Source organism: Maribacter sp. TH_r10, from assembly GCF_033101095.1.
Classification (GTDB): Bacteria; Bacteroidota; Bacteroidia; order Flavobacteriales; family Flavobacteriaceae; genus Maribacter_A; species Maribacter_A luteus.
In genome coordinates this window covers 1-115,343 of the sequence record NZ_JAWMPY010000004.1, presented here as the reverse complement: position 1 = coordinate 115,343, position 115,343 = coordinate 1, and the positions used below count along the sequence as shown (strand labels likewise).

Sequence of the window (115,343 nt, the reverse complement as noted above, 5' to 3'; positions counted from 1 at the left end):
CCCGGTCTCATTCGATAAACTTCTTACATCTTCTTTATGTTGTTGCACTTCCAGGGCCAGCATTAAGTGTACTATCCCTTTTACCAGAAGCCTCCTGACTATACCTCGTTGCTTTATGGCTTGTAACTCTTCCATTTTTTCGGTTATTTTTAAATTATAAGAACCGACGTAGGCAAAAATTTCTTTTCCATCTTTGGGCATAAAGGTTTCCAAAAGTTGTTTCTGCAAAAGGTTTATATTATGGTCCAGTCTTCCATTTTCATGGGTGTCAACGGAAATATATGAAAACCGGATGCGTTGCTCTTTCTTGAAGAACAATGCCGTATCCCTACTAGGGTCACAAGCAAAAATGCCGGTTTGAAATTGGTTAAGATTCCTTTTAGTCCCTTTTAGGTCAAAGCTATGTTGCATTTGCCCTTGGGCACAATACAGAAAATAAATAGGATTGGTATTTGGGGTATGGTTAAGAATAGTGGTATCCTGATTAAAAGTAATATCGTATTCCAAGAAAGAAATGGTCTCGTTGACTTCGATCCCGGTAATCTCGCCCTGTACCAAGTCATTGTCAAGGCTCAAATTATATTCTTTAGGAAGACTTTTCAATTCTCCCCCAAAATCCGATTGTAACTGCTTAAAGGTTTCTTCAATGCTGTTTGTTTTGAGTTCTGTGATTTTCATGGCGTTGTTTTTTAAGGGTTCCTGATTCTTTAATCAATTTGTTGATACAAAGTTCGTCATCGACCCCGCTTTTGCCGTTATACAATTATTGCATTCTGTTATATAATTATCGGAAATACCTAAACAAAAAGTTAAATTCTTTTCTTTTAGGCCTGTTTAAGGGGCAATATAAGGAGGCTTATAAAAGTCAATAGAGGTAGGTGGAGTGTTGTTTTATATGAATTGCACCGGTTTCATGCAGGCAGATACACGCGAAAAGTAGTTCCTTTGCCCAATTCACTAGTAGCACCGATATAACCATCGTGGTTTTCTGCGATTTTTTTGCAAATGGCCAGCCCTATTCCCGTACCCGAGTATTCATCACGTTGATGTAAGCGCTCAAAAAGCCCGAATATTTTTTCGGCATGTGCATTGTCAAAACCAATCCCGTTGTCGGTCACTGAAAGTTTGTAGTAGTTTTTGCTTTTCTTATCAAAGTCTTCCCGAATTTTATTTCGTGGTATTTTTTTACAGTCGATCAATATCTTCGCAGGTTCTGATGTGCTTCGGTATTTTATGGCATTTGATATAAGGTTGTTCAATAGTTGATCCATTTGAAAAGGTATGGCATTTATCCTTGGAAGCTGGTTCACATTTATTTGCACCCCGGTTTCGTTAATGCGTTCTTCAAGATCGGCGAGTACTTCATTGGCTATATCATTTAAGGATACTTTTTTAAATTCGTCCTTGGTTTTGTTAAGACGGGAATAGGCCAATAAGTACTTAATCAGTGTTTGCATGCGGTTTGCGGCCTTGCTCACTTTTTCAAAATAGATCTTTCCTTTTTCCGAGAGGCGGTCTTGTTCAGCTTCTGAAATGCGTGAAACGAACAATTGTATTTTACGCATGGGTTCTTGAAGGTCATGGCTGGCCACTCGGTTGAACGATTGTAATTCTGCATTGGACCGTTCCAATGCCTCGTTTTTGTTCCTTAATTCCTGTTCGGCCAAAATATTCTGGGTAACATCCTGGACTACACCGAGCGATACCGGTCTTCCCATTCGCTGGGTACTTCTTCCGTTCAATGACAAATGCTTAACCTTGCCATCTTTGGCGATGATCCTGTACGAATGCACATTGGAAGATCCTTTTTCGGTGGTTTCCGAACCTAACCGATCATAAGCTTCCAGGTCATCGGGATGAACAAAATCTCGATACCCTTTAAAAGTAACTTTGAACGAATCGGGTTCGTGGCCAAGAATACGATAAAAATTATCGGAAATTAACGCTTCTCCCGTGTCTAGATACCAGACATAACTACCGATGTCCGCAACACCTTCCGCATCTTTGAATATGGAGTTCTGAACGGATAGTTGATCGTTCAAAAACTGTAGTCGTTCCGATTTGGATTTTTCTTCTGTAATGTCCCGGGTAGTTACGGTAACCCCATCATTCAACTTCCTTGCTGTTGCCTGGAACCACTTGGTCGTTCCGTCTTTTTCAAAATGGGTCTCATAATCTACCTGTTCCCCTTTCTCGATACAGGTGACCAGATTTTCAAAGACCTTGTTCTTGAAGATAGTGGGGAATATTTCCGAAGCCTTCTTATGTTTTATTTCAACAGGAATGTCCCCTGTAACATTGTTAATGGCATCATTTACGAACAAAAGCTCAAAATCTATGATGGCCCCTTTGTCATCACGTACAGATTTTAAGTGCATCACCACATTGGATATACTTTTTAAGATGTTACCCAAAAAGGCACGATTCTCCATTAACTCAAGGTTTCGTTTTTCTAGAAGTTTTTTTGAAATGGATAGGTTGTCCAGAGCGATCTTTTCCGCTGTGGTATCGCGTGAGGTGATCAATATACCCTTGTTCAGTTTTGTTGTAGTGGTATCGTACCAAAACCTTTTATCCCCAAAATCGTACTGTTTTTCAAAATTTTGGTTCTCGTCTTTTTCTATACATGTAACAAAATGCTCAAAAACACCATTTTCAAAATGTTGGGGGAAAGCTTTTGATAACAATTCGGTATCTCTTGGGCGTGTTGATTTCTCTAACACATCTTTTATGTTCTTATGGTGATAGGCCATATTAAAATCAATGATCTTGCCCGATTGATCACGAACAGGCTCAAAATAACTGATGACATTTTTTGAAGTCTCCAAAATACTCTCCAAAAAATTCTGTGTTCTTTGGGTTTCTTTACGTTCATTGTTTAGTCGCCAAAACGCGATTAAAAAGATGCATAGGGCGAAAATCCCTAATAAAAGAGACATTAAAGGGGTAAGGAAGGCATTTGATTCGTATGTTTCCTTATGTTTTTTCAATAAGAGTTCTTCTTCATTCAACATCATCATTTTAACCTTTCTCAGTTCATTCATCCTTTTACTAAAATCGTTCACGAGTGAACTTTTTATGCTGAGGTTGTCCGGGGAGTATGTTATTTTAGGAAGAAGGTCGTACAGTTCTGTTTGGATCACTTTTACCTTTTGAAGGTTTTGTTGGTTGATCGGGCTTGCGGAAGTTAATTCGGTCAATCGCTCAAAAGTGTTCGCAATACTGTCTTTTTGATTGTCAAGATAACCTTCGGCAAGAGGGGTTTTACGAAGGTTGGTCTCGTATGCCATGGACTGCATTGCCGTGTATTGGGAGAACAAGGTGTTTATCTCATTCTCAAGATCAAGGGTGCGGGCTACCATTTCGGAAGATTCCCCCAATTGAATTATTTGGCGATACGTAGTGCTCCCGATGAACGTAAGAATGGCCACGGAAAAAATTAAGAGTGCAATGAAAACTTTGGATGACTTGCCCAAACCTTGATGTATTTTTAATGATTCGATACCTTAACTGCTAAGTTACGTAATGTTAGGGGCTTCTGGTAAACATTGTCTTTCATCAAAAGCAATCGGGGTAAGGATTTAATCTTTAGCGTTAAAAATTAATGTGATTCTATAATTAAGGATAAGGTTTATAGGCGAAGTAGAAAATTATCCCTGTTCAAGGCAGAAGTATGGTATTGCCAATTTAATCGTAGTACTTTGTCCACGGCTTTTTTCAATGCCCCGAAACTATTCGGCTTATTGATATAAATATTGGCACCATTTATAAAAGTTTCCTCAATATCCTGTTCTGAGGATGAGGTTGAGTAAATAGCAACGCAAAGGTGTGAAAGTGCTTTGTGCTGGCGAATTTCCTGTAAACACTGCATACCGTTTTTAACCGGCATGTTCAAATCTAAAAAAATGATCTCAGGAAGTTTGGTACTTGGATGGCCAAGATAATCCATCAATTGTTTTCCATCGGGAAAAAGGGAAAGTTCGGTCTTTATTTCTATTTCGTTAATAGCCTCTTCAAAAAGCATTCTGTCATCGGCATCGTCATCGGCCAACACTATGTTCATTTTATTCAACGCCATTTTAGCAATGCATGATTATGGTGTAATTCCCTTTTCTTTCCGTTTTTTTATTATTCTCTGAAAAGATGAAGGGGTTAGACCAGTTGTTTTTTTGAATTGTGCGGACAGATGGGCTACACTGCTGTAATTTAACCTATGCGCAATTTCGGTCAAGGTAAGGTTTTTATCCATAATCAAATGCTTTACCACATCGATTTTTTTAAGGATGATGAAATTCTCAATCGAGGAATGGGTTACCTCCGAAAAAACGGAGGATAAGTGTGCGTAAGAATAGTTCAAGGTCTCTGATAAATAGGTAGATATGTTATATTTTCCAGCCTTGTCACTATCGTTTACCAACGTGGTGATGGCGTCTTTGATTCGTTGTACTAGGACATTTTGGGGGTTGTCCAATATTTCAATACCGTATTTTTCCAAAGCCTTCCGAAGTTCGTTTTTATGGTCGGCGCTAAGGTTGTCGCTGAACTTTATCTCACCTAAGGAATGTATGGTATATGCTACGCCCAATTTATCCAATTGCTCTTTTAGAATGGTCTTACAGATCGTATGGTAGTCGAATTTTATATTCAGTGTCATAGCTCAACGATATTTCATTTCAATTTCCATAATGCTCCGAGCTTTATTTGTTGCAATTTCCGGTTTCTGATCAATAGGGGGCTTTTGACCTCGAATACCCGTAAAGAAATAAAAAATATAATATTTTCCGCAATTATAAGGTAATAAACGTAATATCAAAACACCAGATACAGTTCAAAAAGGTGAAAAGGATGGCTTGGGTGGATGTTTTGCATAAAAAAAGGATGCCAACAGGCATCCTTTTTCTTTATTCGCGGGGGAATCTTAACTTAAATCCTCCAAGGTTTTAATATTGTTCAGGTCAAAGATGATCTGACTCAATTGTTTTCTAAGCAATATGGCCGTGGTAGGCGGTAAGCTGGTGTCTTCCAAAACTTCCTTGTAATCGGATACAGCCGCTTTTTCGCCACGTATCGATTCTTCTAGCATGGCTTCGGCATCGTCTGTAGAAAAGAAGGCCTTAGTGTCCATCCACGCCCGGTGTATGGCTCCGGTGATACTTCCGCTATTTTCGGCATCTTCCCCGAATTGCTCTATTTCTGATTTTAAGGTAAGGCCAAAATCATGGCGCTCTTTACTCCTTTTTTGAAAATAAGGTTTAAGCAATGGATGGTTCGTGTTTTCTGCCGCTTTTTTATATCCTTTTTCGGCATCGTTTAATTTTTCTAAAAGATCGTTCAGTTTTTCTGAAATAGTTTCTGTGTAAGTACTCATATTTTGTTTTTTTAGATTATCAAGGTATTTTTTGAGATGGGTCCTATGTAACATCTTTGGTTTGCCATTGTTATAGTCTTGTTCTGGTAATGTGACTATAGTATTAAGATTCTTTTTCAATTAACTTCTTCTTGTTCCGTTATCCAGGAAGAAAGAAGAAATGAAGGATTTTAACCCTTTATTCGGCCGTGATTTCAATAGGTTTAGGGAAATCCAAAGTGCGAATGGGGAAAGGTATGTTTATATCGTTGGCATCAAAAGCCTTCTTAATTGCGATAATGGCATTAGTCTTCGCCTTAAGGACTTCAAGTCCGGAGGTGGAATTGATCCAAAACCGTGTTTGAAAGTTGATGGAACTGTCACCAAATCCGGTATACAGGAAAATAACCTCATTCGTGGTCTCAACCGCCTCAAAATTTTCAACTATTGTTTTGATAACAAGTTCCCGAACAAATTCAAGGTCTGAGGAATAGCCCACACCACACTCTAGTATAACCCTGGATTGTGCGGTGGAGGAAAAGTTCTTAATGGGGTTTTCCAATACCAATTTATTGGGAATATAGACCAGATTGTTATCGATTTCCTTAATGGTCACCGAGCGAAGGTCAATATCCACGATTTCACCAGAGTAGTTGTTGGTTTGTATCCAATCCCCGAATTTCAAGTGTTTTATATAGGATAAGACGATTCCGGAATAGGTGTTTGCCAAAGCACCTTGTAAAGCTAGTCCCACTGCTAACCCGGCCACTCCGGCACCGGTAAGGATGGTGTTCAAGGTTTTGCTCAGATCCAGGATTCCCAAAATCAAAAACAGCCCCAATAAAATTACGAATACCGAAACCAACCTCGATATAACCTGCCTCATAGAAGGTTGTAATTTGCTTTTGCCCAATAATTTGAGCGTTAGTTTGCTAATATATTTAGATAGGATTATGGCCATAATGAACACCATGATCGCGATGATGATATTCGGTAGATTAATTATCAATTGGTCTACCCATCCTTCAATACGGTCGATCATTTTTTTCCAGGCTTCACCTATTTTTAAATTCATGGGTTGTATTTGTTTGTTTTATTATGATGTATTTTTTTTAATAATCGGATGACAATATCCCATATTCATGGGCATTCCGGCAATTGGTAATCTATATTCAGCGCAACATCTTTTTCAGGAGTATTAGGGCTCCGTATTTTTTCACCCCCTTGAAGAGGGTCGCGATCCAATTGATCGGTTGCAGGTCTTCTTTGATCTGATGTTTGGTCAGTTTCAACTCTTCCATTTGTATTTTTCGCTCTAGATTCAAAGTATGGAGTTTCAATTTAATTTCCTTTAAGGAGTTGTAGGGTCTTTTGTCCATTAGTCAAAAAAGTTTTCTGAGAGTTTAACGATTATCAATTTTTCAATTCGTTTCCTTACCAAGTAAATTATACCGATTAGGGCAAAGAACAATACGGAGACTACGAGGTATCCTAAGGCTGCGTTATCAAAATAATCACCGATCGCCGATGCGCCTGCAACCGCCAAGAAGATGAGGCCCAAGATGCAAAGGCCAAAATAGACGGCCAATTTGCACCCTGTAACCGAAAGAAGCGCCAGTTGCTGAAATACTTTAAGTTCGTAGTATTTCTTAGTGGTCTTTATATAGGCCTCTCCTTTATCCACGGCGGCAGTACTGGTGTTGTCCAATGCTTCGATAATACCCATTACGATGTTTTCTGTAATTTTTTGTTCTTTGTTTTAAGGTCTGCCAATTTTTTTTCCAAGGTGGTAATGACATCCTCGGTCTTATGGCTTACGTCTGAGACGATGTTTTCCAATTGGTGATCTAGGGTCTCGCGTTTAGAGGCCACCGTGATGGCTGCCTTATCCCTAAGATCCATGGTAGATTCCGCGATAGAATCTCTTGTGGCTTCCGCTTGTTCCGCTATTCTTTTTCGTGTTACCGAGCCTTTGTCGGGAGCAAAAAGAATTCCTAATGCGGCTCCTATTGCTGTTCCGGCCAAGACGCCCAATAATGTATTTCCATTGTCTTTCATATGATAATTTTTAAAGGTTAATACTCGATTTTCTTACTACAAATATCCCCTGATATACTGGTTTCGATTGACGCAATACAACAAATTGTTGCCGTGGAAAATTGGGGCCTGCTAAGAAAAGAAAGGAAGCGGGTTGTTTTTTATGGGTTTTCGGAGTCGAAAATTTTAAGAACGGATTCCTTCTAAAAGGGAATTGTAGTAACTTGTTGTTATGTTTAATAATTTGACTGCATATTGTAAAACCATATAAAATATGTCACTTTCTAGAATAAAATATCACAAGCTAAGGGAATACTGGAAAAATGAAGCGACGGATTTTTCAGAATGGTTGGCTAAAAAACAAAACTTAGAGCTTTTGTCCAAAACTATTGGGATTCCGCTTGAATTTCTAAAAAGAGAAGCCAGTAATAATTCAAGATTAAGAGTTGATATTTTGGCAAGAAATAAAGAAACAGGGGAGGTCGTAATAATAGAAAATCAATTAGAGAAAACAGACCATTCTCATCTTGGGAAACTTGTAACTTATGCCTCAATTTTTGAATCACGAACAATAATTTGGATAGTAAGAAGTATCAGACCTGAACATGAACTAGCTATAAGCTGGCTTAACAACAATTCAAAAGAACCAGTAAATATTTTTTTAATACGGATTGATTTGATTTCAATTATGGACTCTAAATGGGCTCCGTTATTCACAGTTATTTCAAAACCAGTGAACCATAATTTACCCCAATTAAAAATGGAATTTTTGGATAGTACTATTAAGGCTATCGAGAAAAAAGAAAAAATTGAGAAAGAAGTAATGGATTATAGAATACTTGATTTCTTTGATAAATATATTAAACTAGATACTTCATATACTAAGCATAAAACCTCAAGTAAATGTAAAGGAATACTGGAAATGCTTCTTGATTTTAATAGTGAGGTATATCAGAAATATAATATACGAATGGGGCGAGAACTTAAGCGGGACTTATTGCTTTGGTCTGAATTACGCGATTTGGAATTGAATCAAAAACATTTTGAAAGAACTGGGAACAGAGACCTGAAAACCGGCGGCAAAGAATATTTCATAATATCACGCAAAAAAAGATAGTACAACAAACCTTCCTATAAAAACCTTAGTCCAGTTCATTATGGTAAATCCATATTTTTTTGTTTACTTGAATCAATTTTTAGGTTAACCGGTTTCAAAATATATCCTCATGAAAAGAAGACCCTTTATCAAAAGCATGGCAATAGGCACAACGGCCATTTTTGCCACTTCCAATCTTAAAGCCAATACAACAAATACAGATAGAAAAGAGAAAAGGATCAAACCTGAAAGACTTACTAAAGGCGATACCGTAACCTTAATCGCCCCAGGAGGTCCGGTGAATGACGAAAAGATAGAATTATCAGTAAAGAATCTTGAGGCTTTAGGGCTTCAAGTAAAACTTGCGAAAAATGTAAGGGCCAAAAGAGGCTATATGGCCGGGACCGATGCACAAAGGCTTGCAGACCTGCACAATGCCTTTCGGGATACAGACACAAAGGCCATTTGGTGTGTTCGGGGAGGTGATGGTTGCAATAGGTTGTTACCTCTTATCGATTATGGCTTGGTTAAGGAAAACCCGAAAATCTTGATCGGTTTCAGTGATATTACGGCCTTATTGAACGCCATATACCGTAAAACTGGACTGGTTGGTCTTCATGGCCCTATCGGCGCCTGGGATTTTACCGATTTTAATAAAGAACATGTCAATGCGATCGTATTCGATGGAGGGGCGGGCCATAGTATTGATGGTACCGAAAAAACGGTAACCCTTGCCGAAGGGAAGTCAACCGGAAAATTGATCGGCGGTAACCTTAGTTTGTTGGCTGCCTTGGCCGGAACGGGTTATGATAACGACTTTAAGGATAAAATAGTTTTTATTGAGGATGTTGGTGAAAAACCACGCAAGGTCGATAGAATGTTGACCCAACTTCGGCAAGCGAATAACCTTAAAAAGGCGAGTGGTATCATTTTGGGTGAATTTGCCGATTGTAATCCAGGGGAGGGCGATGTTTCTCTGAGCTTGATAGAGACATTGAAAGATCGGTTGTTAGACTTGAACATTCCTATTTTATATGATTTTCCATTTGGTCACGACAATAATTTATGCACATTGCCCGTGGGTATCGAAATAGAACTCGATGCTTCCAATAAAAGGGTAACGCTGAAAGAAAACGCTACCCTATAATTTTCCCATACGATTTCGGGCCTAGTTACCCATCCTTTGAAAGCCTTTCGCTCTTTTGTTAAACTGTATGGTTTGTGAAGGGGTATAGGGAATAATTGGTTATATTTAAGTACATGTTCTTTTTTGTGGCATTCAAAAGTAAAGCACATTCTTCCCCCATATGTTTGATAGGTTGGCATTGTACGTAATACGTCATACCCTAAATTTAAATTGCACATTATGAAAAATCTGATTTTTGTCATTATGTTGGTTTTAAGTAGTCATACATATGCACAAAGTGCTTCGGAAACCACAAATATTTATCTGCGGGTATTTGATATGCAAGGCAAAAAGATAGGAAAAGGGAAAATGCTTTCTATGTTGAAAACATCCCTAATATTGAGCCGGAACGGGGAACCTGTGGAAATTCCGGTCAGTAATATCGGGTCTATTAAGACGAAACGTTCAGGAGGGAACAATATGCTTATTGGGGCATCGGTCGGTGCAGGGGCAATGGCAATCGTAGGTGCGGCTACCGCAGATCCAGATGCCGCATTATTTGCATATAACGCCGGAGAAGGTGCAGCGATTGGGACTCTTTTTGGAGGAACTGTAGGGGCAATGGTCGGTGGGGTCACTACCCTATTTAAAAAATCCAAATCTTATGAAATAAACGGGAATCAGGAAAAATGGAAAGCCTTTTCAGAAATAATTATAAATGATTGATTTTTGTAAATCATCCCTTATATACCACCTCCTGTATCGTTCGCCACTCATGATTTTCCTCGGGAAAAACCCTTGTTCCGGAACACTATTTTCAACTTTATGTGTTAACTTGGTCTTTGCGTAAAAACCAACCATGAATACGTTCAGATTCCTATTGAACCTAAGGTTATTAGTGAAAATAACGCAATCAAAAATCGATAAATTGAAAAAGCCTTTATTAATTTTTACTGCTATTCTTTTGTTGTTTTCCTGCAAGGAGCAAAACGGCACAGAACAGGAGATCGGGTTGGCAAGTAATAAGGATAAGTCCTTAATGGTCATATTTGCCCATCCGGATGACGAGATCGTTATTTCTCCCATTCTGTCAAAATATGCCAACGAAGATGTAACTATCCACTCGGTCATTGTAACAGACGGTTCTAAAGGAGTAACCCCACATGCCAATATCCCTGCCGGGGATGCACTGGCTAAGGTGCGATCAAAAGAGGCATTGTGCGTCACAAAAACCTTGGGCATTGATCCCCCGATTTTTTTGAATTATATGGATGGCGATTTAGCACTAAAGGAAAACATCTATACGTTGGATGACAAAATCGATAGCTTGTTCACGAAATACCAGCCCGATGTTGTAATTACCTTTGGACCCGGAGGGCAATATGGACATCCAGACCATCGTATTGTCAGTAATATCGTTACCGAAGTTTTTCAGCGGGAAGCATCCGAGTCCTTGCAACAACTCCTTTATTATGGCTTTCCCAATGAGGCTGTGAACAAGGGGCTATATTTGAAAACGGATTTGGTCAAGTGGATGAATGATAATCTGAAAACTACACAAAAGAGATTTCTTACTTATAGAATACCTTTTGATGCACAAAATTTGAAATTGGGAAAGGAAGCATCAAGTTGTCATAAATCCCAATACACCCCAGATGATATCGACGATCTATTCGCTATCATGGGGCAAACAGGCGGATTGATCTATTTTAGGCCTTGGAATGGATCCAGTGCTATCAAAGACAATATTTTTGATTGATAAAAAGGGCATCTGGAGAATCGTTCTAAATTAGGTTTTGGTTGGTTATGTGCTAATTGTTTCATTGTTCGGTATATTGTATTTTCGGTGGAAGAAAATAGAGGTTATGTCCAAGTCCCATCTTTTTAAATTTCTATAATTTGTTAATTTAATTACCAAAAGGGGAGTCGTAACCTTATACCTTTGTGGGTGTTAATCGAACAAAAAATGAGAACCGACCCTATTAAAAACATTGCTGGCCTTATAATCTTGGCCTTTACTTTAATGGCTTGTAATTCCCCATCGTATATATCAGGGAAATTGGAAGGCGTTCCAGAAGGGGACGCGAATATTTATCTTATTCGACCAGATAACCTACGGGAGGTCGCTGCTTCCTATTTTGGTAAGGTCATAGATTCGGCAGTGGTAAATCCTGATGGTACATTTGAATTTGAGAACTTGCCAGAAGATGAAGAGCCCGTATTGTTGGAAATGGCCATACAACAACCCGGGAAGTTTCCTAATTATTTAAATACCGATGACCCTACCAGGTCAAACTTCATGCCTGTATTATGGCAATCGGGAGAACCTCTTAAAATCACGGCCAGCTTTGATGAATTCCAGAAGAGTTTTGCAATTGAAAACCCTTCAGAAATCAATAGGGCTCTGATAAGACTTAGGGATGTAAACCTAAAGGCTTATAAGACCTATCTGGAAGGAAAGCAATGGCATGTAGAGGATGGGAAACAATTGATGGATAAAGAACATGCTGTTTTACAATATAGGAAAGAACTGATGAAGTACGCCGATAGTGCAAGGGATCTTATTCCCGCATTGGTAGCGTTACGTTTGGTGAGCCCCGAAGATGATTATGAACGTGTACCTGAATTCTTGGTGGGCCAATGCGAAAAATGGAAAAAAGAACAACCCGGACACCCGTGGGTAGAACAACTTTGTAAACAAAGTGAACCCTCCAATTTACCCGTACTGGTTGGGGATGAATTTCCAGATTTACAGTTACCCATGATAACAAAGGATACACTTTTACTCAAAGACCAATTGGGCCACAAACTTACGATTGTAGACTTATGGGCATCTTGGTGTGCTCCCTGTAGATTGGAAAATCGCGAGGTTTTGGTCCCTATTTGGAACCAATACCATGACAAGGGATTGCAGATTATCGCCTACGGATTGGAGAGTAACGAGTCAGGATGGAAACGTGCCGTAGAACGTGACGGTGCAGAACTTTGGTTACAGGCATCGGATTTAAAAGGTGATGAAACCCCTTTCTTAAAAAGAATACGTATTAATACCATACCGGCCAATTTTATCCTGGATGAAAAGGGGGTTGTCCTTGCTAAGAACGTTCATGGAAAGGCTCTACAGGATTGGGTGAAAATTTATATGGATAAACCATAATCCCCTTTATTCAAATAAATCCTAAAATTGAACATTGGGGTTTGGTCAAAATCCTCGAAAGTGCTGTTGGGTCAAATTTTTCGGTTTTTCGAATTTATTGCCCCCAAAATGAGACTTTTACGTTTATTTCGTGCAAAAACACCTTTAGTACGATTTTTCTTGATTACTTTACAAAATGGACAATTTCGAAGATTATAAAATCAAAAAACAATTAAAAAAGGCCTTGGCCGATTTAGGGTTTGAGGAGCCAACACCCATTCAGGAGGCGTCCTATAGCACTATTTTGGGTGGCTCCGATTTTGTGGGAATCGCACAGACCGGAACCGGGAAAACAATGGCCTACTTACTACCGATTTTAAAGGATTTGAATTTTTCCGATCAAACTCACCCTAGGGTATTGATTTTAGCGCCTACAAGGGAGCTGGTCATTCAAATAGTTGAACAAATAGAGGAATTGTCGGTTTACATGAGTGTTAGGGTAGTAGGGGTTTATGGTGGCAGTAATAATATTAACCGCCAAAAAAGAGCTGTTGCCGAAGGACAGGATATCGTTGTCGGTACTCCCAGAAGGTTGTACGATCTTGCCCTTTCCAATGTCTTAAGATTAAAATCAATAAAAAAACTTGTTATTGATGAGGTAGATATTATGTTGGATTTTGGTTATAAAACCCAGTTAAAGAACATTTTTGAATACTTACCGAAAAAACGTCAGAACATATTATTCTCTGCTACGATGACGACCTATGTTGATGAATTGATGAACGATTTTTTGGTTAACCCAAATAAGAAAACCATAGCTGTCAGTGGTACCCCTTTGAAGACTATTAGTCAGGAGGCCTATGCCGTGCCTAATTTTTATACCAAGGCGAATTTACTAAACCATCTATTACAAGATAAAGATGAATACAGTAAAGTATTGATTTTCGTTGCGACCAAGATAATTGCCGATAGACTATTTGAAGTACTGGATTTTGAATCGGAAGTTTCGGTTATCCATGCAAGCAAGGAACAAAACCATCGTTCCAAATCAATAGAAAAATTCGAAAAAGGAACGAGCAGGATCCTGATAGCGACCGATGTAATCGCCCGTGGAATCGATATAGAAAAGATAAGTACCGTAATCAGTTTTGATACGCCATTTTATCCTGAAAATTATATCCACAGAATAGGGAGAACAGGAAGGGCCGGGGAACAAGGGAGGTCCATTCTTCTCTATAATGAAAAGGAAGAACCCCTAAAGGATGCGATTGAGAGTTTGATGAAATACAAAATACCGTTCATTGAATTACCAAAGGAAGTGGAGGTAAGTACCCAACTTACCCCTGAGGAAGAAATAAAACCGATAAGTCCAGAAGACGGGACCGATAAGGATCCCGGTATTGAAAGTGGGGCTGCCTTTCATAAGAAATCGGCCAAGAACAGTAAAGAAAAAGGAGGGGTAAAAAGCTATGAACGAAAATTAAAAAAGAAGTACAAAAAACCACAAAAACGGGGTGATAAGATCCAAAATAAAAAAAGGAGGAATAAGCGGTAATGTGATAAGCAATAAAGCCATCCCGGCCGGGAAACAAGGAATCTTCAGGTTAAATAGACAATCGTGTTAAATTCACGAATACCTTAAAACCCAATTTGAGTTAATTTAAACAGTATTTTATCCGATCCCATAGGAATGAAACCTATGGATCTCTGAGCCTTTTTAGATACCCAAACTAGAAAAGAACTGCGCTTTATGGCTATCACCGATAGGTATGCGTATATCGTCGATTACGATGCGATTACGTTGAACTGTACGTATGAAATTCACATTGACCACAAATGATTTATGAACGCGGATAAATTGGTTCGGGGGTAGTTTATCCATCAGTTCTTTAAAACTTAACAGGGTCAAAATAGTCTTGTTGGAGTCTACGATATGTATTTTGAGATAATCCTTTAGACCTTGGATGTATTGAATGTCATCAAGGTTGATCTTTACACTTTCATGTTCTGATTTCACGAAAATGAATTTTTGGTTTTCGGTAGTTTCCCCGTTAGAAGGAAAAACATTGGCCATGATCGGTTGTTCTTTTAGGGACATAAGCTCCTTTACCCTGGATACGGCTTTTATGAACCGGTGGTACGGAATGGGTTTTACCAGATAATCCGTGGCATTCAACTCAAAACCTTCAACAGCATATTGAGAATAGGCTGTCGTAAAAATGAAATAAGGGCGATTTTCCAAAGCGCTAATGAATTCGAGTCCGCTTATCTGTGGCATTTCTATATCACAGAAAATAAGATCCACCTGTTTTTCTTTAATAACCGAAATGGCATCCAAAGGATTGGTATAACTACCAACCTCCTCAAGGAAGCCTAATTTTTTGCAATAGCCGGACAATACTTCAATTGCCAAAGGCTCGTCATCGATAATTATACAGTTCATGGTTTCAGAGATTTATTATTAGATCAACTTCATAGATTTCCCCATCATCGGCTATTCGTAATTCATGTGAATTGGGGTAGAGGTATTTAAGTCTGTTCTTTACATTTTCGAGACCCAGACCACTACTTTTCGTTTTTGGCTTTTGGTTGCCTATACTGTTCACAATATTAAAGTGTATAGACTTATCTTGAATCAAAAAGTTTATTTTGATCATTGTTTTTCCATTATAATCCGTGCCATATTTAAAGGCGTTTTCGATAAAGGAAATAAAGAGGAGGGGCGGTATTTTTATGTTGCTGTCGTCACCTGAAACTTTCAGGTGTACATTTTCACTATTGGCAAGTCGTAGGCGCTGTAAGGCTACATAGCTTCTGATGTATTCAATTTCCTTGCTGATCGGTACGTTGCCCTTATCGGCCTCATACAGCATATAACGCATTAATTCCGATAGGTTGATTATAGCCTCAGAAGTGTCGTTCGATTTTTTTACCGACAAGGAATAGATCGTATTGAGGGAATTGAACAGAAAATGTGGATTCAATTGCGCCTTGAAAAATTGCAGTTCTGACTCTACCTTTTCTTTTTCTATTGATTTTCTTAGGCTTTCATTTTTTTGCCAGCCAACATAAACCCTTAACATTGTTGAGAATAAAAAAGGAACACCGAAATTTACAACGGGTATCAAGGGAAAACGAAAAGCCAGAAGGTCATTTTGATGAGGTTCCATACGATGAAGGGGATTGGCGAATTGGTTCATTTCCGGAGGACGGAAGAACTTATGCATTACATAGGAAATTATGCCAATAAGCGCTATGGAAACTACAAGATATATTATTTTTCTTCCGTTTAACAGAAGTTGGGGCACTAGAATGAAATAATTTAAATAGAACAGTAATGTTGCTGTAATCATTTTTAACCACATACCTCCGGGTACGGGTTGTGAGAGTGAAAAGAAGGGATATAAAAGCAGACCATAAAGGGCGCACCATAAAAATAGGTGAACCAATATTTGTGGTATGTTCTTTTTATAAAGGATCATTCATTTTTTATTTTGTCAGAAGGGATATCAATATGTAATCCCTTAATATCTGAAACCGATAATCTAGGATCTTCGCCGTTCAATAATTTATCGATAACCAAATCGGCCGTTTTTTTGGCGTCTTCTGCCGAGGTGAAGACTTGACTTCCTTGTATTGCCGGAATACTTCCTTGTTGGATCAAGATCCTTTTGTGGTCTAATATACGATAACCAAATCCGTTTCCAACTTTGAAAACCTCTGAATGCAAGGGTTTATTCTGGTTACCATTGTAGAAGTAGTAAAGGCCGCCTAGAATTAAGACACCAAGACCAACTAGAATCAATATTTTTTTCAGTGATATTTTCATCTATGTACATTTATTAAATGGGGCGGTACTTATGAAAAATACCGCCCCATTACTCAACTAATTCAACAATCAATTATTAACTTAATCTTCATCGTCATATTCATCAAACGGAAATAACTCATATATGTCGTCTAAATAAAGGCTACTGGTACGACCAAGGCCTACAACTGCCCGTGATCCATTGGAAAAGGCTATTGGGTCTTGTCTAGAGGTGCCCTCCAAACTTGTCCTATCATCCCAAGTATCATCACTTGGGTCGTATTGCCAAACAGAGGTCAAAGTACCTCCTGAAGTACCACAGGCGATATAGCCATATCCATTGATCGTGAACCCTACGGCATTACTTCTTGCAATACTATAATCATCTTCTTCATCCAATGGCAATTTCTCGGTCCATGTTTCAGTACTAGGGTCAAATACCCAAAAATCATCAGGGTATGAACCATTGGAAACCCCTGTTCCAAGATAAACAAGGTCATTTAAGATAAAAGTTGTGGCAGACCTTCTCTTGTCCCCGCCAAAACCTACCATTTCGGACCATGTGTCGGTGCTAGGGTCATATTTCCAAAAATCCTTACGGTCGTTGTCGCCATCGTAACCGGTTCCGAAATATCCATAACCGTTAATTCCAAAGGCTATCGCACTTCGTCTTGGGCTTGCAGGGGTAGAGGCGATCTGTGTCCATGTGTTCGAACTTGGGTCGTAAGCATAAAAATCATCAAGTTCATCCAATCCGTCATAGCCCGAACCAATATATCCAGTTCCGTTTATTTGAAAACCTACACCGGCATTTCTGGCGCTTCCGGGGAAATCGGCTTTTTGAGACCAATAATCACCATCCATATCATAGGCCCAAAAAGAGGTAAGGTAATCATCACCGTCATATCCGGTTCCCATATAGCCTATATTACCGATAGTAAAACCGGATACACCACTTCGGGCGCTGCCATCAAAAACCGATCTTTCTATCCAGTTACCTTCATATTCATCGTCATCACTAGAACAACTCGATAATGTAAAAAGTACAACGCCCATTATGGCTATATGTTTAAAGTGGTATTGTAGTAATTCTTTCATAATGTCTTTTTGTTTTGCCTTTGGCTTCATTTTAAATTTTATTCAAAACTAACCTACGACTGTTAGGCTTGAAACTGAAATAGATGAAGTTGGCTATTTAACATATGAAACCTGTAATTTCATCTACCAATTTGGTCCCATGGTTAATAGGTAAAATCGCCTAGTTCGTCTTGTAACTATCGGGTTTCGTCTATTGTGGTTTCCGACTATATACATAGCATATACTTTTATGGTCAAATCAAATTTTTATGAAGAATATACTTGGTATAGTTTGTTGTCTCGTGTTATGCGTTTCGTGTAGCGATGATATGTTGAACGATTCCGATTTTGTTGTAAGTGAAACCTTTACCGAAAGCAATATACGTGTACTACAATTAGATACCCTAACCACCAGATTGTCTACCATGAAGTTCGACAGTATAATTACCTCTCAAGGTTCTCGAATGTTGGTAGGTAAATACAATGACCCGATTTTCGGAAACATGAAAAGTTCAAGTTTCATTGAAATGGTGCCGTCTTCCTATAGTATTGATGAGGATGCGGTATACGATAGTATCGTTTTTATACTTAGGTACGACAATTACTATTACAACGATACCTTGGTACAGAATACCGTACATATAAAACCCTTGATAGAGGAACTTCAACCTGCTGACGATTCGGATTTCTATAATTCGAGCATCATTGGTTTCGATGAGGAAGATCTTGGTTCATTGACCTTTGTTCCCAGGCCTTTGGAAAAAGATTCCTTAGCGGTAAGGTTAAGTGATGCTTTTGGTTCGGAATTATTCGATAAGCTCCAGGATCAAACCTTGACCGATTACGATGAGTTCGTTAACTATTTTCATGGGTTGACCATACGACCCGATGATAGTATTAACGGTACGATTCTCGGTTTTTCACTATCCTCCGATATGCGTCTTTACTACAGTATTTCGGGTGAAACCGATGTAGAAGAGTATTATACCGATTTTACGATTAACACCAGTAGTTCCCCCATTCCTTTTTTTAATCAGATATCTGCCGATGGACCCAATGAATATCTATCGGTATTAACAGATAATGAGGTGAATCTCTATAGTGAGGATTCGGAGGACCAAAGTTTTGTGCAGTCAGGTATGGGTGTTACCACACGTATAGAGTTTCCCTATTTAAAATCTGTAGGTGATATCGAGGGCCAGGGGACTTTACTTGGTGCTACTTTAAGAATAAAGCCTAAAGAAAGTTCTTATAATGATAATTTGATTTTGAGGGATACCCTTTCGGTTTACGTTGTTGACCAAAACAATGACCTGTTGGGAGACCTTGGGTTATATGCTATTTTAAATAGGAACAATGAAGAATTCAACGATATCTATTACGAAGTGTCATTAAGTAGTTATTTGGAAGATTTATTGGAAACCGATGAGGAATCGTCCGATGCTTTGATCTTACTGCCTTCGAATTACAATTCTACCTTAGACCGGTTTGTACTGGATGCGGATTATGAGAATGAAGGTACACAACTAGAACTAATATATGCCATTTATGATGAAAATGAATAAAACCAAACTTATTACAATCGTTGTCATCCTTTTGGCATTAAATTCCATCTCGGCCCAATCCGAAGGGTTAACCAGCTCTCCTTATTCTTTATATGGGTTAGGGGTCATTAATCAAACAAGTATTGGTTTTACCAATGGTTTAGGGTTTACCGGGATAGGTATAAAGACAGATTCACAGATCAATAACCTGAATGCCGCCAATTACGCATTGATACCACAAAACTCCTTTTACTATGATATAGGTTTAAAAGGGGAGTATAATAGTTACAGTAATTCAACTGAAGACGAATCGAAAACCACCTTCAACTTTTCCAATTTGGCAGTTGCATTCCGTGTAGCCAAAGGATTGGGGGTAGGTATTTCCATGGTGCCCTATAGCGATGTTGGTTACTATTTGGTTGGACTCGAAACGAACATCGAAGGTTCTAACGAAACTTTTGAAAGTAATGTTTCCGGAGTTGGTGGACTAAGTGACCTTAGGGTAAATATTGGTTACGCGGTATTGGATAACTTAAGGTTTGGATTAAGTACTTCCTTTTTATTCGGGAGTATAGAGGAAGAAGAATCATTTGTAATTAGTCAAAGTGCTTTAAGTACAGTAGAGGAAACAAATTATTCCGGTATTCGAATGGGATTAGGAATGCAGTTCGACATAACCGATAATATCACCATTGGTAGTACAATACAATTACCAACAAGCCTTGAAGGTAATGTTAAGCGTTCAGTGGTCAAGTATTTGGATGGTTCTGAAATTACCGTTGAGGATGACGATAGTAGTTCAACCGATGATTTTGATATGCCTTTGGAAGTCGGTATAGGTTTCAGTGCAAAATTCATGGAATCATTGACCGTAAGCGGGGATTACAAAAAGAACTATTGGAGTGAAACCGGACAAGAAGAAAACCTGGGCACCTATGAAGACCAGGATATCTATTCCATTGGTCTAGAATACATTAAAGATCCAAAGAGCTATAAATATGGCCAACGAATTAGATATAGGGCCGGTTTTAATTATGATAATGGATACCTTGCAATTAATGGAACGAAAGTAGACGGGTATAACATTACAGCGGGAATCGGTTTGCCTATTGGTGCAGGACTAAGGTCTATGTTGAACCTTTCTTACAGCTATGGCTCAAAAGGACAGATCCAAAATGTATTGGTAAAGGAAAACTACCATATGCTTACCTTGAATTTAAGCCTGGCAGATTTATGGTTTCAAAAAAGAAAGATCAATTAGAGCTGTTTCTTAGGTGATCCATATCCTTTAAAATTGTGTTAATTCGGAGTAGGGTACTAAACCATTTGTTTTAAAAAACATCAAAAGACAAAATATAGATAACAATTAAAAAATCCATTATTATGAAAAAAGTAGTTATAATGATGTTAGGTTTGTTACTGACAATGACTTTTACGAATGAAGTGAATGCGCAGAAAAGAACCGCAACAAAAAGAACCACAGTAAAAAGAACGACTACCACCAAAGTAGTAAGAGTACCAAGATCTAAGGTAACTTATAAGAAACCAAGGGCAAAAGTAGTCGCAACAAGGTCTATTCCCAATAAGAGGGTGGTCGTTTCCCCAAGGGGCGTTAATTATTATTATGCCAACAACAGGTTTTATAGATCCTACAATGGGCGATATATAGCTGTTGCCCCCAAGGTAGGTCTACGAATAGGGTTTTTACCCAATGGTTATAGAACAATCGTGTTTGCGGGAAGAAACTATTTCTATTTCGACGGTATTTATTACGACCAGATCGGTGATGAATATGAAGTGGTGTATCCTGAGCTAGGAACCATTATTTATGAGTTGCCCGATGAGTATGAGAAAGTTGAGTACGATGGGCAATTGCTATATGAAGCCAATGGCGTTTTGTACGAAAGGGTACAAGTAGATGGTACCAGGGCCTATGAGGTTGTGGGTATCGTTGAGGATTAAAAGTGTAAAAGACTTTTTACCAGTAATATTAAAAAGTAGGGATAGGTGTAGAACGACCACATTCCTACTTTTTGATTTTGTATTTTTAATCATTGGATGAATTTTTTCATCCGGTTGTCCGTAAATTATTTCGGACTAATGTAGCAGGACATTTTATGTGGTACGGTGATTTTAAAAAGGTTGGGTGTAAGAGGTGGTTGGTCTATATATTTTTCTTTATAGGTTTAGCTTTATCTGCACAAGAGCAAAAGTTTCAAAAGATCACTTCCGGGAATTTTGAAAACCTTTATCGTTTGAACGATTCATTGTATAGATCGGAACAGCCAAGTAAAAAGGGGTTTAAAAATCTTGAGGCCTTGGATGTTAAAACCGTAATTAATCTTAGAAGGTGGGATAAAAACTGGAGAAAGGCCGATGGCACCGAACTACAGCTGGTGAATTTACCTTTGAAAGCGGGTAAACTTACCGAGGATCAAATTATCATGGCTTTAAAGGCCATTCAGGTAGCAGAAAGTCCCGTATTGATTCATTGTTGGCATGGTTCGGATAGAACAGGGGCGGTAATTGCCGCATATAGAATAATATTTGAAGATTGGACCAAGGAAAAGGCCATTGAGGAACTTAGATATGGTTATTTCGGATATCATGAAAAAATGTACCCTAACATTGTAACATTACTGCAAAATCTGAATGTTGGGCATATTAAAGAAGATTTGGGATTATAGGGGTCTACTCTATTGAAAAGTCTTGAGGGTTGAAAATTAATCCAAGCTGTTTTTAGAGATATAGGCCAAGAAATCCGGTTTGTAATTTTCCGAAACGGTTATTCGTTGTTCCCGGATAATAATCTGACTTCGTTCAATAACATCCACAGCTTCTAACGCAACGATAAATGAGCGGTGAATACGCATGAATTTATCGGGCGGAAGTACTTCTTGTAGACTTTTTAGGCTCATTAAGGTCAATACGGGCCTAGTTTGGTTTTTAAGCCATATTTTAATATAGTCCTTAAGGCCCTCAAAATACAGGACATCATCTAGATTTATCTTCAATTGTTTATAATCGGACTTTACGAAAAGGAACTTTTTTTCGCTGATGGTGGGCATTTGCTTTTTTGCTTTTATCAAGGAAAACCATTCTTTGGCTTTTGTAGCTGCCGATAAAAATTCGGCATAATCAAAAGGTTTCAATAAATAATCCAAAGCTTCTACCTTATAACCTTCCAAGGCATATTCTGAAAAAGCGGTTGTGAAAATGACCCGGGTACTTTTAGGAATCAATTTAGAAAGTCCAATACCAGTAAGATCAGGCATCTGTATGTCAAGAAAAACGAGGTCAACTGGTTCATTTTCCATAAAGCTTAAAGCTTCTATGGCACTGTCACATTTTTTTTTAAGGACCAAAAAGGGGGTTTTCAGAACATACCCTTCTATCAGTTGTAAAGCCATGGGTTCATCATCTACAACAATACAGCTAATTTGTATAGGTTTCATCTATTTCAGATTTCTAAGGTTAGGATGGCCGTAAAGATACCATCTATAACCTTATAATCGAAATGATGTTTATTGGGATATAGTAGTTGTAATCGTTTTTCCAAATTTTCCAGACCAATTCCGGAACCACTTTTGTCACTTGTGCTCTTAGGGGTATTGGGGTTCGATGCCGTAAAGGTCAATTTGGTTCCGTCAACTTTCAGCCCAAATGATAAATCTGACGATTTGCTTGCGGATACGCCATGTTTAAATGCATTCTCTACCAAAGTGATGAAAAGCAATGGTACAACCTCAATATTTGGCAAATCATTCGGAAAGTCGTGCGATATTTTGATCTTATCGCTATATCTGAGCTTCATAAGCTCAATGTATTGGGTCATGAAATCTATTTCTTTCCGTAGGGGGACCTTTTCGGTCTCGGTATCATACAAGAGGTAACGCATTAATTTACCCAAACTATGAATGGTCTTTTTTGCCGTTTCGGGCTGGTAATCTACCAAGGAATAAATATTATTGAGTGCATTGAAAAAGAAATGCGGTTGTAATTGGTACTTTAAATGTTGGATCTCGGACTGTAGTTTAACATTCTTTGCTTCTTTTTGTTCAGCCTCGGTCTTCAACCATCTTTCGGTTGTTTTTAAAGCGATTGAAAATGCCAAGGGTACAAGGGAAGCGAAAAAATCAAGATACCAGAAAATCTTTCTTGGAGGTTTGTTTTCAGGATTGTCGGTTATTACGAATGATTGGGTAAGATATCCTTTGAGTTCATGGTTTGCCCAAACAAAAGTGCCGATCAGGATCAAATTGATAAGAAAGAAAAGTATGGTCTTTTTCTCAAATAAGAACTTATTAATTAGAAGGAGGTAATTAACGTAGAAAATGAACGCATAGAAAAATAAAGGTACCCAAGTATGTATGAGTGTCCTGGTCACGACCTGTGAAATCTGATTTTGACCTTGGGACAGCAAGTAGGGCATGCTGAACAAAATCAACCATGCCAGAACATGAAGTACGGGGAATAAGTATTTTTTACGGTTCAATTCCATCTTTTCTTATTTACTCATATCGTAATGCCGTGATCGGATCCAAAGCAGCTGCTTTTCTTGCAGGGTACCAGCCAAAGAATATTCCTGTGATGGCACAAACTGCAAATGATATGATAATCGAGTACAAGGCAACACTTGTTGGCCAATGTAAGAATTTCTCAATAAATATTGTAGAACCAAGGCCTAAGGTTACACCGATAATTCCACCAGTGATACTAATTAATATTGCTTCTATCAAAAATTGCATCAATATATCGGAACCTTTGCCACCTACAGCCATTCTTAAACCGATCTCCTTGGTACGTTCTTTTACCGAAACATACATGATATTCATGATGCCTATACCACCGATCAATAAAGAAATTCCTGCAACGGCAACCAAAAGTACGGTCAACATTTCACTGGTAGAACTGAATGTTGAAATCAATTCTTCCATAGAACGTACCGTAAAATCATCATCTTCGTTATCCAGAAGTTTGTGTTGTGCGCGTAAAATTTCGGTAACTTGCGTCACGGCTTGAGGAGCGTCGTTTTCACTTGTTGCCGATGCCATGATCTGGTTTAAATAATCGATGGCCAAAATACGTTTTTGGACCGTGGAAAAAGGTGCTATGACCACATCATCCTGGTCTTGGCCAAAGGTATTTTCCCCTTTTTCTTCCAACACCCCGATAACTTTGAACGGTATACTATTGAAACGGACCAGTTTACCAATAGGGTCTTCACCATCAGGGAATATATTATCTACAACCGTCTGGCCTAATAAAACAACCTTCGAAGCTGATTGAACTTCGGCATCGGTAAACATGCTTCCACTTTGAAGGCCTACTACTTTAATGTCCAGGTATTCGGGATATACACCATAAATGGTAGATGGCCAGTTGTTGGCCCCGTTGATTACTTGTCCGCCACCATTTACAACAGGGGTAATGTAATTTAACATAGTGGTTTTCTTTTTAATCACCTCATAGTCATTAAGGGTCAGTGTCTGCACATCGCCACCACTTCCTCTTGCGGGCCCTCTGTCATCTTCCCCGGGTCTAACGGTAATCATATTCGATCCCATGCTCGAAATGGTACTTCGAATACTTTCTTTTGAACCCTCTCCAATGGCCAACATGGCAATTACGGCCGCTACCCCTATGATAATGCCCAACATGGTCAGTAGGGTTCTGATCTTGTTGAGAACAATGGCCTTAAAGGCGATTTTAAATAAATTCAATAGTCTCATATTAATGGGGTTCTAATGGTAATGAGGCTAATTCAGTAGCCGCTGATTGAATATCTTTATTGAGGTAATCCTTAATGATGTTGCCATCTTTCAGGACAATGGTTCTACTACTAAAAGTAGCTATGTCTGGCTCGTGGGTCACGAAGGTGATCGTGATACCCTTTTCATTCAACTCTTGAAACAAGGACATTATTTCGTATGAGGTACGAGTGTCCAGGTTTCCCGTAGCTTCATCGGCCAAGATCATTACAGGGTTGTTTACCAAAGATCGCGCAATGGCCACCCTTTGTTGTTGCCCACCTGAGAGCTGTGAAGGTGTATGGTCCATACGATCTCCCAAACCTACCATCTCCAACGCCTTAAAGGCCCTTTCTTTGCGTTCCTCGGTAGAGACCTTACTATTGTATAATAGGGGTAATTCTACATTTTCCAGGGCAGATGTCCGTGCTAAGAGATTATAGGATTGAAAAATGAACCCTATCTTTTCATTTCTAATTGTCGCTAATTGGTTTCTGTTCAAATCTTTTACGCTAACACCGTCTATCTCGTATAATCCCGATGTTGGTTGATCTAAACATCCTAAGATATTTAGCATGGTACTTTTTCCAGACCCACTAGAACCCATAATGGTAACGAATTCACCTTCAGTTATGGAGAACGAAATACCTCTTAGGGCATGCACGATTTCATTGCCCATGGTAAACTCGCGTTTTAAATCCTTTATTTTAATGATTTCCTTGTTCATGGCTGTTTACTTTTTCTTGTTAGCTCCTGGTGGTTTAGGCATGAACGGACTTTCATCCGATCCTCCGGGACCAGATTGCTGTTCAATGGGACTTTCGGATTTTAAACTGTATACCAGTTTGTCTCCCTCGTCAACACCACTTAAAATCTGTACGTTGACGCCATCACTCGCCCCTAGGGTTACTTCTTTCGGGGATATAGCGCCATCGGATTCAAGGATCCAAACTTTGATTGCGCCTTCTTCCATTGGTTCAGGGCCACCTTTTGGTGGGGCAACTGCAATATTGTGTTGCTCGTTGTAGGCCATTAATAAAGATGGGGTAGGTTTAAAATTGATGGCTTTCGCTTCAGTACTCAGTACATCCTTTAACTCCAAAGTATATATGGATATGGTGGCAGTAAGACCTGGTTTAAGTTTTAGGTCAGGATTGTCTGCTTTTATAACTACTGTATAGGTAATAACATTGGATGTTTCCGTATAATCCAAACGAACTTGTGTTACGGTACCTTCAAAAGTTTCCCCTAAATAGGCATCAACGGTGAAAGTAACCCTTTGACCTTCTTTGACACCACCTATATCTGCTTCGTCCACATCGGCTTCAACTTGCATTTCCTTCAGATCTTGTGCAATGGTAAAGAGGGTAGGTGTGCTATAACTTGCGGCTACGGTTTGTCCTTCGTCTATGTCTCTTGAAAGTACGACACCGTTTATAGGTGAATAAATATTTGCATAGCCCAAATTAGTCCTCGCCTGTTGTAAATCGGACAACCGTTGGGTCACCGTACCCTTTGCTGTTTCATAATTATATAGCGCATCATCATAATCGGCTTTACTGATGACTTTGTTTTCAAATAAGGTTTTTTGTCGTTCGAAAATAGTTTGTGTGTAGTTCCTTTGGCTCAAGGCATTGTCATAGGAAGCTTGTGCTTGTGTAAGTGCGGCCCTTAGATTGGTTTTATCCAATTCTGCGATCAATTGTCCTTCTGTGACTATACTGTTGTAATCTACATATATTTTCTCGACCACACCGGACACCTGTGTACCTACATCTACTTGATTTATGGGCTCTATGGTTCCGGTAGCCGTTACCATAGTGGTAACGTCTCCTTTTTTGACGGTAAGGGTTTCTGCTTCGATAACCACATCATCATTATCCTTTAAAAAGCTATAAGCCGTGAAAGCAAGGATAAGGATAACAATACTGCCTATTACTATGTTTCTTTTATTTTTCATTTGATTAAAGTTTAATGTCGTTTCCTTGATAAAATTGAAGTAATTGGGTATATAAAAGACTTAGATATTTTGCCTGAATGTAGTTTTGCTGGGCATTGGTGTATGTGTTTTGGCTTACTACAAGATCGGTGGTACTCAAAGCACCCAGTTCATATTGTTTCTGAGCCAATCGGTACGACTCACTTGCGGCATTTTGTGCAACATCGGCAGCTACCATTTGGCTTTGTGCCGCAGTGGCATTATGCCAGGCGGTTTCAATTTTTTGATATAGATCTTTTTCTTCTTGTGCCAATTGCAGTTGGGCTATGTCAATATTTATCTTGGCGTTTTCAACTTCGGTTTTCGTTTTGTTCCGGTTGAAAATAGGAACGTTCAAAGAGAGTCCGACCCTTTGGTTGAAGTTCAAATCCAGTTGGTCGGAAAAATTAAAGTCCTGGGTTGAGGTATAACCGGATCCAAGGCTTCCTGTTAATGAAAGTGTAGGTAGATACCCTCCTTTGGCAATATCCAATTCCTTTTCTGAGACGGATATATTTATTTTACTTGCATTTATTTCGGGAAGTTTTTCCAAAGCCTGGCCATAGACTTGGTTCAAATCAGGTATTAGATCCTCACCGGTACCGGCCGGATCGGCAATTTGAAACGAGGCGCCGTTAGGAAGTTCTAATAGTTGTTTTAGGGTCAATAACTGCTGGGCGTAATCATTTTTAGCGGTAATTAGGTTATAGGTATTCGTGGCCGTATTTGATTGCGCATCTGTATAATCCTTTAAGGCAATGGATCCCGCTTCAAAACGGGCCTTGGCCTGATCTTCTTCTTTTTGTGATGCAACCAGGTTGTTTTCGGCTATCGCTATGTTTTCTTTGCTATAGAGCAGTTGAATATAGCTATCTGTTATACTCAGGACGATATTGTTTTTGGCCTGTTCCTCATAAAAGGAATATTGGTCTACCAGAAGTTTGTTTTGCTTTATTTCATTATTGATTTGATTCCCTTGGAAAAGGGTAACCTGGGTGTTCAGTCCTAAACTAGTGGCATTGATCTTCTGGGAAACAAAATCACTTGTTATAGGGTCAATCGAATTACCATTCGTAAAGTTCTGTGAGGCAGAACCGGTTAAATTGGGCAATCTTGACGATTTTGCTGCTTTATAGTCCTGAAGCGTGCTGTTTTTTTCCAAAACTGCCTGTTTTACGGTAATGTTGTGCTCCAAGGCATAGGAGATGCAATCCTCTAAGGACCAAATTTTTTTCGTATCGCTTGAGGTTTGTTGACTCTGCACAAACTGACCGAGTAATACCAGAAATATGATGATTGTTTTTTTCATGTCGTTGTAAACAATTTTAGTTGAAATACGAATCAAATATCCAAAGGAACCCAAGAGATACATATTGAAATAGATGAAGAAGGGAATTGACTAGATTAAAGCCTTGATTTTATCGACGGTATTTTTTGGAAATATGGAAGGGGACCAAGATTATGGGATTTTTTAAAAAGGAAAGTCCGATCAGAAGGACAAAATTCTTAAGGTTATATCAACATTGAACAATAATTGATTGTTTGATTATTGAATTAGGAGATTTGATGATTAAAATTAAATATTACTTAAAAAAATCTTAAAAAAATTAGCATTATATGATTTTTGTCATCTTTCCTACCCATGTAGAAATGTATTTTTGACTTTGGAGCACGATGGGGATGATTCTTTATTATAAACCATTTAGGGTTTGTAAAAAATAGATTGTCAAAGCATTGTGTTTTTTTAAGTTAATGTATTTTGATTTTCTTTTTGATTCTAGATGAATCATACAAGATATTCAGATTCAATCTTATAGCAAAAAGTAATATGATTGACCATCAAAAACGATTTTTCCTTGGTTCTTTGAGTACGGCCAAATGGGGTAGCTTTATCAATATAGCTGCGATTAAGAAATATTTTAAATCAACTATTGTATTGTTCTTGGTTTTTGGCTGCAATTCTGAACCGAAATCATCTAAATCAAACCAAGATGCCATAAAAGAGCCTCCAGCGGCCAATTCAGAGTTCTTTCAATCCATAGCTCAAGAAATCGGGCTGGATTTTAAACATTCCATCGGGGCCGATCATATGGAGAATATTATAGAATCCGTTGGCGGGGGTGCTGCTTTTTTTGATTATGACCAGGATGGGTATATGGATATCTATGTGTGTAGTGGAACGTGGGTCAAAGGATTCAGTAAAAGTGAGAAGCCGAAGGTAATGCCGACCAACCATCTATACAGGAATAAACAGAACGGTACTTTTGAGGATGTTACCAAAAAAGCAAAGGTCGGTGGCCCTTGGTATAGTATGGGTGTTACCATTGGGGATTATAATAATGACGGATTTCCTGATATCTACCTAAGTAATAACGGGCCTAATACTTTATATAAGAATAATGGTGATGGAACATTTACCAATGTAACCGAAAAAGCCGCTATAGGTGGTGGCAAATACTGCAGTGTTGGTGCCGTTTGGATGGATTATGATAATGATAGCCATTTAGACCTCTATGTTGGTAATTATCTCAATTTTGATCCAGACTATAAATATTATTATGCCCCGGATGGCTTTCCTGGTCCTTTGGCTTATGATAGTCAGCCTGATATTTTATACCATAACAACGGAGATGGTACTTTCAAGGATGTTACCCAAGAAATGGGAATAGTCGATATTGATGGAAGGGCCATGGGAGTTGGTGCCGCTGACTATGATGATGATGGGTATGTTGATATTTATGTGGCCAACGATCACACCGTAAATTATCTTTGGCATAATGATCAAGGTAAGGGTTTTACCGACAAGGGAACCATGTCTGGCACAGGTTTTAGTCAATCAGGTGAGGCCACGGTAAGTATGTCTGTAGATTTTGCCGATTTTAATGGGGATGAGTTATTGGACCTTTTCATTTCGGATGATAATTATTGCTCGCTATATGAAAATATGGGGAATGGGGTCTTTAGTGATCAATCCTATGCTTCGGGTATATCGGTGGCCTCAGGACAATTCGTGGGTTGGTCATCGTCCTTTTTTGATTATGACAATGACGGCGATGTAGACATTTTTAAATCCAATGGGGAGTTAAAACACCTATACGGGCAGGAAGATCAGTTGTTCGAAAACATTCAAGAGGGAAAATTCAAGGATGTTTCCATAGACCTTAGTTCATATTTTAAGGAAGAGCATGTGGGAAGAGGCGCCTGTTTGGGCGACTACGATAATGATGGGGATACCGATATTTTTATCGTTAACCTGGATAGTATAGGGGTTTTTCTAAGAAACAATAAAGGAAATAATAATAATTGGCTTTCCTTGAACTTGGTCGGGGAATCCAGTAATCGCGATGGTGTTGGGAGCAGGGTTAGGATCACGGCCGAGGGTAAGGTTCAAACGGCCCAGAAAAAAAGTACGACAGGTTACCTTTCACAAAACGACCCCAGAATTTACTTTGGTCTTGCCAAAAGTACTATAGTCGATAGTATAGAAATCAAATGGCCTTCGGGCAAACATCAGGTTTTGGAGAAAATCGATGCCAACCAAATTTTAACCGTACGTGAACCCCAATAAATGAATTATGTTCCCAAAAAACACTTTTAATTCATATCTGATCGTATTGGCCCTGTGCTTTGGAGTCATAGGATTGCATTCTTGCAAGCAAAAGCCTCTTACGAACATGATCGTAATGACCCAGAACAAGGGAGATGTAGAGTCAAGGGATTATTCAAAAGGTGATAAGTTGCAATATATGTCCGGATCAAGGATAGTTGCACTGAATACTACAACTCCAAATGAACCCTTGGATGAATTGACCACTGATTTTTATTCAGCCTGTTCCCCTAAGATATCCTATAACGGTAATTTTATGCTGTTCGCTGCCCAAAAGAACCAAGATGATGTGTGGCAAATATGGGAAATGAATCTGCACAATAAGAAAAAGAAGCAAATTACATCTTCCGACCATAATTGTATAGATCCGGACTACTTGCCTGGCGAAAGGTTGGTCTTTAGTAAGGAGGTAAAAAGTAAAGACCCCAAAGTTGATACAGAATTCACCCTTTTTTCTTGCAATTTAGATGGTTCCAACCTAGCTCAGGTAACTTATGATCCCAGTACGTATTTCGCATCAACGGTTCTAAGTGAGGGGCGGGTAATTGCAATTGGTAAAGAAATGCGGCCAGAAGAAAAGCCCGCTAATTTTATGATTATGCGACCAGATGGAACAAAAAAGGAATTGTTCTATCAAATGGAACAGGACCATTATATAACCAGTGGTGCAACCGAAATGAATAATGGAAGAATTCTGTTTGTTGAAGCAAATTCGAACAACCAAAAAGACTTGATATCCCTATCCTATAATCGCCCTTTGCATTCCGAAGAAAACCTCACTTCGGAAATAAAAGGGGATTTCCACGCCATTAGTCCATATCACGATAACAAGGTGTTGTCCAGTTATCGTCCTGAAAATGCGTTGCACTTCGCTCTTTATGAATTTGATGTTGAAAGCCGTGAGTTGGGTCGGCCTATTTATGAAGATAGGGAGAATAATATTTTAGAAGCGGTATTTGTCCAAAAAAAGCAACGCCCCCGTAAATTACCTAGCGAAGTTGATTTGAACGTAAAGACCGCATTATTGGTCTGTCAAGATATAAATTTCCAATATTCCCAACCAACGGATTCCACCATACCGGCATTTAAAGCGAGTAAAATGGAGGTCTTGGGAATAGACTCTACGATGGCCGTTTTCAAAACGGAAAAAGATGGTTCCTTTTATATAAAGATACAGGCCGATACACCGTTCAGGTTACAAACGCTAGATGACAATAATAATGTGGTGAAAGGCCCCAGTAGTTGGATGTATTTACGTCCCAATGAAAGGCGTGGGTGTATTGGGTGTCATGAAAACAGGGAATTGGTACCAGGAAACGTTCAACCTTTGGCGGTTACAAAAGAACCCATTCCGGTACCAACGCCAAAGCAGATGGATGCTCCTAAACGAGAATTAAAAATGTAGGCCATGAAGAGTAAAAAAGTCAAGATTTTTTTCTTTGTAATAGCATTTCTAGGACTGATTATCTTCATTCCTGGGCGCATGTTCGTAAGACATCATGTGAACCAAAAAACGGCGGTAACGGATCACCCGTTAAAATGTACATCGTGCCACTTGTACACTTCCAAGAACAAGATTGTCTCGAATTTAATAAATGAGGATTATTATTCCCCTTTCAATATTGCGGTTAGCAATGATGGCAAGCGTTTATTCGTGGTTGCCCAGGATACAGGTGAACTTCTTATTGTCGATGCAGAAAGTAAAACGGTCGTTCAAAAGGTAAAAGTAGGAGTTCATCCGCATAGTGTAATCTTGGATAAAACCAATGCATTGGCTTATGTAAGTAATCAATGGTCAGACAATATCTCTGTAGTAGATCTTGCCACCTCCAAAGTGCTGGATACACTGATAACGGGCAATGGACCTTCAGGTTTGGCCCTAAGTGCAGATGGGGCTAAATTACTGGTAGTGGATACATATGGTTCGGATCTTTCGGTAATAGATTTGGATACCAAAGAAGAAATGAAAAGGTTGAGAACGGGCAGTGATCCAACCGGAACAGCATTGTCACCCGATGGTAAAAAACTTTACGTGACCAGCAGACGCTCTAAAATAGTTCCTTATGGAGAACCTCTGGTTAGTGACCTTACCCAAATAGATGCAACTACCTTACGGGTCGATGAGCATAAAGATGTTGAGGAAGCTTATATGATGGAGAATATGACCTTTACTCCTTCTGGGGATCTTGCATTAATGACATTGATAAGACCTAAAAACCTGATACCTTCCATACAAGTTGAAGGAGGTTGGATGATGACCCATGGTATCGGGGTAATTGACCAGAATAACGAGGGGCGAATAATACAATTATTGACCGATCAACCCAATGCCTACTATTCCGATTCTTTTGATATCGTTGTTTCCCCCGATGGAAAAAGAGCGTACGTATCGAATGCGGGTGCAGATAAGATTACGGTTATGTCCGTCGATTCGATTAGGGCCATTATCAAAGAAACCCCAAAGGAACAACTTAAGAACATCGCGAACAACCTAGGTGTCAGTAGCAGGTTTGTGATCGACAGGATTAGTACGGGTGCCAACCCTAAAGGTTTGGCCCTTTCCCCTGATGGTAAAAAACTCTATATAGCGGAACAGCTAGAGGATAAAATCGGAGTACTTAACACCGAAACCCTAAAAATGGAAACGGCCATTGACCTTGGTGGCCCAACTAGGATTACCGTAGCTAGGCAAGGGAGAAGGCTTTTCAACAATGCCGGGCATACCTTTCAAAACCAATATGCATGTTATACTTGTCATCCTGATAACCATGAAGACGGACTAGTATATAATATGGCAGGGAAAGATATGGGCCGAAATGTAACCAATACACAATCTTTAAGGGAAATCGGTGATACCCCACCTTTCAAGTGGAACGGAAAGAACCAAACCATATATAAGCAAGATGGCATGCGGTTTTCAACCGTTCTTACCCGTACCGAACAATTCAGTTATGACGACTTGGATGCCATTACGGCTTACATAAAAAGGGGTATAAAATATCCTCCTAATTTAATGTACAATCCACATGGTGAATTAACCGAATCACAATTACGGGGAAAAGAAATTTATAATAGGACAAAAGATAATTCGGGAAATGTGATTCCTGAGAATAATCGGTGCTATACATGTCACCCAGCACCATTGTATTCGAATTTACAACCGGCCGATGTCAGTACCTTGGCCGTAAGTGATGATTCTATTTTGTTCGATACGCCACATTTGGGCAATATATATGCGTCCCCACCTTATTTACACGACGGTAGGGCGGCAACTTTGGAGGAGATATGGACGATTTATGGGGAAGATAATAAACACGGTTATGTTAATGACCTGACCAAAATGCAATTGAACGACCTTATTGATTACTTGAAATCGCTCGGAGGTCCGGAACAGGAAGATGAAGGTTATCAAGAACAACAAACCGCAAGTTTTTAAGTGTGTAAAAAACTAACAACGATGAATATACAAACCAAACATTTCAAAATAATCGTCCCCATGGCGATTCTTGTGATAGCTTCTTTAGGTTTTGTTCGGCCCGAAGAACGCTCACCCGTGTTACATGATAGTTCTGATATTAGCACGACAAATAATAGTAAGGAAACCGAAAAACCAATGCCTATTTATGGGAATTGGAAAAATTACGACTCCAAGAACGGATTGCCCGGAGATAAGGCATATTGTGTAAAGATAGATGGTGAAAGGATTTTGGTTGGTACACATGAAGGACTTGCTGTTTTGGAAAACGGGAAATGGAAGACCTATACTACGGATGACGGACTTGCTCATAACGGGGTTTTGGCAATCGATGTTGATTACGCGACTGGTGATGTTTGGTTGGGTACCATGGGCGGATTGTCAAGGTGGTCTACCGGTAAGTTCGAGAATTTCAATCAAATGAACAGCGGTATGCCCAATGATCTGATCTATGCGGTAACCTGTGACGAAAAATTTGTTTGGGTCGCCACTGGTGGTGGGGCCGGGAGCTATAATACGTATACCAGAAAGTGGGAGATCTTCACAGAAGAAAACGCTCCAATGCACGAACCTTGGACCTATGGGGTGTGTGCCAGTAAGGACAAGATTTTTATTGCCGCTTGGGGCGGTGGAGTCATTGAATATACCAAGAAGACAAAAAAATTCAGGGATTATGTAGATCCAGATGGTAATATGGAGATTGACCTTTTTCCAGATGACGGAGTTGTTCATGATATTACCACAGGAACTTCTTGGTCTAACGATATACTTTGGGTGGCTACCTATTTTGGTTTAAGCCGATATGACGGTGTGCATTGGAAAGGTTATTTTGATCACGACAGTGGTTTGGTGAGTAATTTCATCAATTTCATTAAGGCCAAGGATGATTATGCATTTATCTGTACAGACCAAGGATTAAGTTGTACAGATGGCAATAATTGGGTTACCTATACCACAAATGAAAAAACAAATAAGGGCAAGACCATCATATTGAACGGCACCGACAAAAAGGAATTGGGGGAATCCACATCACTGGCCCATAATTTTATTTTGGGGGTTGATATTGTAGGAAATGATATCTGGGTAGCAACCGCAGAAGGCGTAAGTCATGGTCAGTTAAAGCATTGAAAATTTAAAACTAGAATACTTATTACTAACAACTTTAATAATACATAAAATGGAAATAAAAGAAAGGGAAAGGATTTTGATAGATTTATCAAAACTTACAGAAGGAGAGATTATAGAAATGAAGAAATTGGGAATCTTAACAGATGATCATAAAATAAGTGATACCGTATTTCCTCCAATACATGTAGAAAGACCTCCAATAGAAAAGCATGTGGTTCATGCCCCGCATACCATAAACGAAGCTTATGATTATCAAAAACCTTCCTCTTTTTCCCGGGCTTTGCGATTGGATTTAGGGGATTATAAAGTCTTGGTCATTTCAGGTACTGCAAGTGTTAACGAAAAGGGTAAGCCCGAACACATTGGGGATTTCAAGGCCCAATTGTGGAGAACCTATTATAACATTACCAATTTGCTTGAAGCAGAGGGGATGACATGGCACGATGTGGTTCGTACAACCAATTATCTTAGGGATATAGAACGTGATTATGGCGAATTCAATAAGATCAGAACTTCTTTTTACAACTGGTTGGGGCTAGACCCATTACCAGCGGCTACAGGTATACAGGCTAGACTGTGCTGGGAAACCTTACTCGTAGAGATCGAGGCATATGCAGTATGTAAAGTACGTTAAAAAGTAGGTTATGATAAAACGTAGCGATTGCGTCATTAAAACTATTTGTCTTGCTTTGTTCTTAGTGGGCAATTTCATGAACGGGCAAGAAGACAAGACCATGTACGGTAATACAACCGAGGAGTTGTTCCCGTATCATAAATTCCAAAAGGCCTATAAGTATCATTTTATAGAACCTGTTCAGTTTTATGGCGCAGGTCGTGATAAACAAGCCCCCAAAGACCTGACCGAAGTTCGTATCGGGTTTTTGGGTCCACTTGAAGGCTCGCCGATTGTTTCATTAGGAAAACAAATGTTGAATGGCTCCATATTGGCCATAGAACAGGCTAATGAAAATGGTGGCTATAACAACCTCCCTTTTAAATTAATGGTTCATAATGACGTTGGACTATGGGGTGCGGCAGCCAACGAAGTGGTAGAAATGGATGAGGAGAAGGTTTGGGCCTGGCTCGGTTCTATAGACGATATAGTTTCCCATGTTGCCTTGAGGGCAACCTTGAAAATGGAAATAATGATGGTCAATACAGGAGATCCAGATCCTACTTTTACAGAAACCAATATACCATGGGTGATCAGGGTTATCGGTGATGACAGACAAAGTGGTTATGCACTCGCCTCGTACATTTTTGACGTAATGAATCACGAGCGGGTTGCGGTAATACGTTCCAATGATAGATATGGTCGTGTGGGTGTTATGGAATATTCAGGGTTTGCCGTACGTAAAGGGCATCCTATGATGATCGAAGAACGGTTCAATTTGGATGAAACCGATTTCACCATGCAATTGGAGAATATAAAAAGGGTCTCTCCCGATGCCATACTTATTTGGGGTAACGCTAAGGAATCCGCATTGATATTAAAACAGATTCGTTCTATGGGTATGACACAGCCCGTCTATGCTTCCGATAGGTCGGTTTCAGAAGAATTCCTGAAAATCGCGGGTGATGCTGCTGAAGGATTGGTGAGTACTTGCCCCTATAACCCTGAAGCGAACAATCCTAAATTGAAAAAGTTTCAAAAAGCGTATGCCGATCGATTCGGGATAAAACCTGATGTTTTCGCGGCGCATGCTTTTGACGGAATGAACTTGATTATCGAAGCGATTAAAAAAGAAGGACTAAATAGGGTGCTTATCCGGGATGTATTATCCGATCTGGAAACCTTTCAAGGTTATGAGGGTGTTACCGGAAAAATTATCTTTGATGGTAGTTGGAATGATATCGGGAAAATTTGGATGGCCAAGGTCAACCAAGGGAAATTCGAATATTCACCAGTTCCCGTATTGAAGGCTACCAGTGGTGGTAAATCGATGGAATAACCGGGTAATTTAAAAGCGTATGAATAAAACCGTTCTGATTGTTCTTTGTGTTAATGTCTTGCTATTCCAATTCAGTATCGCCCAACAAGGGGAGAAAGACGAGAACATTATCACAATTGGTTTATTGGTAAATGATCAAACGGCTGTATCCGCTACAAGAGCCGCCGAAAGGGCCATAGCTTCTGCCAATAAGAACAAAAAACTGAACGGCAGGCAGTTCAAATTGGTAACACGTTCCATGGAAGGGCCATGGGGAACCGGGTCTAAAGAAGCTGTTAATCTGGTTTTTAAAGAACGGGTTTGGGCGCTATTGGGTTCCCACGATGGCAGAAATGCGCATTTGGCCGAACAGGTAATTGCCAAGACACAAGTGGTTTTTTTATCTGCATGGGCAACGGACCCGACGCTTTCACAAGCATATATTCCTTGGTTTTATAACTGTGTCCCAAATGACATACAGCAGGCCGAAATGCTCGTTTCTGAAATAAAGAAAAATCATAAGCTGAATAACCTAGCTGTACTTGTACAGGGAAATTACGATGCCGAAAATGCTTTGAAATATTTAAATGACCGGATAATGGCAGAAGGCGGTCAAAAACCTTTAGTTTTTAAATTTGACCAGAACGTAAATGATCGAGCTAATTTGATTGACCGATTAAAAGAGCAGGGTACTAAAGCGATCATGGTCATTGCAAGTGGGAAACAAGCTTGGGAAATTGTAGGTGGGTTACGAAAGAATGGTATTGAGACTCCGGTATATGGTACTTTGGCTATGCTTGGTACGTTCGGTTCATCTTTTTCAAATGTGGAAAATCTATCAAATTTAACAGTTTTGGATTCGGGAAACTGGATGAAATCAAATACCTTACATTCCGAAAATGGAAAAGAAGTTGACAGGTCTTTTTCAAATGCTATCGAGGCTTACGCTTTTGACGGGGTCAACATACTTTTGAACGCTATAGAAGCTTCAGGATTCGATAGGGGAAAATTAAATGAAACCATATCTAAAACTAACTATAATGGCACTACGGGAAAAATTCAATTTGATGAAAACGGTAATCGTGTCAGTGATATGAAATTAGTGAAAATTGCCTATTAAGGCCCAACTTTCCGTAAAGGATAAATTCCCGTGTATTCAAATTTACAAAACCCTAGTTCGATGAAAAGTACTCTTCCTTTCCTCTTGCTATCCTTTCTTCTGGTTTCCACCTTTTATGGGTGTAAGGAGACTGCAGAGGAAAAAAAGCAAAAAACCGTAGAATTGATTTCGACCCAAACCATGGGTCTCGCCTTTTTGGAAGCATTTAAGTTAGAAGAAGCAGAGGAAACCTTTAAAAAGTACATAGAACTGGCCCCGGATAAAAAAATGGGATATGCCAATTTAGGTTTGGTGTATTTGCGTATGGGCAAGTATGAAGAAGCTAAAAAGCAACTATCAAAAGCCATTGATATAGACGGGAAAGATGCTGATATCAATTTGATATTGGCTACGGTGTATCAAATGAACGATGAGAAGGACAAGGCCGTTGAGGTATTGCTGAATTCACTGCATTTTGCCCCTGACCATGAGAAGACCTTATATATGTTGGCCGAATTATATGCGCCACAGACTGATAGTGGGGCCCAAAACAATAGAAAAAAACATCTCATCCAATTAGTTAAAAAGGCTCCTGATAATATTGTCCCTGCTTTGGAATTGACCGGACTCTTTATCAAAGAACGTGAAGTGGATAAAGCTATAGAGCAGTTGGAGGTCATTCAAAAACAATATCCTGAATTTCCCAAGGAAGCTATAGAATATTATGACAATACCCTTGATTTTCTTCAGTTGCCCGATGCTGATAAAGCATTTACTTCCTTCAGTATCTTCCACAATTACTTAAAAGTGACTTTTCCCTATCAGGCAGGTATCAAAGAATTGAAAGGTACACGGGGTTCCGTAATAGGGTTTCCCTTGGTAACCTATGATCTTAAACATTCTGCGTTGACAGATGAAAACGAATCTACCTTAGACCTTGTTAAATTTACCGATGTTACCAATAGCGTAGGTCTTGATGCTGTTCCTGTTTTTGAAGATTTGGATCTGGAGGAAGATATGTCCACACATCTTACCATGGCCGATTATGATTCGGATGGGGATGTAGATATGTATGTTGGCTCTTATGACCCATCAAGTTCAACTTATAAACATTACCTATTTAATAATGATTCCAATTGGTTTTGGGATATATCCAAAGATGCGGGTATAAAGCATTCTGGAAAGGAATCGGATGCACTTTTTGCCGATTATGATAACGATGGTTTCCTTGATCTATATGTGGTTAGGCCAGAAGGGGATGTTTTATACAGGAATGCGGGGAACGGCATTTACGAAGATGTTACCACTGAGGCAGGTATAGGGGCTAAAAATGAAAGCTCAAAGGTGTTGTTTTTGGATTTGGACCATGATGGCGATCTGGATATTTTCGAGATAGGCTCAACCACTAATTTGGTGTACAGGAACAATGGGGACCTAACCTTTACCGAACAAGCCGAAAAAATGGGGCTTTTGGATAATGAAGTAAAAAGTAATGATGCGGCCTTCGGGGATTTTGATGATGATGGCGATATTGATCTTTTCGTTACCAACCAAAACGCTGGCAATAAATTGTATAGTAATCAAAGACAAGGTATTTATAAGGATGTTCTGAAAAACAATGAATTGAAAAACCAAAGTGGTAGTAATACCGTCGCCGTCGCCGATTGGAACAATGATGGCTTTTTGGATCTATTCACTACAGGGGAAAACTTTGAAAGTAATGGTCTTTTCAGTAATGAGGGGGACGGTACTTTTAAAAAGGTTTCGGCCAATGATAAAATGAACTCTGCCATACGGGGTATGTCTGTTTTGGATACTGAATTCTTTGATTTTGATAATGATGGATTTTTAGATTTGGTAATTGTAGGTAAACCCAAAAATAACAATAACAGGGGTGTTTTACTATTTCATAATGAAGGGGACGGTAAATTCACCGATGTTAGTCATATGTTCCCGGAAAGAACCAAATCGGGCAGCGAAATAGAGCTTTTTGATTTTGAAGGCGATGGTGACCTTGATTTGGTCATTGCCGGTTTAAAAGGTGGTGTGGTTCTTTTACGTAATGACGGTGGTAACCTGAACCATTATGTAAACGTGAAATTGGTAGGTTTAAGAACGGGAAGTGCAAAGAACAATTATTTCGGAATCGGGGCAAAAGTGGAAATGCGCTCCGGTGACCTTTATCAGACCAAAGTGGTGACCGATCCGAGTATTTATTTTGGACTAGGTAATAGAACCAAAGCGGATATTATTCGTATTACATGGACCAACGGTGTTCCCCAGAATATTTTACTACCAGAAAGTGATCAATCCCTAATTGAGACCCAAACCTTGAAAGGTTCATGTCCGTTTATATATACATGGAATGGTGAGGAATTTACCTTTGTCAAGGATATTACATGGCGGAGCGCATTAGGCATGCCATTGGGTATTATGGGTGGTACCGCCAAATATTCTTTTGCGGATGCCTCTGATGATTATATAAAGATCCCGGGTGAAATGTTGCAGGAAAAAGACGGTGAATATATAATGCAAATGACCTCTGAATTATGGGAGACCATCTATATGGATCAATTGCAATTGGTAGCCATAGATCATCCCATTTCTACCGATGTTTTTGTTCCTGAACAGTTTTCGCCCCCACCGTTCCCTGGTCTAAAGGTTATTCAGGTAGAAGGGAAATATTTCCCCACTTCCGCAAAGGATCAGGATGGGAATGATTTATTGTCATTGATCACAGAAAAGGATGATCGCTATATATCCAACTTTATGCCCGATAAATTCCAAGGGGTAACGGAAATGCATGATTTGATTTTGGAGTTTGATGAGGAAATCCCTACCGAGAACTTGATCATGGTACTTAATGGATGGATTTTCCCCACCGATGCCAGTATTAATGTGGCATTGTCCCAGTCAGAAGCCTTGATGGTAAAATCCCCGGTGGTTCAGGTAAAGGATAAAAAAGGCCATTGGCAAACGGTTGTCCCCAATGTAGGATTCCCCATGGGGAAAGATAAAAACGTCATTGTAGACCTCTCAGGTAAATTCTTGAGTAAGGATCATAGCATCAGGATACGCACGAATATGGAGATTTATTGGGATCAAATATTTTTGGCCCAAGACAGTGCCAAAAAAGATTTTTCGACCAATGTATTAGATCCGATTGCCGCCGATCTGCATTATCGTGGTTTTTCGGAAACCTATAAAAAAGGGGGTAGGTACGGTCCACATTGGTTCGATTACGATTCTGTGGATACAACGACAAAATGGAGGGATCTTACAGGTAATTATACAAGATATGGCGATGTTTTGCCATTACTTACGGCATCGGATAATGCTTATATAATTTCCAATGCTGGCGATGAAACGACCATAAAGTTCAATGCAGCGAAATTACCGAAATTGAAGGAAGGATATAAGAGGGACTTCCTGATTCACAGTGTAGGCTGGGTAAAGGATGGTGATTTGAACACTGCCCATGGCAACACGGTTCTTCCTTTGCCATTTCATGGGATGAGCAGTTATCCACCTACAGAAAATGACGTATACCCGAATACTCCGGAATTACAAAAATACCATGCTGAGTATAACACCAGAAAGGTAACCAATGATGGTTATCGCAATCAAATAAAAACAGATAAGTAAAGAATGAAGAAAGGTTCAAGGAGAGTTTTTTATATCCTTTTATGTAGTTGTTTCCCAATACTTTTAGGGGCTCAAAACCAAAATGTAAAGTTTAAGGACGTAACCAAAAAAGTAGGGATAGATTTTAAGTATACCTTTGGTGACAGGCATTACGAGAACATTCTGGAAAGCAGTGGTTCCGGTATTACCGTTTTTGATTATAATAACGATGGTCTCATGGACCTATATATGATGAACGGTACGTACCTCGAAGGCATATCTCAGAAAGATGGTGCTGAAAATAAGGGTACGGCCAATGAATTATATAAGAACAATGGCGACGGTTCTTTTACCGAAGTTGCGGAATTGGCCAGGGTAGATGATAAAAATTGGAGTATGGCTGCCGGTGCAATAGACCTTGATAATGACGGTTTCCAAGACCTTTACCTATTGAATTATGGCCCGAATGTATTTTATCACAATAATGGGGACGGTACCTTTACTGAACAGACCCGGAAATTAGGTCTTGTAGGGCCCGAAAAGTTGAATGGTTTTACAAAATGGAGTATTGGGGTTTCTTTTTGGGACTATAATGAGGATGGAAGGTTAGATGCCATGGTGGGTAACTTTCTGGCATTCGATCCTGAATATATATCAACCCAGACACCTGGAATGATGCCTCACCCTTCGGAATATAATGGGCAAGCTTCAATGCTCTACCAACAACAGCCGAACGGTACGTTTAAAGATGTCACTGAAAAGGAAAACTTGTTTTACCCCGACTCAAAATGTATGGGATTAACCGTGTATGATTATGATGGGGATGGGGATATGGATATTATTCAAGCGAATGATCATCAGGCGAATTTCTTGTTCAAAAATGAAAATGGTAGTTTTAAGGAAGTTGGTGTTCCTAGTGGTATCGCCGTTAACAGTCATGGGCAGGTAACAGGGTCTATGCATGCGACTATTGGGGATATTGATGGGGACGGATTGGTAGATATGCTCGTTGCCGACCTAAAATACGGGGCGGTATACCGTAATATGGGTAATGGCTTGTTCCAAGATGTTACCGAATCTAGTGGAGTGGCCAAGTCGTTCTTGGGAAAAGGGAGTTGGGGTACCGCTTTGTTCGATTATGATAATGACGGTGATTTAGATATTATTTCCGCCAATGGTAACGCTGAGGAGCTGATTTTACAATATCCGGTCTTGTTAGAGAACGATGGGAAAGGAAATTTCAAGGATGTTGGTAAAAGCGTTAGTCCGTATTTTGCTACCAAACGCTCAGGAAGGGGATTGGTAATTTGGGATTATGATAATGATGGGTATTTAGATGTTGTGATTTCCCATGTTGATCTAGAGGCTACTTCGACTTTGTTACATAACGAAGGGGGTAATGGTAACAACTGGTTGGGAGTTACCCTTAAGGGGAAAAATGGCTTGGCATCCGGTATAGGGGCAAAGATTACCGTTAAAACTGCAGGAAAGGAGTTGGTTCGTATAAACCAATGGACTACAGGGTATTTGTCTAATAATGAGCCAAGAACACATTTTGGATTAGGTAAGGCTGGTATGGTAAACCAGCTGGAAGTTAAATGGCCCAATGGGGAATTGGAAATTTACAAGAATATTAAACCAAATCAATATCTTATCTTAGAGCAAGGAAAAGGTATTTTAAAATAAAATAGGGTAAAAGTAAATACATAAAAATCTAGAATATGAACAGTATGTATGTAAGTAAGGTGATCGATCTTACCGATCATGATAAGAACATAATTTATAACATGTCTCATGAAGAAGCTGTTGAAGTTGTAAAATCTGGCGATGTTGAGGCGGTTCGCCAAATTGATGGGCAGTTTGCCCTGGTTTCAGTAGAAGGGAAAACGATTCAAATGGCAAGGTCCATAGGGCGACCATTACGTTATTTTATTGCGAAACGGGCCGTTGGGCCACAATTGGTCATTGCCGAACGAATAGATACCATTTTTGATTATCTGAAAGAAGAAGGCATGGACGATCAATTTCACCCTTCATACACTCGAATGGTTCCTGCACACTATATAACCAGGATAGAGCTATTGGGTTGTCCGGATCCGAATCCGATCTATACTCGATTCTTTACTCCGGAACGCAATAAATTTAAATCCGGAAGTTTGGAACAGATTGGTGCGGATTATATCACTGCCGTTTACAATGAGATAAAAAAATGGTTGCAATATAGGGCGAAATCGGGTCCGATCGGTGTTACTTTTTCTGCGGGAATTGACAGTGGTTCGGTATTCGTACTTATTTATCATGCCTTGAAAGAACTTGGGGAGAGTCCGTCAAGATTAAAAGCCTTTACCTTGTCGGTTGATGGTGACGGGGCAGATTTGGTTCAAGCCCGGCAGTTTTTGAAAACTCTTGATCTTGAGCTTTTCTTGGAACCGATAGAGTTGGATTATAATGCATTGGATTGGAAAGAGGCGATCAAGGTCGTTGAGGATTACAAACCCCTGGATATTCAATCGGCAACAATGAACTTGGCCCTTTTGAAAGGGATAAGGAACCGTTATCCTGATTGGAAATATATTATAGATGGTGACGGAGGGGACGAGAACCTGAAAGATTATCCGATTGAGGAAAATCCGGAATTGACCATCCGTAGTGTATTGAACAATTTAATGTTGTATCATGAAGGTTGGGGAGTAGAATCGATTAAACATTCACTAACCTATTCTGGTGGTCTTAGTAGAGGGTATATGAGGACCAGCTCTCCTGCAGATCAGTTGAATTTCGAAGGCTTTAGTCCGTATACATTACCGAATGTCATTGAGATTTCGGAAGGAATCCCATATATAGATATGACCGATTGGGACCATAAGAAGCTATATGACCTAAAAGGTCAGATCGTATTTGAAGGTGTGAAGGCCGTAACCGGAATTGAAATGCCGATCTTTGAGAAGCGAAGGTTTCAACATGGTGCCGCATCGAAAAGTGATTTTGACAAACATTTTCCTGAAAAGGAAATAACCTATAGAAGACAGTTTTTATCGAAATATGAATAAGGACACCGGGACTATTTCATCCAATAAATGGATAGTTTCCGAACGGGGCAAAAAAAATACGGTCGATTTTAATCGGCCGTATGCTTGGTTGGTGGAAAAAGAACGTAGTAGATCGGGTAAAGTTGAGGATACCGCGATTATTTTCCTGACCAATAAAGAATGTCCTTTTAAATGCCTAATGTGCGATCTTTGGAAAAACACCACGGATCAACCCGTGCCAACAGGTGCTATTCCTGAACAAATTAAATGGTCGCTGAACCAAATGCCCAGTGCGAAGCATATCAAACTATATAATAGCGGGAGTTTTTTCGATGAAAAGGCGATACCTGTAGGGGATTATGAGGAAATAGCGGCACTGCTCCAAGGTTTTGAAACGGTGATCGTTGAAGCTCACCCGAAGTTGATTTCTGAAAAGTGCTTAAGTTTTAGGGATATGCTTAAGCCAAGATTGGAGGTGGCTTTAGGTCTGGAGACCATACACCCAGAGGTGTTGCCTAAACTTAATAAAGGCATGACTTTGGAAGATTTTGAAAAGGCAGTTGGTTTTTTGTCACGGAACAATATATCGTCAAGGGCGTTCATTCTTTTAAGACCTCCATTTTTATCAGAGGATGAAGGAATCCTTTGGGCAGAAAAATCGATTGATTTCGCTTTTGAAACGGGAATAGAATGTTGTACGGTAATACCGGTCAGGGCAGGTAATGGGGCTATGGAACGCCTAGAGGAAATGGGACATTTTCAGATTCCGAAAATCACATCTTTGGAAAAGGTTTTGGAATATGGTATTCAACTTCAAAAAGGGCGGGTTTTTGCCGATTTGTGGGATGTTTCCCTTTTTTCTAACTGTGACCTTTGCTTAGAGGCCAGGACAAATAGGATGAATGCGATGAATTTGACCCAGACCATAGGTGAAATGATTTCTTGTGATTGCGAATGATCGAGTAATGTCATTTTTAAGGAAAACCGAATTTTGCGTACATTGTTGTCAGGTTAATACTATATCGGTCTAAATACCCCTTTTTATAAGTGATATAAGTGTTTCTCCAAAGCAGGGCTTACCATTTGAATCTTACGGCGAGTGTTGCTTTGCTGTAAATGCAATAGGGAGTCGTTCTCTAGGGAATTAATTATCGACAGGCTATCATCAATTCTTTTGTCTATTTTCTTGCAGCCAAGGGATTTTACGTCTTTTTCTGGACAACAAGGATTAACGCATTCCTCATGTGAAAGGTTCTATAACGCTTTCGTACTATCCAAAGAAAATTTGAAGGAATAAATCATTAAATCGTAAATTTAAAATCTTAAAAGAGACTTTGGCAATGAAGGAAAACCGTATACTCCTAATATTAATCAGCTTACTTGTTTTTAATTATTCCTGCACTGGGGAAAGGGATGATAATAAGATTTTTAAGAATTTAAAGCCTTCCACTACAGGTGTTGAATTCAACAATACGCTTATCGAGAACGATTCATTGAATTATTTTACTTTTCCCTATATGTATGAAGGTGGTGGTGTGGCCGCTGGGGATATAAATAATGATGGTCTTATAGATCTATATTTTACGGGAAATCAAGTTTCCAATAAGTTATATCTGAATAAAGGAAACCTCAAGTTTGAGGATATTACTGAAAAAGCGGGTGTATCCGGTGATGATAGATGGTATACGGGCGTAACCATGGCAGATGTTAATAGCGATGGTTTCTTGGATATTTATTGTTCTGTTGGTGGTAAGTTCGAGCCTAGGATCAACCAATTATTCATTAACAACGGAGATGGTACTTTTGTAGAGAAGGGAGCTGAATTAGGTCTGAATGATGGAGGTGATACGGTTCAAGGAACATTCTTCGATTATGATAAAGATGGGGATTTGGATTTATATGTAGCCAATTATCCCCCCACACCGTTTACAACCCCTCCTTTTATTTATGTTCATTTAATGAAAAACTTAGAACACATTCAAAGTGATCATTTGTATCGAAACGATGGTGAAACCTTTACCGATGTCACCAATGAATCTAAATTGAGAAGTTACGGATTGTCCCTTAGTGCAACGGTGGGTGACCTTAACAATGATTCCTGGCCGGATATTTACGTTTCCAATGATTTCAACTCACCTGATTTTATGTATCTGAACAACCAAGATGGCACATTTAGGGAAGTTGTTAAAAATGCCGTTGGCCAAACGGCTTACTACGGGATGGGTGCCGATATTTCGGATATAAACAACGATGGTTTTCTCGATATTTCCCAAGCGGACATGGATGGGGAATCGAACCAACGTAGAAAAGCGAATATGGGGAATACCATGCGTAACCTCTTTCAGGAGAATGTTGAAGCCGGTTTTCATTACCAGTATGTACAAAACGCATTGCAGTTAAATTCAGGGGCAATGCACGATGGCATTCCATATTTTTCAAATGTTTCGAGGTTTACGGGAACTTCATCGACCGATTGGAGTTGGGGTCCCTTGGTTGCCGATTTTGACAATGATGGGAACAAAGACCTTTATATTGCCAATGGTACAAGAAGGGAAGTTAACAATAACGATTATTTCGATAACCTCAGGACCGCTAAATTTACACAAGCCGATTTGCTCGGAGGTAGTTTAAAGATACCATCGGTGAGGTTAGACAATTATATGTTCAAGAATAACGGCAATCTTGATTTTGAACATGTTACCAAAGAATGGGGTCTAAGTTTCGCCGGGTTTACCAATGGTGCGACCTATGCGGACTTGGACAATGACGGAGATTTGGAAGTCATTACCAATAATATTGATGATCCGGCCTCGATTTTTGAGAATAAAAGTGCTGATTTGAATAATTATATCACCATAAGGTTCAAGGGTGCATCTAAAAATAAGTTCGGCTTGGGAAACCGGGTTTATATAAAAATAGGGGAACAATCGCAAATGCAAGAATTGACCTTGACACGGGGTTTTCAATCCGCTGTGGCCCCAGAGGTACATTTTGGGTTGGGTAAAGCCCAAAAAATTGATGAATTGAAAGTGGTATGGACCAATGATACACAACAAGTCCTAAAAGATGTAGTGGTCAACCAAACCTTGGTTCTGGATTCTGAAAATGCCTTGCCTCTTGAAGAAGAAGCGCCTCTGGAGTCCATCACTTTGTTCACAGATGCTACAGCCGATTTTCCAGAGTTTAAACATGAAGAAAATTATTATGATGATTATGTAAGACAGGTATTACTACCGCATAATATGTCAGCCTATGGACCTGCACTTGTTGTTGGGGATTTAAATAATGATGGATTGGATGATTATTTTGTGGGAGGGGCCAAGACCTTTCCTAGCGCAATTTTTATACAAACCAAGGATGGATTTATAAAACAGGATCAAGAAGTGTTTGTCGAAGATAAGGAAGGGGAAGATCTGGGTGCGGTCATTTTTGATGTTGATCAGGATGGGGACAATGACCTCTATGTTGTAAAAGGAGGTTATGAGTTTGAGTTTAAGCCCGAAATGCTTCAAGATAAATTGTATCTGAACAATGGCGAAGGTGTTTTCTCTAAAGCGGACGGCAATGCCTTGCCCAAAATGTTGGTTAGTGGTTCCAGGGCCTATAATGCTGATTTCGATAAAGATGGAAAAGAAGATCTTTTGGTTTTGGGTCGGCAGGTTCCAGGAAAATACCCCTTGCCGGCAAAAAGCTTTATCCTTAAGAATTCGAGTAAGGATGGCAAGGTGAAGTTTGAAGAGTACCCAACATCACTGGGTGATCAATTGGATTCTTTGGGTATGGCCACAAGCGCGGTTATTACCGATTTCAATAATGATGATCGGTTAGATATCATGATCGTTGGGGAATGGATGCCCATTAAGGTCTTTGAAAATACCAAGACGGGTTTTAAGGATGTTTCGGCAAAAATGGGATTGGCAGATACCGAAGGATGGTGGTGGAGTATAAATGAAGGGGATTTCGATGGTGATGGTGATATGGACTATCTCGTTGGGAACAACGGATTGAATTATGAGCACAAAGCAACGAAAAAGGAAACTTTTGATGTTTATGCTTTGGATTTTGATGAAAATGGTAAAATGGATATTGTTTTGGGTTATTATGAAGATGGGGTACAGTATCCTGTTCGAGGAAGAATGCCATCGTCCCAACAAATTCCGGCCATAAAATTCAAATTTGAAACCTCGGAAGCTTTTTCGCATGCCACTTTAGCCGATGTATATACCAAAAAGAGTTTGGACGAAGCCTTACATTATCAGGTAAAAACCTTTGCCAGTATTTATTTGGAAAATAAAGGAGGAACTTTTGAGATCCATGAATTGCCTTATCAGGCTCAACTTTCGAACATCAACCAAATTTTGATTGATGATTATGATCAAGACGGTAATTTAGATGCATTGATTGCAGGAAACCTTTATGGTTCAGAGATAGAGACTGCCAGGATAGATTCCGGTTATGGTTTATTCCTGAAAGGAAATGGTAAAGGTGGCTTTATCCCGGTTCCGGTATACGAAAGTGGTTTCTTTACCCCAGGAGATGTTAAGGACATGCGGTCCATCGAATTTAAAAATGACACCTATGTCATTTCGGCTAAGAACAACGATTACTTACAGTTTACAAAACTTAACAAGAATTTGAAGACTGAATAACTTGGGGTTGTAACTCAATCTATAAGCACAGTGTAGCTGTTTTGTTTTTTAATGCTTCATTATCCTGTTGTAAGGTTTTGTCTATGGCCATATTCTCTATGGTGTTAACCTAAAGAAGGGCTACATAGGGTAAATCTCCTAATCCGTAGACAAGAATTTCCTCTTTGTTGATTTGATTTTCGTTTGTATGTTTTATTAAGGTTCTTTGAATAAGTTTTAAAGAAAAAAATTAAATGCCTATGGTTTCATTATAATTGTTTGGTTGAGTTAGTTTAGTTGAAAAAGCACGTTGGTTCGAATAAAACCGGCGTGCTTTTTTTGTGAGCTTAAATGAGCGATTCGTTATGATGATCAATGTGTTCGTAGATTTTGATTTTTAATGATGGCCTAACGTTGTTCCTTTGAAAATAATCAAAGATTAATATCATGAAAACAATGATGTACGGCGTAAGGGGTGTTTTATTATTAACTTTTTTAGTATTAAATACATCCTGTAAGCTTCAAACAAAACAAGATGATGGTCCACAAAAAACGCCTCCATCCCTTAATTCAAAGGGCGAATCCAAAGGAGAGGCTATTTACACCTTTAAAGACGCCCCGGTTCCTATAGAAAGAGGTGAATCCATAGCATTCAAATTGCCAAATGGGGAAACGCATTGGTATGAAGTGGTGTACCTGCCAGAAATGGGAATCAATTGGGTACAGGCAAAATCCCTAGCGGAGTTGGCAGGTGGTTACCTTGTTACGATTCATTCCGATTTGGAAAACGAATTTGTGTTCAATCTTATAAAGGACAAAAAATATTGGTACCAATGGAACGATTCCCATAATGGTGTTATGAGTGGTCCCTTTATTGGAGCTTTTCAGCCCTTGGGGGCCAAAGAGCCAGATGGAGGTTGGCAATGGGTCAGCGGTGAAGAATGGACCTATACCAATTGGTGTAAGGACGGGGTTAAAGAAGATCGTGACCCTAGACCAAACGATCAGCCGAATGATGCTACAGGAAATCAAAACGTGGGGGCATTTGGAGAGGTTAACGAACCAGTTGGTTATTGGGGGGATTTTCCTCAAAGATTTGGGTCGTTCAATGATTCGCACCCTGGTGGTGTATATGCATTCATTATTGAATATAACACCAAGAAAACCCAATAGATAAGAGTAATTCTGCTCATAAAAAATACAAACCTTTAAAGAAGTTTAAAACAAGGTTCACCCAACGATTGGAAATAAAGAAATGAGTTTAAAATGCTATAAAAATGGTACATATAAAAAGTAGTTTCACTCCAACTAACATAGGAAACAAAATATCGGTAACCTATTTAGAACGAAATTTAAAAGATGTACAACAGTTGGGTTGTAAACTGAATTCATACCTATGTGAGCCCCAAACCTATGGTATGTTCGAGCGAATAGAATCTTTGAAAAATAATCTGGAAACTCTAAAAAGGTCTGAGCAAGAAATCATTTCCGAGCTTAAGGGTCTAAAAAAGCCGACTAAGGCTTATGATGAAATCATAAAACAACAATATTCTGAATTCAATAGCCTACAACAAGGAATAAATGAGTATATCTTCTATTGCGAAGAACATAGCCATAAATGAACTTTGGGATAAGAATGCAATTTCATGAAAGTGCATGGGGTAGGGCGAACAACGGCATTCTGGATAATATGCGTTTCTAATCTGCCATTTGGTACAAAGTATTGGTTTGTATTGAAAGCTGGGCAATTTCTAATGAATTGCCCAGCTTTTTTCATCCACCTATGTAATAACCTGTATTGGTAGATAAAAAAGCCCGGTTTGTTGATTTTGATTTCTAATGGGGTAGAACAACTGTTTCTTTGGATAAATATTTAAAAATAAAAAAACTGAATATCATGAAAACAACGATTAAAAAAATTTTGAATGCAGCACTTCTGTTAGGTGCGATAATGATTACAGGAACAACCCTAGCTCAAAGAGGAGGACAAGGCGGAGGACAACAAGGCCCACCACCTTTACCAACATCCGATGAAATAGAGGAAATGGTGAGTGATATGGCCGAAGAGGTTTCCCTTGATGAAACCCAGGAAGCGGAAATTTTGGTGCTTTATAAAGCCCATTTTGAAGAAGTTGAGGATTTGACCTCTTCAGGTAGGCCTGATAGGGATAAAATGGAGGCACTAAAAAGTGACTTTGAAGATGAGGTTAACGCCGTATTGACCGATGAGCAACAGAAATTGTTCAAGGCTTATCAAAAGAAGAATAGCCGACAAAAGGGCAAAAGGTAGCACACGGGTAATTCTAATTAATAATACCTAAATAACGATGATTATGGACCATAGTGCGTTTTATAAGATAACTAGACTTTCAGGGATTTACGTAATTCTCTTAGCTTTTTTAACTGTTCCGATAGCATGTAGTGATGATGACGATACAACGGATACAACGGATACAACGGATACAACGGATTCAACGGAAACTGAAACTTCAGAAACACCGACCGTAACTTTTGTTTTAACGGATACAGGACAAGATGTGTTTTATGATGCCGATGGAAACGAAATTTCGGAACCAAGTGAGGAGGATGACTATTACGGTCAAGATGCACAATATACTGGTACGCAATCTTCGTTTCAAGATAACGGGGACGGTACGGTAACCGATTTAAATACCGGATTGGTTTGGCAACAAACTCCGGATTATAGTAGATACAATTATTACGATGCTTTTGATTATGTAGATCAATTGGAAGTAGGAGGATATGATGATTGGAGATTGCCCACGATTAAAGAATTGTATTCACTTTTGTATTCTAATGGAGAATTGGATGCTACGAGTACATCAAACTCCCAGCCCTATCTCTATGATGAGTATTTTGATTTTGAATATGATTCCGGGGCATCTTATGCAGGGCAATATTGGTCGAGTACAAAGTATGTAAAAGGAGGATTGCAGACAGATAACATCGAAGGTGCGTTTGGATTTAATTTTGCTGACGGACATATAAAATCGTATGAAACCGGGTTGTATTTTGATGGTACATCAGGTGTATTCGACCCAGGTTGTTTTGTTAGGGCCGTTCGTGGGGAAGAGGATGTATATGGAGTGAATGACTTTATCGATAATGGTGATGGTACCGTTACGGACAATGCTACAGGATTAATGTGGCAACAAGTCGATGATGGTAATACTTATGATTGGTCAAATGCCTTAGCATATGCGAAAAACAGTGAGTTGGCCGGGTACACAGATTGGCGCTTACCCAATACCAAAGAATTACAGAGTATTGTCGACTACGAAAAAACCACGATTCCGGCTATTGATGAAACCTATTTTACCTGCACCGATAGCGATAGTTGGTTTTGGACGAGTACAACACAAGGTGATTTTAAATACACAGCTTGTTATATAGCTTTTGGGTATGCATACAGTAGGGAGAATAGTTCTGCAACCGAATATTACGATTGGCATGGTTCAGGGGCGCAACGTTCCGATCCAAAAGCCGGTGATCCCGAAGATTACCTTCTTGAATCCGAAAATGCCGATGATTTGTTACGGATAGAAAACTATGTACGCTTAGTACGAAATTAAGTAACTCTAAGTAACTCTTTGAGAAATTCATTTTAAGATTAAATCCATGAAAAATTTAGCAATAAAAAAGACAATCAGCTTTTACGGTATGTTCATTTTACTTTCTTCATTGATGATATTGGCCGTTGGTTGTAGCAATGACGATGATGATGTCGTGATTGATGATGACTCATCAGTTGTAGATGATGATGCCACAGCATCAGGGGAAATCGTAATAACGGATACGAACACATCAGGAACGGCCGAAGGGGATACCGATAACACTGGTGCCGATGAAGACGATCTTGTTGAAAACGCAACTTTTGAAAATACAGTGCAAATTGTATTTTCCGATACCTCGGCTACCATTACCAATCCTGTTCCTGATGAAGTGGTAATTACACAAGACGGGGCCGATGTTACCATTAGTTCCTCTATTTCAGAAGTGGCTTACGAGGTGTCGGGTACAACTACAGACGGGATGTTAAAAATTTATAGCGATAAAAAATTCAAATTATCGTTAAGTGATTTAAGTATTACGAATACCGATGGTCCTGCGATTAACATCCAATCATCGAAAACCATTTTTGTGATATTGGAAGGTACCAATAGCCTTACCGATGCATCAAGTTATAGCGATATTCCTGATGACGAAGACGCAAAAGCCGCATTTTTTAGTGAAGGGCAATTGGTTTTTAGCGGTTCGGGAGCACTTAATGTTGCAGGAAACTATAAGCATGGTATCGCAAGTGATGACTACGTTAGGGTAATTAGTGGTACGATCACAGTTACCGAAGCTTCATCTGATGCCATACACACCAACGATTACATAATTGTGGATGGGGGAACGCTCAATTTAACGGCAGATAGTGATGGAATGGATTGTGAAGAAGGCTATATTATTATCAACGACGGAACCTTTACTATAAATGCCGTTGATGATGGAATCGTGGCTTCCTATGACATTGACGAAGAGGAAGAACCTGATGATTCCATAACGCCATATGTGACTATAAACGGTGGCGATTTTGTGATAAACAATTCCGAAGGGGAAGGTTTGGAATCTAAAGGGGTCATGACCATTAATGACGGTAACATAAATTTAAATTCCTATGATGATTGTATCAACGCCAATGGAATTTTATACATCAATGGAGGAAACATTTATGCATATAGTACACGTAATGATGCTATCGATAGTAATGCAGGGATCACTGTTACAGGAGGTACTACCATTGCCATAGCTACAAGGGTTGATGAACCGGACGGCAGTTTTGACTGCGATGACGATTCATTCAAAATTACTGGTGGGACAATTTTAGGATTGGGATTGAATACCTCATTTCCGACAGAAAGCCAAAGCACCCAAAATTCTGTGATTTTTGATGGGGTGAGTGCAAACCAGCTATTGAATATTCGATCAGAAGATGGTACCGAAGCCCTTACTTATGAAGTTCCGAATAGCGTAATTACGATAATTTATTCCAATGCGAAATTGGAAACAGGTGAAACGTATAATATCTATACGGGAGGAAGTGTAAGCAATGGTACTGAAATTAACGGATTATACACCTCTGGTACTTACAGTGGTGGAACGGATTCAGGTGATTCGTTTACTGTCAACAGTATAGTTACACAAATTGGTGGAGAAATGGGCCCTACAGGTGAGGGTGGTGCTGGTGCTGGTGGCCGACCTTAACGTAGAATAGTTTTAAAAAATGATAAAACAAGAAAGATGAAAAAATCAGTTACAAAGAATACAATTGATTTACTGAGCATGTTCATACTACTGTTTTCATTAATGACATTTGTTGTTGGATGCAGTGACGAAGATGATGTCGTAGATGATACCGATGAGGTTACAGATGATGATAGTACTTCAAATGAAAATGAATTGGAAATCAATGATTTTCTACAAATAGCAACTGGGCAAATTACACTGTATGATGATGATGGAGAAGTCTTGGCGAGTGTGATTGAAGGTGAAGATTTCTATGGTCAAGATGCGACTTATTTAAAAGGGTCCGCCATGTCTTATACGGATAACGGAGATGGCACGGTTACGGATAATAATACCGGGTTAATGTGGCAACAAGTACCTTCCTCTGATGATTATTCCTGGGCCGATGCTGTAACCTATTGCGATAATTTGGAGCTTTCCGGTTATGATGATTGGCGTATGCCCACTTTAAAAGAGCTTTTTTCAATTAGTGATTTTAGTTCGGGATGGCCATATTTAGATACCGGGTATTTTAATTTGGCAAGTGGTGAGGTAACCAAAGATGAACAGTTTTGGGCCAATAACTATTATGTGGGTACAACTGTGGAAGGCGGTAGTAATGCTGCTTTTGGTGTAAACCATGTCACTGGGCACATTAAGGCATATTCTGCGACGGCCAGTGGTCCCGTTGGTGGTAAATATGTAAGGGCCGTTCGAGGTGGGGATTACGGTACCAATGCCTATACCGATAATGGGGATGGTACTATTAGTGATGCTAATACCGGTTTAATGTGGGCACAAGATGATGATGGGGTTACCATGGACTGGAAAGATGCTTTGGCCTATGCCGAAAGTTCAGAATTGGCAGGATATTCCGATTGGCGACTACCAAATGTGAAAGAACTTCAAGGTATTGTGGATTATTCATATTCCCCTACAGCCACTGATAGTGAGAATGTTGGTCCGGCCATTGACCCATTATTTACTTGTTCACAATTACCGAGTGATGTTCAAGAAGCGGGTTATGATGATGATTATGGATATTACTGGACAGGTACCTCGGCCCCGTTTACAAGTGGTGAACCTTATTACTATGCTTGGTATGTGGCCTTTGGTAGGGCGGTAAATGGCGAAGGAGAGGATTTTCATGGTGCAGGGGCCGTTCGGTTCGATACCAAGGATGAAGATGGGCCTGTAGGTGAAGATGCCGAGCGTTATTATAATTATGTAAGATTGGTAAGAAATATAAATTGATCACCTATGGTTGAATGATTGTTTGGTTGGGTTAGTTTAGTAAAAGGCACGTTAGTTTGGTTAGGACTGGCGTGCCTTTTTTAGCCAAAGCAAAAAGTTTAAACCACCTTATTATTCAGGTTATTTAAAGACAACGAAAACGAGCTATGTTAAAATTTTTTCGAAAACAGTTCAGAATCAATTCTTTGGGTGAAGGGAATCTAAAAAAGTATTTTTTATACGCCTTTGGTGAAATAGTTCTAATTGTCATCAGTATTTTATTGGCATGGAAAATCAATGACCTAAACGAGATTCGAAAAAACAAGATTATAGAGCTTAAAATTTATGATAGCCTTTACGAAGAGCTGGAGCTAAATATGAAATCCCTCAATGGTGCTATTGAACAATATGCCAGTGATATCGTGAGATTGGAGGCTATCCTTAATTATGTAGGGCAATCTCCGGAACAAATTACACAGGGGGCCAAAGATACGATCGTCCATATTACGTATAGTGAATTGAACATACTGGATGGGGCTTTGAATTCCGTAATCAATACTACAAAATTTGAAATGATCGAAAGCACTTCGTTAAAAAGGTTGATTACGAATTACCCTACAGAAATTGGGGTTTTGGATACCGAGGATGCAAAAGTGAAAAAGATCGTTGTCGATGATGTGCAAACGGTTATTGAAAAATACCTGTCCTTGGCCGATATGCTTCCCAAAGGAAAAACCGAATATAGCGCTATTAAAAAGTTTGGGGCAAAGTCTGATTATCATCAATTACTTCAAGATAAAAACTACCAGAACAGTATCGTGGCTTGGTTGCTGCATACAGAAAACCTTTTGTCACTGACAAAAAAATTAAGAAGTAGAACCAACGATATGGCCATAAAATTAAGTCGGGAACTGGGTTATGACTTAGATGGTTAATACAAACCTTATAGAACTGAAATCCATTGCTACATCTTTTATGAAGGTAATATATAGGCGTATACGGTTTCTTTCATCGATAAAATCATGTAATTGATTGATAAGCTGGTTGAGTTGGTCGATTCCTTTTCTACGTTGAAGGGTGTATCCTTAAATTTATACTGTATTAGTTTAGGAAGCTCGGGAGAAACTGATAATCGATTCTACCAGCTCCGTACTTTAAATTGAAAATATAAATAGAGCGCCTATGGTTGAATAAATGTTTGGTTGAGTTAGTTTAGTAAAAGGCATGCTGTTTTCGAAAGAAATACAGCGTGCCTTTATTATTCTCATTAAAATCCTCTTTTGAAGACGATTCAATTTCGTTGATGAAATCTGCCAGTTCGTTGATTTTGATTTAACCTTAGCTTAACCTTGACTTAATTTGGACAATAATAAATCTACTTATGAGACATATTATTAGTGCCTTTGAGAGTATTACACTAGAAGAGATGAATAACGTTTCCTTAATGAAAAGGACCGATACGAAATTCATTATCCATGAAAAGGATTTGAAAGAGGTTTTAAAAAAAATCAGGGACGATTACAGGGTCCTTGAGATAGATGGCCACAGAATCATGACCTACTCTTCGCTTTATTTTGATACACCTACCAAGAAGTTCTATTATGACCATCACAATGGTAAGGTAAATAGGACCAAGGTAAGGATGCGGAAATATGTTGAATCCGATATCTGTTTTCTCGAAGTAAAACAAAAAGATGGCAAAGGCAAGACAAACAAGACCAGGACATCGATAAATGATTTTGAAACGGAATTATCCAAAGAATCTGTTGGTTTTATCCAAGACGTTACCAGTAAATCTTATGATCTGGAACCTATTATCTGGAATAAGTTCAACCGTATTACACTGGTGAACAAAACCGCTATGGAACGTTTGACCATAGATTTGAACCTTTCCTTTAAAATCAACAACTCTTTTAAGACCTACAATAACCTAGTAATTATCGAGGTGAAACAAGAACGGTTCAATAGAACATCACCCGTTGTGCGGCAATTGAAAGAGAAACAGACAAATCCTTACGGACTTAGTAAATATTGTATCGGTATGATCAGTGTTTATGATGATATAAAATACAACCGTTTTAAAAAGAAACTATTGAAAATCAATAAAATAACAGCCTAATTACTTATGGAATTTCTAGACATCCCCCTTTTCGACGACGATTTTTTTAAAATGATGTTCAGGTTCATCCTGAACTTCACTTTCTTGACCGTAATCATACGTTTTGTTTATTACCCCTCTTCAAAGCGTAAAGATTATGTCTTTACTTACTATCTCATTAGTCTTATTGTCTTTTTTCTCTGCTTCACATTAAAGAAATATAATCTGGATATAGGTATGGCCCTTGGGTTGTTCGCTATTTTCGGAATTATACGTTATAGGACAGATCCCATTGATATTAAGGAAATGACCTATCTGTTCGTGGTCATAGGCGTTTCTGTAATCAATTCATTGGCGAACAAGAAAATGAGCTATGCCGAGATTTTAGCCGCAAATGCACTGATTATTTTCATTTTGATCATTATCGAGAGGTATTGGGCCTTGAAACAAGAAGAATCAAAATTCATTGTGTACGAGAATATCGAGAACATAAAACCTGAAAATTATGAAATACTTAAGAGTGATCTTGAGCATAGGACAGGTTTGACCATAAACAAGGTCAATATCGGGAAGGTTGATTTCTTAAAGGATACCGCTGAAGTGACCATATTCTATTTCAAAAACAACTAATAACCCAATATAGATCAATATGAAATCAATCAACAAGTTGCAATCGGGTTATATGGTATTGATAGCCACGCTAATGATGGGAACTTCGGGAATTTCCCAAAGCGTGGATACCGATGACCTTGAAAGCTGGACATCCATTGGCCTTAAATACAAATTGAACAAAAAATGGTCGTTCACTTTAGAGGAACAACTGAGATTGGATGAGAACATTTCGGAAATAAGCAAGTACTTCACTGAACTTGATGCCGAATATTCCATTTCAAAAAGTTTCGATATCGGGGGTGGTCTCAGATATATCAGGAATAATGATAATGAAGGTAATATACAAGGGTATGAAAACCACCTGCGATTTCATGTCGATGCAACTTACAAGCACAAAATAAATGCCTTTTCACTTAAATATAGGCTGCGTTATCAAAATAAGAATGAATTGGGTGTGGACAATTCCGAAGGTGATTATGCGAATCAGAATATTCGATTCAAAACTTCGGTGGAATATGATTTTAAGAATTGGAAGTTAGATCCCGAGTTTTCCGCGGAAATATTCAATCACTTTGAAGAAGGCGACGACAATGGTTTCAGCAAATATAGATTCACCTTAGGAACCGATTATAAAATAAAAGATTATGGAAAAATCGGCTTGTTCTATAGAATGGAGAAAGAATTGAATGTCGATTTGCCCGAAACAACACATATAATTGGATTTAAGTACACGTATACCATTAAAAACAATCAAAAATGAAAACAAGAAACCTATCGATCCTATCCTACATAGGAATGTTATTGTTCGCAATATTTACTCTCATGGGTTGCTCTAATGATCAAGACACAATATACGACTCCGATTCATCGGATTCGGAAACAACCGATGAAACTATTTCTACCGATGATGATGAAATAACGATCGCTGAAGTAGGGGATACCCATGAAGAGGACAGTGATTATGTTTGGGATGCATCAAATGTGGTTTACATTACCTTAAGTGGTTCATCAATTACAGTTGATGGGGAAGGTGCCACGGTGGATGGTACCGAGGTAACCATAGCCTCGGCTGGCAATTATGAGATAACGGGAAGTCTGTCAGACGGTCAAGTAATCGTAGATACAGACGACGACGAAACCGTTCGGCTAATTTTAAATGAAGTTGATATAACCAACACTTCCGGTGCGCCCTTAAATATTGCCAGTGCCGAAAAAACCATTGTTATACTCAAAGAGAATACCATTAATTATTTAACCGATACCAACAACTATGTTTTCGATGACGAGGAGGATGAGCCCAATGCAGCTCTTTTCAGTGATGATGACCTTACCATATATGGGGAGGGTGCACTTGTTGTAGATGCCAATTACAATGATGGCATTACGAGTAAGGACGGTTTGGTGATCGCCAGTGGTAATATTACCGTTAATGCAGTGGATGACGGTATTCGTGGTAAGGATTATCTGAACATAAAAGGCGGTTATATCGTGGTAAACGCGGAAGGCGATGGTTTAACCTCGGACAATGATGAAGACACAAATACAGGATGGATATTAATCGATGACGGTACTTTTGTAGTCACCGCAGATGAAGATGGTATTGTGGCGGCATCCGTAGTTGATGTGGAGTATGGTGACTTTACTATCGTAACCGGTGGGGGACATACAAGTTCGTTAGGGGCAGATGATACGGCCAAAGGCATTAAGTCTGGTGGTAACATTACGATAGAAAATGGTATTTTCAATATCGATTCCGCAGATGACAATATACATGCGAATTATGATGTTACCATTACTACGGGGATATTTACATTAGCAACAGGGGATGATTCCATCCATGCCGACGATGCGGTCGAAATCAATGGAGGTACAATTAACATTACGGAAGGTGTTGAGGGTATTGAGGCTCCCGATATCATAATCAGTGATGGGGAGATAAATATCAATACAAGTGATGATGCTATAAACGCAGCCGGCAACACCAATAATTTCCTGTATATAAATGGGGGGCACATCGTTATTACCAGTGGTGGTGATGGACTCGACTCCAATGGCGATATTGAAATGACAGGTGGTACGGTAATCATCAATGGCCCAACATCCCAAAGTAATAGTCCCATAGATTACGACGGTACGTTCAGTTTGGACGGTGGGTTCCTTGTCGCCTCGGGTTATGGGTCTAATATGGATGAGGCAGGAAGCAGCTCATCCGATCAGTATTCCGTATTGGCTAAATTGTCAACTACCCAATCTTCAGGAAGCCTATTTCATATCCAAAACAGTTCACAGGAAACTATTTTGACTTTTGCCCCGGGAAAAAATTATAAATCGATCGTATTCTCATCTCCTGACCTGAAAACGGGAACCTACGATATTTATCTAGGTGGTAGTTCAACGGGTACTATAACCGATGGGGTTTATGAAAATGGCACTTATACACCAGGAACATTATATGAAAGCTTTACGGTATCCAATAAAGTAACGACCGTAAACTAAATAAAAAAATGAAAGAACGTTCTCGTTGATAGGGTAGAAAAAAATGGTTGGGACTACTAGACCATTGAGCCCTATGGGCGGGAAATATGTTTTTTTCCAACTATTTGAAATACTAACTAAATCAGTAATTATATCATGACGACAATTTTTAAAAAAACATCAACTTTTTGGGGTTTGGTGCTAATGGTATCCCTTTTATTTGTAAGATGCTCAAGTGACAACAATGATTCATACGGTTTTACAGATGATGCGGATTCATCAGATTCGGATACGACCGTGGTTATCGATGACACGGATTTTGATCCTGTGGATTGGACGACAGAGACACATAGTAACGATGTGGATCCAGACTTTGAAGAGGTTTTTGATGATACTGAAGTAAAGCGATTCGATTTTGTTATTTCAGAGGAGAATTGGGACGCCATGATGGCGGATATGACGGATCTATATGGAACCTTTGGGCGTAATGGTGGGGGAGGTAGCTCAAGTTTTTCCGATGACGACCCTATTTTTGTGCCGGGATCGGTTTTTTACAATGGTAAAGAATGGTACAAGGTGGGACTTCGTTTTAAAGGGAATTCAAGTTTGCAAAGCGCTTGGCAGGCAGGTATTCTGAAACTGGCATTTAAAATGGATTTTGACGAGTTTGAGGATGATTATCCGCAAATCAAGAACCAACGTTTTTACGGTTTTAAAAAACTCAGCTTAAAGAACAATTATGATGACAGCTCTTTTTTAAGGGAAAAAGTCGCGGCCGAGGTGTTCAAGAATTCCGGTTTGGCCGTTTCGAACACCGGTTTTTACACCCTTTATGTAGATCATGGTGATGGCCCCGAGTATTTTGGGTTGTACACCTTGGTCGAGGAAGTTGATAATACGGTGATCGATACCCAATTCACTAGTGATGAAGGTAATCTATATAAGCCCGAGGATTACGGGGCGAGTTTTGCTTATGGTACCTTTAATGAGGAAGGTTTTGAGAAAAAGACCAATGAGGATGAGGCCGATTGGAGTGATATTGAAAGTCTTTTTTCGGCACTGCATGCAACCAATAGAACAAGTGAGCCGGAAACCTGGAGGACTAATTTGGAGGCTGTATTCGATGTGGACACTTTTTTGAATTACCTCGCTGTAAATACGGTTATCCAAAATTGGGATACCTACGGAAGAATGGAACATAATTATTATCTATACAATAACCCGGACAATAATTTACTGACCTGGATACCTTGGGATAATAACGAAGCGTTACAAGATGGGAAACAAGGAGGTTCATTGAACCTTGATTTTTCAGATGTTTCCAGTTCCACATGGCCGTTGATAGGATACTTATATCAAGATGAGGTTTATAAGGCAAAGTACGATGCTTATGTTCAGGCTGTAATAGATGGCCCTTTTGAAACTAATTATATACAAGGCGTTTATGATACGTATTCCAGCTTAGTGGAACCCTATGCGACCACTGAGGTAAGCGGTTACTCATTTTTATACAATAGCAGTTCATTTTATTCGGCTATTTCCACACTTAAATCACATGCTTCGAGCCGGGCATCGGCAGCAAATAGTTATTTGTCCAATTAATAGCTTGGTCAAAATATAAGAATTGGAAAAAAAACGTAAAATTCCAACAGACTGCTTTAAACTATTCGGGTTTAAGGCAGTCTAAATAAGTAGTTTTAAACAAAACATGATGAAAGGTAAAAAATCAATGAATTTTTATATGCGTATTGTTCATCGCTATTTAGGTTTTTTCTTAGCAGGTATTATGGCAGTTTACGCCTTTAGTGGAATTATTCTCATATTTCGGGATACCGATTTTTTGAAAAGTGAACAAACGGTCGAGAAAAAATTAGGGCCAGAACTATCTTCCGAACAATTGGGCAAGGCGTTGCACGTGAGAAACTTAAAAATTTCCAAGAAAGAAGGTGATATACAATATTTCAAAAACGGAACCTATAACAATGTAACGGGTGATGTAAAATATACATCGAATGAATTGCCTATGGTTATCAGGAAACTGATTCAATTGCATAAGGCAAGTACCAATCAACCCTTATTTTGGCTGAATATTTTCTTCGGGGTGTCATTATTTTTCTTTGTAGTGTCTTCGTTTTTCATGTTCAAACCTAAAACCAAAACATTGAAAGAAGGAGTTTATGTTTCTATTGCAGGGTTGGTACTAACGGTTTTGTTGGTTCTTTTGTCTTAAATGGCATCTCAATAGGGAAAAATAATGAAATGGTATGCCCCATATGTCGGCAACCAAAAATAGATGGAACAGCGTAGGAAATTGATATGGGAAATGCATCTAAATTAATTTTGGCAATGGTCTTGGCCTTTGGTTTTTCCAGTGCCAAAGCCTATAATCCGTATACTTCATCGGTAATTTTGGAGAATATGGATAATGAATGGTTCTTGCAGATATCCACTTCACAGGTCAGTGCCTATGAGGTGTTGGAGGATTATTACGACACTGAGGATATTTCCGTACTTTCCATAGAGGCTTATAACAAAAAATACATAGAGTATTTGATGGCCCATATGTACATAGTAGCAGATGATAAGGCGGTAGAACTTTTGCCTGTAGGTGTTCATTTGGGAAGTCAACAAGCCGAAGTACGCTTTGTTTTAAAGGGTATGTCAGGGAATTTCAACCAGTTGTTTTTGAAACTAGACGTTTTTGAAGAAAACGGTTCACAACAAAATGTAACCGGCTTTTTCAGTAAAAATGGAAATGTTAGTAGCATATTGAATGCTGATAATGAGTTTTCCATGAACATTATGTATAAGGATGGAAAGTATATACTTTCCGAAGGTTTCTCCTGGACTATTTTCCATATCCTATATTTAAGTATTTTATTGATATTTACACTGGTGATGTTTTTTGTTCTTCGTTATCACACCAATAAGAGATCAATAACTTATAAAGGACCTGTGCTGGTTTATAAGCGTCAATAAAAGTGGTTTGTCAATTTTTAATTTGCTACTTAACCCTTAAGTAGTGTTCTAATACCTTGTTCAAGATTGTTTTGTTGTCGTGATTTCATATTTGGTTGATAAAGTTCTATAGTCCGTCGATTACAATTTTACTACGCACCAATCTCCCGTATCTTCGATAAGTAATTGTAATAGACTTTTATTATGGCTATTGAAAGTATAAACGGGTGTATAGGGTGTGAAGAGTGTATAAAAAGCTGCCCTACCGATGTGATTCGGTTAGATCCCAAAACGAAAAAGGCAGTGATCACCTTTCCTGAGGATTGTCAAATTTGTCATTTATGTCGGTTGTATTGTCCGGTAGACGCCATTACGCTCACTCCGGAAAAAACCATTCCTGTAATCGTATCATGGGGTTAGTTATGAAAAAAGATAGAAGAATATATAAGATGTTGCCACTTTTTTTAGTGTTTATCGGCATACCCTTGGCATTGTGGTTTTTAAGTGATTTTCCCGAAAGATCATTGCTTATGGATTCCCTCTCACTTTTGACCATTTTAACGTTTAGTTTACTATTGGCACAATTCTTTTTGGCAAGGACCAATAGGGAACTGGTGAAGAAAGTGAAAATGTCCAACGTACTTAAAATACATAAGTTCATTGGTTACATATTCATCAGTGTGATTATGCTACATCCTTTTTTTATCATAGTTCCTAAATTCTTGGACAATGCGGTTTCTCCTAAAGATGCGTTAATTCGTTTGATAACCACTTTCGATAATATTGGCCTTGTTCTTGGCTTAGTGGCTTATACGGCTATGTTGGTTATCATGATTACCTCCTTTTTCAGGTTTAAGCTTCATTTGAAATATAGGACATGGAGAACCTTTCATGCTTATTTGACATCCATTTTCATTGTTGCCGCCGTTTGGCATGTGATTTCATTGGGAAGACATAGTAATACGGCCTTCATTATGTTCTATGTTATTGCATTGGCAAGTGGTATCTATTATTTATTGCGAACATATTTATTTAAACCTACCTCAAAATCAATAAAAAATGTCTAAAACAAAAGAAAACAAGGGCATATCCCGACGTAATTTCATAGCCTTTGCAGGTGGTGCGGCAGGAGCTGTTGCATTGGCTTCTATGGGACTCCCTTTAGGCTGGGCCGAAAATAGCCCGGAGATAGATGTTGAAGCTTTGGACCTAGAAAAGATCAGTACTGAAGTTCTCGTAATAGGGAGCGGAATGGCAGGTTTGTTCGCGGCCGTAAAGGCACATGATGCTGGTGCAAAGGTGATGATGGTCTCCAAAGGACGACTTGGTTCTTCAGGGCAAACACCTTTTGCAAAGGGTATATTCGCATATGATCCCGATACCGAGAAATTGAGCATTGATGAGTTCGTTGCCCAAGTTTCCCGTTCGGCCTTGGGCAGTAATAATGTGGCCTATACGAAACAGATGGCAGAGCATTCTTTGGACAGGGTAAAAGAACTGGAATCTTGGGGTTTCTTTGATTCGGCCATCTATAATAAAAGCTTCAGGAAACCTATTGAGGAGCGAAATATACCCGTTCAGGAACGAATTGTGGTAACCCATCTTATCAAAGAGGATGAAAAGATTGTCGGAGCGGCCGGTTTTAGCATCGATAAGCAAAAAGTGATTATCTATGAGGCAAAGAGTGTTATACTATGTACAGGGGCTGGCGGATTTAAACCTAATGGTTTCCCTATAGGGGACCTTACCCACGATGGTACGATAATGGCCTATAATATCGGGGCAAAGGTAACCGGTAAGGAATGGAACGATGGCCACCCAGGCAGAGCCGAAAATGCCGCTGCATGTTATGATGGTTGGGGCAATATGTTTGAACAGAAACCAGGTACGGTCAGTATCGAGGTACATCATGATTTAGGTGTGGACATGAATTATAAGGCCTATGTAAGTGGAAATTCGGTAAAAATGGGGCACCCTGGAGAGGCAAATGATAATGCCATTACCGGTGGCCCTTACACTCCTGCTGAATTTAAGAGGGAAAATGTGGAGCGAAAACCTGGACCCGATTCGGAAGGTGGTAGGCCCCCTAGAGGGGAAGGTAAACCGCCAGGAGGGGGTAAACCTCCAAAAGAAGGTGGTGGCCCTCCAGGAATGGGAGGAAATGTAGTAGGGGGTTCATCTGCAGGAATGGCCATTCATAAATCTGAGGGATTGGTGCCGATCAACGATCAATGTGAATCCAATATCCCAGGGTTGTTTGCGGCCGGGGATGCTTTAGGTTCCTATATGTCAGGAGCAATTTATACCCAGATCGGTTCGTCCTTGGCTGGTTCTGCGGTTCAAGGTGGAGTCGCAGGTGAAGCTGCAGCAAGGTACAGTAAGGGTGTGAAAAATGTTGAAATATCCGATTCTAAAATTGAAGCGATACAGGAAGAAATTCTGGCACCTTTAAAAAGGGAAGCAGGGTATAGCCCAGCATGGGTAACACAGACCTTACAGGGTATCATGATTCCCAACTTTGTCCTTTACATCAAAAAAGAAAGTTTAATGAAGGGGGCATTGGCATATATTGAGGAGTTGAGGGACCATCATATGGGTAAAATGTGCGCTTCCAATTTACATGAATTGCGGTTGGTACATGAAACGGCCAATATGATCATAAGCGCCGAGATGAAACTGAAGGCATCATTGATGCGTAAAGAAAGTAGGTGCAGCCATTACCGATTGGATTATCCGGAAATGGATGATGAAAATTGGCAAGCTTGGATCAATATCTTTAAAGGGGAAGATGGTACCATGCAATTTGAAAAACAACCATTTAGACAATGGCCTAATCAAGACATCGTCAATGTTTGAGAAAAATGGTAAAACATCATTTGAATACATGTGACCTTTAAGTTAATAAAGGGCAATAGATTTAACTTTGAAAGAATTTGTGATTTCAATATGCAGGGACATTTATTAATCAGTATCTTCGATAAACAGTGCAGAATACATGAGTAAAAACTACAAGGATAAGGCGTTCGCAAAAAGAATAGGCCTTTTTGAACCTTTCATTATTATTACCTTTTGGGTCGTATTGTTCGCCTCTCCCTTATTGTTCGGTCAGTTTGAGGAAGAAATCGATTGGGTTCATGTTTTAGATATCTGGAAAAACCATTTAGTATTGCTGTTGCTTTTTTTGGCACATCGTTTCGTGTTAATGCCTTTGTTGTTTTTCAAAGGAAAAAAAATCATGTATTTCAGTGTTGTTTTTCTATTGATACTGGCAGGTACAACGATGATGTATTTAATAAATGACAAACAAGATACACCGCGATTGCCACCACCGCCAGATCGAATTGAAAGGCAAGCAGGGGATTTGCGGGAACCGGGTTTTAAAAGGGAACTGCCTCCTCCTTTAGAGCGCCGTGGAAGAAATAACCAAGGGCCCATACCTGCCTATGCCAATTTTCTCATGTTATCGATTCTTTTATTGGGTTTTGATGCAGGATTGCAGTTATCTATGCGTTGGGCGAATTTGGAACAGGAGAAATTTAGATTGCAGAAAGAGAATGTAGAAAACCAATTGGCCTTTTTAAGGAATCAGATCAGTCCACATTTTTTCATGAATACCCTTAATAATATTCATGCTTTGGTAGATATAGATTCGGAAGAAGCGAAAGAGTCCATCATTAAACTTTCCAACTTAATGCGGCATTTATTGTACGATTCCGAAGAAAAGAAGACAGCCATTAGCAAGGAGGTAGGTTTTATACAGAGTTATATTGAATTAATGCGGTTAAGATTTACGGATAAGGTAGTGATCAATGTTGATATCCCTACCGTAATTCCTGACAAATCAATACCACCGTTATTGTTCACCTCATTGTTAGAGAACGCTTTTAAGCATGGTATAAGTTATGATAAGGAATCGTTTGTCCATATCGCGATGTCCTTTACCGATAGTCGATTGAATTTCATGATCGAGAACAGCGATCATTCCAAAAATGTGGAAGAACCCTCGGGTATTGGGATAGAAAATATTAAAAAACGATTGCAATTGCTTTACGATAAAGCATATGATCTAGATATTTTCAATATCGATGGTAAATATATGGTAACCCTAAATATTCCTTTATGATTCGTTGTATCGCTATAGATGATGAGCCCTTGGCATTAAGACAAATAGTTAGTTATATAGAAAAGACCCCTTTTCTTGTTTTGGAGAATCAGTTTGAAAGTGCCTTGCAAGCGATTTCATACCTCGAGGAAAATGAGGTTGATTTAATGTTCGTTGATATTAATATGCCCGATTTGAGTGGAATGGATTTTGTAAAATCATTGAACAATCCGCCTAAGGTAATTTTTACAACTGCCTATAGCGAATATGCCATCGAAGGTTTTAAAGTAGATGCGATAGACTATTTATTGAAACCTATAGGTTATAGTGACTTTTTAAAGGCAGCGGTCAAGGCCAAGGACAGGATCGATCCCAAGGTAGAAGTGAATACCGAGATTCAAAGCAATGACAAGTTCCTGTTCATTAAATCGGAGTATAAAATATTACGGATCAACCTTTCAGATATAAAATATATAGAAGGTATGCGCGAATACCTCCGTATACACCTTCAATCCGAAAAACCCATAATGACCCTAATGAGTATGAAGAAGATGGAGGAATTTCTTTCTTCGGATCATTTTATGAGGGTGCATAGATCTTATATCGTTAATCTCGATAAGATTTCCACAGTGGAGCGTAATCGTATTGTTTTTGACAAGAACGTTTATATCCCGATCAGTGAACAATATAAATCAAAGTTCCAAAAATTCCTCGACGACAATTTCTTGGTCTAGTTGTTCATTGTCCTTTTAAAGGATAGGTATAAAGTTGAGCCTGTTGTACCATGTGCATAGGATTTTCTTTGAGCACTTTGTTTATCCCCATCTCATTATTTTCATAGTCTAATCACTATGGCATTCACGGGAAAATCATAATCCTTTCTTAAAAAACATACTACATAGTATTTAATTTATATTTTTGGGCATGGATCAAAGGCAAAAGTCAGAACTAACCAAGCAATCGATCATCAACGAATCGTTCAAGCTATTTTATGAAAATGGCTTTAAGACCACGAGCGTGGATACGATAATGAAAGCGACCAACCTCACTAAAGGGGCTTTTTACCATCATTTTAAGAATAAGAAAGAATTAGGGCTTGCTGTCATCGGCTTAAAGCTTCAAAAGCGGGTTTATGAAAGCATGGTGGCGCCTTTATATGGCCCTGAACCCCCTATAGAGATATTAAGTAGCATATTTTATAAGCGTTTAAAGGCATTTAACCTTTATGAAAAACAACATGGTTGTCCTGCCAATAACTTCATAAATGAAATCGGAGATTATGAAACGGTGTATCAAATGGCATTGAAAAGGATTGTGGAAGAATGGAAATCCGCTTTGGTGTATGTGTTGGATAGGGGTAAAACCGAGGGGCAGATTAAGCAAGGAATTTGTAGTAAATCAGTTGCGGTATATCTGATCAGTGCCTTTGAAGGTGTTCGGGGACTTCGTAAATTATATGACAATGATTTGATTCTGGATGAGTATATTTCAGGATTGTCCTTATATATAGAGTATCTTAAAGCATAGGCTAATACATTAAACATACTTTTATGAATGTTTTAAAGGTCTTTTAATAACTAAAAGCGGAAAAGTGATGGTTTTAAAAGATGGCAAGAAAATAATAAAGGGTCACTTAGTACATCAATCAAAAAAACAAGGGAATGGAATTCAAGCATAAAGTAATCATAGTAACAGGTTCCTCAAAAGGAATTGGGAAGGAAATCGCAATGTTATTGGCAGAAAATGGGGCCAAAGTCATTGTGAACCACTCTAATAGCGAAGATCAGGCCAAAAATACAGTAGCTTCTATATTAAAGAACGGAGGAACGGCATTCAGTATAAAAGCGGATGTCAGTAACAAGGTGGAGGTGACCCGTATGTTCGATGTTGCTATTGCACGCTATGGAAAGGTAGATGTGTTGATCAATAATGCCGGGACAATGATTTCCAAAGAACTAAAGGATAATACCGAAGAGGATTTCAATAAACAGTTCAATGTAAACGTAAAAGGAGTATTCAATACGCTGCAAGAAGCCTCTGGTAAATTGGCGGATAACGGAATTATCATAAACGTATCATCAAGCACGGTAAAGTTGATGTTTCCTGGTTATGCGATTTATTCGGCATCGAAAGCGGCAGTTGAACAGATGACCCGCATTTTTTCCAAGGAAATAGGAAGGGGTATTTCTGTAAATGCCATCGCTCCCGGACCAACAGAAACCGAACTTTTCTTAAATGGCAAATCGCCGGAGTTCATTGAGCGGTTAGGTGCTATGAACGCTTTTAACCGATTGGCAAAACCTATGGATATTGCTAAGATCGTGATGTTCTTGGCCAGTGATGATTCAAAATGGATTTCCGGTCAGGTTATCGGTGCCAATGGGGCAATGGTTTAATATATACTTTAATATAAAATTGCAATGAGATTTAAATTAACATTTTTGTTTCTATTGATTAATGGAGTCGGTTTCTCCCAGGTCAATAATGAACAGTGGTTAGATATAATGTTGACGAACTATGAATATCCATTTGAGGTAGAATATATAGAAATTGATGCCCAAAAGCAAAAATTGAAAATGGCCTATATGGATATTAATAAAGCTAGGAATAATGGTAAGACAATTATGCTCTTACATGGTAAAAATTTTAATGGAGCCTATTGGGAAACAACTATAAATGCCCTTACGACAGTAGGCTATCGGATTATTGTCCCTGACCAAATCGGGTTTGGAAAATCTTCCAAACCGGATAGTTACCAGTATTCCTTTCAGGCATTGGCCAAGAACACAAAAGCTATACTCGACTCTTTGGGGATTTCTAAAACTGCCGTTTTAGGGCACTCAATGGGAGGAATGCTCGCCACTAGGTTTGCGCTGATGTATCCTGAGGTCACTGAAAAACTTATTTTGGAAAATCCGATCGGACTTGAAGATTGGAAATTGGTAGTTCCTTATCAGACAATTGATCAGTGGTATGCGGCCGAGTTGAAAAAGACGGCCGAAAGTATTAAGGCCTATCAACTTAAGTACTATTATGATGGGAAATGGAAAAGCGAATACGATCAATGGGTACAATTACTGTCCGGTTGGACCTTCAACTCCGATTATCCCTTAATTGCATGGAATGCCGCATTAACCTATGATATGATATTCAATCAACCTGTACTGTATGAGTTCAAGAATATAAAATGCCCAACACTTTTGATTATAGGTACAAGGGATAGAACGGCGCTAGGAAAGGCCTTGGTGCCCGAGAAAGTTCGGCCGACAATGGGCCTTTACAGTGAATTGGGGAAAAAAACACACCAAAAAATCCCAAACAGTGAATTGGTTGAAATAGAAAATGTTGGGCATCTTCCGCATATAGAAAGTTTTGAAGAATTTATTGATCCACTTAAAACATTTTTGAGAAAGTAAATCAACAAACAAATAAAAAAAAAGTCTATGAAAATTAAATTCTTTACGGCAATTATTCTCGGATGTATTATCGTATCCTGTAATGATGGCAAGAAAACAAAGGCCGTTACCTCGGTAGAAGTGAAAGAAAAAGCTAAAGCTCTCGTATATGATAATAAAGGTCAACAACTCGTTTACGATATGGTGCAAAAAGTGGGGAATTACAAAAGTCTTCGTGCTAAAAAGGATGTGGTTTATACCTATACATACCAAACACCCGATGGTAAAACCGATGTTTCCACCGAAAAATATCTTTTCAATGGCGAATTGTCCTACGGGGCGTATAAACGACATGAAAGAACACTTCCCAATCTTGAAGGATTGATTGAGCAAGGTTTTGATGGGAGTACGTATTGGTTAAAACACAATGGTGTTGCCTTACATGATGAAAAATATTTAAAAAGGGTCGCTTTCAACAGGCCTACCAATTTTTATTGGTTCACCATGATGCAAAAATTATTGGATCCTGGGGTCAACTACGAATACTTAAAGGAAGAAACCATTGATGGTACAGGGTATGATGTTGTCAAGATTTCCTTTACATCAGATGATGATAAACCCTCTGACATTTATCAACTTTATGTCAATAAAAAAACAGGTTTGGTGGATCAATTCTTGTTTACCGTGGCCGATTTCGGGGTTATGGACACCCCCAACTTAATGAAGCTGCAATATGAGGAAGTGGATGGCATGGTATTGCCTACAAAGCGTTTGTATAAAAAATCCACTTGGGATGCCGATGTAAGCGATGCTCCATGGATAAAAGTCACATGGTCGGATATTAAGTTCAACAACGGATTAACCCAAGAGGATTTTGAATAATAGTCCAGAAAATATGGAGAATTTGGAAAGTCTAAAATCGAAATTGGAAGAAAAAAAGGCAGATTTTGAATTGAATGCCAACAATCATATAAAAACGGTTTTCAAAGCAGGTATAGCTTCTGTAAGGGAAAGTGGAGTGCTCGATAAAGCCAAAAAAGTGGGGGAAATCGCTCCCGATTTTGAATTGAACAATGCCTTGGGAAAACCGGTGGCATTAAGTGATTACCTGAAAAAGGGGAAAGTGGTTCTAACTTGGTATCGTGGAGGATGGTGTCCGTATTGCAATATGACCTTGCAGCAATTGCAACGTGAAGTGCCCGGTTTTAACGCTAACGGTGCAAGTTTAATCGCACTTACGCCCGAGTTGCCAGACAAGTCGATGAGTACCGTTGAAAAACAGAACCTTCAATTTGAGGTTTTAAGCGATGTGGGGAATGAAATTGCCAGAGCCTACGGAATCGTTTTTAAACTCGCTGATGATGTAGCGGAAATTTATGATGCATCATTTGGAATGCGTACCTATAATGGCGATGATTCGTACGAATTACCACTAGCGGCCACCTATATCATCAATGAAGACGGAAAAATTATATATGCGTTTTTGGATGCCGATCATAGAAAAAGGGCGGAACCTTCCGAATTGACCGCATTTTTAAAGGAGAACCAATAAGTATATATGCTTTTTTAGGTCTATTATCTTAATATTTAATATATGAATACACAAGTAGCATATCTGATTGTAAGAGTGGCCGTAGGGGTTAGTATGTTGGGGCACGGACTGGTTCGTCTTCCCAAATTGCAGGGGTTTAGTGCATGGATGCTCAAGGAATTTGAAAATTCATTACTCCCTGAAATTATGGTGTTGCCCTTCAGTTATGCTTTGCCTATAGCAGAGTTTGTATTGGGAATACTTCTTGTTTTGGGGTTGTTTACGCGTATTTCCTCCATAGTGGCATCCATAGTTATGATTTTGCTCATATTCGGCTCCACGCTGATCGAGAATTGGGGGGCATTGGTGCCTCAATTCATCCATGTGGCTTTCTTTGCGTATCTCATACAACATATAGACAGGAATAGCTTTGCCTTGGATACGAAGTTGAGGGGCTAAGTGTTTTTTTTATTGGGGGAGCCGTTCTTTACCCTCATTTTATTGCATATAAACATTGCATTCAACGCTTAAAAAGAACAAACCCTGACGGGAAACGTCGGGGTTTTTTCGTTCTGGTGATTTGTACGAAATAGGAATCGTTCCTTTTTGATAATCAAATAAGGAACGAGCATTCGCTTATTTCATATGTACAGGATTCCGGCAGTCTACGCTATACCAGTATCCCATACACGGGGACAGGCCCTGTACGGCAGATGCGGTAGTGTTTTGGGATAAACAACACAAGAAGAGGATAGTGCTTTAGTAAAAAGCAGTACAAAGACTATCATTTATATACGCCATTACGCTTTTCTGTAAGGGCATTTCATTAAATTTATTTAATTTGAGGGCATGAAAGGTGGTAGCTGTAAGTTGGCCAGTCGTTTTCCTGACCGTACGGTTACCGGCACCCAAGAGGGTCTAAAAGTAGGTGGAGAAAGCTGTAGATAAACGATGATCGTTACTTTGGTTTTATGCGCATTTGGGTGTATAAAGAGGTATATAGACAAGTTGTGAGCAAGCTGGAAATGGTAACAAATCATCAACTTTTTATTTCCTAAAGAATATTATTTTACATTTTTTATATACTCACAGTAATATTTTTTGTAATTTTCTTTGGAGAATCCAAAATAACTTTTATCTTTGCATCATAAGTTCTTTGAAAGAGTATTGAAAATTGTAGTAATTAAAATTCAAACTACTAAAGTGTATTAAGTTACACAACCAATTATGGTTCTATTGGCGACGACACGTAGCGCTCTGAAAAGGGAACACGTTGAAACTCGGTTTAAGCAAACCGCTATAAGCACGAAGTCATTCAATAAGGAAAGCTGTAAAGATGCATTTAGGAAAACCCCTAAGAACGCTTGAAGTTAACCTGAAATGAATAAAACTGATAACTTGCTAAAAAGTCATTATGACACATTTATTATATGTAGCAAGGAATAATTTTGGGGTGATAATGTGAACAACGCATATTGGATTTAATTACAAGCGTATTGCAAATGTAGCAAGGCGATATTGCCTTTAATTAAATACATAAAAGATATGCGTAAAAAACACAATTATCAACACGTTGATGGTCTTATACTTGGTATAAGGACTATCCTTTCTGAGAACCGTTGTTCATTCTCAGACGAAGAAAAAGTTCATTTATCTAATGCTATTAGATATTTAGAAAACTCTAAAAAAGAAAGCCATAATAAGCCTATTGATTGGAGTTTAGTTTTCAAAGGAATTGATTTGCTCAACCGAGTAATTACCAATTTTGATGATTTCCCGAACATTTTCTGACCTGACACCCCATAATTTTTTTTCAAATATTTAGCATATGGATTTAGGATTAGCAATAAAATCAATTAGAAAACAAAAAGGTTTAAAACAAAACCAATTTGCGGAACTCTGCGATATTACGCAAGCTTATTTATCACAGATTGAGAATAACAACAAGGAACCAAACCTTTCTACTTTAAAAACAATTTCGAATAAATTAGAAACACCTTTGCCTATTCTATTTTTCCTATCAATAGATAGTGATGATATTAGTCCGGAAAAAGAAGATGCTTTCAACATAATTGCACCTTCTGTAAAATCATTGATAAACCAATTTTTTACTACTCAATGATTAATACACCAAAGCACCTTGCCTTTACTTTAAAAGTAGATATCAAAGAGATAAATTCAATTCTTAATAATGTTGACAATTTCTATAGAGAGAAAATTGAAATTAAAAAAGATAAGTTTGGTAAACCAAAATTAGATGCAAAAGGAGAACCTAAAAAAAGGATAATAAATCCAAGTACAAAAAGATTAAAAATAATTCAGACAAGAATACACAGAAACATTCTTAACAAAATCGAAATGCCAAGTTATGCGTTTGGTGCTGTAAAAGGTAAAGACAACGTTGCAAACGCCAAACAACACCAAGGAAAAAGATATAAATTTACAACCGATTTAAAAGATTTTTTCCCATCTATAACGAACAAAGCTGTTTTCAAAATGTTCGTAAGTCAAGGGTTTTCACCAGAAGTTTCAAGCCTTCTTACAAAGTTAACAACTTATAAAGGCAGAATTCCACAAGGAGCACCAACTTCTTCAACTCTGGCTAATTTAGTTTTTATCAAAACTGGAGATATTTTGCAAAAATTTGCAAAAGAAAACAATGCAACTTTTACATCATTCGTTGACGATATGACTTTTTCCTCTGCAAAAGATTTTAAGAATAAGATTCCACAGATTTTAGAAATTATTACCAACGATTATAAAATTAGCCACAAGAAAACGAATTACTCTAGAAACCCAAATATTACTGGACTTCATCCAATGAATAATCATTTGAAATTACCTAAATCATTTGTGGCAAAATTGGAATCGACTGAAAATAAAACTGCGGTACAAATTGCTGGACTAAAAATGTATCAAGAAAAGGTTAACAGAGTCAATTACGGAAAAAAGCCAGTTGCCAATAAAGTATGTAAAACATAGCTATTACAGGCTTTCCGAAAGATTTGTGTGTATTTTCGAAGTTCAGCAAATTTTTAATTTGGCTTTTTTAAAAAAAATTAAAAATACGGCTGGTGTATCATCCAAAAAGTAACGGCTTTTTTTCAGCGCTACTTTACATATACTTATCTGTTAGGCATTATTTAGAAAAAATGAATTTTGGAAAAGCAAGACATTTTAAAAATTCATTTTCAGAACAATTAAATAGTTGTAATGAAAATGAAGTAGACGGAATAATAATTACCATCCGACGATTTAAATATTTTATAGAATCTATCTCTGAGCAAATCGATAAAGATAACAAGGCTATTCAAATTGACCTTTCCAATGAAGATACGGAGGTAGCGTTAGATATGCGAATGCAATTCAATATTGACTCAAATTTGAATTACTTCTTAGATAATATCTTGAAATCAAATCTGGTTGGGATTTACTCTTATTTCGAATATACTTTGAAAAAGATATCAAAAATTTGTGAATCGAATTTAAATCCCAGAAAAACCTTAGGATCATATAAATCAGGTGCACTAATAAATAGATATAATTCATTTCTGATTGATCAAGTCATACCACTATTATCAGCGGAAAATGCTCATTTTGAAAAAATACTTGTATGGAATCAATTACGAAATGATATTGTTCACCAAAACTCTATAATAGAACGATTTAATCCACAAGACCTAAAACATAGTTCATTATTAATAAAGAGAGATAGTTTTCAATTTCTAAAAAGTGATATAATACTTGATTTCCTGTTTGAAATAGAAAGCTATTTATATATAATAATAACGTTAATAAATAAAAAACACGATTTAATTGAATATGTGAATTAAACAATGCATAATACAAGTAACCGTTACACAAGCCGCTATCCGGAAAAAAACAGATTCCTATAAGCCACTTCATCGCAGCGTTATGACAGTTCGTTATGGGATAAGGGGAGGGGTTTTGGATGAATACATCCATAACTATCTGTATAGATAACACTTATGTCAACTATTTGCACGCTGCACTCGTGATTTAATTTCCATTAACGTCGAAAACCTTCAACGGCTTTTACTATATTTCTATAGATAACACGGACATCACATAGCGCTACGTTAGGCAACATATGCAAAGAATCATTTTTATTTTATTCTTCTGTTTTTGTATCAGCTGTTATGGGCAAAACCTCCTATGAAAGGCCTTAGCCCAATTTAGGTATAGTTACTTATTATTTTGTTCTTAGCCTTTAAACACCTTTTTTTCCTGAACACCTAAAGTTGCGATCCCTTTCCCGATGGGCAAGATCCAAAATGCACTTTTTTTCTTAACTTAACAGGCACTATATATGGAAATAATAGTTGAAACAGTACTGAATTAAACGGTTGTAGCCTGTATTAATCGTTATGTAATTTGACGGGAAAGTGCTACTAAGTCGGCTACTATTTTTATACTTACCATTGGCTGTAATGTAAAACGACATTCTCGAAAACAAAGAAAATGACCCAATCCGAACTCATAATTTTAAATTTTACAGAGATACGAAGAAGAAGCATAAAACTTTGGAATGTACTTCCTGAGAGCTATTATAATTGGAAACCTGACGAAAAAGCAATGACTGCCATAGAAATGGTAAGGCACGTTTTGGAGGCTGATTATGGCTGGAATATCATTATTAATCAAGGGGATATGACAAATTATAAAACGCCTTGGAAAAATCGACCATTTATTAGCGTTGCTGACGAACTTGAATTTGCTGAACCCTATAGAAATACATTTTTAGAAAGTGTTCGACGATTTTTGGATACGGAATTAAACGAAACTGAAATCGTTCACCCTGGGAATGGAGATAGGAAAATCCTTGGAAAATATTTACTGCGGATCGGATATCACGAATCGGTGCACGCAGGCCAGTTCCTTTCGTATTTAAGGGCAATGAAAATTGATAGACCTGAAATATGGGATTAAAGGGTGTAGTTCTTTTCTAAATGGGGTGCTAGGCCCTTAGTTTCTGTATCAGTTCGTCCTTTCTTCTTACGGCAACTTCTATTCTGGTTTTATCCGACAAGGTTATGTGCCCTCCTTTTCCTTTGGTGTAGGCTTCTATATAGTCTAAGTTGACCAGATGGGATTTATGGACTCTAAAAAACGTATTATCATCTAGAATATCCTCAAAATACTTGATGGTTTTTGATGCGGTTATCTTTTTGTTGGACAAGGTATGGATATGGGTGTAGTTTGCATCCGATTGAAACCTTATGATTTGTTTTGTGTCCAACATTGTAAAACCCGCCACCGTAGGAATAGCGATTCTTTTAGAGGACGGGTTGCTCTCTTTAAAATTATGAAATAGGATATCTATTTTTTGTGATGTTTCTTTCAGGCTTTTTTGTTGCCGTAACTTTTGGAGGGCATTGTCGAGGTCAGTATTGTCTATAGGTTTTAATAGATAATCCAAGGCAGAAAACTTAAAGGCCTTTAGTGCATATTTGTCATAAGATGTGGTGAAAATCACTTCGAAATCTATATGGTCCAATTGTGAAAGAAGGTCAAAACCGGTCCCGTTTCCTAATTGTACATCCAAAAATAGAATATCTGGAGTACGGCTGGCAATTTCCTTTATGGCTTCATCAATTGTTTTACAATAAGCTATAATCTTTATATTGTACGTACTGGATCGTAATAACGTTTCCAGGCGATCAATGCAGTGTTGCTCATCGTCAACTATTAATGCTTTTAACATGCTGTTTTTTAAAATTGAAGTTCTAAAGGAAGTGTTATTTCCACGCGCACCCCTTCGGGTTTATCCATCAAATTAACAGATCCTTTTTTGTTTTTTATATGACTCAGAATATCAATTCGACTTTTTGTGATCTTAATGCCAAAAGATCCATTCGATTTTTTCCCACGAACATTCTTTTTAGATTGTCCTACACCATTGTCATCCACAACATATTTAAGCATATCCCCCTCTTTTTCGATTTTAATGTCTATGTGGCCATCTCCATTTTTAGGGGCGATACCGTGCCAAATGCTATTTTCGATAAAGGGCTGTAAAATTAATGGGGGAACCAGGGTGTTATTTGGCTCAATATCTTGATCGATCGTAATTTGATGGTGCAACTTATTTTGTAGGCGTATGGTCTCTATCTGCATATATAGTTCCATTAGTTCAAGATCCTCGCTTAAAGTGATCGATTTTTTCTCTGAGTTTTCTAAAATGGCTCGTGTGAGCTTGGAGAATTTGACCAAGTAGTCATCTGCTTGCCGAATATCATTTTTAGAAATGAAATCACTTATGGAGTTGAGGGAGTTAAAAATAAAATGAGGGTTCATTTGGGACCGTAAGGCCTTAAGTTCCGTCTCCGATACCTTGGCATTGAATTCGGCGGTTTTCTTTTTTTCCAACTCATCCCGTCTACGTTTGTAGATATAATAACCGAACATGGCCATCAACACAAAGAAAATGGCCCCTATCAAATAAATATTTTTCACCAGTTGCTGCCGTTTAATTTCTTCGTTGGCCACCGCTTGCTGACGCTCCATCTGAAACTGCATTTCCTTACGGGTCAATTCCGATTTCTTTTCTTCATTTAGTACACTGTCCCTTAATTGTATATGTTTTTTGTAGGCATTCAGTGCCTCGGGCATTTTACCATTTTGCTCATAAACCTTACTCAATACCTCCCAGGAATCAGCTTCCCACTCCACGGCCCCGATTTCTTTGGAAAGGGAGAGCGCATTGCTGGCATATGTTTCCGCTACCGCATAGTTATTCAGCAGTACGTTTATTTTACCTATACTGTTCAGAGCGGATGCCTCAATATATTTATTGCCTATTTTTTGGGCCATGGCCATAGCTTCTTGATAGTGGAAAAGAGCCTTTTGGTGCTCCCCCAAATTTTTATACGCCAAGGCTAAATTGTTGGTAATGGCCGCTATGAACAAATCGTTTCCCTCTTCCTTGGCCAATGTTAGAGCCTTGTTCAAGTAAGATACACCCTCTTCAAAATTTTCAGTGTCATTGTAGATAATGGCGATATTGGAAAGTGCCTTGATTTCTTCCGCCCTGTTGCCCATTGCCTGTGACGTTTCTAGGTAGGCACGGTAATTTTCTAGGGCACGGTCGTATTCCTTTAAATCGGCATGGATATTCCCTAAATTACTTAAAACACTGGCTTCGAGCTGCTTGTCCGGTATTTTTCTACTAAGCACCAAAGCCTTTTGATAGGCGTCCATGGCATTTAAATTATCCGCTAAAACATAATGTAAATTCCCTTTTTGGCGTTGGGCCAAGGCCTCACCTTTAATCCATGTATTTTTTTTAGAAATTGCAAGGGCCTCTTCTATCAATGAAAATCCCTTATTGGGTTCAGAATAGGTCAATTCACTCGCTAGCTCAATAAGCAGGCCTGCTCTTATGGTATCTTTTAAGGTGTGAGTTTGTAACTCGTTCTTTAAGGAGTCTAGTTTATTTTGCTGAGAGGTGCCAAAAAAATGTACCAAACAGATAAGTAAAAAACAATACTTTTTTTGAGTTGGTCGGGACATGCTATAAGGTTGGTTGTTTTCAAATTTAAACTTTTTGTTCTATTAATCGGCTGTTACACCAGTTTTTACGAATATCAGAACAAATGCCACGGTAAAGCGAAAAATCAATACGTAGAATAATTGGTTATGGCACGAACCGATTGTAATTGATAGTTTAGGTATAATTAAACCACATTATAACGTAACTGAATGAAAAACAATATTAAAAATTTACTGTACTGTTCAACCTTGTTCCTCATTTTTGGTTGTGGGTCTGATGACGGCAATGAAGAGGGAGCTGCTTCCTACCAGTCACGTGGCAATATTACATTGTCAGGAGATGAAACATCGGAATTGGGAACCTCGTTATCCGTTGGAAATATTGAGGTTGCAAATGCCTCCCTTACAGGAACCGATAAATCTGTCATACTCTTGTCGGAGAATATTTCTGTGGTCGATGACGAACTTGTTTATGAGGATGACCAAAACGGATTTGTTATTGTGGCCGCAGATTTTTCTACCGGAGGTTCAGCTGATATCGACAAAAGTATTTCCATGACCATCGTAAAAGATGGTGAAGAGTACAGGCATGCTTGTACTTCGCCCTATCTAAACTTTTTTACGGCCTGTGGCGCTGGATTCGCAATTGATTTTGAGGGCAAGAGCGTCACTTTTGATGGTACTACGGTAATCAACACCGATGATGATACCATTTTAACCATGGATGGGACCATTACTTGGGATTAAACCTATAAAGGGAAAAGTTATGGTAAGGTCATGTTTGTTGATTGTTTTGTGTTTTTTGGGAGTGCTTTCTGGTAATGCACAGTCTATAAATGATAAAGAGATGGTGGCCTACCAAGCACCTTCCGATAAGTTTGCTTCCATCACATTACAGGCCCATAAGGGCTTGCCACGTTTTGGGGTACCGAATATGTATCGGGAACAAACTGGTGGGCAAAGACAGGGGATGCGTGCTGGCGGATCAGATCGTGGTGCCAAAACCCCCGAACGTATGGAGAAAAACAAGCTCGTAACTACGGGCAAAAGTAATCTTTCGCTATTGGTCAGCTTAAAATATTTACAGCCGTTTATGGAGGACCTTGATCGGGAGCGGTTAACCACATTGACCTCCAATATGTCCGAAAAAGAATCCAATTCCGCCTCCTTACAGCGGTTTTTACGGAGTCAGGTGGCACCTAACCTGTGCTTGGCAGATGAATGTAAGAATGCCAACCAAGGCAAGAACGAATTTGAACGGCTTCGTAATTATACATCTTTTGTGGATCACTGTTTAGATCCACTTTTAGATTGGAGCAAAAATGTAATGGAAGACGATGAACTGGTCGGCTACCACGTTTCTATGCTGAATATTGGCAGTAATTATGATTTTGATAAAAAGGGATATACCGCATACCATTCTTTAATACTCAACAACATTTTTTCCTTAAAGCAGGGCATCGGAAAACAAGTGGTCTTTAAACCGGTGAAACCGTTCGAGGAGGCACTTCAAAACTCGGTAGATAGGAGTAAGACCCTGAAATTTTTACTTCACATAGATGAACAAACGGCAGAACGGTTTCAAAAAGAAGGCATAAAACGCTTGTATGCGGTAAAAAAAATAAAGGTAAAACGGTCTAACAAGCCCATGGAGTCAGTCTCTAAGGCCATAGAATTTAATTACTCCCACGAAAGTGCCGATTTGGAATTGTATACGGACGAGGCACTGACACAACATTTTAAAACTTTGTCTCTGGCAGACCTAACCAATTAAATTATGAAACAGTTCCTAATCATTCTAATACCGCTAGTAGTACATTTTTCGGTCTGGGGACAAGGGGAAGAAAAAGTTTTTGCCGCTCCTTCTTCAAGTTTTATAGACCTGTCGCTACAGACCCACAAGGGCAAACTTCGGTTTGGCCTCCAAGATGGATATTATATCAAATCGGACGGTAGCTATGTAAAGAACAACGAAGCGTCCTATTTTGAAATGGATAAAAGATTCAGTCATAACAATGCCAGCAGACATGCCTTTATCGAACTTTTAAAGATACGGTTCAAAGAAGATATGTTCGCGGCGATGGATAAAGACTATTTCACCGTGCGTACACCTAACATGTACGACAAGGAGCAGAAATCCTACACCGCACAGCAGCACGTGCTCACCCTGGCGAATGCCCTTTGCACCGCCGAACAGGCGATTCAATTTTTCTGCAATATAAAAGAAGAGGTTTGTGGCAGGGTATTCCCTGAAGAGGGGTATTACAATGAGCCTAGAAATATAAGGTATTGGGGCGGAAGGGGAGCTTCGGAGTTTCAAAAGTTGAGGGCATACACCTCGTTTGTAAAAGAAAAGTTTCCGTTGGTGCAAGAATGGGCAAAAACCTTGTATCCCGATAATGAAATTAAGGGTTACTACGTGGCCAAAACATATTTGGGCACCTACGATTTTAAAGAGGGCGGCTACTGGTTACGTACCGGTGAGTTTGGTAACAACGGCTTTTTGTTGAGGTGGTTCGGCCTTCAGCCCAGTAATTCGTCGGAAAGAAAATTGGTGCATCCCAACGGTTCATCCATCCTGTTGAAAATGTCCCCTGAAAAAGCGGAGACCTTTTCGGAAAGCTATCAGTACCTGTTTTTAGTTTTTGACGTCACGGGGCAGCTGAACGGACTGGAAAACTATAGGGCCGATCAGCTAAAGACCACCTTTACCCTCAACAGTCCGCTTATTGAAATTTATATCGATGATGCGCTTACCAATAGAGTAGGTGAAATTGACATAAACACCATGGTATCCAAAACCAGATAATAGACAATGATGAAAATTAAAAATATAAAAGCACGTTTTGTACTACTTTTTGCCATAATGGGCTTCATGGCACCAAGCGCCGTACATGCCCAGTTTTTTAAAAAACTAAAAAAGAATGTAGAGGATAGGGTGGTGGAGGTCGCCGGTGAAAAATCGGACCAACTTTTAGGCGGGGGAACGAAAACTACCGTAAACGATAATGTAAAAACAGGGACCGATACCAAAACAACACCAACGGAAACACAGGTAAAAAAGGTAGACCCAAGTCTTCACGACCAAGAGGTTTTAAGGTTCAAGGCACCTTCCAAAGATTTTAGGGATATTGTAATACAGGCATATAACGGCTTGCCAAGATATGGTGAACTCAATTTTCAAAGTGGATCAAATGCCTTGATTACCAATAAGGCCTATAAAGCCCTTTTAGAGTTAAAATTTTTAGAGGATACTTTTAAGGATATGGATCGGTCTAAATTGACCAAACATAAAAATACTGTAGACGACCTTGCCAAAAAGAATTCAGAATTTGCCCAAAATAATTTAAGGATTCTTGCTGGGGAAACCCTATCGGAGGACAAATTGAAAGAATATTTTTGTGATTCCGAAGCACCATCACCCTGTAGTTTTTACAATCGGGCAGGGGAGAGGTTGCATGTTTCGTATTGGGGCGGTACGTCTACAAATGAATTTGCCCAGAACCGTAGCTATGCCACCTTTGTAAAGGAATACTTCGATACCCTTAAAAATTGGAGCCAATCGTTTTATACCAATGATAGCGAGGTCGCCTATTATGTGGCAAAGGGTTTGGTGGGCGAAAAATATGATTTTAAGGAAAAGGGGTATTGGATAGGCAATCTATTTTCCATCGGAGGGGACTTCATTCTACATCAGTCCAATTTTTTGGCGTATACCGAGAACGAAAAAGCAATAAGACATCAGGCCAAAAAAATATTCTTGCCCATGGATGCCGATAAGGCGAAGACCTACAAGTTAATACCTCGGTCACCGGTATATGTAGTTTTCAAGGTGCTTGTAAATCCCAAGCCCAACAATACAACCTCTGTAAAATGGGAATATGAACTGGAGAGTCCGATCCTTGAAATTTATAAGGACGTGGCACTTACCGATAAAATGGGAGAGATAGATATTAATAGTACAAATCTTAAAAACTAATCGATGGGAAAAAGTCGTACAATTATGGTGGTAATGGGAATATTGTTCTTTATAATGGCACCCCGGGTCAATGCCCAGTTTTTTAAAAAGCTGAAACAGCAAGCAGAAGAAAAACTTACCGAGAAAGCCAATAAAGAGGTAGATGATATCTTTACCGGAAATAAGGGTACAACAAAGAAAGAGGAGGGGGCAAAAGAATTGGGAACCGCTAAAACCAATGAAAACAAAGTTGTACCGCCTACTACCGTACCGCAATCGACAACCACTTTTAATGAATCGGATTATTTGGTGTATAAATCGCCAGATCCGGCGTTTCATGATATATACGTTCAAAAATTTAAGGGGCTCCCAAGATTCGGTTCCTGTAATTTTTATACCATGCCCAACAATCCGAAAATGCCCGTATCGACTCCCGAGGTCAATGAGAAAAGAGTAAAAATGAAAATGGGTTATAATGCTTTTTTGTTATTGGCACGAATGCATACCCTAAAGGATCATTTTAAGGTAATGGACAGAACGGCCCTCACCCCCCTTAGTAAACCCTTGGTAGAAGATGAGGTCAAATCCAATATGGCACAAGGCTACCTAATGAATTTTGCATTTTTAATGGGTACGGATGCCTTGAAAAAGGAATATTTCATGAATGATCGCAACGGCAACGGTAATGCTCCCGTTGTATCTAAATGGGGAGGGCAATATGCCGATGATTTTACCGAGAATGAAAAATATGTGGCATTTGTAGAAAAGTATTTAGATAAAATACGGCAATGGACCCAAACATTTTTTGAGGACGCTACGGAAGATTTTCAATTTGTTGTTCCGCTGGAGTTCAAAGGATCCTATGATTTCGATAAAAATGGATTTTGGGTGCAACTTCCTACCAAAAGGAGGTCTAGTTATAGTATGGATTTTGGAAGTACGAGGGATAATTATTTTTTTGAGTTTCTTCCCAAGACACCTTATGGGCAGCAAATCTTGAATAAAACACAACAGGTGGAACATATAAATGCTGAGGTGCTTTTTAAAATGGATCCGGCCGCGGCCGAAGCTTTGATAAACGATAAAACAAAGAACCCGCAGATGGTGGTAAAAGTAAAGGTCGTTTATGAAGGGTTCCGACCTGAGAATCCCACGATTTATGCTCCAAAATACACCTATCATTTACTGGATCCTATTATGGAACTGTATTCCGATGCTGGGCTGACTTCAAAAATTGGGGAAATAAATCTGGAAAACTTAATTTACAAAGGCTCTAATTAATGTTAATGGTGCGCGTATCGTAATCTTTTTATACTTATATTCCCATTGTTACGCGTAGTACGCCACAAGGCAATCTGAATACCATAAGTTAGCCCTTACATGGGTTGAAAGCATGGCAGAACAAAGACCGCTTACCTACAAATACGCAACAAGGATATTCTTCTGTTAGAAAACAATGCAAAGAAAAATAAGGTGTCTGCCGTTACGCTTTTCAGTACGCTAATTTTTTAAAAATATTTATCTTGGGAAAGCATTACCTAGAATGGTTTTTATGACGAATAAAAACCTTTAGGGTAAGATGAAAAAGGAAATTAAACAATGGGTTTTCTAACTGTTTAAAGGCAATATAAGTGTATAAAGATGTGTTTTACACGTATATAAACAAGTTGTACATAATTAGAATAAACTAAAAGGAACTACCAAAATATCACCAAACATTTGTGCCAGTTTTAGAGATATTAAATTCTGTTGAATCATTAAATAGTCGTGAACTAGCTTCTCGAGTCCGCCATAACTACTATTCGGATTTACCAAAAGAACTATTGAAAAAAAAAGACAAGGTCTGGGGCAAACGTTTTACTTGATAGAATACTTTGGGGTAAATCTTATCTCAAAATGGCGAAGTTTTTATCTTACCCAAAAAGAGGCTTTGTGCAAATTACAGATAAAGGAAAACAAATTTTAGAAAGAGGTAATTTGACTTTAAGTGAACTTCAAAGTGATCCTGATTTTATCAATCATAGAGCATCTGTTCAAACTAAAAAAGAAAATGAAGTAATTCTAGAAACAGTTGATGTGGAAAATTCTTCTCCTCAAGATTTAATTGATTCTGGATTTACAACTATTGAAGCCGAAGTCAAAACTGAACTTTTAGGAAAGTTAAAAGAAATTGATCCTTATTATTTAGAAAAAGTAATTCTTATTCTTCTGAAAAAGATGGGTTACGGCGATTTTATCGAAACCTCAAAATCAAATGATGGCGGAATAGATGGGATAATAAATGAAGATAAACTCGGATTGGAAAAAATATATACCCAAGCAAAACGATATAATGAAAATAAAGTTCGTGAAAAAGATATACGAAACTTTATTGGAGCAATGAGTGGAGATACCAGTAAGGGAGTTTTTATAACCACATCATCATTTGATGATGCTGTTATAAGAAAATCCAGAGAAGCTCACCACTCAATAATTTTAAATGATGGAGCAAAATTAGTTGACTTAATGCATGATTACAATGTTGGTGTACAGGTTAAAACTACCTATGAAGTTAAAGAACTTGATAATGATTTTTTCGAAGGAGAATAACTGTATACTACAAAGAACTGAGGGAAAAGGTAAATAAATCCTTCTTGCTACCTATACCATTAATTTATTGGGGATCAACCTAAGTTGTGTATAATTTATTGCAAGTACACACCTAGTTAAGTGCCAAACTATGCAACCGACAGCAGTAACATTAGGTGCAATTTAGGCCGAAACTGTAACAAAAAATGGGACTTTACGTCTTGTAAAGTAAATCATCAATCAAAAAAATGAGAACCCAAAACCTGATAGCGTTGCTTATCATTCTTTTTTCATTTTCAACCAATGCCCAAAATATGGCAGAATATACAAGTGGTTGGGAAGGAGAAATGGAAAATTCCAAATTATTCAATCTTAAGGTGGAAATCAGAAATTTAGGGTTTGAAAATGCAAGCTTTGAAATTTTCAACAACAAAAGTATAATTGATTATTCTTTTGGTTCAACAAGCACTCCAATATTGGAAATACCTTTTGCCGAAAATCATTCTTTTAAAGGTGCCTTATCTGAAAATGGTAAAGAAATTAACGGGTTTATCAAGTCAGGTATGCTTCTTTATCATATAAAACTCACTCAATCTGGGAACGGTACTTTTATAGGGGTTTGGAACCTTCTTATGGTCGATGGGTTAAAATCACTTAATTTCTATTTGAGTGTTGAAAATGGCTCGGGTAATAATTATGAAGCTTATCCAATTTTTGGTGATGATCGTTTTACTGGGACCTGGTGTGCTAATTTCCAAAAGAAAAATGACAGTATTTCTTTTGTCGATTTCAAAACAGGATTGAAGTTTAAAGGAAAACTATTATCCCAAAAAATTCAATTAGGAATTTATTTAGGGGATGGTTTGGTTATGCAGACGGACTTAAAAAAATCTACAAGCGATTGGCAAATAGGTGGATTTACAACAAATATAAATAACGGAAATCTTCAGCTTACGGAAATGGAATCACTCATTTTAAAAGATTCCCTACCTAATACGCATGCTGTTTTAATTTCTAAAAAAGGCAGTATTTTATATGAAAACTATTTTGGCGGCTACAATCCGCAAATTCCCCACGATATGCGTTCAGCATCAAAAAGTATTTCGTCCGCTATAGTTGGTATGGCAAAAGACAAATCATTATTTCAGAATGTTGACCAATCCATTTTTGAGTTTTTACCTAAAGAATACCATATCAACAAAGACAGCTTAAAAAGTAAAATAGACATAAAAAGCCTGTTAACGATGAGTTCGGGCTTGGATGCTGTCGATTTTGGGATTAAACGAAAATCTTTGGCGTCAGAGGATAATTACCAACCTACCCGAGACTGGACAAAAACTATTTTACAGGCGCCAATGATCAATGAACCCAACAAACACGGCAATTACGGTTCAGCAAACCCATATCTTCTTGGAGTTGCAATAGACTCCATTGTTGCAGAACCTTTGGAGTTGTTTATGGACAAAAACTTATTTCAAAAATTGGGAATTTCAAATTACATTGTTCAAACCGATATGACAGGTCGACCTTATTTCGGAGGCGGAATGTATTTGACACCAAGGGATATGATGAAATTCGGAGAGTTGTATCTTAATAAAGGAAAGTTGTTTGGAAAGCAAATTTTGTCAGAAAATTGGATACAGGATTCATTTAAAAATTACCGTGTTTTAGAAAATACCAACGATAAAAATGGATACGGATATTTATGGTGGCATTATACATATCAATATAATGGAACTTCAATAAAATCAAAGGAGGCAAGAGGTGCTGGTGGACAATATATTTATGTGCTTCCCAAATTGGAAATGGTCGTTGTCATAACATCTGGAAATTATAGAAACGGAAAAACGCAACAACCTGAATTGATCTTAGAAAAATATATATTGCCATACATTGTCAACTGAATTAACCGGTTGCCTATAACGTATCCCGAGAAAAGTCTTGGTCCGGCTCTCTAAAGTTCAAATAGGGGCTGGGAAAGGACACTTACTCTGCGAACCGAAACAGAATTTAAAGCCAACAAAGGATTATGAAACTGAATATGATTTTAGCCCTGCCGATACTGTTCGCTCTGGTACCGTTATCAATATTTGCCCAACAAGATGTTTTAATTGAAGAGTATCTGGATCGTCTGGAAAATTTAAAAAAAGTATTTTCTTCTGGTGGCAGAATCGATACCAGAGGACAACTACGAATATAGGGTAACACCTGAATCAATGAGTTTCACTGAGAATTTAATGCATATTGGGTGGGCGATGGATTGGCATAGTAAATCCTTATTGGGAGGCCTAGCGGCCAGAGATTGGGATGCCTTTACCGAACTTAAAGGTGGGGAAAAGTCTGAAAAGGAAATGATTTCATCAATTGAAAGAACATTCGAGGAGACAATAAGGTTTATCATGGACTACGATGTGGATAACTTGATGACGCCTAGACTATTTTGGATTAACCAGAACCAAAAGACAGGTTTTGTTGTTACTGGCCGATTATATAACCCATCATCGGGGTCAAATGCTTGTTTATATGAGGTTAAATGGGGTCAAGCCACCTAGGTATGTACTTTATCAATAGTTTCTGGCCAGCGTACCAGCGTACCTAATAGTTTAAATAAAGGATAATTAACTTAGGTGTTTAAGTAGGGTAGCATCCATGATGCTGTTTAATTAATTTAAGGCATTTATCTTTGGGAATGTCCACAACAGAATCATAGCTTAACCATTATTAGCAATTAAAAAGTACATTTATAAAACAATTGACTGTTTTTATCGGAATCCCCAGATATAATTATTTTGGAGTAAAACATATGGTCTATTTATGCGTTTTTATTATCCGTTCTTTTTTCGAAAATTCTAGAAGTGGATGGTATGGTCAATATCGCTTGTGAATATCGATCCCAATATATAACTTCGGGAACTAAGTATTTTGGGTGTTCAATGCATTAACCTTAACTTGATGTGGACATGCCCAAAGATTATTTTTATATCGACCTAAGAATGCACAAAAGGAACATGGGTAAAACCCTTTGAATTTTTTTGATAATCAATAATGCTTTTACTGTGTTCTAAACCAAACGTTTATATTTTCGGACCAAAACCATGAAAAAACTATTATCATTACCTCAAAACCTTGTAAATTATTTTCACCAAATAGAGGACAAAGACAAAGAATCTTGGTTTTGTGCATCTGACCCTGAAGGCAGTCATGTAGGTTCTGGCGGGGGCACGGCATGGCTTTTAAAAGAGATGTGGAAAAACTCCGAAACCGACTTTAATCAATGGTTAAAACAAGAGAAACGTATCATCATGCATGCCGGTGGGCAAAGTAGACGTTTGCCGGCCTATGCACCGTCGGGGAAAATTTTAACGCCCATACCCGTTTTTAGGTGGGAGAGAGGGCAAAAAATAAATCAAAACCTATTAGATCTTCAAATACCACTGTATGAAAAAATACTACAAAAATCCCCCAAGAATTTAAATACCCTTATTGCCAGTGGGGATGTCTATATCCAATCGGATCAGAACATAAAAGAATTGCCAAATGTTGATATTGTGTGTTACGGCCTATGGGCCAATGCGGAATTGGCAACGAATCACGGAGTTTTCGTCTGTAATAAAAATGCTTCTGAGGAACTGTTGTACATGCTCCAGAAACCTTCGCCCAAAATTTTGAAAAATTTATCGCAAGATCAATTGTTTCTGATGGATATCGGTATTTGGGTGTTAAGTGATAAGGCCGTAAATGTGCTTTTGAAACATTCGGGATATTCCTTAGGGCAAAACGGGCGGTTGTTGACGCCGGAAAACTTGAGTTTTTATGATTTATACAGTGATTTTGGGCTTAACATGGGTAGCCATACCGAAGGGAAGAATCCAGAAATAAATGATTTGAAAATTTCGATACTGCCGTTGCCAAAGGGGGAGTTTTACCATTTTGGAACCAGTAGGGAGCTGATTTCTTCAACCCTTTCCATACAAAATAGGATAATAGACCAACGGTCAATATTACATAAAGATGATAAACCACATTCATCTATGTTCGTTCAAAATGCGGATATAAAAATCAAGTTGAGACCGGACCAGAGAAATTTGTGGATCGAGAATTCGTATATAGGTGAAAATTGGGAATTGCAATCTGAACATATTATTACAGGGGTTCCTGAAAACAATTGGGAATTAAAGCTGCCTACTGGTGTATGCTTGGATATTGTACCAATTGATGGTGATTCTTATTGTATACGGCCTTATGGTTTTTTTGATGCTTTTCGAGGGCCCTTGAATGTAGACTCTACCGTTTGGATGGGAGAAAGTTTTGCTAATTGGCTTTTGCATCGTGGTGTTGCATTCCCTGATTTGGATTTTCCTGAAGATACAGATTTGCAAGCGGCGGCAATTTTCCCGGTTTTAAAACTGAATGGATCATTTGGAGAATTACTTACTTGGATGATAAACCCCAGTAAAAACAAGGAGCTTTTGTCACTATGGCTTTCTTGTGAGCGATTATCGGCCAATGATATATCTAAAAGGGCCTCATTAAGTCGCTTGTATGATCAACGCGAACTTTTCAGGAACAAGAATATTGTTCAGCTTCATAGTAATTATACGAAAAGCGTTTTCTATCAGTCCGACTTAAATTATATAGCCCAACATGTAGCGCAGAATAAAATAGATTTAAAGCCCAATCTTTCATTTGACAATACGTTTCAGCAAATGCAAGAGTTCATGTTTCAGGCAAAAATCAAAAAATATTTAAATCAGGACAATACGATCGAAGAGCAAAAGGCCTTCGATTTATTAGGGGATATTATTGTAGACAGTTTGGGCTACGAACAACCGGAACCCAAGCTGAATATTTTTCATGATCAAATTGTCTGGGGAAGAAGTCCTGTGAGGATAGATATTGCTGGTGGCTGGACGGATACCCCGCCGTATAGTATTGCCTATGGCGGAGCTGTCGTAAATATGGCCATTAATTTAAATGGTCAGCCTCCGTTGCAAGTGTACATTAAACCATCGAAAGAATATAAGGTTATTTTACGTTCCATTGATATTGGCGTTCGTGAGGATATATCCACATACGAGGAAATTTCAGGTTTCAAGCAGGTAGGTTCTGCATTTTCCATACCAAAAGCCGCCTTGTTTTTATCTGGCTTTAATGATAAAAGTTCATTTAAAAATCTTGAAGAACATTTAAAGGCGTTCGGTTCCGGTATTGAGATTACCATGCTGGCAGCTATTCCCAAGGGTTCTGGGCTTGGTACTAGTTCTATATTATCGGCCACAGTGTTAGGGGCTTTATCAGATTTCTGTGGATTGAAATGGGATCAGAACGATCTGAACCAACGAACTTTGGTTTTAGAGCAATTGTTGACAACTGGAGGAGGTTGGCAAGATCAATTCGGGGGTATTTTGCCAGGTATTAAACTTATAGAAACCCAAAAAGGAGGTAATCAGACACCGAATATCAGTTGGGCCCCGGAGTTTATATTTTCCAAGCCTGAGAATAAAGCCCGTATGCTACTTTATTATACAGGGATAACACGAACCGCTAAGAATATACTTTCTGAAATTGTTACAGGGATGTTCTTGAATGAATCAAGGAACACCAAAATCCTTAAGGATATAAAAGAGCATGCTTTCGAAACGTTTAAGGTTCTGCAAAGTGCGAATTTTGAAGATTTCAGCGATTGTGTGGCCCTAACTTGGGAACAAAAAAAGAAATTGGATAGAGGTATAAACCCTCCAGAGATAGATAAACTTATTGATATTATAAAAGATTATGCTTCTGCATACAAGTTGCCCGGTGCCGGTGGTGGTGGGTATTTGTATATTATCGCAAAAGACCCTAATGCGGCAGGGATTATCAGGAAATTGCTCAATGAAAACCCTCTGAATGACCGTGCACGTTTTGTAGATATAGATTTATCCAATACCGGATTTCAGGTAACTAGGTCGTAGTGCGATTAAAAAATCACGCCTGGTTTTGGCGAGCTATGACTTATGCCTTGGAGAATTCTTGTTATATCTGGGGATAAGGAAAAACCAAAAGGGGAACTTAAGAACAAATAAAAAGCCTCAACTTAATTGTTGAGGCTTTTTAAGTGACCTGGCTGGGGCTCGAACCCAGGACCCTCTCCTTAAAAGGGAGATGCTCTACCAACTGAGCTACCAGGTCAAAATGTTTTAAAATGCTTACTAAGTTTCCTCGTTAGCGGCTGCAAATATAAGATCATTTGTTTATTTAACAAGCCTATTTTAAATAAATTTTAGTTTTCTTTGAAATCAATAGCAATTGATACAACTTAAAATAGTTAAAAATCGTGAAGATAGTTTTGGTCGGATACATGGGGAGCGGGAAGTCAACAATAGGCAAGACCCTTTCCAAACAGTTGAATGTTAAGTTTATAGACTTGGATGCTTATATTGAGGAAAAGGAAGGTATGTGTATATCCGAACTATTTAAAAGTAAGGGCGAAATTTTTTTCAGGAAAAAAGAATTTGAATATCTAAAACAGATTTTAAATAGTACCGATAACTTTATACTTTCAACAGGAGGGGGTACTCCGTGTTATGGGAATAATATGCAAGCGATTATCGAGGCTTCTCCCAATGTTTTTTACTTGAAACTTACTATTGAAGGGCTTTTGAAAAGATTGGCCCCAGGAAAGGCCCATAGGCCCTTGATCGCGAATATTCCGGACGAGGAATTGCCTGAATTTATTGGGAAACATCTTTTTGAGCGCAGTTTCTTCTATTCAAAGGCGCACCATTCTATCTTAAGTGATGGTAAAAGTATAGCCGCGATAGTTAACGAGATAGAGCAACTCTTAGTCTAAATAGACCATATCGTCCTTTGCTTTAAACTGAACATGAACATGTTCCTGTAATGAGGTTGATAAGGATATACCCTTATAGTCAGCTTTGACCGGATATTTTTTGTGGTTACGGTCAACCAATACAGCCGTCTTTAATTGCTTTAAGGGGCTTTTCAGGAAATGGTACACGCCATAGATCAAGGTTGTACCTGAATTGAGTACATCATCGACTAATACAACGGACTTGTCCTTATAGTCTTTTTGGTCTATGGATGTTTTGACTTCACCTTCCAACGGATTTTTTTTGTTCATCGAAACCTTGCAGAGTGTAATTTCAGCCTCGGTAATACTGCGAAGTACATGTTGTATTTTCTTCGCGAATTTTAATCCGCCACCTTCTATGCCCGCTATAATGATTTCTTTTTCAGAAACATTGGCCTCGTATATTTGATAAGCGATGCGTCGTACTTTATGCTGTATTTTTTGATGGGATAATATTTTGTTCTGCATGGTCCTGAATTTACTTTTCAAAGATAAAGAACAGTTCTTTACCTTTTCTGGGTTTAATCGAATTAAATGCCGTTTCTAAAGTCTTAATTTTAAAAACACCTTCAAAGATGTTTCTGTACTCTGCCTCGCCTCCTCCAAACGGAGGGCCATCTATGAATGAACGGTCAAAAAGTAATCCGACCAATCTTCCGTCTTTAGCTAACAGGTCATACATTTTCTTGGCATAGTCGGTTCGCTGTTCAGGGGGCAAGGAACAAAAGAAGGTCTGTTCAAGGATTAGGTCGAATTCCATGTCTTTTAACTCGAAAAAATCTGAATGTATCAATTGGTCTTCGGGAAAATCAGGTATTCTGGTTTTTATGTTGTTCAGGGGATGGGCAGAGATGTCGACAACCTGTAGATTGGTATAACCGGCCTTGAATAGATATTCTACCTCATAACCGTTTCCCGCCCCGGGAATGAGGATATTAGTGTTTTTGTCGGTCAATTGATCAATGTAAGCTTTAAGTGGGGGTGAGATATGACCAAGGTCCCAAACCAGTTTGTTCTGGTCGTATTTTTTATCCCAATATGCTTTATTCAGATTCATCATCCAGATAATCATCGATTTCCCTACGGTCTTTTTTGGTAGGCCTACCCGTTCCTTTTTTTCTGTAATATGCTTTTGAGTATTTTAATAGCTCTTCATTCTCAAAGGCTTCTTTAGGGGTGGTGTCCTTTCTATAGATATCCACTAATTTGGCGCCGACCCTGCTCGAGGGTATATCCAAAACGGTGAATTGTAGGTTTATTTGATTCTTGCGTACTATGACCTCATCGGTAGGGTAAACCTCCCTAGAAGGTTTTACTGCCTGTCCATTTACTTTAACCTGCCCCTTTTTGCAGGCAGTGGAGGCAATATTCCTGGTCTTGAAATATCGGGTATGCCATAAGTATTTGTCAATACGCATAGTCTAATAAAATTCTTTGTTAAGGAACTCTGCAAAAATACATAAAATTGTATCTTGCGACCTTAAATTGCTAATTGGAGAAAATGAAAAACAGTATTTTAATACTTTTAATGGTATTTCTTGCATGGTCATGTAAAAAAGATGATGATGAGGATGAGGTTATAGTGGTTGAAACTAGTTCTTTGAGTGAAGTGTCTATAGAAAATGATGCCGAGATCAGGGAATATTTAGAGACCCATTTCTACAATTATGAGGATTTTGCCGCAAAATCGGAAGGTTTCGATTATACGATAAGACTGGATACGATTGCTGGTGATAATTCGGATAAGATTCCTTTGATCGATCAGGTGGAATCTATCAAGGTCAATGTAGACTCCGATGATTTTAACCTTAGTACTGAGGAAGAAGATGTTGAGCACACCTTATATTATTTGACTGCTAGGGAAGGTGTTGGTGTTTCTCCAACGGTCGTTGATTCGTTGTATTTGAATTACGAGGGTTCCCTTTTGGACGGAAGTGTTTTTGACAGCAAAACCGGAGGACCCGTTTGGTTGGATTTGGTTAACACCGTTACCGGATTTAAAAACGGATTGTCATTGTTCAATTCCGGAGGGGACGTTGTTGAAAATGAAGATGGTACTTTTGAAGTTGAGGGTTCTGGAGTAGGACTGTTGTTCATTCCTTCAGGATTGGCCTATTTTTCAAGTAGTACGGTGGGTGAATCCTATGCGCCTATTATTTTTAAGATCAATGTTCTTAGGGTAGAAGAATCCGATCACGATCAAGACGGGATACCAACGATTCAGGAAGATATAAATGGGGATTTGGATATTGGTAATGATGATACCGATGAAGACGGTTTTCCAGATTATTTTGATCAGGATGATGATGGGGATGGTATAGCCACAAAAACAGAAATCTCCGATGACGATGGGAATATCATTATCCCATATCCGGATACCGATAATGACGGTACGCCGGATTACCTGGATCCTGACAATTAGAAAGTTTTTAACTCAATACAAAAAAATCCCCGATGGTCGACCATCGGGGATTTTTTTGTGGAACGTTCTTCTCCTTTATAGGTTAAGGGATAAACTAACTATGATTTGATCAGGCCTGGTATCAACCCTATTAGGTTCCAGGTCGGTTATGTTTGTACTAATGAAATTTACTTCATTACTGTTGAAACCTCTTTCATATCGTAAATCGATTCCAAATTTTCCCAAGTTTACACCTGCTCCGAAATTAAAACCAACCGTAAAGTCATTTTCAACATCCTCAGTGGTTATTCCTTCAAATTCAGTATCCAATATATACTGAAATGCAGGGCCTGCAAAAATATGTAATGGGCCAATTACTTTTGCCCCTACCAATACTGGAAGGTCCAACTTGCTCATATCGAATTTATCACCATCATAATCTGATTTTGTTTTGGTATAGACCAATTCGGGTCGTACGTACAAGCGATTTCCTATTTTTCCGAAAATTCCGATATGGTAGCCCATGTTTCTACTAGGATCTTCATATGCATTTTCGGCAGAATTGAAATAATCGCCATTGGCACTATAATTCAATCCGGCTTTTATACCAAAACCAGGGCCTATTTGGGCAAAAGAAGTAAAACTTGCCAAGGCAAAAATTGCTAATAAAATCGTTTTTCTCATAATGTGTTTGTTTTTTCTGAATAGGATTCAGGGTTATATTTGGCATCTTATACAACGCCATTTTTAATGATCACGTATTACAAAAAGAACGACAACGCTTTTCCTTTATTGTTACAGTATTCCATATCATTATTGAATATTTGTGCTTTTATGGGGTAAAAGATTTTGGTAAATTGAAAAAGGCTGACTCATAAAGTGACCCAAAGATTATCTTAAATGACCTAGGCTACAAGTAGTGCTGCCATTTTGTATTGTACGGCCGTTCTCTTAGATCGTATTATAAAATTAGGCAACTTTATTTTTTCGTTAAGGACTTTATGATGGGCAGATGATTATATTTGCCACTTTAAATAACAAGGTGCAATTTACATTAGAACATACAGACACTCAGAGCAAGGCCCGTGCAGGTAAGATGGTTACGGATCATGGGGTTATCGAAACCCCTATTTTTATGCCGGTTGGTACGGTAGCCTCGGTCAAAGGAGTACATCAAAAAGAATTAAAGGAAGAGATTGATCCCGATATCATTTTAGGGAATACCTATCATTTGTTCCTGCGTCCTAAAACCCAGATTCTTCAACAGGCCGGTGGCTTGCATAAATTTATGGGTTGGGATCGGAATATTTTGACCGATAGTGGTGGTTATCAAGTCTACTCCTTATCCGCAAATCGAAAGATCAAAGAAGAAGGGGTCAAGTTCAAATCACACATTGATGGTTCCATGCATATGTTCACACCGGAAAATGTAATGGAAATCCAACGGGTTATCGGGGCCGATATCATCATGGCCTTTGATGAATGTACACCCTATCCATGTGATTATAACTATGCCAAACGATCCATGCACATGACACATCGTTGGTTGGATCGTTGTATAGCCCATTTAGAGAAAACACCTTATGCATACGATTATACCCAATCCTTTTTTCCCATAGTTCAAGGCTCAACGTATAAAGATCTTCGAATACAATCTGCTGAATATATAGCGAATGCAGGAGCGGAAGGGAATGCGATAGGCGGACTCTCGGTGGGGGAACCGGCAGAGGAAATGTACGCCATGACCGAAGTGGTCTGTGATATCCTGCCAGAAGACAAGCCCAGATACCTAATGGGTGTAGGTACGCCGATCAATATATTGGAGAATATAGCACATGGGATCGATATGTTCGACTGTGTAATGCCTACGCGTAATGCCAGAAACGGTATGTTGTTTACGGCCCATGGCACGATCAATATCAAGAATAAAAAATGGGAAGATGATTTTTCCCCTATTGACGAAATGGGAACTACATTTGTAGATAGGGAGTATTCAAAGGCTTATTTAAGGCATTTGTTCGCGGCCAATGAATATTTGGGCAAGCAAATTGCGACGATCCATAATCTAGGATTTTACCTTTGGTTGGTCCGTGAGGCAAGAAAGCATATTTTAGCAGGGGATTTTACCACATGGAAAAATGTCATGGTAAAGCAGATGGATAAAAGATTATAGTGTTGAGTATTATAGATAAGTACATATTAAAGCGGTATTTGGTCACTTTTGCAGTGATGTTGTTGCTTTTTGTGCCTATCGGTATCATGGCCAACCTTGCGGAACAGATCGGTAAAATGATCGATAATGATGCCCCTACCAATGAAATTGTCATATACTATCTCAATTTTACCATTTATATCGGGAGTCTGCTTTTTCCCATATTTCTGTTCTTGTCCATTATTTTCTTTACCTCGAAATTAGCGAGTAATACAGAAATCGTGGCTATTTTAAGTTCTGGGGTTTCCTACGGCCGCTTTCTAAGACCCTATCTCATAGGCGCTTCTATTATTGCCGCCACCATGCTGGTTATGGCGATGTTCATTGTGCCGAATGCCAGTAAAGGGTATAATGAATTCAAGTATAAATATCTGAAAAAAGGAAAGAAAGATAGGATTACCAGTAACATTTTCAATCAATTGAATGAGAATGACTTCCTTTATGTAAGTAGTTTTGACCCGGCCAGGCAAAATGCCAATAAATTCACCTTTGAACGTTTCAACGACGATAATACTTTGAATTTTAAGATATCGGCCAATAGTATTCGTTGGGTCGAAAAAGACAGTATGTACCGTTTGATCAAATATACAAAGCGAAAAATGGTAGGGGATTCGGCCATTATCGAGACTAAAAATAGGTTGGACACTCTGTTCGCTTTTAAAATATCTGACCTTACCCCGGTTTCCTATATTGCAGAGACCAAAAACCTTTACGAACTCAATAAGTTTATAAAAGATCAACGAAGAAAAGGGGCCTCGAACATTAACAGTTATGTGTTGGTAAAATATAGGAGATGGGCTTTACCCTTGACGGCATTTATTCTTACGATCATTGCGGTTGCCGTATCATCGGTAAAAAGGCGAGGAGGTATGGGTATTAATTTAGCATTTGGTATAGGTGTGGCCTTTATATATATCTTCTTTGACAAAGTCTTCGGAACCTTGGCCGAACAGGCTGGTTTTTCACCCTTATTAGCGGTGATCATTCCTAATATTGTTTTTGGTATTTTAGCTTTTTACCTTCTGCAACATGCCAAACGATAAATTAAAAGATTACTTACATCTACATTTGATCGTATTTATCTGGGGCTTTACAGCGGTTCTCGGTAAATTGATAACAATAGATGCGCTTCCATTGGTTTGGTACCGTATGGGTATAGCATCTCTTCTTATTTTTCTTTATATCCGTTTTAAGAAGTTGCCACTTAAGGTTTCAAAAAAAGCGATGATTTGGATGATTGTCGGAGGAATTACAATTGCCTTACATTGGGTCACTTTTTTCAAGGCCATTAAGGTTTCCAATGTTTCGGTGACTTTGGCTACGATGTCTACTGCCGCTTTCTTCACAGCGATTCTTGAGCCTATTTGGTACGGGAGAAAAATCGTTCCCTATGAGATTGCATTCGGTTTGATTGTAATTGTAGGATTATATTTGATCTTTCAGGTTGAAACCGATTATCTATATGGAATTGTCCTTGCTTTGATATCGGCTTTCTTATCGGTCATTTTTACATTGATAAATGGAAAGTTGGTCAAATCGCAAAAACCTTCGGTCATTTCATTTTATGAATTGGGATGTGGCGTATTATTTCTGACGGTCTTTATGGCTTTTCGAGGAAGTTTTACCCAAGAGTTCTTTTCACTCTCTATAAATGATTGGATTTTTATTGGAATACTGGCATCAATATGCACAGCCTATGCATATATCGCCTCGGTAAAGGTTATGCGCCATATAACCCCTTATACCGTAGTTTTAACGGTGAATCTAGAGCCTGTTTACGGTATTATCCTTGCCTTTTTGATCTTAGGTGACGATGAGAAAATGAATCCCGTCTTCTACATGGGCGCATTCATTATAATTCTCACTGTTGTGGCTAATGGGGTGTTGAAACAAATGAACGTAAAAAAAATTAGGAAGGGATAAGGTTCCCTTAGATTATTTTATATTTGCATGCAAACTAACAAAACCTACACGACCCATGGAATATTTGGATTTTGAACTTCCCATAAAAGAATTAGAGGATCAACTGGATAAATGTATGATCATCGGGGAAGAGAGTGATGTTGATGTAAGCGAAACCTGCAAGCAGATCGAAAAGAAATTGATTGCCATGCGTAAGGATATTTATAAGAACCTTACCGCTTGGCAACGGGTTCAGCTTTCCAGGCACCCGAATAGGCCATATACTTTGGATTATATCAATGCGATTTGTGGCGATACCTTTTTGGAACTTCATGGGGATCGTACCGTGAAGGACGATAAAGCCATGATCGGTGGACTTGGAAAAATAGGTGATCAAAGTTTTATGTTCATTGGTCAACAGAAAGGATATAATACAAAAACACGCCAATATCGAAATTTCGGTATGGCCAACCCAGAAGGGTATAGAAAAGCTTTGCGTTTAATGAAATCTGCCGAGAAATTCGGTGTGCCCGTTGTCTGTTTTGTAGACACACCTGGTGCTTATCCCGGTATAGAAGCAGAAGAAAGGGGGCAAGGAGAGGCCATTGCAAGGAATATCTTGGAGATGACACGATTAAAAGTTCCTATTATCGTCATTATCATTGGCGAAGGTGCCTCGGGAGGCGCGTTGGGTATTGGAGTAGGTGATCGTGTATTGATGTTGGAGAATACTTGGTATTCGGTAATTTCACCGGAATCCTGCTCTTCGATCCTTTGGAGAAGCTGGGAATTTAAAGAACAAGCAGCGGAAGCCTTGAAACTTACCGCACCAGATATGAAAAAGTTGAAATTAATCGATGAAATCGTAAGGGAACCCGTTGGTGGGGCCCATAGTAATCGTGAGAAAACTTTTGAGGTCGTAAAAAATAAAATAATCACCCATTTTGAGGAATTGGAAAAGTTATCACCAAAAAAATTGGTGGAATTGCGAATGGATAAATATGCCAATATGGGGGTTTTCAATGGCTAATCCTTGGTTTTAATCAAGGTAGGTCCGTCTAACCCTTTTCAATTCAATTCTTTTTTCTGTTATCAACAGATTTTGTAACTTATCAACAGGTAAATTGTTAATGAACCGTTGAAATAGTTACGCCTAAAACTCATGTTAACTTAAGGTTAATTACATATTTTCGTATCCATGGAAAAACCCAAGCCACTTATTGGCCATAAGATAGACAAGTCTACGATCATTAATCTTGAAAGAGGTAAAATACCTCCTCAAGCAGTTGATTTAGAGGAAGTTGTGCTTGGTGCTATGATGATTGACAAGAAAGGTGTAGACGAGGTAATCGATATATTACACCCTGATGTTTTTTATAAAGATGCCCATCGTTTTATCTATGAGGCTATCTTTAAGTTGTTTGAAACCTCTGAACCGGTAGATTTATTAACCGTTTCATCCCAATTGAAGAAAGATGGAAAGTTGGAATCCGCAGGAGGGGATTTTTATCTTATAAAACTTACCCAAAAAGTCGCTTCTTCGGCACATATTGAGTTTCATGCCAGGATTATTTTACAGAAGTATATTCAACGAAGCCTGATTAAAATATCCAACGAGATCATTGAGGAGGCCTATGATGAAGGTACCGATGTTTTTGATCTTTTGGATGAAGCCGAATCCAAATTATACGATGTTACCCAAGGTAACCTAAAACGATCTGCGGAAACAGCACAGAATCTGGTTATCCAAGCTAAGAAAAGGATTGAGGAAATTTCAAATAAAGAAGGGCTTAGTGGTATACCATCGGGTTTTGATAAACTCGATAAGCTAACATCGGGTTGGCAGCCTAGTGACTTGATCATTGTCGCGGCCCGTCCAGGTATGGGTAAAACGGCCCTTACGTTGTCAATGGCCCGTAATATTGCTGTTAATTCTGAAATTCCGGTAGCTTTCTTTTCGCTTGAAATGTCATCGGTACAGTTGATTACCAGGTTAATATCATCGGAAACCGGTTTGTCTTCGGAAAAGTTACGTACGGGTAAGCTCGAAAAACACGAATGGGAACAATTGAACGTAAAGGTTAAAACTTTGGAAAAGGCCCCCTTGTTCATTGATGATACACCATCCTTATCCATCTTTGATCTTCGGGCAAAAGCGAGACGTTTGGCATCGCAGCACGGTATTAAAATGATCATGATCGATTATTTGCAATTAATGACTGCAGGTGGTAGTCAAAAAGGAGGGAACCGTGAACAGGAGATTTCGACTATATCGAGAAACTTAAAGGCCCTTGCGAAAGAACTGAATGTTCCTGTTATTGCATTGTCCCAGTTATCCAGGGCGGTGGAGACCCGTGGAGGAAGTAAAAGACCTATACTATCAGATTTAAGGGAGTCCGGGGCGATTGAGCAGGATGCCGATATCGTTTCTTTTATCTATAGGCCCGAGTATTATAAAATAGATGAGTGGGATGATGAAGAGCGCACGCCAACACAAGGTCAGGCCGAATTTATCGTTGCAAAACACAGAAATGGTGGACTTGAGAACATTAGGTTGAAATTTATCGGTAATCAAGGTAAGTTCGATAACCTGGACGATTTTGATTCTCCTTTCGAGTTTCAATCCAAAATGAATGCGGATGATGAAAATCCTTTCGTTACCAAAAACCTACCGAACGCAAATGAAGCTTTTGGTAGCTCAATGAATGACCATCTAGGTTCGGATGACAGTGATGTCCCGTTCTAGTCAAGCAAGGTCAAAATTCTTTATTGGTTAGGTAAAAATAATAGGCACAAGGGGTTTAACCTTTTCTTACATGATCCATATTCATTTTTCCTGTAACTTTGGGAAGGTAACCCAAGTTCTATTTTAATGCGTAAATCTCTCTTTTTTCTTTTATTTTCCTTTTTTTCTCTAAGTATTTACGCTTCATCCATTCTTATACCTATGGATGCCGATAGCCAAGAAAATCATCTGAAGGCCTACGGAATTACTTATTGGGTACTCTCAAAACAGCAAAAAGTTCAATGGTTGTTAAATTATAGGGGAGGCTCTTTCTTGCTTCCTGATGGGGAAAATATCAGAAGGGAATGTCAGATTCGTGGGGTTTCGTTTGAAATTCTTTCAGACGGGCAAGCCCAAGGAATCTTGGATGATATCAGTAGTCCTTCACAAAATCAAGAAGCGGTAATACTTGAAAAAGCACCCAAAATTGCCGTGTATTCCCCAAAGACCAATCAACCTTGGGACGATGCCGTGACCATGGTGCTTACTTATGCCGAAATTCCTTATGTAACGGTTTATGATGAGGAAGTGTTGGGCGATAAGTTGGTTTTATACGATTGGTTGCACCTTCATCATGAGGATTTTACAGGTCAGTACGGAAAATTTTATGGGGCGTATAGGGCTACTCCATGGTATATTAAAGGAAAGGAAGAGGCTGAAGCCTTGGCTCATAAGTTGGGCTATGAAAAGGTTTCTGAGGAAAAAAGGGATGTAGCCTTGAAAATAAGGAATTATGTTATTGGCGGCGGTTTTATGTTCGCCATGTGCTCGGCTACTGATAGTTTTGATATAGCCTTGGCCGCCGATGGGGTTGATATTTGTGAACCTATGTTCGATAATGACCCTTCGGATGCCAATTACCAAAGTAAATTGGATTTTGGAAAAACCTTTGCCTTTACTGATTTCACCTTGGAACGGAACCCTTTACGATATGAATTTTCTTCGATAGACATGACCACTAAAAGAGGTGAAGTACCAAAGGAGTCCGATTATTTTTCATTGATGGATTTTTCCGCTAAGTGGGATCCGGTACCTACAATGTTATGTCAGAACCATACTGCGTTGGTCAAAGGTTTCATGGGTCAGACCACTGCATTTGCCCGTAAACAGATAAAACCAACGGTACTTATTTTGGGAGAGAATAAGATAAATGGTGAGGCACGTTACATACATGGTATAAAAGGAAAGGGGTTCTTTACCTTTTACGGCGGTCATGATCCTGAAGATTACCAGCATAGGGTAGGGGACCCAAAAACTGAACTGGAACTGCATCCAACATCTCCTGGTTATAGGCTTATTTTGAACAATGTTCTGTTTCCAGCAGCAAAGAAAAAGAAACAAAAAACTTAGTGAGTCCTTCGAGGATTACTCTATTTCGGTGTCTTTTGATTCATATAAGGGCAATGTTCACAATTAACATCCTCATAATATCATTAGCTAAGAAAAGTAATCTCTTCCTTGACCAATTCAGGGGTAGTATAACCCTTGGTTTTGAAAGTGGGCATTTCTTCCCAAATTGAAAATAAGATAAAGACTTGGAACAGTAAGCCCAATGGCATTTTGTGTATTGGCATACTGACATGTTAATGCCTTAGGTCTTAATCAAGGCATTCATTGTAGGGTTTCGTAAGTCTTTTGCAATTTTTTTTGATTGGATATAGCTAAACCATTACCGGACCAAAGGTCCGGTAATGGTATATTTGAACTTAATGGTTTACCATGCGCCAATGAAATGGCTACCTGTAGTATTGACCAATTCGGCACCTTTGGTCACTGTGCCGGTCTCGGTATCTATAATATAAATGTTTCCATTTTGACCTACTGGTGCTTGTGTAACATAGATTTCCGTTCCATCTACGGCATAACCTTGGTACTGGAATAATTCAAAATCCACGTCATAAGGAATGTCATTTATTTTGGTTGCTGTTTTTGTGTTTAGATCAACTAAAGCGAAAAAGCTTTCCCCTCTACCAGAGATGCCTTCTATAGAACCATCATGACGGTATGCAAGAACGGCTTTTCCATTGGCTGCAGGTCTCCATGCCAAGACATAGGCCCCTGTTACCCCTAAGGCATAATCAAGGTTAAAATCATATGAATCATCATATAGATTGTCAGCTCCTATTTTTAGGATATAGGAACCTTCTGGGTCGCTTTGGTTGGCTTGGTAAACACTTCCACCGTATTCAAAAGCATTGATACTACGGTACCCATTGGTGTTCCCGTGTCCTATAGTTGAAGTAATTATGGTAGGATTCAATAAGGAAGGGTAATCCAATACAATGGTTTTAGAGCCTAAGATCTCATAATCACTTTCACTTTCAAGGGTCGTAGGGTCTATTTTGCTAACACGGGCACCAATATATAATTTGTCTCCCGCATCATTCAAAACCGGCATATCTATTCTAGAAATATAATAACCAGCAACAGATTCTTCTTCGCTCAACGTAATTATATGCTCTTCAAAATTGTTTATTTGAGAATCTACCAGGTCTAATGTAACAACACCAATGGTTGAGTTTGTATATAGATAAGTGTCATCAGTGACATCATCTGGAGTGTCATTATTATCAACTTGATGTTCTGTAGACACATAGACAGCTGCTCCGGTTTGATCTCCGTCAAATAATTTAATCCATCTTGGGGCGGTTCCAACGTAAGGGGCAATACTTATTTCTGATCCGGTCTGGGTAAACGTTCCCCCTCCTTCTACTGTATATTTTGAATAATTACCTCCAGTATCGCCCGCGTAACTAATGTTGAAAATAGTATTGCCGTCTTCAGTAGCTTGAAGTCTAGCGGTTCTGTTAGATGGAGCTACAAAACCATTGTTGAATGGATCTATTTGTACTGTTGGGTCTTTAGCATCTTCACTGGTTACGGAATATATCAATGTACCTCCGTTTCCGTCACCGGGTTCATCACCCATTTTTGCCCCTGCAATGGTTATCCATCTTGATTCTCCATTTCCCTCTTCCTCTTCTTGTTCGGGATCAGGGGTTACTGTATTGTCATCACTACTACATGCAGCCATAAAACCAGCGGCAAGTATGGTTAAGGTAAATGATCTTAAATTTAATAATGGTCGTTTCATATTAGATTCTATTTAGATAATTAAAAATTGTTGATCGTATAATTCAGTTTAAAATAAAAAGCTCTTCCAGGTTTTTGTACCGATAGGTTGTCGTATATATCCTGATCAAAAATATTTTTGATGTCAAAGCTGAACACAAAATTCTTTTTTGGGAATGTATAGCTTAGACCAAAATCTTGGGATATCTGTTGGGGAATTAGAAATTCATCTTCCCCTGTAGTGTTCGTTCCTGCTGCGAACTTAAATGCAAATTCATCGGTATAATAGATGTTATAGAATAGGTTGATTAATGATTTTGATTGAATGAAGTTGTTTATGGTGTACCTTAAACCCGCGTTCATGGTAGATAAGGGTACGTTGGGTACATTGGTTTCAACACCTGAATTTACGGTGGTTAAATCCATATGGGTTATATTAAAGTTGAAGCCGAGGATATTGTTGTACGTATACTTGAGCTCAGCTTCAATCCCTTTGGATTCTGCGGTATTCTCTAAATTGGTGTATTGTACAAATTCGTCACTTTCCCTTAATCCATCTGCATTTGCGGGCAACCCGATTCTATTTTCAATATTTCGGGCAAAGAAGTTAGCTGCTAGTGTTATTCCGTGCTTTTTTAAATTGAACTCCCCTAGTCGAAAACCAATATTTAGATTATTGCTAGTTTCTGGTTGAATGGTAAGGTTCGGAAGTAGATTGTCACCGGCATCTCCAAAAACTTCATTTTCGCTTGGTAAACGAATGGCTTTTTCTGCTGATGTCAATAGGGTGACAGTAGGGCTAATAATATATGAAGCCGCAAAACCATACCCAGTATAATCCACATTACTTTCGTAAACTTCATCTATTACTTCGGTATTGTCGTCATTAAATACCGGTTGTGTGTTTTTGACCTTTTGTTGGTAATATTTAACAAAGGCATTTGTTTTAAATTTTTCTTTAAAGGCCTTTAGTTCATAGCTTAAGGAAGAAATGTTTTTGTATAAATCACTTGTTTGTTGAAAGGTATTCTCAAGTAATGAAATCATTTCGTCGCTATCTTCCCGATCTACCCCACTATATACATGATTAAGTAATACTTTGTGATTGTTATTGATGGTATAGGATAAACCGGAGCGTACAGAGGAAACTTTTCTTTCGATTTTTGCCAAAGTAGGTCCGTTTTCATTTTGAGAATCCCATATATAGTCTATATATTCGCCGTCAAAGCCTACTAATCTTTCGCCGGTCCAACTATAGGCTTGGGCAACGGTATCGTTGATTTTGCGGTTTCGTTTGCCATATACACCGTTGATATTTAGGTCTAGCCCTTTTGCAAAGAGGTTTTTTTTCTGATAGGTTAAATTACCAAGAAGAGCGTCCGATTCTAAAAAACGTCCTTTATAAGGTAATTTCGTGACAAAGGTTCCGTGTTGTACCTCATTATATTCATCGGAGGCCGTAACACCTATTAATAATTGTTCGGCCCACTTAACATTGGTAAAACCAATTTGGGCCATGCCTCCTGTAGAACGGTAGGCGTCATTGAACCTTCTGGCGACTATGGGGGTTTCTACTCCGTTTGGAGCAATATCCACAATGGTTTTCCCGGATATTTTGTAGTCGTTATCTGAATAATTGTGAAATACGGAAGACTTAACGGTAAATCCGGATTTTTGAAATCTATAAGCGCCGTTCAAATTAGTTTGTAAGGTATTGAAAGAACCGTAAGAAACAGAAGCGTTCAAGTTGTTCTTTGTGCTTTTATGTAAAACTATATTTATGGCTCCGCCCACAGCATCACTGGATAAATGCCCCGGAACCACTCCTTTATATACTTCAATATTTTTGATCATGGAAGGGGGTATACTGTTTAAGCTAAAGGAAGAACCATATACGGAAATGGGAATCCCATCAATAAAAATACTTACCGATCTACCGGATAGGCCGTTTAAGCTATACTGGGCATTAGAGCCTAAACCTCCATTTTGACGGATTTTTACCCCGACCGTGGTGTTTAGCAATTCATTTGTTTGGATATTGCGTAGGCCTGCTTCCTCTGTTTTGAGGGCATTTACAGCAAAACCTGCGGTTTCCTTCTCGGTTTCCAAGGTCTTGCCATTTACTGTAACTCCCTCTAAATGTTCGGTGTTTTCCGAAAGTACAAAGTCCATATGTAGCTTCTTCTCCTTATCTCCAATAACTATTTTTTTAGAAATTGGCCTAAAGCCTATATAGGATACACCTACCGTATATGGGCCATTTGGGATGTTTTGTATTTCGTATTGCCCGCTCTCATCGGTTTGTACGCCTATGGATGTGCCTTTAAGAAGAACTGTCGCCCAAGGTAAGGGCTGACCGTGACTACCAAATACCTTTCCTGAAATGGAGGACTTTTGTGAATGTCCGATTGCGGTAAACGTTAGGATCAAAAAAGTTATAAAAAATGTTCTGCCCATTATTGAATTATAATAACTATATTTATTTAGATTAAATCTTAATAGTGTTATATTGCAAAACTAAAATAGGTTTTCAAGAGGGGGTAACGCAAAAGGAAATTTTAATTACGTAAAAGGAAGTAATGGAGCTAAGATTGATAAAGGAGGGAGATAAACAATATCTGCATAAAAATATCAAAGGGGAGAAGTTGTTCAGAAATGTACATATTCGTAATTCCGTTAGATTCGAAACGATTGAAATTGATTTAAAGGAAGGTGAGGCCACCGTTAATGGGACGGCTTTTTCCAATAAGGTTAGGCCCGATGGGAAAAACCTTGAAATGTGTGTTTCAAGTAATTGTCCCGTATTGAAACTTCATTTTTCTCTACAAGGAGGGTATCGTCATGAACCGTTGAATAACGAGGGTCTTTCAATTCATATTCCGGAGAGTCATTGCAATATGTATTACGTGCCGAGTTTGAAAGGAAAGGATGTATTTTCAGATGAAAAAACAAAAATCTTTGAGATCTATGTGGCGCATGACTCAATTGACCACCTATTATACGGTGAATTTAAAGAAAGGATTTCAGAATTACATGATGCTATAGACCAATTAAAAACTTATGTATTATGGGAAAAAAGTAAGCCTATATCCGCTAATATCTTGAGCAAGATAAATGAGATTATAAAATGCCCTTATACAAATAAAGTTAGAAAATGTTATTTGGAAAGCAAACTGACTGCCTTGTTAATAGATTTTTTGTTAGGTAAGAACCCTTCCAAGGCAATGGAAAGTGAGTTGGATATTCCGAAAGCTGACTATCAGGCCTTGGAAAAGGTCGAGGTATTCATCACAAAAAATTTAAAGAAACCACTTAATATTTTGGATTTGGCCAGAATTGCAGGATTCAATGCCACCAAACTCAAAAGGGATTTTAAAAAGGTTTATGGGATGCCTGTCTTCAAATATATTACGACCCTTCGAATGGAAGCGGCAAAAAAAATGATTATTGAAGAAGAGCTTCCCATAGCTCATGCGGCATACGAAGTAGGGTATGCCAATCCCCAACATTTTACAGCAGCGTTTAAAAGAACCATGGGCTATTTGCCCAGTGCCCTTAAGCGAGGGAATTAAATGAAGTGGTCCTTATATCTTATTGCACCCATGAATTATTAAGAGAGGCTTGTATCGAATACTACTAGGTGCTGATTTATTGAGTATCCGTTATAAGTTTTTCCAAGATTTGTTCAACCCCTAAATCGTCATTACTCGATGTGGCATAATTGGCCACTTCTTTTACGTTGGGATGTGCATTTTTCATGGCAAAACTAAAATGTGCATTCTGTAGCATTTCCAGGTCATTATTGTAATCTCCAAAAACCATCGTTTCCATAGGGGAAATATTATAAAGTTGTTGAAGTTTCTGAAGCGCAAAACCCTTATTTGCTTCTGGACTGGAAATATCTACCCAGTTGGGACCGGAAACCTTGACCTTTAGATCACCTTCTAAGTGTTGTACTGCGGGGTATATGTATTGTTCGGAACTCTCGGAATGGTAGATGGCGATTTTCATGATTTCCGCATCTACTTCAGAAAGGTCCTCGACAATTTCATAAGCGGAATAATATTGTTTTAGAAAATCTACAAAAGACTCCGATTCACCTGTAAGATAAGCTTTCTGCTTACCGCAAAGAACTGAATTGATATTTTCTATGGTCTTAAGCACTCCTAAAATATCATGCCGTTGTGCAATGGGTAGTAATGTGGCGAGTAATTCTTCCTCTTTACGCCTTACATATGCCCCATTTTCCGATACAACGATAATATCGTCTTTGATGGTCTGCAACTTTCCTACAATACTGTTGTATTGTCGGCCACTGGCGGCTACAAATAGGATATCTCGTTTTTTCAGTTCATCGAACAATTCAAAAAAGCGATTACTTACTTCGTGATTGGAATTCAGTAGGGTGCCATCCATATCGGTGACCACCATTTTTATTTGTGATAGATCCATTTGGTTTTTATAAGCAGCAAAGGTATTTCTTAAGGTTAAATAATAAGAATATAATGTATAAAGTTTATATTAACATCTTAATTATTTTTTCGGTGAAGTCATGAAATGCTATCAAAAAGAAATACGATTAAGGCCTTATGTAAGGGGGTATCATATAATTACTGGCGATATTTTGCAAAATATGACAGAGGTCAAGCACATTCAACAAGGAATGTTACAAGTGTTTATTAAACATACTTCGGCAAGTTTAACCATTAATGAAAATGCAGATCCATCGGTAAGGGAAGATTTTGAAAGTCATATGAATGTGGTGGTACCGGAAAATGCACCCTATTATATACATACGTATGAGGGTTCGGATGATATGCCTGCCCATATTAAATCTTCTTTATTGGGTGCTTCAGTACAGATTCCGATTACAAAGGGTAGATTGAACTTAGGAATTTGGCAGGGCATCTATTTGTGTGAACATAGGAATAATGCCTCTGGTAGAAATTTGGTTATTACCGCTTTTGGAATTTAGGATACGTATATCAATGCAAGCTTTTGATAAACCGATTATTCCCTTCGTTGGTTGCGCCCTAAAGGGTATAAAAAAATCCGACTCGTTAAAGTCGGATTTTTTAAAGTGAGATATAATGTTCTTATTTATTTTACTTTCTCTACAATGGCCTTGAAGGCATCTGGGTGGTTCATGGCCAAATCGGCTAATACCTTACGGTTTAACTCAATGTTATTGGCTTTTACTTTACCCATGAATTGTGAGTAAGACATTCCGTGCATTCTCGCACCTGCATTAATACGGGTAATCCATAGGGCACGGAAAGTTCTTTTCTTGTTTCTACGGTCTCTATAAGCATATAACATTGCTTTTTCAACCGCGTTTTTGGCTACTGTCCAAACGTTTTTACGTCTTCCAAAGTAACCTTTGGCTTGCTTCATCACTTTTTTTCTTCGTGCTCTTGAAGCTACTGCATTTACTGATCTTGGCATAATTTTAATTGTTTTTGTAGTAGGCGTCCTGTATGTATATCAGAATCTTTTATTGCCTATCTCCAGGGTTAATGATAATTACCGAAAGAAGAATTACTTTAAGCGTAATTGTTCTTTAATACTGTTTACGTCATGGTCATGTACCAATGCGGAATGAGTTAACGCAAGTTTACGCTTTTTCGATTTCTTTGTAAGAATGTGGCTCTTAAAAGCGTGTTTTCTTTTGATTTTACCGGAACCAGTAAGCTTGAATCGCTTTTTGGCACTGGATTTTGTTTTTTGTTTAGGCATTTTTTCCTATTTATATTAATCTCACTTGTTTATGCTGAACAAGCCCCTATAAGGGCTTGAGTCAGTATCCTTTTGAAAAACCCCAAAGGGTTGTTTATTTTTTTGTTTTAGGGGCGATGAACATGGTCATCCGCTTTCCTTCTAATTTAGGCATTTGTTCAACCTTGCCCAATTCCTCTAATTCTGAAGCAAGGCGTAATAACAAAATTTCACCTTGGTCCTTATATACTATCGATCGTCCCTTGAAGAATACATAAGCTTTCAATTTAGCTCCGTCTTTTAGGAACTTTTCGGCATGTTTCTTTTTGAACTCGTAATCGTGGTCATCGGTATTCGGACCGAACCGAATTTCTTTGACCACTACCTTTGAAGCTTTCGCTTTCATCACTTTCTCCCGTTTCTTTTGCTCGTAGAGAAATTTCTTGTAATCTATGATTTTACAAACAGGTGGGTCTGCCTTGGGTGAAATTTCCACCAAGTCCAAACCTAATTCTTCTGCTTTTGCCATTGCCTGGGGCAACGTGTAAACACCCACTTCAATATTGTCACCCACCAATCTAACGTTGGGTGAAATGATTCTTTCATTGATCTTGTGAGGGTTTTTGTTTTCCCTCCTAGGTTGGGGCCTAAATCTTTTTCGTATTGCTATGACTAAGTAATTTTAATTAAACTTCAATTTTTAAAACGACTTTAAGGTACTATTTATTTCTTTAGTGACCAAGTCAACGAAATCCTGTACACTAATAGAACCTAAATCTTCACCTCCGTGTCTTCGGATAGCGATGGTATTATGTTCTTCCTCACTTTCTCCTACAATCAGCATAAATGGTGTTTTGCCCATTTCAGCTTCACGTATTTTCTTTCCTACAGTTTCGTTCCTGTTATCAATGAGGGCGCGAATTTCGTTATTTTCCAAGGAATTTAAAACTTTTTCCGCATATTTTTCATGTTTCTCGCTCACTGGCAGTATAATGGCCTGCTCGGGAATCAGCCATAATGGGAAATTTCCTCCGGTATGTTCCAATAATAGGGCTATGAATCGCTCCATGCTTCCAAAAGGTGCGCGATGGATCATTACCGGTCTATGTAACTCGTTATCGCTGCCTTTATAAGTTAGGTCAAAACGTTCCGGTAAGTTGTAATCTACTTGTATGGTTCCTAATTGCCAATTTCTTCCTAAGGCATCTTTAACCATAAAATCCAATTTCGGACCATAAAAAGCAGCTTCGCCACTTTCAATTACATAATCCAGTCCTTTTTCCTTAGCAGCATTTATGATAGCATTTTCAGCTTTTTCCCAATTTTCAACCGAGCCAATGTATTTGTCGGGGTTATCCAAATCCCTTACGGAGACTTGGGCTTTGAAATTTTCAAAACCTAATGAACCCAATACATATAAGGATAGGTCAATTACTTTCTTGAACTCTTCATCCAATTGTTCTGGTGTACAGAAAATGTGGGCATCGTCTTGGGTAAATCCTCGTACCCTTGTTAAGCCGTGGAGTTCGCCACTTTGTTCATATCTATATACTGTGCCGAATTCGGCATAACGTTTTGGTAATTCTTTATAACTAAATGGCTTGGTGTTATAAATTTCGCAGTGGTGCGGGCAGTTCATCGGTTTTAGTAAAAACTCCTCACCTTCCTTAGGTGTGTGAATAGGTTGAAAACTGTCCTCACCGTATTTTGCATAGTGTCCAGAGGTTACATAAAGTTCTTTCTGACCTATATGTGGTGTTACCACCATTTCATATCCTGCTTTTTTCTGTGCTTTTTTCAAGAAATCTTCCAAACGTTCCCGTAGGGCGGCTCCTTTGGGCAGCCACAATGGAAGGCCTTGTCCTACTTTTTGTGAAAAAGCGAAAAGTTCCAGTTCCTTACCTAACTTTCTATGATCTCTTTGTTTGGCCTCTTCCAATAACTGTAAGTACTCGGTAAGTTCTTTTTGTTTAGGAAAGGAAATCCCGTAAACTCGGGTGAGTTGTTTTTTGTTTTCATCACCTCTCCAATATGCGCCGGCGACACTTAATATTTTTATGGCCTTTACTATACCGGTGTTGGGAATGTGTCCACCACGACATAAATCGGTAAAAGTATCGTGATCACAAAAGGTAATAGTACCGTCCTCAAGGTTTTCTATAAGTTCAACCTTGAATTCGTTTCCTTGCGATTTGTATTTTTCCAGAGCTTCCGCTTTTGATACGGGGTGCATTTTGAAATCATGTTTGCCCCTTGCGATTTCCAAGGCTCTCTTTTCGATGGAAGGAAAATCTTTCTCCGACACGGTGTGTTCCCCAAAATCAACATCATAATAGAATCCGTTTTCAATCGCGGGACCAATGGTCAATTTCGCCCCAGGGAACAATTCTTCCAAAGCTTGGGCAACAATATGTGAAGAAGAATGCCAGAAGGCTTTTTTTCCTTCATCATTGTTCCATGTATATAAGGTAAGGGAACCGTCCTCATTTAAGGGGGTCACCGTCTCAACAATGGTATCGTTGAATTTTGCGGAAATGACATTTCGTGCCAAACCTTCGCTTATGCTCTTGGCAACATCCATTGGAGTGCTGCCTTTGCTGTACTCCTTGATAGTTCCGTCTGGTAAAGTAATCTTGATCATGCTTCTTTTATGACAATAAGGGTACAAAGATACTATCTTGTATTCATGCGGGCAATATATGTAGGTATGTTTTTAGGGGGTATCCCTGGCTGTGGAAAAACGAAGGTGTCGGGGCGTTCTTTAGATACATTGATTAATTTCATCGTATCGTTCCTGTCTATAGTATAATTAAAAAGGAGGCATTCTTGCCAGTTTTAAAATAAAGTGTTAGATTTAATACCCTTTTTTAAAATTTATTTAGTTTCTAAGTTCTTCGGAAATAAAGGGTTATAATGTTTTTGGTGTTTTTTTGAAAAAAACCTTTTAAAAAAGTCTTGTTTGGAAGGAAAATGGTTGTAGATTTGCAGCCCGAAACGATTAAGGTCGTTGGGTAAAAAAGGTCTTCGGGCCACGTTCATTGAGTAGCTTGTGTGTGTCGGATTGAAGGGAAAAAAAGTTTTTTTCATTTTTATTTGGCGGTGTCGAAAAGGGTTGTATATTTGCACCCGCTTTGAGACACAGGGACAGGATTTAGAGCTTGTCCGACAGGAGGTATTTGGAGCGGCGACCCTTTAAGGAGGGCGTTTTAGGAGTTCATTGAAATATTGTAAAGACAGCGTATTTGGAAG

Annotated in this window: 105 protein-coding genes and 1 tRNA gene (1 of these 106 running past the window's edge); 72 read left to right on the top strand and 34 right to left on the bottom strand. The window is 38.6% G+C overall.

What is annotated here, in order from left to right; all coding sequences use genetic code 11:
- The 9 genes from R3X28_RS11695 to R3X28_RS11655 form a co-directional block, all read right to left on the bottom strand.
- Positions 1–678: the 5' portion of a helix-turn-helix transcriptional regulator gene (locus R3X28_RS11695; protein ID WP_317664462.1), read on the bottom strand. It extends 354 nt beyond the left edge of the window; only the first 678 of its 1,032 coding nucleotides appear in the window; the start codon lies at positions 676–678; its stop codon lies beyond the left edge, outside the window.
- Positions 679–911: 233 nt separating this feature from the next.
- Entirely contained in the window at positions 912–3,476 is a 2,565-nt protein-coding gene (locus R3X28_RS11690; RefSeq protein WP_317664460.1) for an ATP-binding protein, read from the bottom strand.
- A gap of 155 nt (positions 3,477–3,631) precedes the next feature.
- A complete protein-coding gene (locus R3X28_RS11685) occupies positions 3,632–4,078 on the bottom strand; it encodes a response regulator (RefSeq protein ID WP_154366401.1) in 447 nt (148 codons plus the stop codon).
- 15 nt (positions 4,079–4,093) lie between these two features.
- Complete coding sequence (locus R3X28_RS11680) at positions 4,094–4,654, bottom strand: helix-turn-helix domain-containing protein (protein ID WP_154366403.1); 561 nt, start codon at positions 4,652–4,654, stop codon at positions 4,094–4,096.
- Between the two features lie 264 nt (positions 4,655–4,918).
- Positions 4,919–5,368 carry a ferritin-like domain-containing protein gene (locus tag R3X28_RS11675; RefSeq protein WP_154366405.1) on the bottom strand — a complete coding sequence of 150 codons (450 nt, stop codon included), beginning with the start codon at positions 5,366–5,368 and terminating at the stop codon, positions 4,919–4,921.
- A gap of 178 nt (positions 5,369–5,546) precedes the next feature.
- Positions 5,547–6,422 (bottom strand): mechanosensitive ion channel family protein, encoded by an 876-nt coding sequence (locus tag R3X28_RS11670; RefSeq protein WP_154366408.1) that lies wholly within the window; start codon positions 6,420–6,422, stop codon positions 5,547–5,549.
- Positions 6,423–6,519: 97 nt separating this feature from the next.
- Complete coding sequence (locus R3X28_RS11665; protein ID WP_317664457.1) at positions 6,520–6,726, bottom strand: DUF6327 family protein; 207 nt, start codon at positions 6,724–6,726, stop codon at positions 6,520–6,522.
- The gene (locus R3X28_RS11660; protein WP_317664455.1) at positions 6,726–7,073 is read right to left on the bottom strand and encodes a hypothetical protein; all 348 of its coding nucleotides are present in this window, start codon (positions 7,071–7,073) and stop codon (positions 6,726–6,728) included. Before R3X28_RS11660 ends, R3X28_RS11665 begins: the two co-directional genes overlap by 1 nt.
- Entirely contained in the window at positions 7,073–7,405 is a 333-nt protein-coding gene (locus R3X28_RS11655; protein WP_317664453.1) for a YtxH domain-containing protein, read from the bottom strand. The genes R3X28_RS11660 and R3X28_RS11655 overlap by 1 nt, the downstream gene beginning before the upstream one ends.
- A 253-nt stretch (positions 7,406–7,658) precedes the next feature.
- Between R3X28_RS11655 and R3X28_RS11650 the strand changes: the two genes are divergently transcribed.
- From R3X28_RS11650 to R3X28_RS11625, 6 genes are all read left to right on the top strand, one after another.
- Positions 7,659–8,501, top strand: coding sequence for a hypothetical protein (locus R3X28_RS11650; RefSeq protein ID WP_317664451.1), 843 nt, complete (start codon positions 7,659–7,661; stop codon positions 8,499–8,501).
- A 109-nt stretch (positions 8,502–8,610) separates the two neighbouring features.
- Positions 8,611–9,627, top strand: a complete 1,017-nt coding sequence (locus tag R3X28_RS11645) for an LD-carboxypeptidase (RefSeq protein WP_317664449.1) — start codon at positions 8,611–8,613, stop codon at positions 9,625–9,627.
- 219 nt (positions 9,628–9,846) lie between these two features.
- Complete coding sequence (locus R3X28_RS11640; protein ID WP_317664447.1) at positions 9,847–10,332, top strand: hypothetical protein; 486 nt, start codon at positions 9,847–9,849, stop codon at positions 10,330–10,332.
- Between the two features lie 133 nt (positions 10,333–10,465).
- Positions 10,466–11,365 (top strand): PIG-L family deacetylase, encoded by a 900-nt coding sequence (locus R3X28_RS11635; protein ID WP_317664445.1) that lies wholly within the window; start codon positions 10,466–10,468, stop codon positions 11,363–11,365.
- Between the two features lie 207 nt (positions 11,366–11,572).
- Positions 11,573–12,763, top strand: a complete 1,191-nt coding sequence (locus R3X28_RS11630; RefSeq protein ID WP_317664443.1) for a TlpA disulfide reductase family protein — start codon at positions 11,573–11,575, stop codon at positions 12,761–12,763.
- Positions 12,764–12,938: 175 nt separating this feature from the next.
- Entirely contained in the window at positions 12,939–14,297 is a 1,359-nt protein-coding gene (locus tag R3X28_RS11625) for a DEAD/DEAH box helicase (protein ID WP_317664441.1), read from the top strand.
- 162 nt (positions 14,298–14,459) lie between these two features.
- On the opposite strand, the gene R3X28_RS11620 is transcribed toward R3X28_RS11625, so the two are convergent.
- From R3X28_RS11620 to R3X28_RS11605, 4 genes are all read right to left on the bottom strand, one after another.
- Positions 14,460–15,185, bottom strand: coding sequence for a LytTR family DNA-binding domain-containing protein (locus R3X28_RS11620; protein ID WP_317664440.1), 726 nt, complete (start codon positions 15,183–15,185; stop codon positions 14,460–14,462).
- A 4-nt stretch (positions 15,186–15,189) separates the two neighbouring features.
- Positions 15,190–16,224, bottom strand: a complete 1,035-nt coding sequence (locus tag R3X28_RS11615) for a sensor histidine kinase (RefSeq protein ID WP_282054208.1) — start codon at positions 16,222–16,224, stop codon at positions 15,190–15,192.
- Positions 16,221–16,571 (bottom strand): DUF4907 domain-containing protein, encoded by a 351-nt coding sequence (locus R3X28_RS11610; protein WP_154366432.1) that lies wholly within the window; start codon positions 16,569–16,571, stop codon positions 16,221–16,223. The genes R3X28_RS11615 and R3X28_RS11610 overlap by 4 nt, the downstream gene beginning before the upstream one ends.
- A gap of 81 nt (positions 16,572–16,652) precedes the next feature.
- Positions 16,653–17,648: a Kelch repeat-containing protein gene (locus R3X28_RS11605; protein ID WP_154366434.1), complete on the bottom strand. Its 996-nt coding sequence runs from the start codon at positions 17,646–17,648 to the stop codon at positions 16,653–16,655.
- Positions 17,649–17,896: 248 nt separating this feature from the next.
- On the opposite strand from R3X28_RS11605, the gene R3X28_RS11600 reads away from it, so the two are divergent.
- The 4 genes from R3X28_RS11600 to R3X28_RS11585 all read left to right on the top strand — a co-directional run bounded on the left by R3X28_RS11600 (position 17,897) and on the right by R3X28_RS11585 (position 21,858).
- Positions 17,897–19,192 carry a DUF4270 family protein gene (locus R3X28_RS11600; protein ID WP_317664435.1) on the top strand — a complete coding sequence of 432 codons (1,296 nt, stop codon included), beginning with the start codon at positions 17,897–17,899 and terminating at the stop codon, positions 19,190–19,192.
- Entirely contained in the window at positions 19,176–20,432 is a 1,257-nt protein-coding gene (locus R3X28_RS11595) for a hypothetical protein (RefSeq protein WP_317664433.1), read from the top strand. Before R3X28_RS11600 ends, R3X28_RS11595 begins: the two co-directional genes overlap by 17 nt.
- Before the next feature lie 122 nt (positions 20,433–20,554).
- Complete coding sequence (locus R3X28_RS11590) at positions 20,555–21,133, top strand: DUF6515 family protein (RefSeq protein ID WP_282054203.1); 579 nt, start codon at positions 20,555–20,557, stop codon at positions 21,131–21,133.
- Between the two features lie 293 nt (positions 21,134–21,426).
- Positions 21,427–21,858 carry a fused DSP-PTPase phosphatase/NAD kinase-like protein gene (locus R3X28_RS11585; protein ID WP_317664431.1) on the top strand — a complete coding sequence of 144 codons (432 nt, stop codon included), beginning with the start codon at positions 21,427–21,429 and terminating at the stop codon, positions 21,856–21,858.
- A 36-nt stretch (positions 21,859–21,894) separates the two neighbouring features.
- On the opposite strand, the gene R3X28_RS11580 is transcribed toward R3X28_RS11585, so the two are convergent.
- From R3X28_RS11580 to R3X28_RS11555, 6 genes are read right to left on the bottom strand one after another with little or no spacing between them, the layout of a single operon-like run.
- Entirely contained in the window at positions 21,895–22,626 is a 732-nt protein-coding gene (locus R3X28_RS11580) for a LytTR family DNA-binding domain-containing protein (RefSeq protein WP_317664429.1), read from the bottom strand.
- A gap of 5 nt (positions 22,627–22,631) precedes the next feature.
- A complete protein-coding gene (locus tag R3X28_RS11575) occupies positions 22,632–23,672 on the bottom strand; it encodes a sensor histidine kinase (protein WP_154366447.1) in 1,041 nt (346 codons plus the stop codon).
- Between the two features lie 10 nt (positions 23,673–23,682).
- Positions 23,683–24,903 (bottom strand): ABC transporter permease, encoded by a 1,221-nt coding sequence (locus tag R3X28_RS11570; protein WP_317664425.1) that lies wholly within the window; start codon positions 24,901–24,903, stop codon positions 23,683–23,685.
- A 1-nt stretch (position 24,904) separates the two neighbouring features.
- Positions 24,905–25,648 (bottom strand): ABC transporter ATP-binding protein, encoded by a 744-nt coding sequence (locus tag R3X28_RS11565; RefSeq protein ID WP_317664424.1) that lies wholly within the window; start codon positions 25,646–25,648, stop codon positions 24,905–24,907.
- A 6-nt stretch (positions 25,649–25,654) separates the two neighbouring features.
- Positions 25,655–26,881: an efflux RND transporter periplasmic adaptor subunit gene (locus tag R3X28_RS11560; RefSeq protein ID WP_317664422.1), complete on the bottom strand. Its 1,227-nt coding sequence runs from the start codon at positions 26,879–26,881 to the stop codon at positions 25,655–25,657.
- Between the two features lie 4 nt (positions 26,882–26,885).
- Positions 26,886–28,208 (bottom strand): TolC family protein, encoded by a 1,323-nt coding sequence (locus tag R3X28_RS11555; protein WP_317664420.1) that lies wholly within the window; start codon positions 28,206–28,208, stop codon positions 26,886–26,888.
- A gap of 519 nt (positions 28,209–28,727) precedes the next feature.
- On the opposite strand from R3X28_RS11555, the gene R3X28_RS11550 reads away from it, so the two are divergent.
- The 42 genes from R3X28_RS11550 (at position 28,728) to R3X28_RS11345 (ending at position 78,066) form a co-directional block, all read left to right on the top strand.
- Entirely contained in the window at positions 28,728–30,467 is a 1,740-nt protein-coding gene (locus tag R3X28_RS11550) for a CRTAC1 family protein (RefSeq protein WP_317664419.1), read from the top strand.
- A 7-nt stretch (positions 30,468–30,474) separates the two neighbouring features.
- The gene (locus tag R3X28_RS11545; RefSeq protein ID WP_317664417.1) at positions 30,475–31,911 is read left to right on the top strand and encodes a hypothetical protein; all 1,437 of its coding nucleotides are present in this window, start codon (positions 30,475–30,477) and stop codon (positions 31,909–31,911) included.
- A 3-nt stretch (positions 31,912–31,914) separates the two neighbouring features.
- Positions 31,915–33,942, top strand: a complete 2,028-nt coding sequence (locus R3X28_RS11540) for a hypothetical protein (RefSeq protein WP_317664416.1) — start codon at positions 31,915–31,917, stop codon at positions 33,940–33,942.
- 21 nt (positions 33,943–33,963) lie between these two features.
- Complete coding sequence (locus tag R3X28_RS11535) at positions 33,964–35,109, top strand: hypothetical protein (RefSeq protein ID WP_317664415.1); 1,146 nt, start codon at positions 33,964–33,966, stop codon at positions 35,107–35,109.
- Positions 35,110–35,158: 49 nt separating this feature from the next.
- The gene (locus tag R3X28_RS11530) at positions 35,159–35,743 is read left to right on the top strand and encodes a Rid family hydrolase (protein WP_317664413.1); all 585 of its coding nucleotides are present in this window, start codon (positions 35,159–35,161) and stop codon (positions 35,741–35,743) included.
- A gap of 10 nt (positions 35,744–35,753) precedes the next feature.
- The gene (locus tag R3X28_RS11525; protein WP_317664411.1) at positions 35,754–37,061 is read left to right on the top strand and encodes an ABC transporter substrate-binding protein; all 1,308 of its coding nucleotides are present in this window, start codon (positions 35,754–35,756) and stop codon (positions 37,059–37,061) included.
- 19 nt (positions 37,062–37,080) lie between these two features.
- Entirely contained in the window at positions 37,081–38,160 is a 1,080-nt protein-coding gene (locus tag R3X28_RS11520; RefSeq protein ID WP_317664410.1) for an ABC transporter substrate-binding protein, read from the top strand.
- A gap of 60 nt (positions 38,161–38,220) precedes the next feature.
- The gene (locus R3X28_RS11515) at positions 38,221–41,784 is read left to right on the top strand and encodes an FG-GAP-like repeat-containing protein (protein ID WP_317664408.1); all 3,564 of its coding nucleotides are present in this window, start codon (positions 38,221–38,223) and stop codon (positions 41,782–41,784) included.
- A gap of 3 nt (positions 41,785–41,787) precedes the next feature.
- Positions 41,788–43,449, top strand: coding sequence for a CRTAC1 family protein (locus R3X28_RS11510; RefSeq protein WP_317664406.1), 1,662 nt, complete (start codon positions 41,788–41,790; stop codon positions 43,447–43,449).
- Between the two features lie 35 nt (positions 43,450–43,484).
- Entirely contained in the window at positions 43,485–44,813 is a 1,329-nt protein-coding gene (locus R3X28_RS11505) for an asparagine synthase-related protein (protein ID WP_154366473.1), read from the top strand.
- Positions 44,806–45,750 (top strand): hypothetical protein, encoded by a 945-nt coding sequence (locus R3X28_RS11500; protein WP_317664404.1) that lies wholly within the window; start codon positions 44,806–44,808, stop codon positions 45,748–45,750. The genes R3X28_RS11505 and R3X28_RS11500 overlap by 8 nt, the downstream gene beginning before the upstream one ends.
- Positions 45,751–46,132: 382 nt before the next feature.
- A complete protein-coding gene (locus R3X28_RS11495) occupies positions 46,133–49,441 on the top strand; it encodes a VCBS repeat-containing protein (protein ID WP_317664402.1) in 3,309 nt (1,102 codons plus the stop codon).
- Positions 49,442–49,867: 426 nt separating this feature from the next.
- Positions 49,868–50,593 (top strand): hypothetical protein, encoded by a 726-nt coding sequence (locus R3X28_RS11490; protein ID WP_317664400.1) that lies wholly within the window; start codon positions 49,868–49,870, stop codon positions 50,591–50,593.
- A 104-nt stretch (positions 50,594–50,697) separates the two neighbouring features.
- A complete protein-coding gene (locus R3X28_RS11485; protein ID WP_317664398.1) occupies positions 50,698–51,042 on the top strand; it encodes a hypothetical protein in 345 nt (114 codons plus the stop codon).
- A gap of 275 nt (positions 51,043–51,317) precedes the next feature.
- A complete protein-coding gene (locus R3X28_RS11480) occupies positions 51,318–51,710 on the top strand; it encodes a hypothetical protein (RefSeq protein WP_317664397.1) in 393 nt (130 codons plus the stop codon).
- Positions 51,711–51,753: 43 nt separating this feature from the next.
- Positions 51,754–53,013, top strand: coding sequence for a DUF1566 domain-containing protein (locus R3X28_RS11475; protein WP_317664396.1), 1,260 nt, complete (start codon positions 51,754–51,756; stop codon positions 53,011–53,013).
- A gap of 46 nt (positions 53,014–53,059) precedes the next feature.
- Positions 53,060–54,691, top strand: coding sequence for a carbohydrate-binding domain-containing protein (locus tag R3X28_RS11470; protein WP_317664394.1), 1,632 nt, complete (start codon positions 53,060–53,062; stop codon positions 54,689–54,691).
- 36 nt (positions 54,692–54,727) lie between these two features.
- Complete coding sequence (locus R3X28_RS11465; RefSeq protein WP_317664393.1) at positions 54,728–55,966, top strand: DUF1566 domain-containing protein; 1,239 nt, start codon at positions 54,728–54,730, stop codon at positions 55,964–55,966.
- A 146-nt stretch (positions 55,967–56,112) separates the two neighbouring features.
- Positions 56,113–56,880: a hypothetical protein gene (locus R3X28_RS11460; protein WP_317664392.1), complete on the top strand. Its 768-nt coding sequence runs from the start codon at positions 56,113–56,115 to the stop codon at positions 56,878–56,880.
- 446 nt (positions 56,881–57,326) lie between these two features.
- Entirely contained in the window at positions 57,327–58,064 is a 738-nt protein-coding gene (locus tag R3X28_RS11455) for a polyphosphate polymerase domain-containing protein (RefSeq protein WP_154366493.1), read from the top strand.
- A 6-nt stretch (positions 58,065–58,070) separates the two neighbouring features.
- The gene (locus R3X28_RS11450; protein WP_154366495.1) at positions 58,071–58,673 is read left to right on the top strand and encodes a DUF4956 domain-containing protein; all 603 of its coding nucleotides are present in this window, start codon (positions 58,071–58,073) and stop codon (positions 58,671–58,673) included.
- 19 nt (positions 58,674–58,692) lie between these two features.
- On the top strand, positions 58,693–59,415 hold the full coding sequence (locus tag R3X28_RS11445) for a DUF2490 domain-containing protein (RefSeq protein WP_154366497.1): 723 nt from the start codon (positions 58,693–58,695) through the stop codon (positions 59,413–59,415).
- Complete coding sequence (locus R3X28_RS11440; RefSeq protein ID WP_317664388.1) at positions 59,412–61,151, top strand: carbohydrate-binding domain-containing protein; 1,740 nt, start codon at positions 59,412–59,414, stop codon at positions 61,149–61,151. Before R3X28_RS11445 ends, R3X28_RS11440 begins: the two co-directional genes overlap by 4 nt.
- 135 nt (positions 61,152–61,286) lie before the next feature.
- On the top strand, positions 61,287–62,732 hold the full coding sequence (locus R3X28_RS11435; protein ID WP_282054163.1) for a CotH kinase family protein: 1,446 nt from the start codon (positions 61,287–61,289) through the stop codon (positions 62,730–62,732).
- A 106-nt stretch (positions 62,733–62,838) separates the two neighbouring features.
- Positions 62,839–63,360 (top strand): PepSY domain-containing protein, encoded by a 522-nt coding sequence (locus tag R3X28_RS11430; RefSeq protein ID WP_317664387.1) that lies wholly within the window; start codon positions 62,839–62,841, stop codon positions 63,358–63,360.
- An 86-nt stretch (positions 63,361–63,446) separates the two neighbouring features.
- Complete coding sequence (locus tag R3X28_RS11425; protein WP_317664386.1) at positions 63,447–64,109, top strand: hypothetical protein; 663 nt, start codon at positions 63,447–63,449, stop codon at positions 64,107–64,109.
- Positions 64,110–64,292: 183 nt separating this feature from the next.
- Entirely contained in the window at positions 64,293–64,508 is a 216-nt protein-coding gene (locus tag R3X28_RS11420) for a ferredoxin family protein (RefSeq protein ID WP_109649127.1), read from the top strand.
- A 2-nt stretch (positions 64,509–64,510) separates the two neighbouring features.
- Positions 64,511–65,155, top strand: coding sequence for a ferric reductase-like transmembrane domain-containing protein (locus R3X28_RS11415; protein WP_317664383.1), 645 nt, complete (start codon positions 64,511–64,513; stop codon positions 65,153–65,155).
- Positions 65,148–66,944 carry an FAD-binding protein gene (locus R3X28_RS11410; protein WP_317664381.1) on the top strand — a complete coding sequence of 599 codons (1,797 nt, stop codon included), beginning with the start codon at positions 65,148–65,150 and terminating at the stop codon, positions 66,942–66,944. Before R3X28_RS11415 ends, R3X28_RS11410 begins: the two co-directional genes overlap by 8 nt.
- A gap of 139 nt (positions 66,945–67,083) precedes the next feature.
- A complete protein-coding gene (locus R3X28_RS11405; protein ID WP_317664380.1) occupies positions 67,084–68,211 on the top strand; it encodes a sensor histidine kinase in 1,128 nt (375 codons plus the stop codon).
- Complete coding sequence (locus tag R3X28_RS11400; RefSeq protein ID WP_154366512.1) at positions 68,208–68,924, top strand: LytR/AlgR family response regulator transcription factor; 717 nt, start codon at positions 68,208–68,210, stop codon at positions 68,922–68,924. The genes R3X28_RS11405 and R3X28_RS11400 overlap by 4 nt, the downstream gene beginning before the upstream one ends.
- A 190-nt stretch (positions 68,925–69,114) precedes the next feature.
- Positions 69,115–69,717 carry a TetR/AcrR family transcriptional regulator gene (locus tag R3X28_RS11395; RefSeq protein ID WP_317664378.1) on the top strand — a complete coding sequence of 201 codons (603 nt, stop codon included), beginning with the start codon at positions 69,115–69,117 and terminating at the stop codon, positions 69,715–69,717.
- 134 nt (positions 69,718–69,851) lie between these two features.
- Positions 69,852–70,586 carry an SDR family oxidoreductase gene (locus tag R3X28_RS11390; RefSeq protein ID WP_282054157.1) on the top strand — a complete coding sequence of 245 codons (735 nt, stop codon included), beginning with the start codon at positions 69,852–69,854 and terminating at the stop codon, positions 70,584–70,586.
- Positions 70,587–70,610: 24 nt separating this feature from the next.
- Complete coding sequence (locus R3X28_RS11385; RefSeq protein WP_317664377.1) at positions 70,611–71,606, top strand: alpha/beta hydrolase; 996 nt, start codon at positions 70,611–70,613, stop codon at positions 71,604–71,606.
- Positions 71,607–71,633: 27 nt separating this feature from the next.
- Positions 71,634–72,467 (top strand): DUF6503 family protein, encoded by an 834-nt coding sequence (locus R3X28_RS11380; protein WP_317664376.1) that lies wholly within the window; start codon positions 71,634–71,636, stop codon positions 72,465–72,467.
- Positions 72,460–73,137 (top strand): peroxiredoxin-like family protein, encoded by a 678-nt coding sequence (locus R3X28_RS11375; RefSeq protein ID WP_317664375.1) that lies wholly within the window; start codon positions 72,460–72,462, stop codon positions 73,135–73,137. Before R3X28_RS11380 ends, R3X28_RS11375 begins: the two co-directional genes overlap by 8 nt.
- Before the next feature lie 42 nt (positions 73,138–73,179).
- Entirely contained in the window at positions 73,180–73,575 is a 396-nt protein-coding gene (locus R3X28_RS11370; protein ID WP_317664374.1) for a DoxX family membrane protein, read from the top strand.
- Between the two features lie 1,086 nt (positions 73,576–74,661).
- Positions 74,662–74,907, top strand: a complete 246-nt coding sequence (locus R3X28_RS11365) for a hypothetical protein (protein ID WP_317664373.1) — start codon at positions 74,662–74,664, stop codon at positions 74,905–74,907.
- Positions 74,908–74,944: 37 nt separating this feature from the next.
- Complete coding sequence (locus tag R3X28_RS11360) at positions 74,945–75,238, top strand: helix-turn-helix domain-containing protein (protein ID WP_092849247.1); 294 nt, start codon at positions 74,945–74,947, stop codon at positions 75,236–75,238.
- Positions 75,235–76,098, top strand: coding sequence for a reverse transcriptase family protein (locus tag R3X28_RS11355; protein ID WP_317664372.1), 864 nt, complete (start codon positions 75,235–75,237; stop codon positions 76,096–76,098). Before R3X28_RS11360 ends, R3X28_RS11355 begins: the two co-directional genes overlap by 4 nt.
- 92 nt (positions 76,099–76,190) lie before the next feature.
- The gene (locus tag R3X28_RS11350; protein WP_317664371.1) at positions 76,191–76,949 is read left to right on the top strand and encodes a hypothetical protein; all 759 of its coding nucleotides are present in this window, start codon (positions 76,191–76,193) and stop codon (positions 76,947–76,949) included.
- A gap of 649 nt (positions 76,950–77,598) precedes the next feature.
- A complete protein-coding gene (locus R3X28_RS11345) occupies positions 77,599–78,066 on the top strand; it encodes a DinB family protein (RefSeq protein ID WP_317664370.1) in 468 nt (155 codons plus the stop codon).
- A 28-nt stretch (positions 78,067–78,094) separates the two neighbouring features.
- On the opposite strand, the gene R3X28_RS11340 is transcribed toward R3X28_RS11345, so the two are convergent.
- Together R3X28_RS11340 and R3X28_RS11335 are read right to left on the bottom strand one after the other, a co-directional pair.
- Positions 78,095–78,841, bottom strand: coding sequence for a LytR/AlgR family response regulator transcription factor (locus tag R3X28_RS11340; RefSeq protein ID WP_282054151.1), 747 nt, complete (start codon positions 78,839–78,841; stop codon positions 78,095–78,097).
- 8 nt (positions 78,842–78,849) lie between these two features.
- Positions 78,850–80,649 carry a tetratricopeptide repeat protein gene (locus R3X28_RS11335; protein ID WP_317664369.1) on the bottom strand — a complete coding sequence of 600 codons (1,800 nt, stop codon included), beginning with the start codon at positions 80,647–80,649 and terminating at the stop codon, positions 78,850–78,852.
- A gap of 189 nt (positions 80,650–80,838) precedes the next feature.
- Here R3X28_RS11335 and R3X28_RS11330 point away from each other — a divergent pair, with 189 nt between their 5' ends.
- The 10 genes from R3X28_RS11330 to R3X28_RS11290 all read left to right on the top strand — a co-directional run bounded on the left by R3X28_RS11330 (position 80,839) and on the right by R3X28_RS11290 (position 93,108).
- On the top strand, positions 80,839–81,375 hold the full coding sequence (locus R3X28_RS11330) for a hypothetical protein (protein ID WP_154366536.1): 537 nt from the start codon (positions 80,839–80,841) through the stop codon (positions 81,373–81,375).
- Between the two features lie 19 nt (positions 81,376–81,394).
- Complete coding sequence (locus R3X28_RS11325) at positions 81,395–82,402, top strand: hypothetical protein (RefSeq protein ID WP_282054148.1); 1,008 nt, start codon at positions 81,395–81,397, stop codon at positions 82,400–82,402.
- A gap of 3 nt (positions 82,403–82,405) precedes the next feature.
- Positions 82,406–83,437, top strand: a complete 1,032-nt coding sequence (locus R3X28_RS11320) for a hypothetical protein (RefSeq protein ID WP_317664368.1) — start codon at positions 82,406–82,408, stop codon at positions 83,435–83,437.
- Between the two features lie 6 nt (positions 83,438–83,443).
- Complete coding sequence (locus tag R3X28_RS11315; protein WP_317664366.1) at positions 83,444–84,607, top strand: hypothetical protein; 1,164 nt, start codon at positions 83,444–83,446, stop codon at positions 84,605–84,607.
- Between the two features lie 3 nt (positions 84,608–84,610).
- Positions 84,611–85,867, top strand: a complete 1,257-nt coding sequence (locus R3X28_RS11310) for a hypothetical protein (RefSeq protein ID WP_317664364.1) — start codon at positions 84,611–84,613, stop codon at positions 85,865–85,867.
- A 588-nt stretch (positions 85,868–86,455) separates the two neighbouring features.
- Positions 86,456–87,175, top strand: coding sequence for a restriction endonuclease (locus tag R3X28_RS11305; protein WP_411556612.1), 720 nt, complete (start codon positions 86,456–86,458; stop codon positions 87,173–87,175).
- 227 nt (positions 87,176–87,402) lie between these two features.
- Complete coding sequence (locus R3X28_RS11300; RefSeq protein WP_317664361.1) at positions 87,403–89,058, top strand: serine hydrolase; 1,656 nt, start codon at positions 87,403–87,405, stop codon at positions 89,056–89,058.
- Positions 89,059–89,183: 125 nt separating this feature from the next.
- Entirely contained in the window at positions 89,184–89,354 is a 171-nt protein-coding gene (locus tag R3X28_RS19380; RefSeq protein ID WP_411556609.1) for a hypothetical protein, read from the top strand.
- Between the two features lie 269 nt (positions 89,355–89,623).
- Entirely contained in the window at positions 89,624–89,725 is a 102-nt protein-coding gene (locus R3X28_RS19375; protein ID WP_411556608.1) for a DinB family protein, read from the top strand.
- 524 nt (positions 89,726–90,249) lie between these two features.
- Positions 90,250–93,108, top strand: a complete 2,859-nt coding sequence (locus tag R3X28_RS11290; protein ID WP_317664357.1) for a bifunctional fucokinase/fucose-1-phosphate guanylyltransferase — start codon at positions 90,250–90,252, stop codon at positions 93,106–93,108.
- Between the two features lie 144 nt (positions 93,109–93,252).
- Here R3X28_RS11290 and R3X28_RS11285 read toward each other — a convergent pair.
- Positions 93,253–93,325 (bottom strand) — tRNA-Lys (locus R3X28_RS11285).
- Between the two features lie 145 nt (positions 93,326–93,470).
- On the opposite strand from R3X28_RS11285, the gene R3X28_RS11280 reads away from it, so the two are divergent.
- On the top strand, positions 93,471–93,986 hold the full coding sequence (locus R3X28_RS11280) for a shikimate kinase (protein WP_317664355.1): 516 nt from the start codon (positions 93,471–93,473) through the stop codon (positions 93,984–93,986).
- On the opposite strand, the gene R3X28_RS11275 is transcribed toward R3X28_RS11280, so the two are convergent.
- Genes R3X28_RS11275 through R3X28_RS11265 form a run of 3 tightly spaced genes read right to left on the bottom strand, consistent with a single transcriptional unit; the run spans position 93,978 to position 95,425 of the window.
- The gene (locus tag R3X28_RS11275) at positions 93,978–94,475 is read right to left on the bottom strand and encodes a phosphoribosyltransferase family protein (RefSeq protein WP_154366552.1); all 498 of its coding nucleotides are present in this window, start codon (positions 94,473–94,475) and stop codon (positions 93,978–93,980) included. The genes R3X28_RS11280 and R3X28_RS11275 overlap by 9 nt on opposite strands.
- Positions 94,476–94,485: 10 nt before the next feature.
- Positions 94,486–95,067 carry a methyltransferase domain-containing protein gene (locus R3X28_RS11270; RefSeq protein ID WP_317664353.1) on the bottom strand — a complete coding sequence of 194 codons (582 nt, stop codon included), beginning with the start codon at positions 95,065–95,067 and terminating at the stop codon, positions 94,486–94,488.
- Complete coding sequence (locus R3X28_RS11265) at positions 95,051–95,425, bottom strand: RNA-binding S4 domain-containing protein (RefSeq protein ID WP_154366554.1); 375 nt, start codon at positions 95,423–95,425, stop codon at positions 95,051–95,053. The genes R3X28_RS11270 and R3X28_RS11265 overlap by 17 nt, the downstream gene beginning before the upstream one ends.
- 83 nt (positions 95,426–95,508) lie before the next feature.
- On the opposite strand from R3X28_RS11265, the gene R3X28_RS11260 reads away from it, so the two are divergent.
- Positions 95,509–96,429, top strand: coding sequence for a hypothetical protein (locus R3X28_RS11260; RefSeq protein WP_317664352.1), 921 nt, complete (start codon positions 95,509–95,511; stop codon positions 96,427–96,429).
- Positions 96,430–96,504: 75 nt separating this feature from the next.
- Here the strand turns inward: R3X28_RS11260 and R3X28_RS11255 are convergent, their stop codons facing one another.
- Entirely contained in the window at positions 96,505–97,092 is a 588-nt protein-coding gene (locus tag R3X28_RS11255; protein WP_154366558.1) for an outer membrane beta-barrel protein, read from the bottom strand.
- A 358-nt stretch (positions 97,093–97,450) separates the two neighbouring features.
- Between R3X28_RS11255 and tgt the strand changes: the two genes are divergently transcribed.
- The 6 genes from tgt to R3X28_RS11225 all read left to right on the top strand — a co-directional run bounded on the left by tgt (position 97,451) and on the right by R3X28_RS11225 (position 104,657).
- Positions 97,451–98,581: a tRNA guanosine(34) transglycosylase Tgt gene (tgt, locus tag R3X28_RS11250; RefSeq protein WP_317664350.1), complete on the top strand. Its 1,131-nt coding sequence runs from the start codon at positions 97,451–97,453 to the stop codon at positions 98,579–98,581.
- Between the two features lie 2 nt (positions 98,582–98,583).
- A complete protein-coding gene (locus tag R3X28_RS11245) occupies positions 98,584–99,663 on the top strand; it encodes an LptF/LptG family permease (RefSeq protein ID WP_154366562.1) in 1,080 nt (359 codons plus the stop codon).
- Positions 99,650–100,543: a DMT family transporter gene (locus R3X28_RS11240; protein ID WP_317664348.1), complete on the top strand. Its 894-nt coding sequence runs from the start codon at positions 99,650–99,652 to the stop codon at positions 100,541–100,543. The genes R3X28_RS11245 and R3X28_RS11240 overlap by 14 nt, the downstream gene beginning before the upstream one ends.
- Positions 100,544–100,598: 55 nt before the next feature.
- Positions 100,599–101,552 (top strand): acetyl-CoA carboxylase carboxyltransferase subunit alpha, encoded by a 954-nt coding sequence (locus R3X28_RS11235; protein WP_154366566.1) that lies wholly within the window; start codon positions 100,599–100,601, stop codon positions 101,550–101,552.
- A gap of 168 nt (positions 101,553–101,720) precedes the next feature.
- Entirely contained in the window at positions 101,721–103,268 is a 1,548-nt protein-coding gene (gene dnaB, locus R3X28_RS11230) for a replicative DNA helicase (protein WP_154366568.1), read from the top strand.
- A gap of 126 nt (positions 103,269–103,394) precedes the next feature.
- Complete coding sequence (locus R3X28_RS11225; RefSeq protein ID WP_317664345.1) at positions 103,395–104,657, top strand: asparagine synthetase B; 1,263 nt, start codon at positions 103,395–103,397, stop codon at positions 104,655–104,657.
- 83 nt (positions 104,658–104,740) lie between these two features.
- Here R3X28_RS11225 and R3X28_RS11220 read toward each other — a convergent pair whose 3' ends face one another.
- The 3 genes from R3X28_RS11220 to R3X28_RS11210 form a co-directional block, all read right to left on the bottom strand.
- Positions 104,741–104,881 (bottom strand): hypothetical protein, encoded by a 141-nt coding sequence (locus tag R3X28_RS11220; RefSeq protein ID WP_154366573.1) that lies wholly within the window; start codon positions 104,879–104,881, stop codon positions 104,741–104,743.
- Between the two features lie 140 nt (positions 104,882–105,021).
- Positions 105,022–106,401: a hypothetical protein gene (locus R3X28_RS11215; protein ID WP_317664343.1), complete on the bottom strand. Its 1,380-nt coding sequence runs from the start codon at positions 106,399–106,401 to the stop codon at positions 105,022–105,024.
- Between the two features lie 20 nt (positions 106,402–106,421).
- On the bottom strand, positions 106,422–108,836 hold the full coding sequence (locus R3X28_RS11210) for a TonB-dependent receptor (protein ID WP_317664341.1): 2,415 nt from the start codon (positions 108,834–108,836) through the stop codon (positions 106,422–106,424).
- A 122-nt stretch (positions 108,837–108,958) separates the two neighbouring features.
- Here R3X28_RS11210 and R3X28_RS11205 point away from each other — a divergent pair, with 122 nt between their 5' ends.
- A complete protein-coding gene (locus tag R3X28_RS11205; protein WP_317664339.1) occupies positions 108,959–109,951 on the top strand; it encodes an AraC family transcriptional regulator in 993 nt (330 codons plus the stop codon).
- Positions 109,952–110,027: 76 nt separating this feature from the next.
- Here R3X28_RS11205 and R3X28_RS11200 read toward each other — a convergent pair whose 3' ends face one another.
- Positions 110,028–110,831 (bottom strand): HAD family hydrolase, encoded by an 804-nt coding sequence (locus R3X28_RS11200; RefSeq protein ID WP_154366580.1) that lies wholly within the window; start codon positions 110,829–110,831, stop codon positions 110,028–110,030.
- A gap of 100 nt (positions 110,832–110,931) precedes the next feature.
- Between R3X28_RS11200 and R3X28_RS11195 the strand changes: the two genes are divergently transcribed.
- The gene (locus R3X28_RS11195) at positions 110,932–111,354 is read left to right on the top strand and encodes a secondary thiamine-phosphate synthase enzyme YjbQ (protein ID WP_317664337.1); all 423 of its coding nucleotides are present in this window, start codon (positions 110,932–110,934) and stop codon (positions 111,352–111,354) included.
- A 125-nt stretch (positions 111,355–111,479) separates the two neighbouring features.
- On the opposite strand, the gene rplT is transcribed toward R3X28_RS11195, so the two are convergent.
- The 4 genes from rplT to thrS all read right to left on the bottom strand — a co-directional run bounded on the left by rplT (position 111,480) and on the right by thrS (position 114,735).
- On the bottom strand, positions 111,480–111,824 hold the full coding sequence (gene rplT / locus R3X28_RS11190; RefSeq protein WP_154366584.1) for a 50S ribosomal protein L20: 345 nt from the start codon (positions 111,822–111,824) through the stop codon (positions 111,480–111,482).
- A 93-nt stretch (positions 111,825–111,917) separates the two neighbouring features.
- Entirely contained in the window at positions 111,918–112,115 is a 198-nt protein-coding gene (gene rpmI / locus R3X28_RS11185) for a 50S ribosomal protein L35 (protein ID WP_154366586.1), read from the bottom strand.
- 94 nt (positions 112,116–112,209) lie between these two features.
- Entirely contained in the window at positions 112,210–112,764 is a 555-nt protein-coding gene (gene infC, locus R3X28_RS11180; RefSeq protein WP_179955090.1) for a translation initiation factor IF-3, read from the bottom strand.
- Positions 112,765–112,794: 30 nt separating this feature from the next.
- Positions 112,795–114,735 (bottom strand): threonine--tRNA ligase, encoded by a 1,941-nt coding sequence (gene thrS, locus R3X28_RS11175; RefSeq protein ID WP_317664334.1) that lies wholly within the window; start codon positions 114,733–114,735, stop codon positions 112,795–112,797.
- Between the last annotated feature and the right edge of the window lie 608 nt (positions 114,736–115,343).

Bases quoted from the DNA above. Each gene is read 5' to 3' on its own strand.
- R3X28_RS11685 (WP_154366401.1), bottom strand. From the start codon at position 4,078: ATGGCGTTGAATAAAATGAACATAGTGTTGGCCGATGACGATGCCGAT.
- R3X28_RS11680 (WP_154366403.1), bottom strand. From the start codon at position 4,654: ATGACACTGAATATAAAATTCGACTACCATACGATCTGTAAGACCATT.
- R3X28_RS11675 (WP_154366405.1), bottom strand. From the start codon at position 5,368: ATGAGTACTTACACAGAAACTATTTCAGAAAAACTGAACGATCTTTTA.
- R3X28_RS11670 (WP_154366408.1), bottom strand. From the start codon at position 6,422: ATGAATTTAAAAATAGGTGAAGCCTGGAAAAAAATGATCGACCGTATT.
- R3X28_RS11665 (WP_317664457.1), bottom strand. From the start codon at position 6,726: ATGGACAAAAGACCCTACAACTCCTTAAAGGAAATTAAATTGAAACTC.
- R3X28_RS11660 (WP_317664455.1), bottom strand. From the start codon at position 7,073: ATGGGTATTATCGAAGCATTGGACAACACCAGTACTGCCGCCGTGGAT.
- R3X28_RS11655 (WP_317664453.1), bottom strand. From the start codon at position 7,405: ATGAAAGACAATGGAAATACATTATTGGGCGTCTTGGCCGGAACAGCA.
- R3X28_RS11650 (WP_317664451.1), top strand. From the start codon at position 7,659: ATGTCACTTTCTAGAATAAAATATCACAAGCTAAGGGAATACTGGAAA.
- R3X28_RS11645 (WP_317664449.1), top strand. From the start codon at position 8,611: ATGAAAAGAAGACCCTTTATCAAAAGCATGGCAATAGGCACAACGGCC.
- R3X28_RS11640 (WP_317664447.1), top strand. From the start codon at position 9,847: ATGAAAAATCTGATTTTTGTCATTATGTTGGTTTTAAGTAGTCATACA.
- R3X28_RS11635 (WP_317664445.1), top strand. From the start codon at position 10,466: ATGAATACGTTCAGATTCCTATTGAACCTAAGGTTATTAGTGAAAATA.
- R3X28_RS11630 (WP_317664443.1), top strand. From the start codon at position 11,573: ATGAGAACCGACCCTATTAAAAACATTGCTGGCCTTATAATCTTGGCC.
- R3X28_RS11625 (WP_317664441.1), top strand. From the start codon at position 12,939: ATGGACAATTTCGAAGATTATAAAATCAAAAAACAATTAAAAAAGGCC.
- R3X28_RS11620 (WP_317664440.1), bottom strand. From the start codon at position 15,185: ATGAACTGTATAATTATCGATGACGAGCCTTTGGCAATTGAAGTATTG.
- R3X28_RS11615 (WP_282054208.1), bottom strand. From the start codon at position 16,224: ATGATCCTTTATAAAAAGAACATACCACAAATATTGGTTCACCTATTT.
- R3X28_RS11610 (WP_154366432.1), bottom strand. From the start codon at position 16,571: ATGAAAATATCACTGAAAAAAATATTGATTCTAGTTGGTCTTGGTGTC.
- R3X28_RS11605 (WP_154366434.1), bottom strand. From the start codon at position 17,648: ATGAAAGAATTACTACAATACCACTTTAAACATATAGCCATAATGGGC.
- R3X28_RS11600 (WP_317664435.1), top strand. From the start codon at position 17,897: ATGAAGAATATACTTGGTATAGTTTGTTGTCTCGTGTTATGCGTTTCG.
- R3X28_RS11595 (WP_317664433.1), top strand. From the start codon at position 19,176: ATGATGAAAATGAATAAAACCAAACTTATTACAATCGTTGTCATCCTT.
- R3X28_RS11590 (WP_282054203.1), top strand. From the start codon at position 20,555: ATGAAAAAAGTAGTTATAATGATGTTAGGTTTGTTACTGACAATGACT.
- R3X28_RS11580 (WP_317664429.1), bottom strand. From the start codon at position 22,626: ATGAAACCTATACAAATTAGCTGTATTGTTGTAGATGATGAACCCATG.
- R3X28_RS11575 (WP_154366447.1), bottom strand. From the start codon at position 23,672: ATGGAATTGAACCGTAAAAAATACTTATTCCCCGTACTTCATGTTCTG.
- R3X28_RS11570 (WP_317664425.1), bottom strand. From the start codon at position 24,903: ATGAGACTATTGAATTTATTTAAAATCGCCTTTAAGGCCATTGTTCTC.
- R3X28_RS11565 (WP_317664424.1), bottom strand. From the start codon at position 25,648: ATGAACAAGGAAATCATTAAAATAAAGGATTTAAAACGCGAGTTTACC.
- R3X28_RS11560 (WP_317664422.1), bottom strand. From the start codon at position 26,881: ATGAAAAATAAAAGAAACATAGTAATAGGCAGTATTGTTATCCTTATC.
- R3X28_RS11555 (WP_317664420.1), bottom strand. From the start codon at position 28,208: ATGAAAAAAACAATCATCATATTTCTGGTATTACTCGGTCAGTTTGTG.
- R3X28_RS11550 (WP_317664419.1), top strand. From the start codon at position 28,728: ATGATTGACCATCAAAAACGATTTTTCCTTGGTTCTTTGAGTACGGCC.
- R3X28_RS11545 (WP_317664417.1), top strand. From the start codon at position 30,475: ATGTTCCCAAAAAACACTTTTAATTCATATCTGATCGTATTGGCCCTG.
- R3X28_RS11540 (WP_317664416.1), top strand. From the start codon at position 31,915: ATGAAGAGTAAAAAAGTCAAGATTTTTTTCTTTGTAATAGCATTTCTA.
- R3X28_RS11535 (WP_317664415.1), top strand. From the start codon at position 33,964: ATGAATATACAAACCAAACATTTCAAAATAATCGTCCCCATGGCGATT.
- R3X28_RS11530 (WP_317664413.1), top strand. From the start codon at position 35,159: ATGGAAATAAAAGAAAGGGAAAGGATTTTGATAGATTTATCAAAACTT.
- R3X28_RS11525 (WP_317664411.1), top strand. From the start codon at position 35,754: ATGATAAAACGTAGCGATTGCGTCATTAAAACTATTTGTCTTGCTTTG.
- R3X28_RS11520 (WP_317664410.1), top strand. From the start codon at position 37,081: ATGAATAAAACCGTTCTGATTGTTCTTTGTGTTAATGTCTTGCTATTC.
- R3X28_RS11515 (WP_317664408.1), top strand. From the start codon at position 38,221: ATGAAAAGTACTCTTCCTTTCCTCTTGCTATCCTTTCTTCTGGTTTCC.
- R3X28_RS11510 (WP_317664406.1), top strand. From the start codon at position 41,788: ATGAAGAAAGGTTCAAGGAGAGTTTTTTATATCCTTTTATGTAGTTGT.
- R3X28_RS11505 (WP_154366473.1), top strand. From the start codon at position 43,485: ATGAACAGTATGTATGTAAGTAAGGTGATCGATCTTACCGATCATGAT.
- R3X28_RS11500 (WP_317664404.1), top strand. From the start codon at position 44,806: ATGAATAAGGACACCGGGACTATTTCATCCAATAAATGGATAGTTTCC.
- R3X28_RS11495 (WP_317664402.1), top strand. From the start codon at position 46,133: ATGAAGGAAAACCGTATACTCCTAATATTAATCAGCTTACTTGTTTTT.
- R3X28_RS11490 (WP_317664400.1), top strand. From the start codon at position 49,868: ATGAAAACAATGATGTACGGCGTAAGGGGTGTTTTATTATTAACTTTT.
- R3X28_RS11485 (WP_317664398.1), top strand. From the start codon at position 50,698: ATGGTACATATAAAAAGTAGTTTCACTCCAACTAACATAGGAAACAAA.
- R3X28_RS11480 (WP_317664397.1), top strand. From the start codon at position 51,318: ATGAAAACAACGATTAAAAAAATTTTGAATGCAGCACTTCTGTTAGGT.
- R3X28_RS11475 (WP_317664396.1), top strand. From the start codon at position 51,754: ATGGACCATAGTGCGTTTTATAAGATAACTAGACTTTCAGGGATTTAC.
- R3X28_RS11470 (WP_317664394.1), top strand. From the start codon at position 53,060: ATGAAAAATTTAGCAATAAAAAAGACAATCAGCTTTTACGGTATGTTC.
- R3X28_RS11465 (WP_317664393.1), top strand. From the start codon at position 54,728: ATGAAAAAATCAGTTACAAAGAATACAATTGATTTACTGAGCATGTTC.
- R3X28_RS11460 (WP_317664392.1), top strand. From the start codon at position 56,113: ATGTTAAAATTTTTTCGAAAACAGTTCAGAATCAATTCTTTGGGTGAA.
- R3X28_RS11455 (WP_154366493.1), top strand. From the start codon at position 57,327: ATGAGACATATTATTAGTGCCTTTGAGAGTATTACACTAGAAGAGATG.
- R3X28_RS11450 (WP_154366495.1), top strand. From the start codon at position 58,071: ATGGAATTTCTAGACATCCCCCTTTTCGACGACGATTTTTTTAAAATG.
- R3X28_RS11445 (WP_154366497.1), top strand. From the start codon at position 58,693: ATGAAATCAATCAACAAGTTGCAATCGGGTTATATGGTATTGATAGCC.
- R3X28_RS11440 (WP_317664388.1), top strand. From the start codon at position 59,412: ATGAAAACAAGAAACCTATCGATCCTATCCTACATAGGAATGTTATTG.
- R3X28_RS11435 (WP_282054163.1), top strand. From the start codon at position 61,287: ATGACGACAATTTTTAAAAAAACATCAACTTTTTGGGGTTTGGTGCTA.
- R3X28_RS11430 (WP_317664387.1), top strand. From the start codon at position 62,839: ATGATGAAAGGTAAAAAATCAATGAATTTTTATATGCGTATTGTTCAT.
- R3X28_RS11425 (WP_317664386.1), top strand. From the start codon at position 63,447: ATGGGAAATGCATCTAAATTAATTTTGGCAATGGTCTTGGCCTTTGGT.
- R3X28_RS11420 (WP_109649127.1), top strand. From the start codon at position 64,293: ATGGCTATTGAAAGTATAAACGGGTGTATAGGGTGTGAAGAGTGTATA.
- R3X28_RS11415 (WP_317664383.1), top strand. From the start codon at position 64,511: ATGAAAAAAGATAGAAGAATATATAAGATGTTGCCACTTTTTTTAGTG.
- R3X28_RS11410 (WP_317664381.1), top strand. From the start codon at position 65,148: ATGTCTAAAACAAAAGAAAACAAGGGCATATCCCGACGTAATTTCATA.
- R3X28_RS11405 (WP_317664380.1), top strand. From the start codon at position 67,084: ATGAGTAAAAACTACAAGGATAAGGCGTTCGCAAAAAGAATAGGCCTT.
- R3X28_RS11400 (WP_154366512.1), top strand. From the start codon at position 68,208: ATGATTCGTTGTATCGCTATAGATGATGAGCCCTTGGCATTAAGACAA.
- R3X28_RS11395 (WP_317664378.1), top strand. From the start codon at position 69,115: ATGGATCAAAGGCAAAAGTCAGAACTAACCAAGCAATCGATCATCAAC.
- R3X28_RS11390 (WP_282054157.1), top strand. From the start codon at position 69,852: ATGGAATTCAAGCATAAAGTAATCATAGTAACAGGTTCCTCAAAAGGA.
- R3X28_RS11385 (WP_317664377.1), top strand. From the start codon at position 70,611: ATGAGATTTAAATTAACATTTTTGTTTCTATTGATTAATGGAGTCGGT.
- R3X28_RS11380 (WP_317664376.1), top strand. From the start codon at position 71,634: ATGAAAATTAAATTCTTTACGGCAATTATTCTCGGATGTATTATCGTA.
- R3X28_RS11370 (WP_317664374.1), top strand. From the start codon at position 73,180: ATGAATACACAAGTAGCATATCTGATTGTAAGAGTGGCCGTAGGGGTT.
- R3X28_RS11365 (WP_317664373.1), top strand. From the start codon at position 74,662: ATGCGTAAAAAACACAATTATCAACACGTTGATGGTCTTATACTTGGT.
- R3X28_RS11360 (WP_092849247.1), top strand. From the start codon at position 74,945: ATGGATTTAGGATTAGCAATAAAATCAATTAGAAAACAAAAAGGTTTA.
- R3X28_RS11355 (WP_317664372.1), top strand. From the start codon at position 75,235: ATGATTAATACACCAAAGCACCTTGCCTTTACTTTAAAAGTAGATATC.
- R3X28_RS11345 (WP_317664370.1), top strand. From the start codon at position 77,599: ATGACCCAATCCGAACTCATAATTTTAAATTTTACAGAGATACGAAGA.
- R3X28_RS11340 (WP_282054151.1), bottom strand. From the start codon at position 78,841: ATGTTAAAAGCATTAATAGTTGACGATGAGCAACACTGCATTGATCGC.
- R3X28_RS11335 (WP_317664369.1), bottom strand. From the start codon at position 80,649: ATGTCCCGACCAACTCAAAAAAAGTATTGTTTTTTACTTATCTGTTTG.
- R3X28_RS11330 (WP_154366536.1), top strand. From the start codon at position 80,839: ATGAAAAACAATATTAAAAATTTACTGTACTGTTCAACCTTGTTCCTC.
- R3X28_RS11325 (WP_282054148.1), top strand. From the start codon at position 81,395: ATGGTAAGGTCATGTTTGTTGATTGTTTTGTGTTTTTTGGGAGTGCTT.
- R3X28_RS11320 (WP_317664368.1), top strand. From the start codon at position 82,406: ATGAAACAGTTCCTAATCATTCTAATACCGCTAGTAGTACATTTTTCG.
- R3X28_RS11315 (WP_317664366.1), top strand. From the start codon at position 83,444: ATGATGAAAATTAAAAATATAAAAGCACGTTTTGTACTACTTTTTGCC.
- R3X28_RS11310 (WP_317664364.1), top strand. From the start codon at position 84,611: ATGGGAAAAAGTCGTACAATTATGGTGGTAATGGGAATATTGTTCTTT.
- R3X28_RS11300 (WP_317664361.1), top strand. From the start codon at position 87,403: ATGAGAACCCAAAACCTGATAGCGTTGCTTATCATTCTTTTTTCATTT.
- R3X28_RS19380 (WP_411556609.1), top strand. From the start codon at position 89,184: ATGAAACTGAATATGATTTTAGCCCTGCCGATACTGTTCGCTCTGGTA.
- R3X28_RS11290 (WP_317664357.1), top strand. From the start codon at position 90,250: ATGAAAAAACTATTATCATTACCTCAAAACCTTGTAAATTATTTTCAC.
- R3X28_RS11275 (WP_154366552.1), bottom strand. From the start codon at position 94,475: ATGCAGAACAAAATATTATCCCATCAAAAAATACAGCATAAAGTACGA.
- R3X28_RS11270 (WP_317664353.1), bottom strand. From the start codon at position 95,067: ATGATGAATCTGAATAAAGCATATTGGGATAAAAAATACGACCAGAAC.
- R3X28_RS11265 (WP_154366554.1), bottom strand. From the start codon at position 95,425: ATGCGTATTGACAAATACTTATGGCATACCCGATATTTCAAGACCAGG.
- R3X28_RS11260 (WP_317664352.1), top strand. From the start codon at position 95,509: ATGAAAAACAGTATTTTAATACTTTTAATGGTATTTCTTGCATGGTCA.
- R3X28_RS11255 (WP_154366558.1), bottom strand. From the start codon at position 97,092: ATGAGAAAAACGATTTTATTAGCAATTTTTGCCTTGGCAAGTTTTACT.
- R3X28_RS11240 (WP_317664348.1), top strand. From the start codon at position 99,650: ATGCCAAACGATAAATTAAAAGATTACTTACATCTACATTTGATCGTA.
- R3X28_RS11235 (WP_154366566.1), top strand. From the start codon at position 100,599: ATGGAATATTTGGATTTTGAACTTCCCATAAAAGAATTAGAGGATCAA.
- dnaB (WP_154366568.1), top strand. From the start codon at position 101,721: ATGGAAAAACCCAAGCCACTTATTGGCCATAAGATAGACAAGTCTACG.
- R3X28_RS11225 (WP_317664345.1), top strand. From the start codon at position 103,395: ATGCGTAAATCTCTCTTTTTTCTTTTATTTTCCTTTTTTTCTCTAAGT.
- R3X28_RS11220 (WP_154366573.1), bottom strand. From the start codon at position 104,881: ATGCCAATACACAAAATGCCATTGGGCTTACTGTTCCAAGTCTTTATC.
- R3X28_RS11215 (WP_317664343.1), bottom strand. From the start codon at position 106,401: ATGAAACGACCATTATTAAATTTAAGATCATTTACCTTAACCATACTT.
- R3X28_RS11210 (WP_317664341.1), bottom strand. From the start codon at position 108,836: ATGGGCAGAACATTTTTTATAACTTTTTTGATCCTAACGTTTACCGCA.
- R3X28_RS11205 (WP_317664339.1), top strand. From the start codon at position 108,959: ATGGAGCTAAGATTGATAAAGGAGGGAGATAAACAATATCTGCATAAA.
- R3X28_RS11200 (WP_154366580.1), bottom strand. From the start codon at position 110,831: ATGGATCTATCACAAATAAAAATGGTGGTCACCGATATGGATGGCACC.
- R3X28_RS11195 (WP_317664337.1), top strand. From the start codon at position 110,932: ATGAAATGCTATCAAAAAGAAATACGATTAAGGCCTTATGTAAGGGGG.
- rplT (WP_154366584.1), bottom strand. From the start codon at position 111,824: ATGCCAAGATCAGTAAATGCAGTAGCTTCAAGAGCACGAAGAAAAAAA.
- rpmI (WP_154366586.1), bottom strand. From the start codon at position 112,115: ATGCCTAAACAAAAAACAAAATCCAGTGCCAAAAAGCGATTCAAGCTT.
- thrS (WP_317664334.1), bottom strand. From the start codon at position 114,735: ATGATCAAGATTACTTTACCAGACGGAACTATCAAGGAGTACAGCAAA.